The 111,645-nt window shown below is 66.7% G+C and carries 105 protein-coding genes and 5 tRNA genes (2 of these 110 cut by a window edge); 40 read left to right on the top strand and 70 right to left on the bottom strand.

What is annotated here, in order from left to right; all coding sequences use genetic code 11:
• From recN to AC0WR5_RS06645, 13 genes are all read right to left on the bottom strand, one after another.
• A protein-coding gene (gene recN, locus AC0WR5_RS06705; RefSeq protein WP_475867776.1) for a DNA repair protein RecN crosses the window boundary here: on the bottom strand, positions 1 to 870 show its 5' portion. Its footprint begins 783 nt before the window's first position; the window shows 870 of its 1,653 coding nt (coding positions 1-870); the start codon lies at positions 868 to 870; its stop codon lies off the left edge, out of view.
• A 60-nt stretch (positions 871 to 930) separates the two neighbouring features.
• Positions 931 to 1,779, bottom strand: a complete 849-nt coding sequence (locus tag AC0WR5_RS06700; protein ID WP_475867775.1) for an outer membrane protein assembly factor BamD — start codon at positions 1,777 to 1,779, stop codon at positions 931 to 933.
• Positions 1,780 to 1,904: 125 nt separating this feature from the next.
• Positions 1,905 to 2,825 carry a UDP-3-O-acyl-N-acetylglucosamine deacetylase gene (gene lpxC, locus AC0WR5_RS06695; RefSeq protein ID WP_475867774.1) on the bottom strand — a complete coding sequence of 307 codons (921 nt, stop codon included), beginning with the start codon at positions 2,823 to 2,825 and terminating at the stop codon, positions 1,905 to 1,907.
• Positions 2,826 to 3,120: 295 nt separating this feature from the next.
• Positions 3,121 to 4,830 (bottom strand): cell division protein FtsZ, encoded by a 1,710-nt coding sequence (ftsZ, locus tag AC0WR5_RS06690; RefSeq protein ID WP_475867773.1) that lies wholly within the window; start codon positions 4,828 to 4,830, stop codon positions 3,121 to 3,123.
• Between the two features lie 171 nt (positions 4,831 to 5,001).
• Complete coding sequence (gene ftsA / locus AC0WR5_RS06685) at positions 5,002 to 6,339, bottom strand: cell division protein FtsA (RefSeq protein ID WP_475867772.1); 1,338 nt, start codon at positions 6,337 to 6,339, stop codon at positions 5,002 to 5,004.
• The gene (locus AC0WR5_RS06680) at positions 6,336 to 7,268 is read right to left on the bottom strand and encodes a cell division protein FtsQ/DivIB (protein ID WP_475867771.1); all 933 of its coding nucleotides are present in this window, start codon (positions 7,266 to 7,268) and stop codon (positions 6,336 to 6,338) included. Before AC0WR5_RS06680 ends, ftsA begins: the two co-directional genes overlap by 4 nt.
• On the bottom strand, positions 7,256 to 8,176 hold the full coding sequence (locus tag AC0WR5_RS06675; protein ID WP_475867770.1) for a D-alanine--D-alanine ligase: 921 nt from the start codon (positions 8,174 to 8,176) through the stop codon (positions 7,256 to 7,258). Before AC0WR5_RS06675 ends, AC0WR5_RS06680 begins: the two co-directional genes overlap by 13 nt.
• Positions 8,177 to 8,380: 204 nt before the next feature.
• Entirely contained in the window at positions 8,381 to 9,319 is a 939-nt protein-coding gene (gene murB / locus AC0WR5_RS06670) for a UDP-N-acetylmuramate dehydrogenase (protein ID WP_475867769.1), read from the bottom strand.
• The gene (locus AC0WR5_RS06665; protein ID WP_475867768.1) at positions 9,312 to 9,596 is read right to left on the bottom strand and encodes a hypothetical protein; all 285 of its coding nucleotides are present in this window, start codon (positions 9,594 to 9,596) and stop codon (positions 9,312 to 9,314) included. Before AC0WR5_RS06665 ends, murB begins: the two co-directional genes overlap by 8 nt.
• A 28-nt stretch (positions 9,597 to 9,624) precedes the next feature.
• A complete protein-coding gene (locus tag AC0WR5_RS06660) occupies positions 9,625 to 9,903 on the bottom strand; it encodes a DUF2484 family protein (protein ID WP_475867767.1) in 279 nt (92 codons plus the stop codon).
• Between the two features lie 357 nt (positions 9,904 to 10,260).
• Positions 10,261 to 11,679 carry a UDP-N-acetylmuramate--L-alanine ligase gene (gene murC / locus AC0WR5_RS06655; RefSeq protein ID WP_475867766.1) on the bottom strand — a complete coding sequence of 473 codons (1,419 nt, stop codon included), beginning with the start codon at positions 11,677 to 11,679 and terminating at the stop codon, positions 10,261 to 10,263.
• Position 11,680: 1 nt separating this feature from the next.
• Complete coding sequence (gene murG, locus AC0WR5_RS06650; RefSeq protein ID WP_475867765.1) at positions 11,681 to 12,802, bottom strand: undecaprenyldiphospho-muramoylpentapeptide beta-N-acetylglucosaminyltransferase; 1,122 nt, start codon at positions 12,800 to 12,802, stop codon at positions 11,681 to 11,683.
• A gap of 9 nt (positions 12,803 to 12,811) precedes the next feature.
• The gene (locus AC0WR5_RS06645; RefSeq protein ID WP_475867764.1) at positions 12,812 to 13,984 is read right to left on the bottom strand and encodes a peptidoglycan glycosyltransferase FtsW; all 1,173 of its coding nucleotides are present in this window, start codon (positions 13,982 to 13,984) and stop codon (positions 12,812 to 12,814) included.
• A gap of 278 nt (positions 13,985 to 14,262) precedes the next feature.
• Between AC0WR5_RS06645 and AC0WR5_RS06640 the strand changes: the two genes are divergently transcribed.
• The gene (locus tag AC0WR5_RS06640; protein ID WP_475867763.1) at positions 14,263 to 14,754 is read left to right on the top strand and encodes an SRPBCC domain-containing protein; all 492 of its coding nucleotides are present in this window, start codon (positions 14,263 to 14,265) and stop codon (positions 14,752 to 14,754) included.
• Here AC0WR5_RS06640 and AC0WR5_RS06635 read toward each other — a convergent pair whose 3' ends face one another.
• Complete coding sequence (locus AC0WR5_RS06635) at positions 14,755 to 15,051, bottom strand: GNAT family N-acetyltransferase (RefSeq protein ID WP_475867762.1); 297 nt, start codon at positions 15,049 to 15,051, stop codon at positions 14,755 to 14,757.
• A gap of 99 nt (positions 15,052 to 15,150) precedes the next feature.
• On the opposite strand from AC0WR5_RS06635, the gene AC0WR5_RS06630 reads away from it, so the two are divergent.
• Positions 15,151 to 16,326, top strand: coding sequence for a BaiN/RdsA family NAD(P)/FAD-dependent oxidoreductase (locus AC0WR5_RS06630; RefSeq protein ID WP_475867761.1), 1,176 nt, complete (start codon positions 15,151 to 15,153; stop codon positions 16,324 to 16,326).
• Here the strand turns inward: AC0WR5_RS06630 and murD are convergent.
• The 9 genes from murD to AC0WR5_RS06585 all read right to left on the bottom strand — a co-directional run bounded on the left by murD (position 16,323) and on the right by AC0WR5_RS06585 (position 27,361).
• Positions 16,323 to 17,729 (bottom strand): UDP-N-acetylmuramoyl-L-alanine--D-glutamate ligase, encoded by a 1,407-nt coding sequence (gene murD / locus AC0WR5_RS06625; protein ID WP_475868914.1) that lies wholly within the window; start codon positions 17,727 to 17,729, stop codon positions 16,323 to 16,325. The genes AC0WR5_RS06630 and murD overlap by 4 nt on opposite strands.
• Before the next feature lie 392 nt (positions 17,730 to 18,121).
• Positions 18,122 to 19,204: a phospho-N-acetylmuramoyl-pentapeptide-transferase gene (gene mraY / locus AC0WR5_RS06620; RefSeq protein WP_475867760.1), complete on the bottom strand. Its 1,083-nt coding sequence runs from the start codon at positions 19,202 to 19,204 to the stop codon at positions 18,122 to 18,124.
• 26 nt (positions 19,205 to 19,230) lie between these two features.
• Complete coding sequence (locus AC0WR5_RS06615; protein ID WP_475867759.1) at positions 19,231 to 20,658, bottom strand: UDP-N-acetylmuramoyl-tripeptide--D-alanyl-D-alanine ligase; 1,428 nt, start codon at positions 20,656 to 20,658, stop codon at positions 19,231 to 19,233.
• Entirely contained in the window at positions 20,655 to 22,175 is a 1,521-nt protein-coding gene (locus AC0WR5_RS06610; RefSeq protein ID WP_475867758.1) for a UDP-N-acetylmuramoyl-L-alanyl-D-glutamate--2,6-diaminopimelate ligase, read from the bottom strand. The genes AC0WR5_RS06615 and AC0WR5_RS06610 overlap by 4 nt, the downstream gene beginning before the upstream one ends.
• 66 nt (positions 22,176 to 22,241) lie before the next feature.
• A complete protein-coding gene (locus tag AC0WR5_RS06605) occupies positions 22,242 to 24,023 on the bottom strand; it encodes a peptidoglycan D,D-transpeptidase FtsI family protein (protein WP_475867757.1) in 1,782 nt (593 codons plus the stop codon).
• Entirely contained in the window at positions 24,020 to 24,391 is a 372-nt protein-coding gene (gene ftsL / locus AC0WR5_RS06600; RefSeq protein WP_475867756.1) for a cell division protein FtsL, read from the bottom strand. Before ftsL ends, AC0WR5_RS06605 begins: the two co-directional genes overlap by 4 nt.
• Positions 24,388 to 25,407, bottom strand: a complete 1,020-nt coding sequence (gene rsmH / locus AC0WR5_RS06595) for a 16S rRNA (cytosine(1402)-N(4))-methyltransferase RsmH (RefSeq protein ID WP_475867755.1) — start codon at positions 25,405 to 25,407, stop codon at positions 24,388 to 24,390. The genes ftsL and rsmH overlap by 4 nt, the downstream gene beginning before the upstream one ends.
• A 3-nt stretch (positions 25,408 to 25,410) precedes the next feature.
• Complete coding sequence (locus tag AC0WR5_RS06590; protein ID WP_475867754.1) at positions 25,411 to 25,950, bottom strand: division/cell wall cluster transcriptional repressor MraZ; 540 nt, start codon at positions 25,948 to 25,950, stop codon at positions 25,411 to 25,413.
• Positions 25,951 to 26,935: 985 nt separating this feature from the next.
• Entirely contained in the window at positions 26,936 to 27,361 is a 426-nt protein-coding gene (locus AC0WR5_RS06585) for an Lrp/AsnC family transcriptional regulator (protein WP_475867753.1), read from the bottom strand.
• Between the two features lie 126 nt (positions 27,362 to 27,487).
• On the opposite strand from AC0WR5_RS06585, the gene AC0WR5_RS06580 reads away from it, so the two are divergent.
• Entirely contained in the window at positions 27,488 to 27,802 is a 315-nt protein-coding gene (locus AC0WR5_RS06580; protein ID WP_475867752.1) for a cupin, read from the top strand.
• A gap of 153 nt (positions 27,803 to 27,955) precedes the next feature.
• On the opposite strand, the gene AC0WR5_RS06575 is transcribed toward AC0WR5_RS06580, so the two are convergent.
• Positions 27,956 to 29,068: an Mrp/NBP35 family ATP-binding protein gene (locus tag AC0WR5_RS06575; protein ID WP_475867751.1), complete on the bottom strand. Its 1,113-nt coding sequence runs from the start codon at positions 29,066 to 29,068 to the stop codon at positions 27,956 to 27,958.
• 336 nt (positions 29,069 to 29,404) lie between these two features.
• On the opposite strand from AC0WR5_RS06575, the gene AC0WR5_RS06570 reads away from it, so the two are divergent.
• Entirely contained in the window at positions 29,405 to 29,629 is a 225-nt protein-coding gene (locus AC0WR5_RS06570) for a DUF1127 domain-containing protein (protein ID WP_475867750.1), read from the top strand.
• Positions 29,630 to 30,457: 828 nt separating this feature from the next.
• A complete protein-coding gene (locus AC0WR5_RS06565; RefSeq protein WP_475867749.1) occupies positions 30,458 to 30,778 on the top strand; it encodes a hypothetical protein in 321 nt (106 codons plus the stop codon).
• Positions 30,779 to 30,781: 3 nt separating this feature from the next.
• On the opposite strand, the gene AC0WR5_RS06560 is transcribed toward AC0WR5_RS06565, so the two are convergent.
• Positions 30,782 to 33,229, bottom strand: coding sequence for an ATP-dependent helicase (locus AC0WR5_RS06560; RefSeq protein ID WP_475868912.1), 2,448 nt, complete (start codon positions 33,227 to 33,229; stop codon positions 30,782 to 30,784).
• 579 nt (positions 33,230 to 33,808) lie between these two features.
• Here AC0WR5_RS06560 and AC0WR5_RS06555 point away from each other — a divergent pair.
• The gene (locus tag AC0WR5_RS06555; protein ID WP_475867748.1) at positions 33,809 to 37,255 is read left to right on the top strand and encodes a pyruvate carboxylase; all 3,447 of its coding nucleotides are present in this window, start codon (positions 33,809 to 33,811) and stop codon (positions 37,253 to 37,255) included.
• Between the two features lie 202 nt (positions 37,256 to 37,457).
• Complete coding sequence (locus tag AC0WR5_RS06550) at positions 37,458 to 38,117, top strand: thermonuclease family protein (protein ID WP_475867747.1); 660 nt, start codon at positions 37,458 to 37,460, stop codon at positions 38,115 to 38,117.
• Positions 38,118 to 38,212: 95 nt separating this feature from the next.
• Here AC0WR5_RS06550 and AC0WR5_RS06545 read toward each other — a convergent pair whose 3' ends face one another.
• The 3 genes from AC0WR5_RS06545 to AC0WR5_RS06535 form a co-directional block, all read right to left on the bottom strand.
• A complete protein-coding gene (locus AC0WR5_RS06545; RefSeq protein WP_475867746.1) occupies positions 38,213 to 39,577 on the bottom strand; it encodes a PepSY-associated TM helix domain-containing protein in 1,365 nt (454 codons plus the stop codon).
• 110 nt (positions 39,578 to 39,687) lie between these two features.
• Positions 39,688 to 39,990, bottom strand: a complete 303-nt coding sequence (locus tag AC0WR5_RS06540) for a hypothetical protein (protein WP_475867745.1) — start codon at positions 39,988 to 39,990, stop codon at positions 39,688 to 39,690.
• A 227-nt stretch (positions 39,991 to 40,217) separates the two neighbouring features.
• Positions 40,218 to 40,709, bottom strand: coding sequence for a MarR family winged helix-turn-helix transcriptional regulator (locus tag AC0WR5_RS06535; RefSeq protein WP_475867744.1), 492 nt, complete (start codon positions 40,707 to 40,709; stop codon positions 40,218 to 40,220).
• 173 nt (positions 40,710 to 40,882) lie between these two features.
• Between AC0WR5_RS06535 and AC0WR5_RS06530 the strand changes: the two genes are divergently transcribed.
• From AC0WR5_RS06530 to AC0WR5_RS06515, 4 genes are all read left to right on the top strand, one after another.
• The gene (locus AC0WR5_RS06530) at positions 40,883 to 41,311 is read left to right on the top strand and encodes an organic hydroperoxide resistance protein (protein ID WP_475867743.1); all 429 of its coding nucleotides are present in this window, start codon (positions 40,883 to 40,885) and stop codon (positions 41,309 to 41,311) included.
• 249 nt (positions 41,312 to 41,560) lie between these two features.
• Complete coding sequence (locus AC0WR5_RS06525) at positions 41,561 to 42,850, top strand: GNAT family N-acetyltransferase (protein ID WP_475867742.1); 1,290 nt, start codon at positions 41,561 to 41,563, stop codon at positions 42,848 to 42,850.
• Between the two features lie 158 nt (positions 42,851 to 43,008).
• A tRNA-Gly gene (locus tag AC0WR5_RS06520) sits at positions 43,009 to 43,083 on the top strand.
• A 68-nt stretch (positions 43,084 to 43,151) separates the two neighbouring features.
• Positions 43,152 to 43,226 (top strand) — tRNA-Gly (locus AC0WR5_RS06515).
• A gap of 360 nt (positions 43,227 to 43,586) precedes the next feature.
• Here AC0WR5_RS06515 and AC0WR5_RS06510 read toward each other — a convergent pair.
• Entirely contained in the window at positions 43,587 to 44,015 is a 429-nt protein-coding gene (locus AC0WR5_RS06510; RefSeq protein WP_475867741.1) for a hypothetical protein, read from the bottom strand.
• A gap of 276 nt (positions 44,016 to 44,291) precedes the next feature.
• The gene (locus AC0WR5_RS06505) at positions 44,292 to 45,113 is read right to left on the bottom strand and encodes an aldo/keto reductase (RefSeq protein WP_475867740.1); all 822 of its coding nucleotides are present in this window, start codon (positions 45,111 to 45,113) and stop codon (positions 44,292 to 44,294) included.
• A gap of 145 nt (positions 45,114 to 45,258) precedes the next feature.
• Between AC0WR5_RS06505 and AC0WR5_RS06500 the strand changes: the two genes are divergently transcribed.
• Entirely contained in the window at positions 45,259 to 46,230 is a 972-nt protein-coding gene (locus tag AC0WR5_RS06500) for an alpha/beta hydrolase (protein ID WP_475867739.1), read from the top strand.
• Positions 46,231 to 46,368: 138 nt separating this feature from the next.
• Positions 46,369 to 47,397, top strand: a complete 1,029-nt coding sequence (locus AC0WR5_RS06495) for an ABC transporter ATP-binding protein (protein WP_475867738.1) — start codon at positions 46,369 to 46,371, stop codon at positions 47,395 to 47,397.
• Positions 47,398 to 47,567: 170 nt separating this feature from the next.
• Here AC0WR5_RS06495 and AC0WR5_RS06490 read toward each other — a convergent pair whose 3' ends face one another.
• Positions 47,568 to 49,271, bottom strand: coding sequence for an ABC transporter permease (locus AC0WR5_RS06490; RefSeq protein WP_475867737.1), 1,704 nt, complete (start codon positions 49,269 to 49,271; stop codon positions 47,568 to 47,570).
• 3 nt (positions 49,272 to 49,274) lie between these two features.
• Positions 49,275 to 50,261, bottom strand: a complete 987-nt coding sequence (locus AC0WR5_RS06485) for an ABC transporter substrate-binding protein (protein WP_475867736.1) — start codon at positions 50,259 to 50,261, stop codon at positions 49,275 to 49,277.
• A 201-nt stretch (positions 50,262 to 50,462) separates the two neighbouring features.
• On the opposite strand from AC0WR5_RS06485, the gene AC0WR5_RS06480 reads away from it, so the two are divergent.
• A complete protein-coding gene (locus AC0WR5_RS06480) occupies positions 50,463 to 50,954 on the top strand; it encodes a hypothetical protein (protein WP_475867735.1) in 492 nt (163 codons plus the stop codon).
• A gap of 79 nt (positions 50,955 to 51,033) precedes the next feature.
• On the opposite strand, the gene AC0WR5_RS06475 is transcribed toward AC0WR5_RS06480, so the two are convergent.
• From AC0WR5_RS06475 to AC0WR5_RS06440, 8 genes are all read right to left on the bottom strand, one after another.
• A complete protein-coding gene (locus AC0WR5_RS06475; RefSeq protein ID WP_475867734.1) occupies positions 51,034 to 51,468 on the bottom strand; it encodes a DoxX family protein in 435 nt (144 codons plus the stop codon).
• A gap of 461 nt (positions 51,469 to 51,929) precedes the next feature.
• Positions 51,930 to 52,487, bottom strand: coding sequence for a YbjN domain-containing protein (locus AC0WR5_RS06470; protein ID WP_475867733.1), 558 nt, complete (start codon positions 52,485 to 52,487; stop codon positions 51,930 to 51,932).
• A 288-nt stretch (positions 52,488 to 52,775) separates the two neighbouring features.
• On the bottom strand, positions 52,776 to 54,749 hold the full coding sequence (gene rpoD, locus AC0WR5_RS06465) for an RNA polymerase sigma factor RpoD (RefSeq protein ID WP_475867732.1): 1,974 nt from the start codon (positions 54,747 to 54,749) through the stop codon (positions 52,776 to 52,778).
• A gap of 135 nt (positions 54,750 to 54,884) precedes the next feature.
• A complete protein-coding gene (dnaG, locus tag AC0WR5_RS06460; protein ID WP_475867731.1) occupies positions 54,885 to 56,858 on the bottom strand; it encodes a DNA primase in 1,974 nt (657 codons plus the stop codon).
• Between the two features lie 86 nt (positions 56,859 to 56,944).
• Complete coding sequence (locus AC0WR5_RS06455) at positions 56,945 to 57,502, bottom strand: sarcosine oxidase subunit gamma (RefSeq protein ID WP_475867730.1); 558 nt, start codon at positions 57,500 to 57,502, stop codon at positions 56,945 to 56,947.
• The gene (locus AC0WR5_RS06450; RefSeq protein WP_475867729.1) at positions 57,495 to 60,425 is read right to left on the bottom strand and encodes a sarcosine oxidase subunit alpha family protein; all 2,931 of its coding nucleotides are present in this window, start codon (positions 60,423 to 60,425) and stop codon (positions 57,495 to 57,497) included. The genes AC0WR5_RS06455 and AC0WR5_RS06450 overlap by 8 nt, the downstream gene beginning before the upstream one ends.
• Positions 60,422 to 60,679 (bottom strand): sarcosine oxidase subunit delta, encoded by a 258-nt coding sequence (locus AC0WR5_RS06445; protein WP_475867728.1) that lies wholly within the window; start codon positions 60,677 to 60,679, stop codon positions 60,422 to 60,424. The genes AC0WR5_RS06450 and AC0WR5_RS06445 overlap by 4 nt, the downstream gene beginning before the upstream one ends.
• A gap of 55 nt (positions 60,680 to 60,734) precedes the next feature.
• Positions 60,735 to 61,988 (bottom strand): sarcosine oxidase subunit beta family protein, encoded by a 1,254-nt coding sequence (locus tag AC0WR5_RS06440; protein ID WP_475867727.1) that lies wholly within the window; start codon positions 61,986 to 61,988, stop codon positions 60,735 to 60,737.
• Positions 61,989 to 62,188: 200 nt separating this feature from the next.
• On the opposite strand from AC0WR5_RS06440, the gene AC0WR5_RS06435 reads away from it, so the two are divergent.
• Entirely contained in the window at positions 62,189 to 62,680 is a 492-nt protein-coding gene (locus tag AC0WR5_RS06435; RefSeq protein ID WP_475867726.1) for a hypothetical protein, read from the top strand.
• 13 nt (positions 62,681 to 62,693) lie between these two features.
• Here AC0WR5_RS06435 and AC0WR5_RS06430 read toward each other — a convergent pair whose 3' ends face one another.
• From AC0WR5_RS06430 to AC0WR5_RS06420, 3 genes are all read right to left on the bottom strand, one after another.
• Positions 62,694 to 64,124 carry a Glu/Leu/Phe/Val family dehydrogenase gene (locus AC0WR5_RS06430; RefSeq protein ID WP_475867725.1) on the bottom strand — a complete coding sequence of 477 codons (1,431 nt, stop codon included), beginning with the start codon at positions 64,122 to 64,124 and terminating at the stop codon, positions 62,694 to 62,696.
• A gap of 379 nt (positions 64,125 to 64,503) precedes the next feature.
• Positions 64,504 to 65,031, bottom strand: coding sequence for a hypothetical protein (locus tag AC0WR5_RS06425; protein WP_475867724.1), 528 nt, complete (start codon positions 65,029 to 65,031; stop codon positions 64,504 to 64,506).
• 140 nt (positions 65,032 to 65,171) lie between these two features.
• Positions 65,172 to 65,762: a TetR/AcrR family transcriptional regulator gene (locus AC0WR5_RS06420; RefSeq protein ID WP_475867723.1), complete on the bottom strand. Its 591-nt coding sequence runs from the start codon at positions 65,760 to 65,762 to the stop codon at positions 65,172 to 65,174.
• A 207-nt stretch (positions 65,763 to 65,969) separates the two neighbouring features.
• On the opposite strand from AC0WR5_RS06420, the gene AC0WR5_RS06415 reads away from it, so the two are divergent.
• The 5 genes from AC0WR5_RS06415 to AC0WR5_RS06395 all read left to right on the top strand — a co-directional run bounded on the left by AC0WR5_RS06415 (position 65,970) and on the right by AC0WR5_RS06395 (position 70,248).
• On the top strand, positions 65,970 to 66,296 hold the full coding sequence (locus AC0WR5_RS06415; protein WP_475867722.1) for a hypothetical protein: 327 nt from the start codon (positions 65,970 to 65,972) through the stop codon (positions 66,294 to 66,296).
• Positions 66,297 to 66,656: 360 nt separating this feature from the next.
• Complete coding sequence (locus AC0WR5_RS06410; RefSeq protein ID WP_475867721.1) at positions 66,657 to 67,958, top strand: homoserine dehydrogenase; 1,302 nt, start codon at positions 66,657 to 66,659, stop codon at positions 67,956 to 67,958.
• Between the two features lie 153 nt (positions 67,959 to 68,111).
• The gene (recJ, locus tag AC0WR5_RS06405; RefSeq protein ID WP_475867720.1) at positions 68,112 to 69,863 is read left to right on the top strand and encodes a single-stranded-DNA-specific exonuclease RecJ; all 1,752 of its coding nucleotides are present in this window, start codon (positions 68,112 to 68,114) and stop codon (positions 69,861 to 69,863) included.
• A 117-nt stretch (positions 69,864 to 69,980) separates the two neighbouring features.
• Positions 69,981 to 70,055: transfer RNA gene (locus AC0WR5_RS06400), tRNA-Glu, on the top strand.
• Between the two features lie 118 nt (positions 70,056 to 70,173).
• Positions 70,174 to 70,248, top strand: a tRNA-Glu gene (locus AC0WR5_RS06395).
• Between the two features lie 112 nt (positions 70,249 to 70,360).
• Here the strand turns inward: AC0WR5_RS06395 and AC0WR5_RS06390 are convergent.
• A complete protein-coding gene (locus AC0WR5_RS06390) occupies positions 70,361 to 70,957 on the bottom strand; it encodes a cupin domain-containing protein (protein WP_475867719.1) in 597 nt (198 codons plus the stop codon).
• Positions 70,958 to 71,107: 150 nt separating this feature from the next.
• Positions 71,108 to 72,004 carry a glucokinase gene (locus AC0WR5_RS06385; protein WP_475867718.1) on the bottom strand — a complete coding sequence of 299 codons (897 nt, stop codon included), beginning with the start codon at positions 72,002 to 72,004 and terminating at the stop codon, positions 71,108 to 71,110.
• 708 nt (positions 72,005 to 72,712) lie between these two features.
• Between AC0WR5_RS06385 and AC0WR5_RS06380 the strand changes: the two genes are divergently transcribed.
• Positions 72,713 to 73,150 (top strand): CHAP domain-containing protein, encoded by a 438-nt coding sequence (locus AC0WR5_RS06380; RefSeq protein ID WP_475867717.1) that lies wholly within the window; start codon positions 72,713 to 72,715, stop codon positions 73,148 to 73,150.
• A gap of 395 nt (positions 73,151 to 73,545) precedes the next feature.
• The gene (locus tag AC0WR5_RS06375; RefSeq protein ID WP_475867716.1) at positions 73,546 to 75,054 is read left to right on the top strand and encodes an SLC13 family permease; all 1,509 of its coding nucleotides are present in this window, start codon (positions 73,546 to 73,548) and stop codon (positions 75,052 to 75,054) included.
• Between the two features lie 61 nt (positions 75,055 to 75,115).
• On the opposite strand, the gene AC0WR5_RS06370 is transcribed toward AC0WR5_RS06375, so the two are convergent.
• Entirely contained in the window at positions 75,116 to 76,243 is a 1,128-nt protein-coding gene (locus tag AC0WR5_RS06370) for a DUF389 domain-containing protein (protein WP_475867715.1), read from the bottom strand.
• Between AC0WR5_RS06370 and AC0WR5_RS06365 the strand changes: the two genes are divergently transcribed.
• The gene (locus tag AC0WR5_RS06365; protein ID WP_475867714.1) at positions 76,236 to 76,430 is read left to right on the top strand and encodes a hypothetical protein; all 195 of its coding nucleotides are present in this window, start codon (positions 76,236 to 76,238) and stop codon (positions 76,428 to 76,430) included. The two genes, AC0WR5_RS06370 and AC0WR5_RS06365, sit on opposite strands and share 8 nt — an antisense overlap.
• A 122-nt stretch (positions 76,431 to 76,552) precedes the next feature.
• A complete protein-coding gene (locus tag AC0WR5_RS06360) occupies positions 76,553 to 77,287 on the top strand; it encodes a hypothetical protein (RefSeq protein WP_475867713.1) in 735 nt (244 codons plus the stop codon).
• Positions 77,288 to 77,390: 103 nt separating this feature from the next.
• Here AC0WR5_RS06360 and AC0WR5_RS06355 read toward each other — a convergent pair whose 3' ends face one another.
• The 5 genes from AC0WR5_RS06355 to AC0WR5_RS06335 form a co-directional block, all read right to left on the bottom strand.
• Positions 77,391 to 78,488 (bottom strand): ABC transporter ATP-binding protein, encoded by a 1,098-nt coding sequence (locus tag AC0WR5_RS06355; protein WP_475867712.1) that lies wholly within the window; start codon positions 78,486 to 78,488, stop codon positions 77,391 to 77,393.
• 5 nt (positions 78,489 to 78,493) lie between these two features.
• Positions 78,494 to 79,402 (bottom strand): carbohydrate ABC transporter permease, encoded by a 909-nt coding sequence (locus tag AC0WR5_RS06350; RefSeq protein ID WP_475867711.1) that lies wholly within the window; start codon positions 79,400 to 79,402, stop codon positions 78,494 to 78,496.
• Entirely contained in the window at positions 79,395 to 80,267 is an 873-nt protein-coding gene (locus AC0WR5_RS06345) for a carbohydrate ABC transporter permease (RefSeq protein WP_475867710.1), read from the bottom strand. Before AC0WR5_RS06345 ends, AC0WR5_RS06350 begins: the two co-directional genes overlap by 8 nt.
• Positions 80,268 to 80,327: 60 nt before the next feature.
• Complete coding sequence (locus AC0WR5_RS06340) at positions 80,328 to 81,572, bottom strand: ABC transporter substrate-binding protein (RefSeq protein ID WP_475867709.1); 1,245 nt, start codon at positions 81,570 to 81,572, stop codon at positions 80,328 to 80,330.
• A gap of 271 nt (positions 81,573 to 81,843) precedes the next feature.
• On the bottom strand, positions 81,844 to 82,125 hold the full coding sequence (locus tag AC0WR5_RS06335; protein ID WP_475867708.1) for a DUF1294 domain-containing protein: 282 nt from the start codon (positions 82,123 to 82,125) through the stop codon (positions 81,844 to 81,846).
• Positions 82,126 to 82,349: 224 nt separating this feature from the next.
• Here AC0WR5_RS06335 and AC0WR5_RS06330 point away from each other — a divergent pair, with 224 nt between their 5' ends.
• The 3 genes from AC0WR5_RS06330 to AC0WR5_RS06320 are packed head-to-tail and all read left to right on the top strand — an operon-like array spanning position 82,350 to position 85,400.
• On the top strand, positions 82,350 to 83,078 hold the full coding sequence (locus AC0WR5_RS06330) for a response regulator transcription factor (RefSeq protein ID WP_475867707.1): 729 nt from the start codon (positions 82,350 to 82,352) through the stop codon (positions 83,076 to 83,078).
• On the top strand, positions 83,075 to 84,544 hold the full coding sequence (locus AC0WR5_RS06325) for a sensor histidine kinase (protein WP_475867706.1): 1,470 nt from the start codon (positions 83,075 to 83,077) through the stop codon (positions 84,542 to 84,544). Before AC0WR5_RS06330 ends, AC0WR5_RS06325 begins: the two co-directional genes overlap by 4 nt.
• A 55-nt stretch (positions 84,545 to 84,599) precedes the next feature.
• Positions 84,600 to 85,400, top strand: a complete 801-nt coding sequence (locus tag AC0WR5_RS06320) for a pyrroline-5-carboxylate reductase family protein (protein ID WP_475867705.1) — start codon at positions 84,600 to 84,602, stop codon at positions 85,398 to 85,400.
• Between the two features lie 140 nt (positions 85,401 to 85,540).
• Here the strand turns inward: AC0WR5_RS06320 and AC0WR5_RS06315 are convergent, their stop codons facing one another.
• The 4 genes from AC0WR5_RS06315 to AC0WR5_RS06300 all read right to left on the bottom strand — a co-directional run bounded on the left by AC0WR5_RS06315 (position 85,541) and on the right by AC0WR5_RS06300 (position 89,246).
• The gene (locus tag AC0WR5_RS06315; RefSeq protein ID WP_475867704.1) at positions 85,541 to 86,707 is read right to left on the bottom strand and encodes an amidohydrolase; all 1,167 of its coding nucleotides are present in this window, start codon (positions 86,705 to 86,707) and stop codon (positions 85,541 to 85,543) included.
• A gap of 110 nt (positions 86,708 to 86,817) precedes the next feature.
• Entirely contained in the window at positions 86,818 to 87,192 is a 375-nt protein-coding gene (locus tag AC0WR5_RS06310; protein WP_475867703.1) for a hypothetical protein, read from the bottom strand.
• 136 nt (positions 87,193 to 87,328) lie between these two features.
• Positions 87,329 to 88,579, bottom strand: coding sequence for a lytic murein transglycosylase (locus tag AC0WR5_RS06305; protein ID WP_475867702.1), 1,251 nt, complete (start codon positions 88,577 to 88,579; stop codon positions 87,329 to 87,331).
• A 142-nt stretch (positions 88,580 to 88,721) separates the two neighbouring features.
• The gene (locus AC0WR5_RS06300; protein ID WP_475867701.1) at positions 88,722 to 89,246 is read right to left on the bottom strand and encodes a hypothetical protein; all 525 of its coding nucleotides are present in this window, start codon (positions 89,244 to 89,246) and stop codon (positions 88,722 to 88,724) included.
• Between the two features lie 551 nt (positions 89,247 to 89,797).
• On the opposite strand from AC0WR5_RS06300, the gene AC0WR5_RS06295 reads away from it, so the two are divergent.
• Positions 89,798 to 90,487, top strand: a complete 690-nt coding sequence (locus tag AC0WR5_RS06295; RefSeq protein ID WP_475867700.1) for a hypothetical protein — start codon at positions 89,798 to 89,800, stop codon at positions 90,485 to 90,487.
• A gap of 18 nt (positions 90,488 to 90,505) precedes the next feature.
• On the opposite strand, the gene AC0WR5_RS06290 is transcribed toward AC0WR5_RS06295, so the two are convergent.
• Together AC0WR5_RS06290 and AC0WR5_RS06285 are read right to left on the bottom strand one after the other, a co-directional pair.
• Positions 90,506 to 91,213 carry a hypothetical protein gene (locus AC0WR5_RS06290; protein WP_475867699.1) on the bottom strand — a complete coding sequence of 236 codons (708 nt, stop codon included), beginning with the start codon at positions 91,211 to 91,213 and terminating at the stop codon, positions 90,506 to 90,508.
• A gap of 225 nt (positions 91,214 to 91,438) precedes the next feature.
• Entirely contained in the window at positions 91,439 to 91,693 is a 255-nt protein-coding gene (locus tag AC0WR5_RS06285) for a helix-turn-helix domain-containing protein (protein ID WP_475867698.1), read from the bottom strand.
• A 369-nt stretch (positions 91,694 to 92,062) separates the two neighbouring features.
• Between AC0WR5_RS06285 and AC0WR5_RS06280 the strand changes: the two genes are divergently transcribed.
• From AC0WR5_RS06280 to AC0WR5_RS06265, 4 genes are all read left to right on the top strand, one after another.
• The gene (locus AC0WR5_RS06280) at positions 92,063 to 92,992 is read left to right on the top strand and encodes a LysR family transcriptional regulator (RefSeq protein WP_475867697.1); all 930 of its coding nucleotides are present in this window, start codon (positions 92,063 to 92,065) and stop codon (positions 92,990 to 92,992) included.
• Between the two features lie 70 nt (positions 92,993 to 93,062).
• Positions 93,063 to 94,019 carry an agmatinase gene (speB, locus tag AC0WR5_RS06275; protein ID WP_475867696.1) on the top strand — a complete coding sequence of 319 codons (957 nt, stop codon included), beginning with the start codon at positions 93,063 to 93,065 and terminating at the stop codon, positions 94,017 to 94,019.
• A 169-nt stretch (positions 94,020 to 94,188) separates the two neighbouring features.
• The gene (locus AC0WR5_RS06270) at positions 94,189 to 94,854 is read left to right on the top strand and encodes a glutathione S-transferase family protein (protein ID WP_475867695.1); all 666 of its coding nucleotides are present in this window, start codon (positions 94,189 to 94,191) and stop codon (positions 94,852 to 94,854) included.
• 187 nt (positions 94,855 to 95,041) lie between these two features.
• Positions 95,042 to 95,332 carry an SH3 domain-containing protein gene (locus AC0WR5_RS06265; protein WP_475867694.1) on the top strand — a complete coding sequence of 97 codons (291 nt, stop codon included), beginning with the start codon at positions 95,042 to 95,044 and terminating at the stop codon, positions 95,330 to 95,332.
• Between the two features lie 235 nt (positions 95,333 to 95,567).
• On the opposite strand, the gene AC0WR5_RS06260 is transcribed toward AC0WR5_RS06265, so the two are convergent.
• Complete coding sequence (locus AC0WR5_RS06260) at positions 95,568 to 96,605, bottom strand: GlxA family transcriptional regulator (protein ID WP_475867693.1); 1,038 nt, start codon at positions 96,603 to 96,605, stop codon at positions 95,568 to 95,570.
• Between the two features lie 96 nt (positions 96,606 to 96,701).
• Here AC0WR5_RS06260 and AC0WR5_RS06255 point away from each other — a divergent pair, with 96 nt between their 5' ends.
• Entirely contained in the window at positions 96,702 to 97,448 is a 747-nt protein-coding gene (locus AC0WR5_RS06255) for a class II aldolase/adducin family protein (RefSeq protein WP_475867692.1), read from the top strand.
• A gap of 800 nt (positions 97,449 to 98,248) precedes the next feature.
• On the opposite strand, the gene AC0WR5_RS06250 is transcribed toward AC0WR5_RS06255, so the two are convergent.
• On the bottom strand, positions 98,249 to 99,175 hold the full coding sequence (locus tag AC0WR5_RS06250) for a phosphatidylinositol-specific phospholipase C domain-containing protein (RefSeq protein ID WP_475867691.1): 927 nt from the start codon (positions 99,173 to 99,175) through the stop codon (positions 98,249 to 98,251).
• Between the two features lie 230 nt (positions 99,176 to 99,405).
• On the opposite strand from AC0WR5_RS06250, the gene AC0WR5_RS06245 reads away from it, so the two are divergent.
• A complete protein-coding gene (locus AC0WR5_RS06245) occupies positions 99,406 to 99,624 on the top strand; it encodes a hypothetical protein (RefSeq protein WP_475867690.1) in 219 nt (72 codons plus the stop codon).
• A 71-nt stretch (positions 99,625 to 99,695) separates the two neighbouring features.
• On the opposite strand, the gene AC0WR5_RS06240 is transcribed toward AC0WR5_RS06245, so the two are convergent.
• From AC0WR5_RS06240 to AC0WR5_RS06210, 7 genes are all read right to left on the bottom strand, one after another.
• On the bottom strand, positions 99,696 to 100,463 hold the full coding sequence (locus AC0WR5_RS06240) for an SDR family oxidoreductase (RefSeq protein ID WP_475867689.1): 768 nt from the start codon (positions 100,461 to 100,463) through the stop codon (positions 99,696 to 99,698).
• Entirely contained in the window at positions 100,454 to 101,113 is a 660-nt protein-coding gene (locus tag AC0WR5_RS06235) for an isochorismatase family protein (protein ID WP_475867688.1), read from the bottom strand. The genes AC0WR5_RS06240 and AC0WR5_RS06235 overlap by 10 nt, the downstream gene beginning before the upstream one ends.
• 12 nt (positions 101,114 to 101,125) lie before the next feature.
• Entirely contained in the window at positions 101,126 to 102,142 is a 1,017-nt protein-coding gene (locus AC0WR5_RS06230; protein WP_475867687.1) for an isochorismate synthase, read from the bottom strand.
• Between the two features lie 516 nt (positions 102,143 to 102,658).
• Entirely contained in the window at positions 102,659 to 102,904 is a 246-nt protein-coding gene (locus tag AC0WR5_RS06225; RefSeq protein WP_475867686.1) for a malate:quinone oxidoreductase, read from the bottom strand.
• Positions 102,905 to 102,939: 35 nt separating this feature from the next.
• Entirely contained in the window at positions 102,940 to 103,377 is a 438-nt protein-coding gene (locus AC0WR5_RS06220; RefSeq protein WP_475867685.1) for a hypothetical protein, read from the bottom strand.
• Positions 103,378 to 103,457: 80 nt separating this feature from the next.
• Positions 103,458 to 103,533: transfer RNA gene (locus tag AC0WR5_RS06215), tRNA-Thr, on the bottom strand.
• Positions 103,534 to 103,602: 69 nt separating this feature from the next.
• Positions 103,603 to 105,318, bottom strand: a complete 1,716-nt coding sequence (locus AC0WR5_RS06210) for an ABC transporter permease (RefSeq protein WP_475867684.1) — start codon at positions 105,316 to 105,318, stop codon at positions 103,603 to 103,605.
• Between the two features lie 165 nt (positions 105,319 to 105,483).
• Here AC0WR5_RS06210 and AC0WR5_RS06205 point away from each other — a divergent pair, with 165 nt between their 5' ends.
• On the top strand, positions 105,484 to 106,368 hold the full coding sequence (locus AC0WR5_RS06205; protein ID WP_475867683.1) for a hypothetical protein: 885 nt from the start codon (positions 105,484 to 105,486) through the stop codon (positions 106,366 to 106,368).
• Positions 106,369 to 106,435: 67 nt separating this feature from the next.
• On the opposite strand, the gene AC0WR5_RS06200 is transcribed toward AC0WR5_RS06205, so the two are convergent.
• Complete coding sequence (locus AC0WR5_RS06200; protein WP_475867682.1) at positions 106,436 to 106,702, bottom strand: DUF2312 domain-containing protein; 267 nt, start codon at positions 106,700 to 106,702, stop codon at positions 106,436 to 106,438.
• A 186-nt stretch (positions 106,703 to 106,888) separates the two neighbouring features.
• Between AC0WR5_RS06200 and AC0WR5_RS06195 the strand changes: the two genes are divergently transcribed.
• Complete coding sequence (locus tag AC0WR5_RS06195) at positions 106,889 to 107,104, top strand: hypothetical protein (protein ID WP_475867681.1); 216 nt, start codon at positions 106,889 to 106,891, stop codon at positions 107,102 to 107,104.
• Between the two features lie 352 nt (positions 107,105 to 107,456).
• Here AC0WR5_RS06195 and AC0WR5_RS06190 read toward each other — a convergent pair whose 3' ends face one another.
• Positions 107,457 to 107,681: a hypothetical protein gene (locus AC0WR5_RS06190; protein WP_475867680.1), complete on the bottom strand. Its 225-nt coding sequence runs from the start codon at positions 107,679 to 107,681 to the stop codon at positions 107,457 to 107,459.
• A gap of 232 nt (positions 107,682 to 107,913) precedes the next feature.
• Here AC0WR5_RS06190 and AC0WR5_RS06185 point away from each other — a divergent pair, with 232 nt between their 5' ends.
• The 4 genes from AC0WR5_RS06185 to AC0WR5_RS06170 are packed head-to-tail and all read left to right on the top strand — an operon-like array spanning position 107,914 to position 110,142.
• The gene (locus AC0WR5_RS06185) at positions 107,914 to 108,792 is read left to right on the top strand and encodes an MBL fold metallo-hydrolase (protein ID WP_475867679.1); all 879 of its coding nucleotides are present in this window, start codon (positions 107,914 to 107,916) and stop codon (positions 108,790 to 108,792) included.
• A 55-nt stretch (positions 108,793 to 108,847) separates the two neighbouring features.
• The gene (locus AC0WR5_RS06180; RefSeq protein ID WP_475867678.1) at positions 108,848 to 109,273 is read left to right on the top strand and encodes a YeeE/YedE family protein; all 426 of its coding nucleotides are present in this window, start codon (positions 108,848 to 108,850) and stop codon (positions 109,271 to 109,273) included.
• Positions 109,273 to 109,707: a DUF6691 family protein gene (locus AC0WR5_RS06175; protein WP_475867677.1), complete on the top strand. Its 435-nt coding sequence runs from the start codon at positions 109,273 to 109,275 to the stop codon at positions 109,705 to 109,707. Before AC0WR5_RS06180 ends, AC0WR5_RS06175 begins: the two co-directional genes overlap by 1 nt.
• Positions 109,708 to 109,716: 9 nt before the next feature.
• Complete coding sequence (locus AC0WR5_RS06170; RefSeq protein ID WP_475867676.1) at positions 109,717 to 110,142, top strand: protein tyrosine phosphatase family protein; 426 nt, start codon at positions 109,717 to 109,719, stop codon at positions 110,140 to 110,142.
• Between the two features lie 74 nt (positions 110,143 to 110,216).
• Here AC0WR5_RS06170 and AC0WR5_RS06165 read toward each other — a convergent pair whose 3' ends face one another.
• Both AC0WR5_RS06165 and AC0WR5_RS06160 read right to left on the bottom strand, forming a co-directional pair.
• Positions 110,217 to 111,482 carry a FliM/FliN family flagellar motor switch protein gene (locus AC0WR5_RS06165; RefSeq protein WP_475867675.1) on the bottom strand — a complete coding sequence of 422 codons (1,266 nt, stop codon included), beginning with the start codon at positions 111,480 to 111,482 and terminating at the stop codon, positions 110,217 to 110,219.
• 77 nt (positions 111,483 to 111,559) lie between these two features.
• On the bottom strand, positions 111,560 to 111,645 hold the end of the coding sequence (locus AC0WR5_RS06160) for an ATP-binding protein (RefSeq protein ID WP_475867674.1). Its footprint extends 2,608 nt past the window's final position; 86 of the gene's 2,694 nt are visible here — the last part of the coding sequence; its start codon lies off the right edge, out of view; the stop codon is at positions 111,560 to 111,562.

Raw genomic sequence — 111,645 nt, 5'->3', positions numbered from 1 at the left:
ATCGAGGGCTTCGAGACAGCGCAGCACACCATCGGCAGCTTCGCCCAGCTCGGAAAGGGCACGTGTCAGGGCCGCTATCGGCTCGTCCAGGCGCCCTTCGGTGCCCTCGGCGGCACCATCGAGCCAGCGCAGCGCATCGCCCATCGCCCCCTCTGCCCCGTCGGAGCCGAGCGCGGCATGGGCACGCGAGATGTCCTGACGGACGCGTTCCGCGCTCTGCATCATGCGGCGGCGGGCATCGAGTTCGGCATCCTCGCCGGGCTGGGGCGCGAGCTGGTCGAGCTCGGCCACGGCATGGCGCAGGAATTCCTCCTCTGCGGCGGCCTTGGCCAGGGCGCTGCGCGCGGCATCGAGCGCCTTCTGTGCGGCCACCCGGGCCCGCCAGGCCTCGCGCACGATGCGGCGCTGAGGGTCCAGGCCTCCGAAAAGATCGAGAATGGCGCGGTGCCCGGAGGGATTGAGCAGGCCCCGGTCGTCGTGCTGGCCGTGCAGTTCGACGAGTGTGTCGGAGAGCCGGCGCAGCACCTCGCCCGAGGCGCGGCGATCATTGATCCAGGCGGTCTTTCGCCCCTCGCGGGTGTTGATGCGGCGCAGGATCAGCTCCGGCCCGCTGGCAAGACCGGCCTCTTCGAGGACCTGATGGGCGGCATGGCCCTCCGGCAGATCGAAGATCGCGGTGACCTCGCCCTGCTCGGCGCCCTCGCGCACCAGATCCGCGCGCCCGCGCCAACCGAGGACGAACCCGAGGCTGTCGAGCACGATGGATTTGCCGGCGCCGGTCTCGCCCGTCAAAACGTTGAGACCCGGCTGGAAGTCGAGTTCCAGCCGGTCGATGATCAACAGGTCACGAATGTCGAGACCGCGCAGCATGTACGGATTAGCCCCGGAGGCGCCCGGGCGATGCGGACACCGCCCTGAACTGCGCCGAGATCACAGCCATTCGCCGCGCACCGTCTGACGATAGATCTGGGCCAGCCAGCCATCGCCCTTGGCTTCGGGCGCGAGGCCCGCGCCGGTCAGCACATCGTAGGCGTCCTTGTACCACTGGGTGCCCCGGAAGTTGTAGCCGAGGATGGCAGCGGCGGTCTGTGCCTCGTCCGTCAGGCCGAGGGCCAGGTAGGCCTCCATCAGGCGATAGAGGGCCTCGGGCGTCTGCGAGGTGGTCTGGAATTCCTCGACCACGATGCGGAAACGATTGATGGAGGCCGGATAGAACTTGCGCTTGAGATAGTAGCGGCCGACTTCCATTTCCTTCGATGCCAGGTGGTCGAAGGCCAGGTCGAACTTGAGGATCGCCGAGCGCGCATATTCGCTGTCAGGATAGCGTTCGATGACCTGACGCAGCGCCTGGAGCGCCTGGAAGGTCAGGCCCTGGTCACGGCCCACTTCATCGATCTGGTCATAATAGCTGAGCGCCAGGAGATACTGCGCATAGGCCGCATCCTCGCCCGTCGGGTAGAAATCGAGGTAGCGTTGCGCGGCTGCGCGGCTGTCCTCGTAGTTCTTGGCCGAATGCTGGGCAAAGGCGGTCATGATCAGAGCGCGCTCTGCCCATTCCGAATAGGGATAGAGGCGCTCGATCTCCGAGAAATACTCGGCGCCATCGGCAAAGCGACGCCGATTGACCTCGTATTCGCCACGTTCGTAGATCTGTTCTGCGGTGAAGCTTTCCAGCGGGGTATCATCGTTTCCGATCCCCGGTGACTTCCCACAACCGGCAACCAGTGCGGCCAGAAGAATCGCACCCGCCAGCCTCTTTCCGAAACCGCCGCCTGTCATGCGTGCCCTCACCCCTTCGACGTCAAATTTTTCCCGCGCGCCCTAGGCGGCGCACTACGGCTTGGTCCTAACACAGAAAATTCCGGGGCAAAACGCCTTAACGACACCACCGGCGGGTTTGCGTGTCAGGCGACGGCCGGGATCTCGTCAGGGGTGACGCCTGCGCCCGGAAGACGCGCAGCAAGTGCAGCGTCGCAAGTGACGAAGCGATAGTTCGCCTCGTCGGAGAAAACGGCCCGAAGAAGCGTGTTCGTCAGGCTGTGACCGGAGCGGATGCCCTCGTACCGGCCCAGAATCGGTGCACCGGCAAGCGCCAGGTCGCCGAGGGCGTCCAGCATCTTGTGGCGCACGGGCTCGTCACGGTGGCGCAGGCCGCCGGGCGTGACGATGCGGTCGCCGTCGACAACGACGGCATTGTCGAGCGTGCCGCCAAGGGCCAGGCCCTTCTCGTGCATCATGTCGACATCGGACTGCCTGCAGAACGTGCGGCTGTCGCAGAGTTCCCGTACGAAGCTGCCGTTCTCCATGGTCAGAAGCTTGGCCTGACGGCCGATGGCGGCGTCCTCGAAGTCAATCAGGAAGTCGATCTCGAGCACCGGGTTCGGCAGCAGGCGGGCAACCGCCTGTCCGTTCGTCACCTCGACCGGACGCAGGATTTCCAGCGCGCGGGCCGGTGCCCGGAGGGCCGTCAGGCCGCGCGACAGTATCCCGCGTACGAAGGGGGCGGCGGAGCCGTCGAGGATCGGCACTTCGGGGCCGTCGATCTCGACCACGGCATTGGTGATGCCGCAGCCCGACAGCGCGGCCATCACGTGCTCGATCGTCGAGACGGTGGCGCCGGCGGCGTTCTCGATACGGGTGCAGAGGGGGGTGCGGTCGACCGCCTCCCAGTTGGCAGGGATCATCGCATCGCCGAGGGAGATATCGGTACGGCGGAACCAGATACCGTGATCAGCCTTTGCCGGGCGAATGGTCAGCCGCGCGGGGCGACCGGAGTGGAGTCCGGCCCCATCGAAACTGACTGGCGCTTTGATCGTATACTGCAAGGCTTCCCCCAACGGAGTTATTCAAGGTCTTACGGACAGAGATCTGCCGTTTACGATTTGGTAGGTAAAAGCTCCCCCCAAGGTTCTCAACTCACTCTTTGCAACGGATTGTAATATCCATGCTGCGGTGCGCGAAAAGCTGCGGCGGATTGAAACATTCAGTCACATTTAGCCCCAGAACGTGAAAAGGCCGCCCTGACGGCGGCCTTTTTAAGAAATTATTCACAATCTGACCGGCGATCCCTGCCGCGCTCAAAGTGAAGCGGCAGGTTTCGTTAACCGGTTGCCCGGTCGCTCAGTTGGCCTGGCGACGCAGGAAAGCCGGGATCTCGATCCGCTCTTCATCGGCCTCGGGCGCCGGAGCGCGCTTGGCCTGGGGCGCCGGAGCGGCCGAGGGACGCGGCGCCGGAGCCGCCGGTTTCGGCGCGACACGGGCCATCGGTTCCTGCCGCGGCGCCTGTTGCGTGCGCTGCTGCTCGGAGTTGCCGTGGTCCTGATGCCCGGTCATCCGGTTGATCAGCGAGTTGATCCCGAAACGGGGTTTCTCGGGCTCGGCGCGGCGCTGCTGCTGCGGCGCGGGCTCGGCCTGAACCGGCTCCGGCTGATGGCGCGGCTGGTTCTGCACCGCAGCCTGAAGACGGGCCAGCGCCTCGGGCGAGGGCTCGCCGGGACGACGCGGACGCGGCGCGACAAAGTTCTCTGCCTCCGGCTCTTCCGCGTGGGCGACACCGTACTGGGGCGCGGGCTGCGGACGGTAGGCCGGCGGCGGCATGTCGTCTGCACCGCCACGCGCCTGCTGCGGCTGATGACGCGGTGCCGGCGCGGGTTCTTCGGCAGCAAAGAAGCTCGACTGGGAGCCGTTGTCCTCGAAGAGGGTCGGAGCGTTGGCCTCGTCCTCTTCCATGGTGGCGTGCTGATGGGTGCTGCGCGCAGCGACGGGTGCGGCGGCGGCAACCTGGGCGTCCTCGACATGGGTCGTGGGCTTCAGCGGTTCGGAGAGCTTGCGGCGCGGCACGGGGATCTCGTGCTGGGAATCCGTGGCGTCGATGCCGGTGGCAACGACGGAGACGCGCATCCGGCCTTCCATGGTTTCGTCCATGGTCGAGCCGACGATGATGTTGGCATCCGGGTCGACTTCCTCGCGGATGCGGTTGGCCGCCTCGTCGAGTTCGAACAGGGTCAGGTCGTGGCCGCCGGTGATGTTGATCAGCACGCCCTTGGCGCCGCGCAGCGAGATCTCGTCGAGCAGCGGGTTGGCGATGGCCTTCTCGGCAGCCTGGACGGCACGGGTTTCGCCATCGGCTTCGCCGGTGCCCATCATGGCCTTGCCCATCTCGTCCATCACGGCGCGAACGTCGGCAAAGTCGAGGTTGATCAGGCCGGGACGAACCATCAGGTCGGTCACACCCTTGACGCCCTGGTAGAGCACGTCGTCGGCGAGCGAGAAGGCCTCGGTGAAGGTTGTCTTCTCGTTGGCAAGGCGGAACAGGTTCTGGTTAGGAATGATGATCAGCGTATCGACCATCTTCTGCAGCTGTTCCACGCCTTCCTCAGCCTGGCGCATGCGCTTGGCGCCTTCGAACTGGAAGGGCTTGGTCACGACACCGACAGTCAGAACACCGAGCTCACGGGCAGCCTGGGCGATGATAGGCGCCGCCCCCGTACCGGTGCCGCCGCCCATGCCCGCGGTGATGAAGCACATGTGTGCCCCCGCGAGGTGGTCGACGATCTGTTCGATGCTCTCTTCGGCAGCGGCAGCACCAACAGAGGCCTTGGCCCCTGCGCCGAGCCCCTCGGTCACCTTGACGCCGAGCTGAACGCGCTGGTTCGCCTTGCTCTGCTGAAGCGCCTGGGCATCCGTGTTGGCAACCACGAAATCGACGCCCTCGAGGGCCTTGTCGATCATGTTGTTAACGGCATTGCCGCCGGCTCCGCCGACGCCAAAAACGGTGATGCGTGGCTTCAACTCTTCTCCCGATCCGGGAACACTGAGGTTCAATGTCATCGATAAATCCGCCTGATCTGGTCCCGGTTTTCCGGGGTTTTTTCTGCCTATCGCCTTAAAGGATATAGATTCCCCACGGCGACGTCACCCCAGAATCGCTGAAAAACACCAAATCTGGGCGTGTACGTCCGAGTTTTCGCGGTATTTCGCCGAAGGCACCGGATCTTGCGGTTACCAATTATCCTTGAACCAGCGCACGGCGCGCTTCAGGGACCGGGCCGGATAGCGATCGAGGGGCAAATCGAAGTCCCACCATTCGTCCTGCGGATGCGCGGAAAACAGGCACATCCCCACGGCAGAGGCGAATCCGGGGCCCGTTGCGGCCTGCGGCAGCCCATGCACGCGCAGGGGACGTCCAAGGCGCACCTGCTGACCGAGGATCCTGCTGGCCAGCCCGTCGAGACCGGGGATCTGGCTGGCACCGCCGGTCAGCACGATCTGCTGGTTCGGCAGGTGATCGAAGCCCGCGGCATCGAGGCAATAGCGCACTTCCTCGAGGATCTCCTCGACCCGGGGGCGCATGATGCCGATCAGCTCGGCGCGGGTTACGGTGCGGCGGTCATGCTCGTAATCGCCGGTCTCGCCGCCGATCTCGATGCGCTCGCGGTCGTCCATGCCGGTGGCGACGACACCACCGTAAAAGGTCTTGAGCCGTTCGGCATTGGCCTGGGAGATCTGCAGTGCCATCGAGATGTCGCCGGTGACGTGATCGCCGCCCATGCGCACCGTATCGGCATAGATCATGTGCTTTTTCATGAAGATCGAGAGCGAGGTCGTGCCGCCGCCCATGTCGATGCAGGCCGCGCCGAGTTCCTGCTCGTCCTCGACAAGGCAGGAGATACCGGTGACATAGGCCGAGGATGCGATGCCCGCGAGTTCGAGATCGCAGCGCTTGACGCAATGCGCCAGGTTCTGGATCGCCGCGGCATCGACCGTCAGCATGTGCATGTCGGTGGTCAGCGTGTTGCCGATCTGGCCGCGCGGATCCTGCAGGCCGGAGCGGTGATCGAGTGCAAAGTTGACCGGCTGGGCGTGCAGCACCTCGCGGCCATCGCCGTAGTCAGGCACGTCACAGGCCGCCAGCACCCGGCTGACATCCTGTTCGCTGACCTGGTTGCCTTCGATGTCGACCTGCCCGGAGAGACCGTAGCTGCGCGGGCCAGCGCCGGAGAAACAGGCGATCACGTGGTCGACACGCACCTTGGCCATCTTCTGCGCCGCCTGAAGCGCGGTCCGGATGGCCCGTTCGGTTTCCGGCATCGAGGAGATTTCGCCGAAACGCACCCCACGCGACCGGGTCGTGGCGGCACCGATCACCCGAAAGCCCGCCTGCCCTGCAAGCGATCCCACGCCATCGGCGCTGGCCGGACGACGGCCGCTGCCGTCGAAGCGCAGCACGAGGCAGGCAATCTTGCTCGTGCCGACATCCAGGATGGCCACCACGCCACGCTGCATCGCCGCCTTGCGCATGTTGCGCATCGCCCGTTGGGATTCGTAAAGTTCCATCACTGCCCCTTTGCCTGCATCGCTGCATCTCTCATCTGCCGCCATTCTTCCGTGGCGGGTTCCGTCATGCGCAGGGTGGGACGCACGCCGAGGCGCATGTCCACCGCCACAACATCCCTGTCCAGCAGCTCCTGCGCCTGTTGCAGGGCCAGGACGCGCTCCAGCGCCTGGACGGGTTTTTCCTCGGGCAGCATGATCCGCTGCCCGCGATCCAGCACGACATCCCAGCGGCGCTCGCCGATACGCTGCAGCCCGCGCAGCCGCTCGGTGATCGGACCGGCGGCCGACAGGATCGCCAGCGCTTCGGGCACGGCCTTGTCGGCGCCCTCGCCAGCCAGCAGCGGCAGGTCGGGACGATCCACCCGCGAGGCAATGGTGCCGGTGACCATACCGGTGGGATCGATCAGCTCCTCGCCTTCGGGGCCGGTCCAGACGGCGACCGGCACGCGCTCGAGCACGCCGATATGCAGGGTGCCGCCATTGCGCACCTGCAACGCGACATCGGCAACGCTGGGAAGCTGGGCGATCTTGTCCCGCAGGGCCTGCAGGTCGATGTCGAAGGAGGACATCGGCAGGTCGAGGTCGAGAAGCGCGCGGATCTGCTCCTCTGTATCGACGCCGGCGCCCTCGACCTGCACCAGGTCCACCATGAACTGCGGCCGGTGCTGGAATTCGTCGATCCAGCCTTCGACCGTATCCGTGACCACGGCGCGATGCGCGGGATCCGACAGCCAGAGCTGGGTGCCACCCGCCACGACCGCCATGGGCAGGATCACCCAGACGGAGAGGCGGAACATCGGCGTCAGCATCAGGCGCTGCATGCGCCAGGACCAGCGCGAAGGCGCCGGATCGTGACGGTCGCCGCGCCGCGGCTTGCGCGGGGCCTTGTGGCTGTTGCTGCGGGTGTAGCCGGAAGGACTTACCGCTCGCATGAGGCATCCTCCACCAGCCAGCGGCACAGCTGTCCAAAGGTAATACCGCAGGCCTGGGCATGTTCGGGCGACAGTGAGGTCGGCGTCATGCCCGGCTGGGTATTCGTCTCGAGCAGGAAGAGACCGTCGACACCCCTGCCCTCGTCCCAGCGCAGGTCGGTGCGCGAGACGCCACGACAGCCGAGCGCCTCGTGCGCGCGCATCGCGTAGTCGAGACAGGCGGCGGTGATCGCTTCGGGAATTTCGGCCGGGCAGACATGGGTCGACCCGCCGGGCGCATATTTCGCCTGGTAATCGTACCAGCCCTCGGTGACGATCTCGGTGACGCAGAGCGGCCTGTCGCCCATGACTGAAACGGTCAGCTCGCGCCCGGGCAGGTACTTCTCGACCATCAGCCGGTCGGGCATATCGTCGGCGATCCGCGGCGGCGTGTCCGCTCCCTCGCCCACGATATAGACACCGACAGAGGAACCCTCGTTGTAGGGCTTAACCACGTAGGGCGGCGCCATCACGTGAGCGCGGGCAATCTCGGCCTTGGTGGCCAGGATGCTCTCGCCGAAGGGCAGGCCCGCGGCGGCATAGGTCGCCTTGGTGCGCTCCTTGTCCATGGCCAGGGCCGAGGCAAGGACACCGGAATGGGTATAGGGAATGCGGAGCCATTCCAGCACGCCCTGCACACAGCCGTCCTCGCCCCAGCGGCCATGCAGGGCGTTGAAGACGACATCAGGAGAGAGATCCGCGAGGCGCACGGCAAGATCGGGGCCGGCATCAAGCTCGACCACTTCGAAACCTTCATCCCGCAAAGCGATGGCGCATTCACGACCCGACGAGAGAGACACCTCGCGCTCGGCCGAGGGTCCGCCCATCAGTACCACCACTTTCGGGGTCGCCCTGCTCGACAAACCCACGTTCGTGCCTCAATGTCCCGGGCCTTTGCGGCCCTGTCCGTATTCGGATGCCGGGCCGTTTGCCGGCCCGTGCTGCTCTGTCTGCGGGCCCCGATTGCTTCGGGTTACCCTTGCCTTCCTGCACCTTCAGGTAGCGGGGGCATTTTGCGGGCCGATGCGCCAAGCGCGGGCCCGAATGGTCGTTTCTGCGAGAGGGATCGCGCCTCACGATCCGGGGATTGGATCACCTACACGCATGATTTCCCACTGTAACTCTATTCCCCGCTTTTGGAAAACCCTTTTTCGGACCTCTTCACCCAGGGCCTCCAGATCCGCCGCCGTCGCATCGCCGGTATTGGTCAGAAAATTGGAATGCTTCTCGCTCATCTGCGCGCCGCCGATCCGGGCGCCACGCATGCCGACCTCGTCGATCAGGCTCCAGGCCTTGAGGTCATGCACGTCGTCGTCGCGCCCCGTCGAGGAATACCCGGCCGGGTTGCGGAAGGTGGAACCGGCGGTCCGGTCCTTTGTAGGCTGGGTTGCGTCGCGTTTCGCAAGCTGCTCCGCCATCCGCCCGGCAAGCACCTCCGGATCGCCGGACGCCCCCTCGAAGGTGGCCTCGACCAGAACCCACCCCTCGGGCAGCGAGGTGCTGCGATAGGCGAACTGGAGGTCGTCGCCAGTCAACTCGACCAGTTCACCGCTGCGGGTGACTGCGCGGGCAGAGATGAAAATATCAGCAGTGTAGCTGCCGTAGCAGCCGGCGTTCATGCGCAGGGCCCCGCCGATCGAGCCGGGGATGGTGCGCAGGAATGTCAGATCGATCCCCTCGGCGGCCGATTTGATCGCCACATGGGCATCCAGCGCCGCAGCCCCCGCAATGACTCGATTGCCATCGAAGCGGATGTCGTTGAAACCGCGCCCGAGGCGGATCACCACGCCGCGGATGCCGCCATCCCGCACGATCAGGTTCGACCCGACCCCCATGGGAAAAACAGGGACCGCGGGATCCAGCGCGGCAAGGAACTGCCGCAGGTCCTCGATATCGGCGGGCTGGAACAGCCAGTCGGCAGGGCCGCCGACCCGCATCCAAGTCAACCCGTCAAGCGCACGGTCCGCGGTCAGGCGACCGCGGCAGGAAGGCAATGTGGAAAGCTCACTCATGGCCGGTGTTCTGCCCCGCCCCGCGACGCCGGTAAACCCCCATGACGGTCCCGAAACCGACACCGATCAACCCGGGCACCACCATCAGGCCGATGAGCAGCTCGTAAGCCATCGCGTTCCAACCTTCGGCGGCACGCGCCTGAAGAACGAGCCAGGTGCCATAGCCCGCCACGAGCACCACCGGAAGCCAGACCCAGCGAGTGCGACCGCTCTGGGCCAGCCACCAGCAGAGCGCCAGCGGCACGAGAAAGGAAATGATTGCAACGGCATAGGCCATAATTCAGGCTCCCTGCCCTGCCGGCAGCTCAGGCGCGGCGGGCCTGCCGCGCGCGGCGGTCATGCTGTACCCCGCGGCGGCCGCGCGCCCGCAGACGGGCCAACGGCCAAGTCAAGATGGCCATGCCGGCCACCAGCGAGATCAGTCCGGCCCAGGGGCCGTGCTGCAGGGTGATGAGCCCAAGGATGGGAATGCCCGTACCGACGGAGACGATCAGCGCCACATCGCGCTCGCTGCGCGATGGCATGAACGACATCGCGTTCACCGCCACGACCCAGACCAGGGCGATCAGGAATGCCTCAGTCATCGCCTGCCCCCTGCCGCGCCAGCAGCGCGGAGCACGATACCGCTGTTGCCGAAAGTCGTCTCACAAGTCACATGCCGCCTCTTGCACATATTTTCCACCGTCTGTTGCGGTTTTGCACAGGCTACTCGCAACCCCCTGCACGGACAAGCTATTTCCCGGCTTTCCAGAAGGAAAATTTTGCCGAAAACACCTTGCCAAAATCAGATCCCGAGCCGCCGCACAGATTCTATGCGGCCCCCTGCCATGCCAGAGGGCGCCCGGTGAAATCCGGACGCCCTCCTAATGACAAACACTTGTGTCGGTTGCCTGGTTCCAGAAAAAATCGAAAAATTTTTCCGAATTTTCGCGCGAGCCGGATCAGGCCGTGCAGCCGACCTTGGGAGCGAGTCGCTCGGGCAGGCGATTGGCCCAGGTCGAGATCGTGCCAGCCCCGAGGCAGACGACCATGTCTCCCGGATGAGCCTGCTCGCGGACCAGCCGCTCGAGATCCTCCTCGCAGGTGATGGCGCGCGCGTGGCGGTGACCATGGCGGATCAGCCCGGCCACGAGATCATCGCGGGAGGCGCCGGGAATCGGCTCTTCGCCAGCCGAGTAGACCTCGGCGATGGCGACCACGTCAGCCTCGTTGAAGCAGGCGCAGAAATCATCGAAGAGGCTGTGCAACCGGCTGTAGCGGTGCGGCTGATGAACGGCAATGACACGGCCCTCGGTGGCCTGGCGCGCCGCCTTCAGCACTGCCGCGATCTCGACCGGATGGTGGCCGTAATCGTCGATGATGGTCACGCCGTTGACTTCGCCCACCCGGGTAAAGCGGCGGTTGACGCCGCCGAAATTGGCCAGGGCGGTGCGGATTTCGTCGGCCTTCATGCCGAGATGGCGCGCCACGGCCACGGCGGAGAGCGCATTGGACACGTTGTGATCGCCCGGCATCGGCAGGGTGCAACCGTCAATCCGGGTGCCCTCTGCCTGCAGCAGCACGTCGAAATGCGCCACGCCCGCCTTGTAGGTCAGGTTGACCGCGCGCACGTCGGCCTGGGCATTGAAGCCATAGGTGACCACGCGGCGGTCGGTGATCTTGCCCACCAGCTGCTGGACCTCGGCGTGGTCGGTGCAGCAGACGGCGATTCCATAGAAGGGGATATTCGACACGAAATCGAGGAAGCCCTGGCGCAGGGTGTCGAAATCGCCCCAGTGATCCATGTGCTCGGGATCGATGTTGGTAACGATGGCGATGGTTGCCGGCAGTCGGTTGAAGGTGCCGTCGCTCTCGTCGGCCTCGACCACCATCCATTCGCCCAGGCCCACGCGCGCGTTGGAGCCGTATGCATGGATGATGCCGCCGTTGATCACGGTCGGGTCGAAGTTGCCGGCATCGAGCAGTGTCGCCACCATCGTGGTGGTGGTGGTCTTGCCGTGGGTGCCGGCGACGGCGATGTTCGATTTCAGCCGCATCAGCTCGGCCAGCATCTCGGCACGGCGCACCACGGGCAGGCCACGACGGCGCGCCTCGTCGAGCTCGGGGTTGCCCGGCTTGATCGCGGAGGAGATCACCACCACCTGCGCCTCCTCCAGATTCTCGGCCCGCTGCCCCTCGAAGACCAGGGCGCCCAGGGTTTCCAGCCGGTCGGTGATCTTGGAGCGCTTCAGGTCGGATCCCTGCACCGTGTAGCCATGGTTCAGCAGGACCTCGGCGATACCCGACATGCCGATGCCGCCGATCCCGACGAAATGGATGGGCCCCATGTCCTGGGGCAGCTTGGTTGCAGCAGCGTTCATCTCAGGCGTCCTCTCCGTTGTGATCCCCGCACCGCTTGGCGAGATCCTCGACCATGTCGGCCAGCGTCATGGCCGCCTCGGGCTTGCCGACCGACAGGGCGGCCCGCGCCATCTGCTCGGCCGCTTCGGGATTGTCCAGTACCAGGGCGATCTGTGCCGCAAGGTTTTCCGGCGTGAACTGGCTCTCCGGCATCATGATCGCGGCGCCGGCCTCTACAAGGCCGCGGGCGTTCGCCGTCTGCTCGTCGCGGATGGCGATGGCCAGGGGCACCAGGATCGACGGTCGCCCGATCACCGAGAGATCGGCCACGGTCGAGGCGCCGGAGCGGGTGATCACCAGCTGCGCCTCGGACATCCGGCGTGGCACGTCGTTGAAGAAGGGTTCGACGTCGGCATCGATGCCGTGATCGGCATAAAAGGCCGCGACACGCTCCTTGTCCTCCGGGCGCGCCTGATGGCTGACGCGGATGTTTCGCAAAAGCTCCGGGCGCAGCGCGGCAATCGCCTCTGGCACCACGTCGGACAGGATGCGCGCGCCCTGCGAACCGCCCATCACCAGCAGCGACATCGGGTAATCGCCCGGCGAGATATAGCCGGCACCGGCGCGTTCGTGGATCGCCCCGCGCACCGGGTTTCCGGTGTGCACGCCCTCGACCCCACCGGGCAGCTCGGTGGGCCAGGTGCCGCAGGCCACGCGATCGACGCGGGTGGCGAACTTCTGGTTCACGCGACCCAGCACGCCGTTCTGTTCGTGGATCATGCGGGGTTTCTTCAGCAACGTGGCGGCGGCAATTGCCGGGATCGACGGATAGCCGCCAAACCCCACGACCGCCGCCGGGCTCTCGCGCAGCATCCGGAACCAGGCACCGATGACACCACCGGCAATCTTGACCGGCACCACCGCCTTGGCCAGCAGGCCACCGCGCGCGAAGGTGCCGGAGGAAAGCTCCTCGATCTCGACTTCCTTGGGGAAGCCCCCGGCATAGCGGGCACCGCGCGGGTCGGTCATCAGCTTGACCCGCCAACCGCGGGTCAGCATCTGCTCGGCCAGGGACTGGGCCGGAAACATGTGGCCGCCCGTCCCTCCGGCGGCGATGATCAGGAGAGGCGCATCGAGGTTCATGTCGCGCTCCTAGCGGTTGGCGTTGCGGCCGGCGAGGATATCGCCGATTTCGCCCTGCGGGCGCGAACGCGTCATGGCCAGCAGCATGCCCACCATCAGACCGCCGGCGATCAGCGAGGAGCCGCCATAGCTGACGAAGGGCAATGTCATGCCCTTGGCCGGCAGCAGCCGGACCGCCACGCCCATGTTGATGATCGCCTGCACACCGAAGACCGAGGCAAGCCCGGTGCCGGCGAGGCGGATGAAGGGATCACGTTCCTTCATCAGACGTGCAAAGCTGCGAAGCACGATGGTTGCGTAGAGAGCGATGATGATCAGCACCAGGACGAGGCCGTATTCCTCGGCCGCGACGGCAATGATGAAATCGGTATGGGCATCGGGCAGTGACATCTTGACCGTCCCCTCGCCCACGCCGACGCCGAAGAAGCCGCCCTCGCGGATGGCATTGGCGGCATAGCCCAGCTGGGTGCGCGGATCGACGTCCTGCGACAGGAAGCCGTCGATGCGGCGGGCGAAGTGTTCGGAATTGCCATAGGCGAAGGTACCGCCCAGCACGACCAGCCCGGCGATGCCCGTGAGCAGGATCATCGGCGCACCGGCCACGAAATACATCACGCCCCAGCCGAAGAGGATCAGGCTGGCCTGACCGAAGTCGGGCTGCATCGCCAACATCAGCACGATGATCACCGTCAGCAGGAAGGACATCATCCGCCCCGGGGGGCCGTTGATCTCCTGTGCCGAGGCCAGCAGCCAGGCGGCGACGACGATGAAGAAGGGCTTGAGGAATTCAGAGGGCTGCACCGAGGCAAAGCCCAGTGAATACCAGCGGATGGCACCCTTGCCGAAGTCGGTGCCCAGGAAGGGCAGCATGGCCAGAGCCGCAAAGGTCGCCACGAATCCGATCACCGCGACGCGACGCACCATGGCCGGGCTGAGCATCGACGTGACCAGCATCACCGACATGGCCAGTGCACCGAACATCGCCTGGCGCTGAACGTAATAGAAGGGCGGCAGGCCGTTGCGCCCGGCCAGCGGCGGAGAGGCCGCGAAACCGAGGAGAAGACCGACACCGAAGAGGCCCAGGATGCAACTGAGCGTCAGCTTGTCGATCGTGCGCCACCACTTGGGAATTACCGGCTCGCCATCCCGCACGGGGATGGCGCCATACACCATCTCTGTCATCGTTTTCCGCCTGATGCCTCATCAAGTCCCGTCGCCGGGCCGCCCCTTTTCGGGGTCTGCGAAAGAGAGTAGCGGATTTCATGCCACAGGGCCAGTACCAATGGCTTGACGGCGCAATCCGTGCTTCCTAGCGTCCGGGGTAATTTTCCAATTCCCTGACGCCCGGCAGGCCGGCACCGGCACCCCCGAACGTCCTTTTCCAGGGTATGCCCCGCGGGGCCCGTTTCCCAGTTTCACCGACACCATTTAAAAATCTTGTTATTTTCCGGAGAGATGTCATGAGAGACACCCAGCTCGACGAAAACGCCCCTATCGATCATCCCGAGGGGCCCGCCTCGGTTTCCCGTTTCGGCCCCGACCGGATCCGCGTCTATCGCAAGTTTTCCGTGCCGCGCGAGGCGTTGTTCAACGCCCATTTCGACGCCGACCAGATCCCCAAATGGCGCAACACCCGTGATTGCGACATCGCCCTGCACCCCGGCGGCAGAGCCATGCTGGCCTGGGACGATGGCGCCGACAGCGCCCTGCACCTGAGCTTCCAGGAGGTCGCGGTGCCGGCCCGTGTCGTCTATCAGCAGCACCAGGACGCCGAAAAGACCAGTGATCCGGTTTTGTCCACCATCCTGATGATACCCCTGCCCGGCGGAACCCTGCTGACGCAGGAATTCTGGTACGTCTCGCCCGAGGCCCGCGAGGCCGCCCTGACCGAGACGCTGGAATCGGACCTCGAGGAAGACTACGCCCGCCTCGAGGCCCTGCTGCTGGGCTGATCAGCGGCTGAGCACGTCAGCCCATTCCGGGTGCCGGCGAAACTGCGCCGCCATGAAGGGACAGAGGGGCAGGATCTTGTGCCCCTCCTGCCGCGCCCGGGCCACCGCATGCACCGCCAGGGCCACGCCCACACCCTTGCCCCGAAAGGCATCCGGCACGCCGGTATGGTCGATGATGATCAGCGCATCAGACGCGCGCGAGTAGGTCATCTCGGCCTCCGCCCCTTCGGCCCGATAGACGTAACGCCCGCCGCTGGCCCGCTTTTCCTCGGTGATCTCGTCGTCGATGTCGCTCATGGCCCCACTCCTGCGTGATCCCCCGACGCTGCCCGTCCCGACGGCGCCGGTCAATCTGCACCCTTGCACAGCCCCCGCGCATGCCGCATGGGAGCAGTCATGGAATACGACGTGATCATCCTCGGAGCGGGGGCCGCGGGCCTGATGTGTGCGGCCCATTGCGGCGGCAGGGTCCTGCTTGTCGATCATGCGAAAAAACCCGGCGAGAAGATCCGCATCTCTGGCGGTGGTCGCTGCAATTTCACCAACATGGACGCCCGGCCAGAGGCCTACCTGTCCGGCAACCCCCACTTCTGCAAATCGGCCCTGGCCCGCTATACCCAGTGGGATTTCATCTCGCTGATCTCTGAACATGGCATCGCCTGGCACGAAAAGACCCTGGGACAGCTCTTCTGCGACGACAGCGCCCAGCAGGTGGTGGACATGCTGACCGGTCTCTGCACCGCGGCCGGGGTGGATCTTCAGTTGCAGACCGCCGTGAAATCCGTGGAGCGGCGCGAGGGCGGCTTTGCCGTCGCCCTGACCCGCGGAGAGACGCAGCGGCAGGTCACCGGTCGCGCGCTGGTGCTGGCGACCGGAGGCAAGTCGATCCCGAAGATGGCCGCCACCGGGTTTGCCTATGATATCGCACGACAATTCGGACTGCCCCTGAGCGAGACGCGCCCCGGCCTGGTGCCGCTGACCTTCCCGCCGGAGCGCTTTGCCGGTCTCTCCGGCACGGCCCTGCCCGCCCGTGTCACGGCCAACGGCACCGGCTTCGATGAAGCGCTTCTCTTCACGCACCGGGGCCTCTCCGGCCCGTCGATCCTGCAGGCATCGTCCTACTGGCGCGAGGGCGAGGCGATCACGGTGGATCTCTGCCCCGGGGGCGACCCCTTCCCGCGCCTGCGCGACATGCGCAAGGGCGCCGGAAAACGCAGCCTTGTCAGGGAATTGGACGCACTTCTCCCGGCAAAACTATCGGATCACCTGGCGCAGGAGTGGCAGCTTTCGGGCAATCTGGCCGACCAGTCGGACAAGGCTCTGGCGACACTTGCCGCGCGGCTCAAGGACTGGCCCCTCACCCCCGCGGGCTCAGAAGGCTACCGCACGGCCGAGGTCACCCTGGGCGGGATTTCCACCGAGGGGCTATCCTCGCAGACGATGGAGGCCAAGCAGGTGCCCGGCCTCTATGCGATCGGCGAATGCGTCGATGTCACGGGCTGGCTCGGCGGCTACAATTTCCAGTGGGCCTGGTCCTCGGCCATGGCCGCGGCGCGGGCGCTCGCAGCCTAGGAAATCCCCATCAACTCCCTGACGACACGCGCAAAATCATCGCCGCGCTGCTCGAAGCTGTCGTATTGATCGAAGCTGGCCGCGGCGGGGGCCAGCAGGATCGTGTCGCCCGCCTCCGCCTCGGCGCGGGCACGGCTCACGGCGGTCTCCATGTCGGTGCAGACCTCGGCCTCGACACCCTTCAACTGCATGGCGAAGTCGCTTGCCTCGCGACCGATGACATAGGCCTTGATCACCTCGTCCGTGGCCTCGAGCAGCGGCTCCAGCCCGCCTTCCTTCTGCAGCCCGCCACAGATCCAGCGGATCCGCGTGAAGGCGCGCAGGGCCTGCTTGGCACTGTCGACGTTGGTGGCCTTGCTGTCGTTGACGAATTTCAGCCCCTCCGCCTCGGCAATCACCTGGGAGCGGTGCGGCAACCCCTTGAAAGTCTTGAAACCTTCCTCGATCTGCCTCGGCCCGAGACCAAGGCTGCGGGCCACCGCGTAGGCCGCGCAGGCGTTCTGGTGGTTATGCGCGCCAGGCAACCCGGCGATGGGCCGCAGGTCGATGGACCCCACCTGCCGGCCCTTGCGGAATTCGGCGAGATAGCCCTTGCGGGCATGAACATACCAGCCGGGGCCGGACAGCTTTCGCGCAGAGGAGATGCGGATCACACGGTCATCCGTCGGCCCCTCGGAGAGCTGGCCTGCGAGGAAGAGGCCCTCGGGCTCGTCCACCCCAACCACGGCACGGTCCGGCCCACCCTCCGCGAAAAGTCGCCGCTTGGCCGCGAAATAGCCGCCAAGCCCTGCGTGCCGATCCAGATGATCGGGAGAAAGGTTCGTGAAAACAGCGACATCCGGGGTCAGACTCCGCGCCAGATCGGTCTGGTAGGAGGAGAGCTCCAGCACCACGATACCGCCATCTTCGGGCGGATCGATGTCGAGGACCCCGCGGCCGATGTTGCCGGCCAGCTGCACCTCGCGACCGGCCTCCTCCAGCACGTGGGCAATCAGCGCAGAGGTCGTCGACTTGCCGTTCGAGCCGGTCACCGCAACCACCCGGGGCGGCTGATCGAAGGCGGCCCAGTCGCCGCCGCCGAGCGAGCGGAAGAAGAGCCCGATGTCATTGTCCACCGGCACCCCGGCCTCCAGCGCGGCGGCGATGGCCGGATGCGGACGCGGATAGAGATGCGGGATCCCGGGTGAGGTCACGAGACAGGCGATGTCATTGAAGGCATTGGGTTTCGTCAGGTCGCGCAGCTCCAGCCCCTCGGCCTCGGCCACCTCTGCGGCGCGCGGCGCCTCGTCCCAGACGACAACACCGGCACCGCCCGCGCGCAGGGCACGTGCCGCCGCAAGACCGGACCGCCCAAGGCCCAGCACCGCAACCACCTGCCCGTCAAAACCCATCACCGGAATCATCGTCATCTCCCTGTCAGATCACGCGCCAGACTGCCCCTGCCGGCCCCGGAAAGGCAAGGCGGAACCTGCCCGAAACGGCACAACACATTCCACGCCAGGAATACCTTTAACCCGTTGAAAAGCCCGGAATCCAACGTCGGTATTACGTCGGTATCGCGTCGGTATTGCGTCGGTGCGAATTCGGCCTCCGCGGGCGGAGCCCGAAGCCTCCGGCGGGGATATTTCCGGCCAGATGAAAGAGCGCGGCCTCCCCTGTCATCTGGCCATAAATATCCCGGGGGAGGCTCCGCAGGAGACGGGGGCAGAGCCCCCTCCCCGGCCTCCAGATGCACGAACGCCCGGCACGGTGGCCGGGCGTTCAAAAGCGGGCCGGACGCCTTCGCGGCGGTGCCTCAGCGCAGTTTCAGCGTGGCGAGGCCGATGACCGCCAGGATGATCGAGATGATCCAGAAGCGGATCACGATCTGGGGCTCAGACCAGCCCTTCTTCTCGTAGTGGTGGTGAATCGGCGCCATCAGGAAGACCCGCTTGCCGGTCCGCTTGAAGTAGGCGACCTGGATGATCACCGAGAGCGCCTCGACCACGAAGAGGCCTCCGACAATGCCCAGCACGATCTCGTGCTTGGTGGCCACCGCGATGGCGCCAAGGGCGCCGCCGAGGGCCAGCGAGCCGGTATCGCCCATGAAGACCGCGGCCGGCGGGGCGTTGTACCACAGGAACCCCAGGCCACCGCCCACGAGGCCCGCGACGAAGATGATGATCTCGCCGGTGCCGGGCACGTATTGCACGCCGAGGTAATCGGCAAAGTCGACGCGGCCGACCAGGTAGGCGATGATGCCCAGTGTCGAGGCCGCGATCATCACCGGCATGATCGCCAGTCCGTCGAGCCCGTCGGTGAGGTTCACCGAGTTGGCGGCGCCCACGATCACGAACATGGCGAAGGGGATGAAGAAGAAGCTGAGGTTGATCAGCGTGTCCTTGAAGAGCGGCAGCGCCAGGGTGAACTGCTGATCGGCCGGGTGCAGGTAGATCGACCAGAGCGTGGCGATGAAGGCGATGCCGAAGCCGATGGCGAGGCGCACCTTGCCCGGAACGCCCGCGGTGTTCTGCTTGGAAACCTTGGCGTAATCGTCCCAGAAGCCCACCAGCCCGTAGGTCAGCGTGACGAAGAGCACCATCCAGATGAAGCCGTTGTCGAGCCGCGCCCAGAGCAGCGTCGAGGTGACCAGCGCCGAGAGGATCAGCAGCCCGCCCATGGTGGGCGTGCCGGCCTTCATAAGGTGGCCCTCGGGGCCGTCATCGCGGATCGGCTGGCCTTTGCCCTGGTGGCGGCGCAGCACGTCGATCAGCGGCCGTCCGAAGAGGAAGCCGAAGATCAGGGCCGTCATGAAGGCCCCGCCCGCGCGGAACGTGATGTAGCGGAACAGGTTGAAGACGTCGCCACCATCCGAAAAGGTGGTAAGCCAGTACAACATCTCGTGAGTCCTTCCTTTGCAGCCGCTTAATCGTCGGCCGAATGGCTGAGTTTTCTGAGGGCGTCAACGACAAGCGAGACTTTCGACCCCTTGGAGCCCTTGATCAGCACGACATCGCCGGCGTCGACCAGCCGCGGCGCCTGGGCCACGATCTTGTCCGCCGTCTTGTGGAACTGTCCGCGCCGGTGATCGGGCAGCGCATCATAAAGCACCTGCATGCGCGCGCCGACGCAATGGACGATGTCGATGTCCTTCATCGCCGGCAGGTCGGCCAGGGCGCGGTGCATCTCCGTCTCGTCCTCGCCCAGCTCGAGCATCTCGCCGAGAATGGCGATCTTGCGGCCATGGGAATGCCGCCCGAGGTTGTCGCGGGGATGCGAGGCGGCGAGCACGTCGAGCGCCGCGGCCATCGAGGCCGGGTTGGCGTTGAAGGCATCGTCGATCAAATCGAAGGAGAGCGCCCGTTCCAGCGGGTCGAGCACCCGGCGTTCGCGCAGGCCCCGGCCCGCCGGCGGCGTCCAGCGGCCGATGTCGGCCAGCGCCAGCGCCCGGTCGAGGCGCAGCACATGGGCCACGGCCAGCACCGCCAGCGCGTTGAGCGCGAAATGGCGGCCCGCCGCGGCGACCTTGTAGGTCATCGGGCTGCGCCAGGCGCGGGCATGGCAGACCAGGCAATCGTCGGTCATGGTGACCTTGAGCAGCCGGTGGTGACAGCCCCGGCCCTCGCCGAAGGTCAGCACCCGGGCGCCATGGGCGCGGGCCACCCCGATCATCAGCGGCGCGGTGGAGACATCGCCGTTGATCACGGCGGTGCCGCCCGGCTCCAGCCCCTCGAAGATCGTGGCCTTCTCGCGGGCGATGCCCTCGATGTTCTCGAAGGCCTCGAGGTGCGCGGGGGCAATGGTGGTGATCATTGCCACATGGGGCCGGGCGAGCCGGGCCAGGGGCGCGATTTCCCCGGGGTGGTTCATGCCGATCTCGATCACCGCGCATTGCGTGTCGGCGGGCATGCGGGCGAGCGTCAGCGGCACGCCCCAGTGGTTGTTGTAGCTGGCCTCGGCCACATGGGTGCGGCGCTGTGCGCCCAGCACGTCGCGCAGCATCTCCTTGGTCGAGGTCTTGCCGGCCGAGCCGGTCACCGCCACCACGCGCCCCTTCATCCGGGCGCGGGCGGCACGGGCAAGCCCCTCGAGCCCCGCAAGCACGTCGTCGACGATCAGCAGCGGCGCATCCGCGGGCACGCCTTCGGGCACATGGGTGACGAGCGCGGCGCCGGCGCCCGCCTCGAGCGCCTGGGCCACGAAGTCATGGCCGTCGCGCGCGGCCTTCAGCGCCACGAAGAGGTCGCCCTTCTGCAGGGTACGCGTATCAATCGAAACCCCGGAGACGGTCCAGTCGGTGGTGGCGCGGCCGCCGGTGGCCCGGGCGGCCTCTGCCGCGGTCCAGAGCGTCATGCGAGGCGCCCGTCGAGGGCGGCCACGGCCACGCTCGCCTGTTCGGCATCGTCGAAGGGATAGATCGTGTCGCCGACGATCTGGCCGGTCTCGTGGCCCTTGCCGCAGATCATCAGCGCGTCGCCCGGCCCGAGGGCATCGACGGCGCGCAGGATCGCCTCGGCGCGGTCGGCGATCTCGGTGGCGAGCGGACAGCCCAGCATCACCGCCTGACGGATGTCGGCGGGATCCTCGCTGCGGGGGTTGTCGTCGGTGACGAAGACGAGGTCGGCATTTTCCGCCGCGGCCTCGCCCATCAGCGGGCGCTTGGTGCGGTCGCGGTCGCCGCCGGCGCCGACGATGGCGATGATGCGGCCCATGACATGGGGGCGCAGCGCCCTGAGCGCGGTGGAGACGGCATCGGGGGTATGGGCATAGTCAACGAAGACCGCCGCGCCGTTCACCCGGGTCGCGGCGAGCTGCATCCGCCCGCGCACGCCGGTCAGATGCGGCAGCACGCCGAAGACGTCATCGGGGGTCTCGCCCGAGAGCAGCGCCATGCCGGCGGCGAGCAGCACGTTCTCGGCCTGGAAACCGCCGATCAGGCCCAGGCTGACCTGGTATTCCTGTTCGTTGAAGGCCACCCGCAGCACCTGCCCCTCCGGGGTGAAACGGCGGGCGAGGATGTGCATCTCGGCGTCGCTGTGCATGCCGACGGTCATCACGTCGAGGCCGCGGGCCTCGGCCACGTCGGCCATGTCCGGGCCACGGGCGCCGTCGAGGTTCACCACGGCGTGGCCCTCGGGGGGCAGAACGCGGGTGAAGAGGCCGGACTTGGCGTTGAAATATTCCTCGAAGGAGGCGTGATAATCCAGATGATCCTGGGTCAGGTTGGTAAAGCCGCCGACCTGCAGCATCACCCCGTCGAGCCGCCGCTGCGACAGCCCGTGCGAGGAGGCCTCCATGGCGCAATGGGTGACGCCGGCCTCGGCCGCCTCGGCCAGCAGGCGATGCAGGGTGATCGGCTCGGGCGTGGTATGGGCCAGCGGATGGGTGAAATCACCCTCCACCCCGGTGGTGCCCAGGTTCATCGCCTTGCGGCCGAGCGCCTGCCAGATCTGGCGCAGGAAGGTGGCGACGGAGGTCTTGCCGTTGGTGCCGGTGACGGCGGCCATGACCCGGGGCTGGGCCCCGAACCAGAGCGAGGCCGTGCCGGCCAGGGCTTCGCGCGGGTCCTCGGCGATGATCAGCGCGGCCTCGGAGGCGGCGAGCGCCTCGGCGCCGATCCGCGCGCCGGTGGAATCGGTCAGCACCGCCATGGCACCGGCCTCCAGCGCGGCGGGGATGTATTCGGCGCCGTGCACGCGGGTGCCCGGCATCGCGGCAAAGAGGTAGCCGGGCCTGACGTCGCGGTTGTCGACGGCAAGACCCGTCACCTGCACCTCGCGCCCGCCGCGGGCCGTCAGCCCCAGCTGGGCCAGCGACCTGGCCCTGTGCCGGCCATCCGATGCGCCGCCGCTGCCGTCTCGATCCGCCATTCCCTCGCCTTTCCGGAAACCCTGTCGTGAACCCTGATCACGGACGGGTCCGCATTCGCCGCCCGCCTAGTTCGATGACAGCGTTATAGCATCCGTGTCGGCCGGTTCAACGGAGGGTCTGAGCCCCAGGAGCGGCCCGATGCGGCGGATGATCTCTGCGGTCACGGGCACGGTGGTCCAGCCGGCGGTACGGCGGTTCTGCCCGTAGATGTAGGTCTCGGGCTCGTCGAGGGTGACGATCAGCGTGTACTTGGGATCCGACGCCGGGAAGATCGAGGCGAAGGTGGAGATCGTCTTGTCCTCGTAATAGCCGCCCGTGGGCTTGAGCTTGTTGGCGGAGCCGGTCTTGCCGCCCACGTCATAGCCCGGCACGTCGCCGAAGGAGGCGGTGCCCTCGGTCACGACATGACGCAGCAGCGAGCGGGCAATCGCCGAGGTCCGCTCGGAGAGAACGCGCTCGCCGTGCTGCACCTCGTCGGTCTTGAGCAGCGTCGGCCGGATCAGCGTGCCGCCGTTCACCACCGAGGCATAGGCCGAGGCCAGCATCACCGGGCTGACGCCCATCCCGTGCCCGTAGGACACGGTCATCGTGGTCAGGTCCGACCAGTTCGACTGGATGCTGGGCTTGGTGCCGGCAGCCTCGGCCAGCTCGATCGGCGAGGGGTCCATCAGGCCCAGCTTGCGCAGGAAGGCCTGCTGGCGCTCGCCCCCAAGCATCTGGGCGATGCGCGCGGTGCCGATGTTGGAACTCTCGATCAGGATCTCGGAGACAGGGGCCTCCTTGCCGATGTAGTGATCGTCGTTGATGCGGAACCGGCCCCAGCGGATCGGCCCGCGGATGTCGATGACGGTGTCCGGCTTGACGAGGCCGAGCTCGATCGCATCGGAAATGGTGAAGATCTTGAAGACCGAGCCGAGCTCGTAGACGCCCTGCACCGCGCGGTCGAAGAGCGGGCTGTCGCCGGGATGGCCCGAGGTGGGCAGGTGCGGCCGGTCGTTGGGGTCGAAATCGGGCAGCGAGGCCATGGAGATGATCTCGCCGGTGTGCACGTCCATCAGCACGGCGGCGGCGCCCTTGGCGTGCATCAGCTTCATGCCGCCGTCGAGAACCTGTTCCAGTGCCGCCTGCACGGAGAGATCGATGGAGAGCTGCAGCGGGCGACCGGCATTGGCGGGATCGGTCAGCTCCTTGTCGAAGGAATATTCGATCCCCGCGGTGCCCTTGATCTCGGCCCAGGAGACGCCCTCGGTGCCATAGGAGGAGCCGCCCAGGATATGCGCGGCAATCGGCCCGTTCGGATAGAGGCGCATGTCGCGCGGCCCGAAGAGCAGGCCGGGATCGCCGATGTCGTGCACCGCCTGGCGCTGCTCGGGCGAGAGGGTGCGGCGGATCCAGTAGAATTTCGTGTTGCCGGTGAAACGGCGCAGCAGAGCCTGTTCGTCGAGCTCGGGGAAGATCCGCGCCAGCTCCTTGGCCACATAGGCCGGGTCGATCATCTGCTGCGGATGGGCATAGAGCGAGTAGGTCTCCATGTTGGTGGCCAGGATGCGGCCCTCGCGGTCGACGATGTCGGCGCGCTGCGCGGCCACGTTCGCGCCGCGCGAGGCCGCGCGCGGCTCCTCTGCGGCCGAGCTGGCCATGTTGCCCATGCGAAAGCCGACAGCCCCGAAGGCGCAGAGAAAGACCACGCCCATGACCAGCATCCGACCCTCGGCGCGGCGCTTGGACTTGTCGCGCATCTCCTCGTGGCGGATGCGGATGTTCTCGCGTTCTATGACGTCGGGGTTCTCGCCCTTTTCGCGGGCTTCGAGAACGCGGGCAAGCGGACGCAGGGGGATCCGTTTCACTGGCCGGCCTCCGTGGAGAGCGTGTTCATCACGAGCTGGCCGGCGAGCGAGGCGCCCGTGGCCGAAGAGGGATCGAGCGTCGGCGCGGGATAGGGCACCTGGTCGACACGGCCGAACTGCATCGGGTCGATGGGCTGCAGCTTGAGATCAGTGAAGTTGATCTCGGCCAGCGCGCGCAGCCGGTCGGGGCGGTTGAGATAGGCCCATTCGGCGCGCAGCATGGCGAGCCGCGCCCGCGCATCGGCGATGTCATCCTGCAGGTCCTCGGCGCGGTTCAGCGCCGACTGCGTCTCGTAGTTTTCCTGGTAGGCCCAGAAGGCGAGGCCGATCACGGCAATGGCGCTGAGGACATAAAGCAGTGTTTTCAACGTCTTTTCCCCTTCTTCTCAACCGATGCGCCAGGCATGCCGAGGGCCACGCGGTCGACCTCCTCGGGCGGCGTGTCGGTGCGGAAGCCCACCCGCAGGCGCGCCGAGCGCGAGCGCGGGTTCTCGGACAGCTCCTGATCATCCGGGCCGATGCCCTTCTTGGTCTTCTGGGTAAAGGCGGCCGCCTCGGCCTCTTGCACGGGGGCGTAGCGGTTGGTGTTGCCGGAATGGCCGGTGCGCAGCTGGAAGAAGCGCTTCACCATCCGGTCCTCGATCGAATGGAAGGTGACCACGGCGAGCGCGCCGCCGGGCTTCAGCGCCCGTTCGGCGGCCATCAGCCCCTGGGCCAGGGCGCCGTATTCGTCGTTCACCGCGATGCGCAGCCCCTGGAAGGTGCGGGTGGCGGGGTGGCTCTGGTTCGGCTTGGCGCGGGGCAGGCAATGCTCGACGATCGAGGCCAGCCGCCCGGTGGTGGTGATCGGATCGGCGTCGCGCTCGCGCACGATGGCCTTGGCGATGCGGCGCGAGGCGCGCTCCTCGCCGTAGAGATAGATCAGGTCGGCCAGCTCGCCCTCGGGCAGGGTGTTCACCAGGTCGGCGGCAGAGGTGCCCTGCTGGCTCATCCGCATGTCGAGCGGCCCGTCGCGCATGAAGGAAAAGCCGCGCTCGGCCATGTCGAGCTGCATCGAGCTGACACCGAGATCGAGCACGATGCCGTCGAGGGGACCGTGGTTCACCTCTTCGGCGATCTTGTCGAGATTGGCGAAATTGTCCTGGACGATCTTCAGGCGGCTGCCGAAGCGGCCGGCCCAGGGACGGGCCATCTCGATCGCCATGGGATCCTGGTCGATGCCGATGACGCGGGTCGCGCCCGCATCGAGCAGCCCGCGGGTATAGCCGCCGGCCCCGAAGGTGCCATCCGCCCAGACGCCCGTGACCGGCGCCACGGCCGCCAGGAGCGGGCGCAGCAGGACGGGGACGTGCGGAGCATCGTTGGAGGGAAGTCCGCCGGCCATGCCCTAGCCCTCCCCGAGGGGGGCGGCGGGCGCCTCGCGCAGGGTGTCGAAGATCGCGTCGGGGTCGAAATCGACCTCGTCCTCGTCGTCGAAGAACTCGGCCTCTTCCTCGGCGATCATCTCGTTGTAGGCCTCGGGGTTCCAGATCTGGAAGGTCTTGCCGATGCCGGCGAACATTGCCGTCTCGCCCGCGGCCACATTGATCTTGTCGCGCACCTTGGCCGGCAGCACGATGCGGCCGGTGTCGTCGATGAAGAAATCCAGCGACTGGGTCATGAACCAGCGGCGCATGATCTTGGTCTTCTTGTCGGCCTGGGGCAGGCGCAGGATCATCTCGATCTTTTCCGACATGGCGGCCGCGGAGTAGCACTCGACGTAGCCGTTCAGGTGGTTGCCGTAGACGATATGCATACGGGCGGGCTTGCCCTCGGACCATTCGGGATCCTGGTCCTCGAGGACAGCACGAAACCGGGCGGGGATGGACACCCTGCCCTTCGAGTCCACCTTGAACTCCTCTTCGCCTGTGAACCTCTTGTCTGCCAAGGTTCTTCTGTCCCTGTCCTGTCCCGGGGCCGCGTCACTTGACGTGACGCGCCGTTTTGACCACCCTGAAACGGAAAACGGCGGATAGGAGCTGCTGCCACTGCCCTATCCGCCGCCCTCGTCCCGTCTCCGGGGTATGTCCGACTGCGCGCGGCCACCTGGGGGGATGTCTGCTCGCCCCGCGCGCCGGATCTCTTTTGGTCGATGAAAGCGGGTGCCTGTACTACTCACTGCCTGGGAAGTTTTATCGAGGTCTAGCGCCTCTTCATTTCCCGTCTCATCTGGTGTAACTATGGATGCCATGGGACTGTATGGTTTGCAAATGGTTTCTGTGGGAAATCATGGGAAGATCTTGAACCCGCACCCTTCCCCGAACAACATCTTGGGGCCGCAATGCCCCTCTGCATGGCTCAATTAGTTGACCCATAGGGAAGGCCCACCAGATTTTGTGGCAGAACTGCTGACTGTGCAGATTTCCCATAGTTCGACTTTTTTTCACGCACCCGAGAAGATCCGGGGCCCAGGCGGCCCTTTTCCGCCCCTTTCGCCTGCATTTCTTACCATAATCCCGCCGGTTCCCTGCCGTCACGGCCGTGTGATTCGGATCACGAACCAGCTGCACCGCCGGATATCCGGCAAGATGCGGGGCAAAACCCATGCCGTCCCATGGGCGGCGCCGAGCGGGCCCTTTTGACGCGAAATCGCGGATTTCTTTCGCGGAAGCCGGGTGAAATGGCCGAAAATTGCAGGTTTCCCCCAATAATCGCCGAAAGCCACGGCGGCGTGACCGGCCCGGACCGTGCCGCCCCATGGCCGCGCCCATGGTTTCCCACGGGATCCGCCCTCACGCGGCGGTGAGCTACGGTGAACGCCGGCACCGTCCATGGGATGAGCCGGCACCGGCCCCCTGCCCCCGTGAAACCACGCCACGGCCCATGGGATCCCACGGGCGAAGAGCCCCGCGGCCCATGCCGTCCCATCGCAGCTATTCGCGGCCGAGGCGCCGCAGCACCACGCTGCTGCGGGCGCTCTCGATCAGGGGCGAGGCCGCGACACGGTCGTTGAGCTCGGAGAGCGCGGCCATGTCCGGCAGGGCGACCGAGACCAGGGCATCGACCTCGCCGGTCAGCGAGGCGACCGAGGTCACCCCCGCCTGCCGCCGCAGCCAGTCGAGCGCCGGGTCGCAGGGCCGCTCGGCGATGCGCACGAAGAGCACCGCCTGCACCGGCCCGCCGCCACCCGCGATCTCGGCATGATAGCCGCGAATGACCCCCGCCGCCTCCATTGCCGCGATCCGCCCCTGCACCGCCGGACGCGACAGGCCGATCTGGCGCCCGATGGCAGTGGCCCCCATGCGGGCATCGGCCTGCAACAGGGCCAGGATGCGAAGGTTCGTGCGGTCGAGTTCCATGGTCTGCTCCTGTGCGGGCCTCTCGGCCGGCGGGTTCTGGCGTTTCGCAACCATCTTGCGGCGAAGCGCAAGGTGACGGCGGGCGGGCGCTGGCGGATGATGCCGCACGAGAAGAAGGAGACCCCGATGCAGACGATCACCCCCCGCGACTTTACCGGAGAGCAGGCCTGGGATGCCATGCCCATCGAACGCTTCGACGGCGCCACCACCGTGCGCCTGCACTGGACCGACGCGCCTTACCGCTGGCATGTCAACGACGGCCCCGAGGTCTTCGTGGTGCTCGACGGCACCGTGGACATGCACGTGCGCCAGGCCGGCGTCGAGGCCGTGCACCGGCTGCAGCCCGGCGACATCTTTCATGCCGCGACCGGCGACGAACACGTGGCCCACCCGCAGGGCGCGGCGCGGGTTCTGGTGATCGAGACCGAAGGCAGCGTCTGAGCCGGAACGCGAGAGGGGCGGCCCGATGGATGCCGGCCCGCCCCTCTCTATATGCCGGCCCGCCCCTCTCTCTCTATATACATGTCGCGAACAGCGCTGCCCGGTGCGGCCTGGACCGGCGCGGTGCGGCCCGGTGCGGCCCGGGCCGCTGGATCAGGCGACGCCCATGTCGACCAGCCTGCGCGCCAGGTCGGCAAAGGCCTCGGCCTGCTTGCCTTCGCCCGTGGCAATGGGGGCGCCCTCGTCCCCCGCCAGCCGGGTGGCAAGATCCAGCGGCAGGCTGCCCAGCAGCGGTGCGCCGATCTTCTCTGCCTCCCTGGCCACGCCGCCCTCGCCGAAGGGGTGGCTCTCGTGGCCGCAGTTCGGGCAGATGAAGCTGGCCATGTTCTCGACCATGCCCAGGATCGGCGTCTTCAGCGTCTGGAACATGTCGATGGCCTTGCGCGCATCGAGCAGCGCCACGTCCTGCGGGGTGGAGACGATGAGCGCCCCGTCGATCGCGGCGCGCTGGCACAGCGTCAGCTGGACGTCGCCGGTGCCCGGCGGCAGGTCGACGATCAGCACGTCGAGCTCGCCCCAGTTCACCTGACCGAGAAGCTGTTGCAGCGCGCCCATCAGCATCGGCCCGCGCCAGACCACGGCCTTGCCCTCGTCGAGCATCGAGCCGATCGACATCATCGTGACGCCGTGGGCGGTCAGCGGGTCGATCCGCTTGCCGTCGGGCGAGGCGGCGCGTTTCGTGCTGCCCATCATCCGCGGGATGGAGGGGCCGTAGATATCGGCGTCGAGCAGGCCCACGCGCCGGCCCTGCCGCGCCAGGGCCACCGCCAGGTTCGACGAGACGGTGGATTTGCCCACGCCGCCCTTGCCAGAGCCGACGGCGATGATGCTCTTGACGCCCGCAGGCTTCAGCGGCGCTGTCTGCGGCTTGGGATGGCCGCCGATCTTCAGGCTGGGCGCCTCGCCGCCGGCCGGGGCGCCATGCTGCGCCGCGCGCGGGGGGGCCGATTGCCCGCCGCCGCTGTGCGCGGTCAGCACCGCGCTTACCTTGCTGACGTCCGGCAGCTCGGCCACCAGCTCCTCGGCCGCCTCGCGGATGGCCTCCATCTTGCGCGCGGTGTCGGGATCCGGGGCCTCGATGACGAAACGCACGGTCCCGCCGTCGATTCCCAGGGCCCGCACCATGTCGCGCGAGACCAGAGTACCCCCGTCGGGCAGGGTGAGTCGGTTCAGCTCTTGCAGAATCTGGTCACGGGTAACGGTCACGGCATTCTCCTTAAGTCCTGCCGCATAGGTGCGCATTTTACAGGCAACAGCAAGATCGGGGACCGGAAAACCCTGTTTTTCCTACCTACAGGGAATGTTTGCCTGCAAATAAACGCCACGGCATGAAGGTCTTAACAGTAGGTCAAAGGTGCTTATGCACTTGCTGCATAGCAGCGTTGAAGAACCGGCCATTGTGCACACGCAGCAAAACGGTAGATTGGGGTCAACAGCAGCGGACGTGCAGCGCTAACAGATAACGCTAACGTCCGACGCTAACGAAATTGGATAAGAGTTCAGGCGCCGGCGGTTACGGCACCAGGTTGAAAGGTCGAGACGATGGCAACGGTCACCGAACTGTACGCAGGCAAGGCCCCCGAGGGCGGCGTCTTCAAGAAAGTGTTTGGTAACCTTGCAGAGCGTTACGCCCGTCACCAGGTGTTCCGTCAGTGCGTGAATGAATTGTCGTCGCTGAGCAATCGCGAACTTGGAGACCTCGGTATGAACCGCTCCATGATCCGCTCGGTGGCATACGAACAGGCATACGGCCCTCGGGCAGCCTGAAACAGATACGGATCAGCGGCCCTCTCCTCCTCCCTGGGCCACTGAGACTAGCGACGGTGCCTCTCCTCCTCCCTGGCACCGTCGCGCCTATCCCCGGAGCAGGGTCACGCTCCGCGAACAGAATGCACCGCCCTCTCCTCCTCCCTGGGCGGTGATGCCAAGACCGGCAGTGCCTCTCCTCCTCCCTGGCACTGCCGGACACTGGCAAACAGATCGGTCACCCTCTCCTCCTCCCTGGGTGATCGTGTTTCCCGGAGATGCCTCTCCTCCTCCCTGGCATCTCCGGACCCCATTCCGGGGCCGCAAGGCTCCAACAGATGCTCCGCTCTCTCCTCCTCCCTGAGCGGACATACCAGACCGGTGGTGCCTCTCCTCCTCCCTGGCATCACCGGACACCCATTCGGGGCCCAGCCCCAACGCAATGCACCGCTCTCTCCTCCTCCCTGAGCGGTCATACCCAGACCGGCGATGCCTCTCCTCCTCCCTGGCATCGCCGGCGTCTGGACCCAGATCCGGTCGCCCTCTCCTCCTCCCTGGGTGATCGTGCTACGAAACGGCGGTGCCCCTCCTCCTCCCTGGCGCCGCCGTTTTTTCGTTTTCAGGACATCGAGATGCAGGGGCCCTGCCCCTCTGGCGCCTGCGGCGCCACTCACCCCGGGATATTTCCGGCCAGATGACGGGGGCACCACCGCGCTCTTTCATCTGGCGGGAAATATCCCGGGGGAGCCTCCCGCAGGGAGGCGGGGGCAGAGCCCCCTTTCCGGTCGGCGACAATGGCGGGAACATTGCGGCGGCATGACGGGTTTGTCCTGCAAAGGAGATCCGATCATGCGCTTCAGCACACCCCAGATTTCACCCGACAGGAAAGAACGCCTCGCCCCCTTTGCCTATGCCGGCGGGATGCTGGCGGCGGGGGCCGCACTGCTTCTGGCCAAGCCGCGGCTGGGCCATGTGCCGGAGCCGCGGCGCATGGGGGATCTGCCGCGCAAGCGCCGCTGGCGGCGGGCGGCGCAGACCGGGCGTGACAACGTTCAGGCCTTTGCGCCCTCGAACGTCACCGATTCCATCGGCCGCTCGCTGATCATCGGCGGCGCGGCCCTGATGCTGACGCGGCTGCTGGACGAAGCCTCGGGCCGCGACGGGTCGTGACGCTCAGAACGGCACGTCGTCCGGCGATGTGACGAATTTCGCCACCACCTTCTTCACGCCCGCCTTCTCGAAGGAGATCTCGAGCTTGTCGCCCTCGACGCCGATCACCTCGCCATAGCCGAACTTCTGGTGAAAGACCCGCTCGCCCACGGTATGCGAGCTGATCGCGGTGGCGTCGATCGTGGTGCCGCGGGTCTCGCGCGGCTGGCTGACCGGGCGCTGGCTGGCCCGGGCCTGCATGCGCTTCCAGCCGGGCGAATTGTAGACATTGGCCTCGGCCATGCGGCTCTCGATGCCTGAGGTCATGCCCGATTGCACCGAGCCGCCCGCCGCCGCGCCATAGCCGCCGCCATAGAGGCCCGGGGGCGTCAGTACCTCGACGTGGCTCTCGGGCAGCTCGTCGATGAAGCGCGAGGGCAGCTGGCTCTGCCATTGCCCGAAGACCCGGCGGTTGCCGGCAAAGGAGATCGTGCAGAGCACCTCGGCGCGGGTGATGCCCACGTAGGCCAGGCGGCGCTCCTCCTCCAGGCCCTTCAGCCCGCTCTCGTCCATGCTGCGCTGTGACGGAAACAGCCCGTCCTCCCACCCCGGCAGGAAGACCACCGGGAATTCCAGCCCCTTGGCGGCGTGCAGCGTCATGATCGAGACCTTCGCCTCGGAGGTTTCGCTCTCGTTCTCCATGATCAGGCTGACGTGCTCGAGGAACCCCTGCAGGTTGTCGAAATTCTCGAGCTGGCTGACCAGTTCCTTGAGGTTTTCCAGCCGCCCCGGCGCCTCGGGCGTCTTGTCGTTCTGCCACATGGTGGTGTAGCCGCTCTCGTCGAGGATCTGCTCGGCCAGTTCCACATGGCGCACCAGCCCCTCGGGCGGTTGCGGCAGATCGTCGAGTACCACGGCATCCTCGTCGATGCCCGGCTGGTTCAGCCCGTGCCAGCGCGCGATCTCGTGCCAGCGGTCGATCTGTTCGACGAACCGTGCCAGCTGCGCCGCGCCCTTGCCGGTCAGCCCCTTGTCCTGCAGCAGGATCCGCGCGCCGTCGAGCAGCGTCACGCGGTTGTCCCGCGCCGCCATCTGGATTTTCTGCAGGGCCTTTTCGCCCAGGCCGCGCTTGGGCGTGTTGACGATGCGCTCGAAGGCCAGGTCGTCTGCGGGCGAGGTCACCAGCCGGAAATAGGCCATGGCATCGCGAATCTCGAGCCGCTCGTAGAAGCGCGGCCCGCCGATCACCTTGTAGGGCAGGCCGATGGTCAGGAAACGGTCCTCGAAGGCGCGCATCTGGTGCGAGGCGCGCACCAGAATCGCCATGTCGTCAAGGGAACAGGGCGACAGATGCCGGGTGCCCCGTTGCAGCGCCTCGATTTCCTCGCCGATCCAGCGCGCCTCTTCCTCGCCGTCCCAATGGCCGATCAGGCGGACCTTCTCGCCGTCTTCCTCCTCGGTCCAGAGCTCCTTGCCCAGGCGCCCCTCGTTGCCGGCGATGACGTTCGAAGCGGCGGCCAGGATATGCGGGGTGGAGCGGTAGTTCTGCTCCAGCCGCACCACCTTGGCGCCCGGAAAATCCTTTTCGAACCGCAGGATGTTGCCAACCTCGGCGCCGCGCCAGCCATAGATCGACTGGTCGTCGTCGCCGACGCAGCAGATGTTCTTGTGCCCGCCCGCCAGCAGCCGCAGCCAGAGGTACTGGGCGACGTTGGTATCCTGGTATTCGTCCACCAGGATGTAACGGAACCAGCGCTGATACTGGTGCAGCACGTCCTCGTGGGTCTGGAAGATGGTGACCATGTGCAGCAGCAGATCGCCGAAATCCACCGCGTTCAGCTCGCGCAGGCGGCGCTGGTACTGATCGTAGAGCTCGGTGCCGCGGTTGTTGAACTGCGCCGCCTCGGCCGAGGGCACCCTGTCGGGGGTCCAGGCGCGGTTCTTCCAGTTGTCGATCACCCCCGAGAGCTGCCGCGGCGGCCAGCGCTTCTCGTCGATATTGTTGGCGCGGATCAATTGCTTGAGCAGGCGCAGCTGATCGTCGGTATCGAGGATGGTGAAATTCGATTTCAGCCCCACCAGCTCGGCATGGCGGCGCAGCAGCTTGACGCAGATCGAGTGGAAGGTGCCCAGCCAGGGCATGCCCTCGACATGTTCGCCCAGCATCCGGCCCACCCGCTCCTTCATCTCGCGGGCGGCCTTGTTGGTGAAGGTCACCGAGAGGATCTCGTTCGGCCGCGCGCGCCCCGTGGTCAGCAGGTGCACGATCCGCGCGGTCAGCGCCTTGGTCTTGCCGGTGCCGGCGCCGGCCAGCATCAGGACAGGGCCATCGAGGGCCTCGACCGCCTCGCGCTGTGCGGGATTCAGATCGTCCAGGTAGGGGGCTGCGGGGCGGGCGTGCGCCATCGCCCGTTGCGACAACGGGACAGAGGCGGCCGCCTCGAAGGCGTCATCTTCGGAATAGCTGCTCATGGCGCGACGATAAGCCATTCGGCGCCCCGAGGGAAGCCGGCTGTTCACGCTTCGTTCATTCCGGCGGAGAAATTCCCCTGGCGCCGCTTCCCTGCCCGCTTCCCTCCCTGCTGCCCTGCCCGCATCTCGCGCCCTTCGGCCCTGCGACGGGGGCCAAGTGCCGGGCCCCCGGGTCGCCCTTGACGACCTGGCGGGGACCAGCCGGGGACCTGGCGCCGCCCGCCCCGAGGCACGCAGACGCGCAGCACGGGGCGCGGGCCTCCAGGCGAAACGCCATGCCACTGCATCCGGAATTACTTGACGATGCACATTATTTTGAGGCGAGTTGGAAAAATCTCCGGGCTACGTTCGATGCCACGGCATGCAGACGGCCGGCCTGCGGCGCCGCAAAAATCCATTTTTTTATATATTATTCAGGTAGATAATGATTACCCTTATACCCGTTAGCAAGTTTTGCAATTTGCGGTCTGACAACTTCGCAGTTCGCAAATGCCCTCTTGCGCTGCAGCGCGGCGTAGCGTTTGCTGCAATCAGCGGCGGAACCTACCGCCAGACCACAGCCTGCATCAGGGAGCAGACATGGCCGAATTCCAGAAGATCCTCATTGCCAACCGCGGCGAGATTGCCATCCGCATCATGCGGGCCGCCAACGAGATGGGAAAGAAGACCGTCGCCGTCTATGCCGAGGAGGACAAGCTCTCCCTCCACCGCTTCAAGGCCGACGAAGCCTATCGCATCGGCGAGGGTCTGGGGCCGGTCGCGGCCTACCTGAGCATCGCCGAGATCATCCGGGTGGCAAAGATGTCGGGCGCGGATGCGATCCACCCCGGCTATGGGCTGTTGTCGGAAAACCCCGATTTCGTCGATGCCTGCGACGCGGCCGGGATCACCTTCATCGGGCCCAGGGCCGCCACCATGCGCGCGCTCGGCGACAAGGCCAGCGCGCGTCGCGTGGCCGTCGAGGCCGGCGTGCCCGTGATCCCCGCCACCGAGGTGCTGGGCGACGACATGGACGCGATCATCAAGGAGGCCGAGGAGATCGGCTTTCCGCTGATGCTCAAGGCCAGCTGGGGCGGCGGCGGGCGCGGCATGCGCCCGATCAACAACGCCAGGGAGCTGCCCGAAAAGGTGCTGGAAGGCCGGCGCGAGGCCGAGGCGGCCTTTGGCAACGGCGAGGGCTATCTGGAAAAGATGATCATCCGGGCGCGACACGTCGAGGTTCAGATCCTTGGCGACAGCCATGGCCATATCTATCACCTCTACGAGCGCGACTGCTCGGTGCAGCGCCGGAACCAGAAGGTGGTGGAACGGGCCCCCGCCCCCTACCTTTCGGAGGAACAGCGCGCCGAGATCTGCGAGCTGGGCCGCAAGATCTGTGCCCATGTGAACTATGAATGCGCCGGCACCGTCGAATTCCTGATGGATATGGACACCGGCAATTTCTACTTCATCGAGGTGAACCCCCGCGTGCAGGTCGAGCATACCGTCACCGAGGAGGTGACCGGCATCGACATCGTGCAGGCGCAGATCCTGATCGCCGAGGGCAAGACCCTGGCCGAGGCCACCGGCAAGCCCAGCCAGGGCGACATCCACCTGATGGGCCACGCCCTGCAGACCCGGATCACCACCGAGGATCCGCAGAACAACTTCATCCCCGATTACGGCCGCATCACCGCCTATCGCACCGCCACCGGCGCCGGCATCCGCCTCGACGGCGGCACCGCCTATGCCGGCAGCGTGATCACCCGCTATTACGACAGTCTGCTGGTCAAGGTGACGGCCCGGGCCCAGACGCCGGAGCTGGCCATCCGCCGGATGGACCGCGCCCTGCGCGAATTCCGCATCCGCGGCGTCAGTACCAACATCGCCTTCGTGCAGAACCTGCTGAAGCACCCGACCTTCCTCAACAACGAATATACCACCAAGTTCATCGACACGACGCCCGAGCTCTTCGATTTCTCCACCCCGCAGGACCGGGGCAGCAAGGTGCTGACCTATATCGCCGACATCACGGTGAACGGGCACCCGGAGACCGCCGGCCGCGCCACCCTGCCCCAGGGGTTCAAGCTGCCGAAGCCACCGCGCCGGCTGACCGACGAGATCCCCGCCGGCAGCCGCACCCTGCTCGATGAACAGGGGCCCAGGGCCGTGGCCGACTGGCTGCTGGCGCAGAAGCCGCTGCTGATCACCGACACGACGATGCGCGACGGGCATCAGTCGCTGCTGGCCACGCGGATGCGCTCGATCGACATGATCACCGCCGCCCCCGCCTATGCCGCCAACCTGCCCCAGCTCTTCAGCCTCGAATGCTGGGGCGGCGCCACCTTCGACGTGGCCTTCCGCTTCCTGCAGGAGGATCCCTGGCAGCGCCTGCGCGACATCCGCGCCGCCTGCCCCAACATCATGACGCAGATGCTGCTGCGCGGCTCGAACGGCGTGGGCTACACCAACTACCCCGACAACGTCGTGCAGGCCTTCGTGAAACAGGCCGCCGCCACCGGCATGGACATCTTCCGCGTCTTCGACAGCCTGAACTGGGTCGAGAACATGCGCGTCGCCATGGATGCGGTGATCGAGACCGGCAAGATCTGCGAGGGCACCGTCTGCTACACCGGCGATATCCTGAACCCCGAACGCGCCAAGTACGACCTGAAATACTATGTCGCCATGGCGAAGGAGCTCGAGGCCGCCGGCGCCCATATCCTCGGCCTGAAGGACATGGCGGGCCTGCTGAAGCCCGCCGCCGCGCGGGTGCTGGTCAAGGCGCTGAAGGAGGAGATCGGCATCCCGATCCACTTCCACACCCATGACACCTCGGGCATCGCCGGCGCCACGATCCTGGCCGCCGCCGAGATGGGCGTCGACGTGGCCGATGCCGCAATGGATGCGCTCTCTGGCAATACCTCGCAGCCCACCATGGGCTCGATCGTCGAGGCGCTGATGCACACCGAGCGCGACACCGGCCTCGACATCGAGGAAATCCGCCGCATGTCGGATTACTGGGAGGCCGTGCGCGGCCAGTACGTGGCCTTCGAGAGCGGCATGCAGGCGCCCGCCTCCGAGGTCTACCTGCACGAGATGCCCGGCGGGCAATTCACCAACCTCAAGGCCCAGGCGCGCTCCATGGGGCTGGAGGAACGCTGGCACGAGGTCGCCCATACCTATGCCGAAGTGAACAAGATGTTCGGCGACATCGTGAAGGTCACCCCCAGCTCCAAGGTGGTGGGCGACATGGCCCTGATGATGGTCAGCCAGGGCCTGACCCGCGAAGAGGTCGAGGACCCGGCGCGCGACATCTCCTTCCCGGATTCGGTGATCGACATGATGCGCGGCAACCTCGGCCAGCCTCCGGGTGGCTTCCCGCCCCTGCTGGTGAAGAAGATCCTGAAGGGCGAGGCGCCCAATACCGAGCGCCCCGGCGCCCACCTGCCCCCGGTCGATTTCGAGGCCACCCGCAAGGAGCTCTCGGACAAGCTCGAGGGCCGCGAGATCGACGACGAGGACCTGAATTCCTACCTGATGTACCCCAAGGTCTTCACCGATTACGCCGTGCGCCACGAAGCCTATGGCCCGGTCCGCACCCTGCCCACCAAGACCTTCTTCTATGGCATGGAACCGGGCGAGGAGATCTCGGCGGAACTGGCCCCCGGCATGACGCTGGAGATCCGGCTGCAGGCGGTGGGCGAGACCCGAGAGGACGGCAATGCCCGCGTTTTCTTCGAGCTGAACGGCCAGCCGCGGGTGATCCGCGTGCCCGACCGTTCCGCCACCGGCGCCAAGGCTGCCGCCCCCAAGGCCGATCCGACGAACGCCGCCCATGTCGCCGCGCCGATGCCCGGCGTCGTGGCCTCCATCGGGGTGCAGGCGGGACAGGAGGTGAAGGAGGGCGACCTGCTCCTGACCATCGAGGCGATGAAGATGGAAACCGGCCTGCACGCCGACCGCACCGGCGTGATCAAGGCGGTGCATGTCACCCCGGGCGCCCAGATCGACGCCAAGGACCTGCTGCTGGAATACGAGGCCTGATCGCCCCGGCACGCCCGCCAACCCATTGATCCGAAAGCCCCGCGTGCCCCGGCCGCGGGGCTTTGCCTTGCCCCGCCGCGCCCCGACGCACCTCGCCGCGACACTTTTCCGCCTCTGCCCTGGCCGGTTCCGCTTGGCAGCGACCCGCAATGCGGTAAAGCTCATGTTAATCTTATGGTAACACCTTCCGCGGATGAAATACGTGCACGCCCTTTTTGCCCCGCTGGCCACGCTCTGCCTTGCCCTGTCGCCCCTGCCCGCGGCCGCCCTGACGGTCGCGGGGCAGGTGCGCGTGGTCGATGGCGACACGGTCGACATCCGGGGCCAGAAGGTGCGCCTCCTGGGCATCGACGCCCCCGAGAGCGCCCAGCGCTGCAACGGGCTGCCCTGCGGGCAGGAGGCCACCGCCTTTCTCAAGGAGATGGTCGCCGGGCAGGACGTGACCTGCGAGGGCGAGGAGTTCGACGCCTACGACCGGCTGCTGGGCCATTGTTTCGTCGGCAAGCAGGACATCGGCAGCCAGATGGTGCAATCCGGCCATGCGGCGGCCTATGTGCGCTATTCCGACGATTACCTGCCGCTGCAGATCGAGGCCTACGAGTCGGGCCGCGGCATGTGGCAGAACGGCGTGCCGCAGATGCCCTGGGATTACCGGCACCAGCGCTGGCAGGTCACGGCACAGGAGGCCCCGCGCCCCGGCTGCCCGATCAAGGGCAACATCAACGCCCGCGGACAGCGCATCTATCACACGCCCTATTCCCAGTTCTACGAACAGACGATCATCCGAACCGAGTTCGGCGAGCGCTGGTTCTGCTCGGAAGCAGAGGCCCTGGCCGCCGGCTGGCGCGCGCCCCTGCGCTGAGGGCGGGCAACGGGCCGGCCGGACATGGCCGGACCCGTGTTTCGGTTCTGGGGGCCCAGTCGTTCAGGCCCCCTTCACCTCAGGCTCCCATCCGTTCAGGCCTCCCCGGCCCGGCGCATCCGTCGCCGCCCCCACAGGGCCACCACGATCTCGACCACCGCCAGCAGCAGCATCGACAGCCCCACCAGCGGAAAGAACAGCCCCGCCATCACCGCCATCACCAGCAGCCCGCGCGGAATGCGCCAGTCTGCCGGCACCTGCGGCACACCGAGGCGGCCGGCCGGGCGACGCTTCCACCACATCACCGCGGCCGAGACGCAGAGCATCACCATGGCCAGGCAGGCGATCAGGAGGATGATCTGGTTGAACAGCCCCCATTCCTGCCCCATGTGCACGCTGATCCCCCATTCCGAGATCCGCCCCATCACCCCCAGGTCCGACAGTCCGGCATCATAGAGCACCTTCCCGCTGTACTGGTCGATGTGGATCACCCGCTCATTGGTGATGTCGTCGGGATAGACCGAGGCCGAGAAGACCCCCTCCGGGCCCCGCGGCATCGAGACCGCATAGCCCGGCACCATGCCCCGCGCGTCCAGCGTGGCGATCACCTGGTCGAGGCCCAGCGGCACGCCCTCGGCTGCCGTGGAATTCGGCACCGGGTCGCGCTCCATGATCCAGGGCGCGCGGTCCACCACATCGCCCACCGGCACGGTGGATTTCGGCACACCAGACCAGTAGCCCTGCGGCATGCCGATGCCCAGCGCATCGATCGTGTCGTGAAACTTCGCCCCCCAGACGCCCGACCAGGGCATGCCCGTCAGGGCCAGGAACACGATGAAGACGGCGGTATAGATCCCGGTGACCGCGTGCAGGTCGCGCCACCAGGGCCGGCCGCGCCGGGCCTTGATGGTGACGGTGCCCACCTTCCTGCCCCGGGGCAGCCAAAGGTAGATCCCGGTGCCCACCAGCAGCACCATCCAGCCTGCGGCCAGTTCGATCAGCCGGTTGCCGAACCAGCCGACATATTCCAGCGAATGCAGCTTGCGCACCACGTACATCGCCGGGCTGCCGGCCGCACCGCCATCCCAGAGCGTGCCGAGCACGCGGGCGTCGTAGGGATCGACATAGATCGTGTCGCGCATCCCGTCCTCGCCCAGGATGTCCACCTCGGCGCTGCGGTCGGCCGCGGGCGGCGGGGAATAGCCCTTCAGCCTGCCCGGATGCACCTCGAGCGCGGCGGCGGCAATCACGCTGGGCTTGAGCGGCGCACTGTCCTGCACCTCGACAAATCGCATGTCGTGATAGGCGGCGTTGTTGATCTCGTCCTTGAAGAGATAGATCGCCCCGGTCACCGCCAGGATCAGCACGAAGGGCAGCACCGCGAGCCCTGCAATGAAATGCCAGCGCCATATGGCGCGATAGAGCGCGGCACGGCCCGCGCGTTCGGTTGGTTCTGTCATCTGTTCGTTCCGATGGGCCCGCCTCCCCTCCTGGGTCATGGCGGGCAATGGGTCTGAGGCCGCGCGGCGGGCGCCGGCAGCCGGTTCGGAGCAGGGGACGGCCGCAGCCGTCAGGCGATGACAGGAGGTTCCCTGGCCGAGCAGTTGTGGCGCCGCGCCTGCGCGGCGCGGTGCAGGTCCGTCCTCCGGCGCCAGCCGACCCAGGGCGCAAGCGCCAGGAGCGGACCCGCGTGGCCGGTCTCCGGCGCCTGCGGAAGGCCGTGACAGAAGGGGCAGTGATGATCATGCATGCCGTCGTCGCAGAGATCGCCGTGCATGCTGCCAAAGCTCAGCAGCATGATCTCCTTCTCGGCGTCCCCGCGTTCCGGTGCCATCATTCCCGCCGAGGTCACGCTGGTCAGAGCCAGCAGCACCGCAAGACATACCGCAAGACATACCGCCGGAAACGCCGCCCGTCCCCCGTGCGGCAGCAGGTCGCCAGGGGCCCCGGGGGCCTGCACGCACCAATGGCGGATATGCGGAAACGACAGCATGGCGCGGCTATTGCCACGACCTCGGTGCAAAGAACAGGGGGAAGCGGGCGCCACGACGTCGCACGCCAGTCGCGCCCCCCGCGGAGCGGCACGGGCTGCACCGGCCTTCAGGCGCCCTTCTTCGGGCGGGCCATCGTCTCGACCTCGCGGCGCAGCCGCTGCAGCACCTCCAGCGTCTCGTGGTATCCCGCCTCGTCCATGCCGTTCTCGCGCGCGATGCATTGCGGCACCTCCGCCGCCTCGGCCGCCACGGCCCGGCCCCGGTCGGTCAGCCGCACCACCACGCGCCGCTCGTCCTCGGCCGAACGCTCGCGGCTCAGCAGCCCCGCCGCCGTCATCCGCTTCAGCAGCGGCGAGAGCGTGTTCGTCTCCATCGACAGCGCCGCGCCGAGCGCGCCCACGCCCTGACCGTCCTTCTGATGCAGCGACAGCAGCACCAGGAACTGCGGATAGGTCAGGCCCAGCCGTTCGAGGTAGGGCGTGTAGAGCCGGATGAAGGCATGGCTGGCCGCATAGAGGTTGAAGCACAGCAGCGCCTCGGCCGGGCCGCGCCCTTCCGCAATGGCCTTATCGGCGGGAACAGGATCACTCTTGGACATGGGATGAAAATAAGTCGTGCGCGATCTTGTCGCAAGTGTTGACTCCTGTCGTCGGGCGATTATCTATCGTGTACGACCTAATCGCAGGCGATACATATCGATCACTGCATGGGTCCAGAGATGAACCCGGGCCGCCGGCACTCCGCCACGGCCCACAGGAAAGGAGCCCTCCCATGGCTATCGAACCGCTCTACACCACCTCCGCAACCGCAGCCGGCGCCGGCCGCGAAGGCACCTCGGCCACCGCCGACGGCCAGCTCTCGGTCAAGCTCGTCATGCCCAAGGAACTGGGCGGCGCCGGCGGCGAGGGCACCAACCCCGAGAGCCTCTTTGCCACCGGCTATGCCGCCTGCTTCCAGTCGGCACTGAAGATGGTCGCCCGCATGGAGAAGGTAAAGCTGCCCGAGGACGCGGCCACCACCGTGACCATCGGCATCGGCAAGAACGACGCCGGCGGCTTCGGCCTGACCGCCGACATCAAGGTCGCGCTGCCGGGCCTCGATGACGCCACCGCCGAGGCGCTGATCGCCAAGGCCCATGGCGCCTGCCCCTATTCCGCCGCGATCAAGGGCAACGTCGACGCCACCGCCAGCCGCGCCTGACCCGGCCCGGTAACGGGCCCGACCTAAGGCCCGACATAAGGCCCGACATAAGGCCCGGGGCGCCCGCCGCTCCGGGCCTGTGCACATCCCCGCCTGGGGCCCGCCCCCGATGACGGCAAAAGATGCGGCAAGACCGCATCGCCTGCCCGGGCGCCGCCGGCGTTCCCCCTGCCCCTTGCCGGCCCTGCGGCCCTGCGCAACACTGCCCGTGCCGGGCCCCGCGCCCGCGCCAGCAGGCAGGGACCGCCCATGGACGCTTTCTTCGACCCCACCCTCTGGGCCGCCTTCGGCGCGCTGACCGTGCTCGAGACGATCCTCGGCGTCGACAACGTGATCTTCATCTCCATCGCCGCCTCTCGCCTGCCCCCGGGCCAGCGCCGCCCGGCCCGGCTGATCGGCATGACCGGCGCCATGCTGGTGCGCATCCTGATGCTGCTGGCGCTGATGACGCTGCTGGAGACCGGTTCGGTGCTCTTCACCATTGCCGGCCACCCGGTGACCTGGGGCAATATCGTCATGACCCTGGGCGGGCTCTTCCTGATGTACAAATCCGCCACCGAGGTCTTCCAGGAGGTCGAGGGCGAAAAGGCCGAGGGCAAGGCCGCCGCCAGCACCATGGCCGGGGTGATCGGTCAGATCATCATGCTCGACGTGGTCTTCTCCCTCGACAGCGTGATCACCGCGGTGGGCATCGGCCAGCACATCTGGGTCATGGTGGCGGCCATCGTCGTCTCCTCGGCGATCATGATGCTGGCCTCCGATCCCATCGCCCGCTTCATCGAGAGCCACCCCTCGACCAAGATGCTCGCCCTGGCCTTCCTGGTGGTGATCGGCATGACGCTGGTGGCCGACGGCTTCGGACACCAGATCGAGCGCGGTTTCATCTATGCCGCCATGCTCTTTGCCTGCGCGGTCGAGGGGCTGAACCTGGTCCGCGCCGACCGCCGCGCCCGGCGCGCCGCCGCCGGCCTCTCGGAAAGCCGCGCGCACCTGGGCTCCGGGCTGCTGATCCGCCCGGAGCTGCCCGCCGACATCACCCCGATCCACCAGCTGACCGAGGCGGCCTTTGCCGACATGCCGCATTCGGGCGGCACCGAGCCCTGGATCCTGCACGCCCTGCGCCGCGAGGGCGATCTCTCGCTCTCTCTGGTGGCCGAGGATCACGACGGGCTGGTGGGGCACCTGGCCTTCTCGCCGCTGCAGATCGGCGAGGCCGGGTCGCCCGGCTGGTATGCGCTCGGGCCGATCTCGGTGCGCGCCGACCGCCGCCGCCAGGGAATCGCCCGGGCGCTCGTCGCCACCGGTCTCGCCACCCTGCGCGCCCGTGGCGCCCATGGCGTGGCGCTGCTGGGCGACCCGGCGATCTATGGGCCGCTGGGCTTTGTCAGCGACGGCGGGCTCCGCTACGGCGACCTCGATCCGGCGCTGCTGCAGCACATCACCTTCACCGGCCCCACGCCCTCCGGCCCCCTTGCCTTCGCCCCCGGCTTCGATGCCACCGCGCCGGAGACTGCCCCCACCGGCGCCGCCGGGGGCTGAGCCGCCAGGCCGCCTCTCGGCGGCCGCCGCCCGGGGCCGAGCGGAAAACCCTGTATTTCCGGACATTTGCAGAGCTGTCAAAAATTCTTCGCAGAGCGCCCAATTTTCCTCTTGCAGCCCGCCAGCGTTCTTTATACATCGTGCCTCACCAAAACGGTGCGGGCGTAGCTCAGGGGTAGAGCATTACCTTGCCAAGGTAAGGGTCGGGCGTTCGAATCGCCTCGCCCGCTCCAATTTGGGCCTTCTTCGGCAGAAATGCCATCGAAGGAAATACCTCGGACGAAAGTCCATCGCCAAGGAAGCGGGCGTAGCTCAGGGGTAGAGCATTACCTTGCCAAGGTAAGGGTCGGGCGTTCGAATCGCCTCGCCCGCTCCAACTTCTCTCAGATAATCAAACGTTTGCAGAGTGCCGCATGGCCGCCACCGGCGGCCTGTTGGCGTCCGGACGGGCGCCCCTCCGTGCCTGTTGCTTGCTGCCTTCCGCTTGCTGCCTTCCCCCGGTTCCTCCGCGCCTGCGCCCGCCGCGCTGCATCCGTGTCGGAGGCCTCCGGCGGGGATGGTTCCGGCCAGATGACAGTGAGCGCCGGCGCCCCCGGCGACCGGGCCGGTGCTGCTCCACTTTCCGCATCCCCCATGCAAAAAGACCACCGCATCGCGGTGGCCTTCCTGCTGTCCCTCTTGTCCCCTCCCTGTCCGGCCGTCCCTGCCGGCGCCTGTTGCGTGGCCCTTTCCGGCCTCAGGCCAGGGCGTGTTCCTCCTCGTGGTGGAACTCGATCACTTCGCCGCGGTGCAGGCCGAAGGCGCCGACCCAGAAGGCCAGGCCGCTGACCACGCCGAAGAACAGGCTGAACGGCGCCACCTGGCCGAGGTTCTCACCCAGGAGCTGTGCCAGGGCAAAGACGAGGCCCGTGGCCACGACCGGGGCCATCCACCACACTGCCCGCAGATGTGCCAGGCAGCAGCCGGCCCAGAGCGCCATCACCACCGCCGAGAGTGCCACGCCCACAGGCAGGCCGAACCAGAGCGCCGCGCCGAGCACGGTCAGGTGACCGCCGATGCTCGTCACCGAGCCCTCGGCGATCGTTGCCAGGTAGTAGAGCCACCCTGCCAGGGCGCCGACCAGATAGGCTGTCACACAGCCGCGCAGAACTTTCGTCAGTTGCATCTTTCAAACCTCTTTCCCGGGCAGCTTTCCGGGGGCGGCACATCCCCTCGGATGGCCTGCAGCGGAGCGCATGCGGGTTGTCGAAATCGCCCCGTCCCGGGGCTGGTTCCCGTGCCGTCGCGGCGGGGCCTCCTGGGCTGTCCGGGGACGGTTTGGATGTCAGGATACAAGCACGATTCTACGGGCTGTGAATTGATCGAAGTCAATGAAACCAAAAAAGAAAAACCCCGCCGGCGATGCGGCGGGGCGTATGCAATCGTACACTGTTTTCGGGGCTTACTCGAAGTCCGCCTCCGCCGGATCGGGGCCGATGCGCGCGCCCTCCTCCAGCCCCGCGATGGCCGCCATGTCGGCATCGGACAGGGCGAAATCCTGGGCCGCGAAATTGGCCTCGATATGCGCCGGCTTCGTCGAACGCGGGATCACCGAGAGGCCCAGCTGCAGGTGCCAGCGCAGGATCACCTGCGGCGCCGTCTTGCCGGTGCGTTCGCAGATCTCGGCGATCACCGGATCGTCAAAGACCGTCGCCCGGCCCAGCGGCGACCAGCTCTGGGTCACCACGCCGCGCTCGGCATCGGCGGCGCGCATGTCCTCCTGCTGCATCTTCGGGTGCAGCTCGATCTGGTTCAGCACCGGCGTCACCCCGCTCTCGGCGATGATCCGGTCGAGATGCGCGGCGGTGAAATTCGACACCCCGATGCTCTTCACCTTGCCCGCCTCGCGCGCCTCGATCATCGCCTTCCAGGTCTCGACATAGAGGTCCTTCTTCGGGCAGGGCCAGTGGATCAGCACCAGGTCGAGATAGTCGAGCCCGGTGCGCTCCAGGCTGCCGTCGATGGCGGCAAGCGTGCTGTCATGGCCCTGGTCGGAGTTCCAGACCTTGGAGGTGACGAAGAGCTCCTCGCGCGGCACGCCACAGCCGCGGATCGCGGCGCCCATGCCGGCCTCGTTGCCATAGATCCGCGCCCCGTCGATCAGGCGATAGCCGATCCCGATCGCGGTCTCCACCGCGCCCTGGGTCTCCTCCTCGGGGATCTGCCACACGCCGAACCCAAGCTGCGGCATGCGCCGTCCGTCGTTCAACTCGAGATATTCCATGATCCGATCCTTTCCTTTTGATCGTCGGGCGGTATCTTGCCCGGATGTCACGTTAACCCAACAGTAAGTCTGCAAGCGCGAAAGGCCATGAAAAGGGCTATCTCCTCGCGCGCAGTTTACCCATCCATTGTGCAGGAACGCTCCCTTGTCCGGCCCGCAGACGATCCCTACCGCCACCGCCGCCACCGCCCCGCTCGACATCCTCGCCCCCGAGGGTCCGGCGCTGCCACGCGGTCCGCGGCTGGCGGCGCACCTGGGCGGCTGGGGCTACGAGGCGCTCACCCGGATCCCGCGGCCGCTGGCGCGCGCCATCCTCGTCGCCCTGCAGCGCCGCCGCACGCCCCGCCCCCGCGACGTGGCCAGCCTGCCGGTGACGAAACAGCGCTTCGGGGCCGCCCCGCTGATCTGGCTGGCGCGCGACAAGGCCGCCTCCGGCGTCATCCTCTACCTGCACGGCGGCGGCTATATCGGCGGGCCCACGGCCAAGCAGTGGCGCTGGCTGGCCGAGCTGCACCAGCAGACCGGCCTTGCCATCGCCGTGCCGCTCTACCGCATCGCGCCGCGCCACCCCTTCCCGGCCGGCTGGCGCGACGTTCTGGCCGCCCTCGACGGGCTGCGCGCCGAGGGGCACCTCTCCCCCGGTCGCTGGCTGCTGCTGGGCGACAGCGCCGGCGCCGGCATGGCGCTGGCCCTGGCCCAGCAGGGCCATGCCACGGGCACCGCCGGCCTCGGCCTGATCGCGCCCTGGGTACAGATGGACATCCCCGAGAGCCGGCAGAGCGATGATCCGCTGCTCACCCCGCACTGGCTGGCCCGCGCCGCGCGCGCCTATGCCGGCGGCACGCCGCTCTCCGCGCCCCAGCTCTCGCCCATCGGTGGCCGCATGCAGGATCTGCCCCCGGTGCATCTCTCCATCGGCACCCGCGATCTCTTCCTGCCCGATGCCCGCGCCCTGCGCGACCGGCTGCGCGCGGCGGGCAATGACACGCGCTACTACGAACAGGCCGGCGGGCTGCACACCTTTCCGCTCCTGCTGAACACGCCCCAGGGCCGCGCCGCCACCGGCGACCTGACGGCCTGGATGATGGCCACCACCCGGGCGCCACAGCCCGCCTGACAGCCGCCTGACACCCGCCCAACACTGGCCCGCCGCTCCCCGACTGTCAGAAAACCTTCACAATTCCGGGCCTTGCCCATTCTTGCCCCGCGCGCCTGCCGGGCTTAGACACCAGCCGAAGCAGCGCAAGGCCCGCCCATGTCCGTCACCCTCTCCGGCGCCACGAAAACCTTCGGCTCCCACAGAGCCGTCAACGAAATCGACGTCGCGATCGAAACCGGCGAGTTCTTCGTCGTCCTCGGCCCCTCGGGCTGTGGCAAGTCCACCCTGCTGCGCCTCGTCGCCGGGCTGGAGGAATGCGATGCGGGCGAAATCGCCCTCGACGGCACCCCCGTCTCCGGCCCCGGCCTGCATATCCCGCCAGAAGGCCGCTCCGTCGGCGTGGTCTTTCAGACCTACGCGCTCTGGCCGCACATGGATGTCACCGACAACGTCGCCTTTCCGCTGGAATGCGAGGGCCGTTCGCGCGCCCAGGCCCGCCGCGATGCCGCCCGGCACCTGGAAACCGTCTCGCTCACCGATTTCGCCGCGCGCAAACCGGCCGAGCTCTCGGGCGGCCAGCGTCAGCGCGTGGCCCTGGCCCGCTGCCTTGCCGGCGGCGCCCGCACCGTGCTGATGGACGAGCCGCTGGCCAATCTCGACCCGCACCTGCGCACCCGGATGGAGGAAGAGCTTGCCGCCTTCCACGCCACCTCCGGCGCCACCACGATCTACATCACCCATGATCAGCGCGAGGCCATGGCGCTGGCCAGCCGCATCGCGGTGATGGAGGCCGGGCGCTTCGTGCAGGTCGGCACCCCCGAAGAGGTCCACGACCGCCCCGCCACCGAACATGTCGCCCGTTTCATCGGCCAATCCGCCGTGCTCGATGCCCGCGTTACCGGCGGCATGGCCGATCTCGGCCCCGTCTCGGCGCCCGTGCTGTGCCTCGCCGCGGCCCAGCATCCCGATGGCCCCGCCCGCGTGGTGATCCGCCCCCGCGACGTGACCCTCGGCGGCGCGATCCCCGCCCGCGTGGCCCAGGCCGTCTATCGCGGTGGCGCCTGGGAGGGTCTCGCCCATGTCGAGGGCCTTGCCGAGCCGCTGCCCTTCCGCAGCCCCACCCGCATCAGCGCGGGCGAGGCCCTCGGCCTCACCCTCTCGCCCCTCTGGGCGCTCCCCGAATAAGCTTCCGCATAATTTTCGGCCCGGCGGCACGCCGGGCTGCGCCCTCCCTCCCCCCCGGGAGGGCGCATTTGCAGCGCCTCAAACAGCAGGCGCGGCAGTCCTCTCGAACCGCCGCGCCCCGCCAGACCGGATCTTTCGCCCACCCGAGGGAGGGCGCAGCCCTTATCGCCTCACATCCGCCACGGCACCACGCCCGCGGGCAGGCGCCGCCTCAGCACGTCGAGCGCCACCATCAGCGCCACCGTGGCCAGCACCGTTACCGTCGCCATGGCCGCCGCCAGCACCGTGTAGCCGCCGTCCTCGTAGTTGAAGATCACCGTGCCGATGGTCTCGTTGCCCGTGCTCCAGAGCAGCGAGCTTACCGTCACCTCGTTGTAGGCGGTCAGGAACACCAGGATAGCGCCAGAGGCCCCCGCCGGCGCCACCAGCGGCAGGAAGATCCGCCGCATCCTCCGCCCGAAGGTCGCCCCGCTCACCCGCGCCGCATCGTCGAGGCTGCCATCGAGCTGCCCATAGGCCGCCGAAACCGGCTTCAGCGCCACGGCAAAGAAGGCCGTCAGATACGCCAGCCCGATGATCCAGAGCGTGTTGTAGATCGAGACATTCAGCACCGGCACCGGTTTCAGAAACGCCAGGATGAAGGCGATGGAGATCACCAGCCCCGGGATCGCATAGCTGACCTCGGCCAGCAGCGCCACGCCCTGCGCCGCGCCTCTCTGCCCCCGCCGCGGCCGGGTCAGGAAAAACGCCAGCAGCACCGAGAGCGCCGCCAGGATCAGCGCCGCCACCCCCGCCGTCAGCGTCGAATTGGCAAAGGCGCGCAGGGTCACCTCCTGCCGGAACAGCACCTCGGCAAAGTTCTGAAAGGTCAGCGTCCCCGCATTCAGCCGTACGCCGTAGGTCGGCACAAGGGCCGTCGCCACCAGCGCCGTCATCGGCAGCGCCAGCGTCGCGATGACATAGGCCACCATGCCGCCCGTCACCCAGGGCCGCCAGCGCCCCAGCCGGATGCGCAGCGGCGCCTGCGGCGGGCCCACCACCTGCGCCCTCAGGCGCTTCTGCAAATGCCCCTGCACCCAGATCGCCACCACGGCGACCACCGCCAGCAGCATCGAGATCACCGCCACGTCGGTCAGCACGCTCGGGCCGAAACTCGACAGCCGCCGCCAGATCAGCACCGGCAGGGTGATGAACCGCGCCGGTATCCCCAGCAGCGCCGGAATGCCGAAATTGCCCAGCGCCGAGACGAAGGCCAGCATGAAGCCCGCCAGCATCGAGGGCGCCAGCAGCGGCAAGAGCACCCGGCGCAGCAGCCGCCCGGGGCGCGCGCCGGCGATCCGCGCCGCCTCCGACATCTCGCGCGGCAGGGCGCGCAGCGCCGCCAGCACCACCAGGAACACCAGCGGCGCATGTTGCAGCGTCAAGAGCAGCATCACGCCGCCGGGGGAATAGAGCGGATGGGTGCTGCCCACCTCCGGCGCAATGTGCAGCGCCTGCAGCACCGGGCTCGCCGGGCCCAGCGCCTGGATCCAGGCAATCGCCGTCACATGCGGCGGGATCATCATCGGCAGCAGCAGGAAAAAGACAAAGACGCCCTTGGCGCGGATATCCGTCAGCCCGATCACCAGCGCCATCGTGGTGCCGATCACCAGCGCGCCCAGCGCCGAGACGCCCGCGCTCTCCACCGAGTTCCACAGCGCCCGCTGCACCGAGGAGGATTGCAGCGCCTCGATCAGCGGTCGCAGGCTGGGCAGCCCGCCCGCCATCAGCCCCTCGCGGGCCAGAAGCCCCAGCGGCAGCACGAAGAGGCCTGCCGCCAGACACACAAGCGCGGCGAGGGTCAGCCCCTCGCCGCGCGCCAGTCTTGCCTTCATGGATCAGCCGCCGAAGATGTCCATGAAGTGTTCCTTGTTCTGCTGATCCTCGGCCAGCGCCTTGGCCGGGTCGAAGGGCATCAGGTGGATCTGGTCACGTGCCGGAAAGCCCTCGGGGCCCTTCACGCCGTCCATCGCCGGCAGATAGCCCATCTCCGAGGCCAGCTTCTGCCCCTTGGCAGAGATCAGGAAATCGACAAAGGCCCTTGCGGCATCGGGGTTCTTGGCGCTCGACATGATCGCAACGGGTTCGGTCACCGCCGATACCCCCTCCTCGGGAAAGACAAAGCCCACGGGCGCACCGTTGCGCATCTCGCGGATCGGCAGGTAGTCGACGACGAAGCCATAGAGCTTTTCGCCCCCGGCCACGGCCTTGTAGGTGCCGCCGTTGCCGCCCTGCGGGTTGGCGCCCTGGTCGGCCAGCCCCTGATAATAGTCCCAGCCGAGATCGGGATCACCGGTCAGCGTGTCCATGTGGATCGTGGCCGCGCCCGAGGTCAGCGGCGAGGGCATGGCGATCTTGCCCTTCGCGGCCTCGCTGAGCAGGTCCTTGTAGCTCGTCGGCACCATCTCGGCGCCGGTGTTGTAGATGATCCCCGTGGTGATCAGCTTGGTCGAGAAATAGGTGCCGTCCGGATCCATCAGCCCCGCTTCATAGCCATGGGTATCGGCGCCCGGATAGGCCATCAGCCGGCCCTCGCCCTTCAGGCCTTCCATGGTCACCATGTCGGCGATCAGCAGCACGTCGGGCTGCGGGTCGCCGGCGGCGATCTCCGCGCGCAGCTTGGCCATGATCTTGGTGGTGCCGTCGCGCACCCATTCCACCTCGACATCGGGGTATTCCGCCATGAAGGCATCCACCGTCTGCTGGGCGTCGGCATTGGGCTGCGAGGTATAGAGAACCAGCTTGCCGGCGGCGGCGCTGTCTTCGGCCTGCACGGCTGTGGCGCTCAGCAGGGCGGCTGCGGCAAGGGCGATGGCACGTTTCATGATGTCTCCTGTTCGGTCATTCGGATCGGCTGCCCGCGGCCTAGCAGCCCCGTGTGACGGTTTGACGAAGCAGATGTGACCAAACCCTGAAGACCGCCGTGCCCCGGGAACAAACCGGAAACCATGAGATGCGATATATCCTGCGTCGGGGCGCGGCGGGCCTATACTTGCGCCCCTCAGTGACCCTCCCGGAGATCCCATATGGCCCCCACCACGACCCTGCGCCGCCTGCTGGCGCTCCTGCCTGTCCTTGCCCTCTCCCTCTGCGCCACCATGGCCGCCGCCTGCCCCGACGTGGACCAGGACGGACAGGACATCTTCTACGATTCCGACGACCTCTGGACCCCGCACAGCTTCGACGTGGTCGCCGGCGGCGACGAGGACCTCGATCATTGCGACTTCGGCTTCTCGGCGAGCGGCCATGTCGCCGGCCCGCCGGATTTCGAGCTGCATTACACCCGCACCGCCAATCACAACCTGCGCTTCACCGCCGAGGGGAACTGCGACACCGTGCTGCTGATCAACACCGGCGCCGGCAACTGGTTCTATGACGATGACGGCAGCGGCGAGGCCGACAGCGAGATCGAGCTGATCGCGCCCTCCGAGGGGATCTACGACATCTGGGTCGGCACCTTCTCCTCGGGCAATTGCAACGCCGAGCTTCAGATCGAGACCTTTCCCGCCTCCGACTGACCTGCGCCGCCCTGCCCCGAAACGACGAAAGGCGCGGTTCTCACCGCGCCCTCCCGTTCTGCCGTTCTGTCGCCGGGCCTCAGGCCGCGGCGCCCTCCAGCTTCCTCTTGCGCACCAGGTGGCTCAGGATCGACACGGCGATCATGCCGCCCACCACCGTCAGGTGTTCCTCGCTCTCCAGCCGTGCCTGTACCGCCGCGGCGCCCTCCATGTTCCAGAAGTCGTGCACCATCGGGATGGTCAGCAGCGTGAAGACCGAGAGCATGCCCGCCCCGAACCAGGCGAACCGCCCGTGGATGATCAGCGCCGAGCCCACCAGCTGACAGAAGATCGTCAGCGCCGCGATTGCCGCCGGCGAGCCGCCAAAGCCGCTGGCCGTCATGGCGCCGATGGCCCCCTGGAAATCGAACAGGAACCCGAGGCCCGCGTACCAGTACATGAAGGTGCCCAGGATGCGCGCCACCAGAAGGGTGATCGGGCTTTCCAGGATCGGAAATACGAAATGCTTTTCCAAGATGTCTCTTCCCCGTTGAGCCCGGGTCCGGATTGCATCAGGCATCCCGGGCGAAATGAATTCATGTCCCGGAGAGAAATGTTACGCTCAGGTAGATATTTCGCAACTTGATTAAACAAGGGACGCTCGCGCGGTGACCGGAATTGCGGAAATTGCGATATCCCTGCCACAGCGTGCGCCCGCGTAACCGGCGCGGCCTGCCCTCCCAATGGATTAACGCCGCGCACGCCCCCCGGCGCCCCGGGTCGGGCAACAGGGCTTTCCCGATCCCTGCCCCACCGTCCCGGCCGAAATCAAAATTCCGCACCGTCGCGATACCGACGCAATACCGACGTAATACCGACGTTGGAGTCCGGCCTTTTCAGGCACTTGCGGAATATACATAAAAATTTAGCGACCCACCCAATTCGGGTGGATCGCCACATGTCTCGCAATGGTCCCGCCCGGGGGCGGGCGCGGATTTACCAGTCGATGTAATCGATGAATTCCGACAGGGTCATCGTCCATTCGTCGATGGCCGCATCAAAGGTTTCCGACGGCACGCCGCTCTTGGTCAGCACGTACATGTCGAGGAAGGGATCCATTTCCTCGTCCACGTAGGCGCCGGCAATGGCGTGGGTCTTGTTCCACTCGTTGATGTACTCGTAGGTGGTGCCGTCATCCATGTTGAAACCCACGGTGAACAGCACGCTGTCGCAATTGGCGCCATCGGTGCAGCCATAGAAATCGACCGTGTAATCAACACCTTCCGCCGCGGTTTCGATCTGCGGATCGCCATAGGAATCGGTGGTCAGCGAGGCGCGAAAGCCCTTCGACTGCAGCAGGTCGATGATGGTCTGCGGGTCCGCGGCCGAGATCATGCCCTCGGGCACCACCACGTCCTCGCCGCCGTCGCCGGAATGGCGGATCGCCGACCCGATGGCGCCACTCACCAGGCCGCCGGTCGAGCGGGCCATTGCGGGGGTGGCCACCAGGGGCAGCAGGGCCGCGCAGAGCAGGCCGGAATAAATCGCTTTCATGTCAAATCCTCAGTGGTTTACCGCACAAAATTCCGGGCCGTATTGCCCCTGCACCGCCCCATGGCGCAACCGTGCAATTGTGGAAATTTGATCACTTGGTTAATGCCCGGCGGGTCTCTGCCGTTCCCCGGCGTCACCCTTGGCGGTTCACGGCTCTGGGCAATCTTACCCTCTTGAAAACCATCAAAAATTCAGGGCACGGGCACGCGATCCACCACCGGCCGAAACGAAAAATGGCGCCCCGCGGGGGGCGCCATTTCAATCTCTCGGTCCCTTTCGGGCGCCGGCTTACTGGTCCAGGAAGCTGCGCAGCTTGCGCGAGCGGCTGGGATGTTTCAGCTTTCTCAGCGCCTTGGCCTCGATCTGACGGATCCGTTCGCGGGTCACGCTGAACTGCTGGCCGACTTCTTCCAGCGTGTGGTCGGTGTTCATGCCGATGCCGAAACGCATCCGCAGCACCCGTTCCTCGCGCGGCGTCAGGCTGGCCAGAACGCGGGTCGTGGTTTCCTTCAGGTTTTCCTGAATGGCCGAATCCAGCGGCAGGATCGCGTTCTTGTCCTCGATGAAGTCGCCCAGCTGGCTGTCTTCCTCGTCCCCGATCGGGGTTTCGAGAGAGATCGGCTCCTTGGCGATCTTCATCACCTTGCGGACCTTTTCCAGCGGCATCTGCAGCTTTTCGGCCAGCTCTTCCGGGGTCGGCTCGCGGCCGATCTCGTGCAGCATCTGGCGGCTGGTCCGCACCAGCTTGTTGATGGTCTCGATCATGTGCACCGGGATCCGGATCGTGCGCGCCTGGTCCGCGATGGACCGGGTGATCGCCTGACGGATCCACCAGGTGGCATAGGTCGAGAACTTGTAGCCGCGGCGGTACTCGAACTTGTCCACGGCCTTCATCAGGCCGATGTTGCCTTCCTGAATGAGATCAAGAAATTGCAGCCCGCGGTTGGTGTATTTCTTGGCGATCGAGATCACCAGGCGCAGGTTGGCTTCCACCATTTCCTTCTTGGCCTGGCGGGCTTCCTTCTCGCCCTTCTGCACCTGTTGCACGATCCGGCGGAACTCGCTGATGTCGAGGCCGACGTACTGGCCGACCTGCGCCATGTCGCTGCGCAGCTCTTCCACCTTGTCGCTGGAGCGTTCGATGAACGCCTGCCAGCCCCGGCCGGATTTTTCCGCCATGCGGTCCATCCAGTTCGGGTCAAGCTCGTGGCCGCGGTATTCCTCGACGAATTCCTTGCGGTTGATGCGGGCCTGGTCGGCCAGCTTCACCATGGCGCTGTCGATCTGCATGATGCGGCGGTTGATGCCGTACAGCTGGTCGATCAGGGCCTCGATCCGGTTGTTGTGCAGGTGCAGCTCGTTCACCAGAAGAACGATTTCCGAGCGCAGCTTCTGATAGCGCGCTTCCTCGTCGGCGTTGAAGGAGCCGTCCTCGTTCAGCGTGGCGCTGATCCGGTTGTCCTGCAGTTCCGACAGGGTGATATAGTCGCTGGCGATCTGGTCGAGGGTTTCCAGCACCCGCGGCTTCAGCGCGGTTTCCATGGCCGCGAGGGACATGTTCTGCTGATCGTCCTCGTCGTCGTCGTCGTCCTTGGCAATCGGGTTGCCGTCGGCGTCGAGTTCGGGGCCGCTGTCTTCCTTGTTCGCCGTCTTGACGTTCGATGTGTCGACGACGGGTTCGTCGTCCTCGTCGCCCATCGAATTGCCGAAGGTCGTCTCGAGGTCGATCACGTCGCGCAGCAGGATGTCTTCGGAGAGAAGTTCGTCACGCCAGATGGTGATCGCCTGGAAGGTCAGCGGGCTTTCGCAGAGCCCGGCGATCATCGTGTTGCGGCCGGCCTCGATCCGCTTGGCAATGGCGATCTCGCCCTCGCGGCTCAGCAGTTCGACGCTGCCCATCTCGCGCAGGTACATGCGCACCGGGTCGTCGGTACGGTCCAGCTTCTCGGTCGCGGCAGAGCCGAGCGAGACTTCGCGGTTCTGGTTGGTCGTGGTGACGGCAGTGGTCTTCTGCTCCTCCTCCTCGGCCTCTTCGTCCTCGATGATGTTGATGCCCATCTCCGAGAGCATGGACATCACATCTTCGATCTGTTCCGAGGAGACCTGATCGGGGGGCAGGACCTGGTTGAGCTGATCATAGGTGATGAAGCCCTTCTCGCGGGCTTCCGCGATCATCTTCTTCACCTGCGCCTGGCTCATGTCGAGCGAGACTTCCGCCTCCTGCTCTTCCATCTGGGTTTCGTCGTTGTCCTTGGCGGCCATGGCGATACTCCTTGGCAGTAATCGGGGCGGCGGATCAGCACGGTGTGATTCGGTTGGTCCGAATCAATACCGGGTTTGAGCGATTCGAACACCCATTTACCCTGAATTTCTTGAGGATACCTGTAAAATTCGCATTCAACGATGCGGCTTCGATCCTTCGATTCGGCGAATCAGGTCATCCAGACTGCCTCTTTCCTCGCGATTCATGCGAACTCCGTTTTCAGCCACATCATACTCGGCCCGATCCTCCTGGTCGCCGCGGCGAACGGCCTGCTCCGTGCGCGCGGCATCTGCCAGGCGCCAGGTAACGGCTTCATCCTCGACGAAATCGAAATCCTCGACCGCTTCAGCGATTTCGGCCCGCAGCGCACGTGCCGCCTGCAGCTTTGCCAATTCCTCGGCGACGGTCATACGGGCCCGTTCCTCGTCCCCCGGATAGCGCACAGGGGGACAGAGAGCCACATGGTGGCGATGCAACAATTCGTCAAGGGCAGAGGGGCCCAGTCTCTCGGCCGCTATCCCCTGCAGGGCCTCCACCCCGTCGCCGGCATGGGCCAGGATGATGTCGCGCAGCTGTGCGTGCAGCGGGTCGCGGCATTCCATCCGCTCCAGCCCGACCTCAAAGGCCTCGGTGACCGAGGGCGTGCAATAGAGCGAGGCGAGGATCACCGCCTCGCGCAGCGCCTCCATGGTCTGCGGATCGTCCGAAACCAGGATGGAATTGCGTGTCGTGGCCATGGGAACCGCTGGCGGCTGCCAGCGCCCGCCCCCCTTGCCACCACGCCCGAAACTGCGTGCGCCCTGCCCCTGTTGCGGCTTGCGGCTGGGGCGGAACAGCTCGCGCGTCTTGTCGCGCAGGGCCTGGTCGTAGTGATAGCGCAGCGTCTCGTCCGGGATCAGCCGTGTGGCCGTGCGCAGGGCCGCATCGAGAGAGGCGCGCCGGTCGGGGCTGTCGAAGGTCTTGCCCTCGGTCTCGCGCTGCCAGAGCACCTCGACCAGCGGCAGCGCCGCGTCGAGAACCTGCTGCATGCCCTCTCGCCCCTTGGCCTTGAGCAGCTCGTCGGGGTCCTGCCCCTCCGGCATCAGGGCAAAACGTACGCTGCGGCCCACCGCCAGCTTGGGCAGGGCCAGGTCGACGACCTTGCGCGCGGCGCGGAGCCCGGCGGTATCGCCATCCAGCGCGATCACCGGCTCGGGCGACAGCCGCCACATCATGTCGAGCTGATGTTCGGTGATCGCCGTGCCGAGTGGCGCTACGGCCCCGGTGAAACCGGCCTCGGCCAGGGCGATCACGTCCATGTAGCCTTCGGCCACGATCAGCGCCTGCCCCTTGCCGAGCGCCTCGCGCGCCGGCCCGTGATTGTAAAGCGTGCGCCCCTTGTCAAAGAGCACCGTCTCGGGCGAATTCAGGTACTTGGCACTGTCGTTCGGATCCATGGCGCGGCCACCGAAGGCGATGCAGCGCCCCCGCGTATCGCGGATCGGGAACATGATGCGGTTGCGGAAGGTATCATAGGGACGCCCGCCCTTGTTCGATGGCTTGGCAAGCCCGCAGGCCAGCAGGTCGTCGGGCTTCATGCCCTTGCCGGTCAGATGGTCCCAGAGCCCCTGCCAGGCGTCGGGCGCAAACCCCAGGTTCCAGCGCTCGCAGGCGGCGTCATCAAGGCCGCGCCGCCGCAGGTAGTCGCGGGCATCGCGTCCGGCCCCACCCCGCAGGCAGAGCGCGAAGAAGCGCACGGCTTCCTCCATCACGTCGGTCAGAGAGGCCTTCTTCTCGGCCTTCTTGGCTGCCTGCGGATCGCGGGCCGGCATCTGCATGCCCGCCTCCCGCGCCAGGATCTCGACCGCCTCCATGAACTCGACGTTTTCGGTCTTGCGCACGAAGGAAATGGCATCGCCTTTTTCGTGGCAGCCAAAGCAATAGTAGAAGCCCTTGCGGTCATCGACGTGGAAGGAGGCCGTCTTCTCCTGGTGGAAACAGCACGGCGCCCAGTAGTCGCCCTTGCTCGGGATCGATTTCCTGTTGTCCCACGTGACTTTACGCCCGACCACCTGCGACAGCGAGATGCGGGAGTTCAGTTCTTCGAGGAAGGAGGAGTCAAGCTTCATGCACCTCAATATCGGCCCTTGCGCAGGCCGTGTCCAGATGGCCCGAACACCGCTCCGGCCTTTGCAACTGCAAGCCGAGGCGCAGGCTAGAGATTTTCCCGAGCGGCCAGCATCCCCAGCGCTTCACGCAGATCGTGCAGCAGCGTCTGCGCCATCGAGCGAAAGACCATCAGGCGAAAGCTCTGGTCGCCCGTCCGGGTGATCGAGGCCATCATGTGCTTGATCTCGCTGCGCGCCGTCGCCCCGGACGGAAACACCGCCGGCCGCAGGTCGAGCGGGCAGAGCCGCGCGAGCGTGTCCCGGGCAAGCGGCCCCTCCAGCAGAACGGTGCTCCAGGCGTCGGTCTGATCGGTCAGGGCCGCCACCCTATCCAGGTCCTCTCCCGCCTCGGCGTTGATCAGCAGGTACTGCCGGTGGCCGAACCACAGGCATTCCACCTCGCCATTGCGCGCGCTGCCATTGGCGCCGGGCAATCCCATCCCGAACGCCGCCTGAAGGGCCTCGCCGAGCGCGCCCTCGCCCCCACGGGGCGGCATCAGGCTGGTCAACCTCCGCATCGGCAGAACCCGGATGACCGTGCCGGCGATCTCGGCGGCGTCGCCCTGCGGCAGGGCATTCTGGGCAATCAGTCTCGGTTCAGCCACGGCTGCGCCCTCCCTCGGGATCGAATTGCGCCGGTTCGCAGACCTCGCAATGGGTGGTGATGCCGCGCAGGTGGTCGACCATGGTGATCCGCTCGCCCAGCCGCTCCGGCCCCCGCTTCAGCAGCGCCAGCGCCACGTAGTGGCCCAGCGTCGGCGAAAAGGCCACCGAGGTGACATGCCCCTGGGCATTCACCCGCTCGGGCGCCGCACCCTCGTCAAAGAGGAAGGCCCCGGCGGTCAGCTGTTGCACCACGCCCACCGGCTTCAGGCCGATCAGCCGCGGGCGATCCTCGGCCAGCAGCCCCGGCCGCGTGGCCGCCGCCTTGCCGATGAAATCCTTCCTGCCCGACAACATGCCCTGCAACCCGAGATCAAAGGCGGTGGTGCGGCCATCCAGCTCGGCATGGGTCAGCAGCCCCTTTTCAAGCCGCAGCACGTTCAGGGCCTCCATCCCGTAGGCCCCGCCCCCAAGCGCCTCGGCCCGTTCGACCAGCAGCCGGAACAGGCTCTCGCCATAGCGCGAGGGCACCGCCAGCTCATAGGCCAACTCGCCCGAGAAGGAGATCCGGAAGAGCCGCCCGGCGACCCCGCCCACGGTCACCGGACCGCAGGCCATGAAGGGAAAGGCCTCGCCCGACAGATCGATATCCACCAGATCCGCCAGCAGCGCACGCGACTGCGGCCCCGCCACGGCGAATTGCGCCCATTGCTCGGTCACCGAGATCAGCCGCACGTCCCAGTCGGGCTTCAGCACCTGGGCACAGAACTCGAGGTGCATCATCACCTGCCCCGCCGCCGCTGTGGTGGTCGTCATCACGAAATGCTCAGGCCCGAGGCGCGCGGTTGTGCCGTCGTCCATCACGTGCCCGTCCTCGCGCAGCATCAGCCCGTAGCGGACGCGCCCCTCCTTCAGGGTCGAAAACCCGTTGGTGTAGACGAAATCGAGAAACCGCGCCGCATCGGCGCCCTGGATGTCGATCTTGCCAAGGGTCGAAACATCGCACACCCCCACCTGGTTGCGCACCATCAGGACCTCGCGGTCGCAGCTCTGCCGCCAGGTGCGCTCGCCCTGCCGCGGGTAATAGCTCGGCCGATACCAGAGGCCCGCCTCGATCATCGGCGCATTCATCGAGAGAGAGACCTCGTGCGAGGTCGTCAGGCGCTGCGGGGCGAACCCCGCGCCCAGCCCCCCGGCCCCTAGCGCCGCGATGGGCACCGGCACGAAGGGCGGGCGATAGGTGGTGGTGCCGGTCTGCGGCACCTCGCGCCCCGTGGCATCGGCCAGCACCGCCAGCGCGCCCATGTTCGACGTCTTGCCCTGGTCCGGCGCCATGCCCTGGGTGGTATAGCGCTTCATGTGCTCGACCGAGCGGAAGTTCTCCTCCGCCGCACCACGCACGTCCTTGACCGTCACGTCGTTCTGCAGGTCGAGCCAGGCCCGCCCCTTGCCGCGCACCTGCCAGAGCGCGCGGATGCTGAAGGCATCGTCCTCTGCCTCGGGCACCGCGACGTCGGGCCGCTCAATCTCCAGCGCATCCAGCGCCTTGCCCGCGGCCTCGACCCCGGCCGCAAGGCAACCAGCGGTCGAGAAGACGCCCGCGGCCGCCCCCGCGGGGATCAGCCCCGGCACCGCATCCGGTGCCGGCAGGAAGGCCGCGATCGTCTCGTCCCAGACAGGACGGCCGTTCATGTGGCAGCTCAGATGCACCGAGGGGTTCCAGCCGCCCGACACCGCGAGGCAATCGCTGCTCAGCCGGAACTCCTGCCCGCCCGCGCGCACCGTCACCGCCTCGACCGACTTGTGCCCCGCCACGGCAGAAACCTCTCCGCCCGGATGGAACAGCACGTCGAGATCACATCCCACGCCGTACCGCGCATCGATCAGCGCGGTGACATGGACGCCCGCGTTCAGCAGGTCGCGCGCCGTCCGGTGTGCACTGTCATTGTTGCCGAAGACGGTTACGGCCCGCCCCGGGCTGACCGCGTAGCGATTGACATAGCTGCGCACCGCCCCGGCCAGCATGACACCGGGCCGGTCGTTGTTGTGAAAGGCCACCGGCCGTTCGATGGCGCCGGCGGCCAGCACCGCCTGTTTCGCGACAATGCGCCAGAAGCAGTCGCACGGCGCCGGCCCGCCCGGCGCAACATGCCGCGCCACCCGTTCCAGGGCGCCATAGGTACCCTGGTCATAGGCGCCGGTGACCGTCGTCCGCCGCAGGATCCGCAGGTTCGGCATCGCCTCCAGCCGGGCCACCAGTTCCGCGGCCCAGTCCGCGCCGGGCTGCCCCGCGACCTCCTCGACAGAGGCATTCAGCTGCCCGCCCGGGCGCTCGTCCTCGTCGCAGAGGATCACGTCGGCGCCCGCTTGGGCCGCGGTCAGGGCCGCCATCAGACCTGCGGGGCCGGCGCCGATTACCAGCAGATCACAATGGGCAAAGGCCTTTTCGGCCAGTGCACGGTCATGCTCCCGGCTCAGCCGGCCCAGGCCCGCGGCCCGGCGGATCACGGGCTCGTAGAGTCGCTCCCAGGCCTTCCTCGGCCACATGAATGTCTTGTAGTAGAAGCCCGCGCCCAGGAAATCCGCGAAGAGGTCGTTGACCTCCATCGCGTCCCATTCGACCGAGGGCCAGCAATTCTGCGCCCGTGCCTCCAGCCCCTCGTAGAGCACCTGCGTGGTGGCGCGCACGTTGGATTCGGCATCGGCTCCATGGCCCAGGGTGACCAGCGCATTGGGCTCCTCGCTGCCGGCCGAAAAGACACCCCGCGGCCGGTGATACTTGAAGCTCCGCCCCACCACGCGCACCCCGTTGGCCAGCAGCGCCGAGGCCAGCGTGTCGCCCTCGAAACCCACCATGTCCTTGCCGTCAAAGCGAAATCCGATCAGGCGCTCGCGGTCGATCTGTCCTCCCTCCGACAGCCTCATGCCTGCGCCTCCCCTGCCAGGATCACGGAAAAGATCTGGTGCGTCCGCGTATCACGCTCGACAAGGAGGAAGGACCCACAGCCCTGCCCGTGATACCAGTGCTCCCGCGACAGACCCGCCGGGTTCTCGCGCAGGTGCAGGTAATCGTCCCAGGCAGCGGTCCAGTCTTCCCCCTCGGGGCGCGTCAGGGCCGCCCCGCGATAGGTGAATTCGCGCAGGTCCCGTTCACCGCAGTTCGGACATGTCAGTCGCATTCGCCCCGCCCCTTCATCTTTCCTCAAATACTCCCGCCGGAGGCGGCTGCCGCCGTCAGTGCAGGTTGTGCTGTGCCCCGGTGCCTTCCTCGTCCATCAGCCCCGCGCCGCTGCGGAACCGGTCGAGCCGGAAGCCAGCGGCGCTCTCGTGCGGCAGGCCGGTGGCGATCAGATGCGCCAGCGCAAAGCCCGACCCCGGCACCGCCTTGAAACCGCCGTAGCACCAGCCGCAATCGAGGTAGAGCCCGGCGATATCGGTCTTGTCGATGATGGGCGAGCCGTCCGGCGTCATGTCCATGATGCCGCCCCAGTTACGCAAAACCCGCGCCTTGCCGATCATCGGCATCAGCGTCATGCCCGCCTCCATCACGTGCTCGGCCGTGGGCAGGTTGCCCCGCTGCGCATAGGAAGGGTACATGTCGAGGTCGCCGCCAAAAACCAGCCCGCCCTTGTCGGACTGGCTGATGTAGAAATGGCCCATGCCGAAGGTGATCACCTTGTCGATGACCGGTTTCAGCCCCTCGGTCACGAAGGCCTGGAGGATGTGGCTCTCGATCGGCAGGCGCAGCCCGGCCAAGGCGGCCACCTGGCCCGACCGGCCGGCGGTCACGATGGCCACCTTGCGGGCCCGGATCTCTCCGCGGGTCGTGCGCACGCCGGTGACACGGCCATTTTCCTGATCGATGCCAACCACTTCGCAGTTCTGGATCAGGTCGACGCCGCGCGCGCTGGCGCCGCGGGCAAAGCCCCAGGCCACCGCATCGTGCCGCGCCGTGCCGCCCCGCCGGTGCAACAGGCCGCCGTAGATCGGAAAGCGCACCTGGTCGAAATCGAGATAGGGCGCATGGCGGCGCACCCCCTCGCGGTCGAGTAGTTCCGCATCGTCGCCCTGACTGATCATCGCGTTGCCCCGGCGCACGAAGGCATCGCGCTGGCCGTCGGAATGGAACAGGTTGATGATGCCGCGCTGCGAGTGCATCACGTTGTAGTTCAGGTCCTGCTCCAGCCCTTCCCAGAGCTTCAGCGAATGGGAATAGAACTCGGAATTGCCCGGCAGAAAGTAATTGGCCCGCACGATGGTCGTGTTGCGACCCACGTTGCCGCCGCCGAGATAGCCCTTTTCCAGTACCGCGACATTGGTGATCTTGTGCCGGCTGGCGAGGTAGTAGGCCGCGGCCAGGCCATGCCCGCCGCCGCCGATGATCACGACATCATAGGCCGGCTTGGGCTCCGGGTCGCGCCACTGCGGCCCCCACCCCTTGTTGCCGGTGAGTCCCTCCTTCAGAACCCGCAGCCCGGAAAATCGCATCGCTCGCTCCTTCTGCCTGCCGGTCGAGCAAAGCAAGTCTCGCCCCATCGCGCAATCGGCAGCATGCGAATGCTCAAATTTAAGTCGGTTTCCGGAGGAATATCGCCGATTTTGTGCAGTTGCAGCATTTCTTCCGACGAGACAGATGACAATTCAATGACGGGCGCGCAGTCTTGCGGCAGAACTGTGGGAGTGTCTGAATGACTTGTCGTATCCTGCTTTACTCCTTCTCCGACACCACCCTGACCGTCGGCGAAGGTCTGGCCTGGGAACTCGGCGCACAACTGCACTGCATCGAAACGCCGGCGCCGGAACCGGGCCTCTGGTCGGCGATCAAGTCCGGAGTCTACGGCCTCCTGTCGCGCGGCACGCCCATCGATGTTCCCGATCAGCCCTGGTACCGCAGCGACCTGATGATCCTGGGCACGCCTGTCTGGGGCGGCCACGTGGCGCGGCCGATGAAGCAGTTCCTGGCGGGCAACCCCGAGCTGCCCGACCGCTGCGCCTTCCTGATCACCTCTGCCGATGAGGCGTTTCCGCAGGCGGTTGTCGAGGAGATGACCCGTCTCTCTGGCCGCGAACCGGTGGCCGTGCTGCATGTCTGCAACCGTCAGATGCAGGACGGCAGCTGGCATGACCAGGTGCAGGAATTCCTCGACCTCTGCGTCATCCGGTATCGTCAGACCGGCTGAAATTCTTTCCTGATCACAATCCCTTGGCGCGATAGCTGGCGGCCACGCGACCGATCGCCACGAGGTATCCGGCCGTGCGCAGATCCTCGACGTCGCCGCGCCCGTGCCAGACCTCGCGCATCGACTGGTAGGCGGTGCGCATCGTGTCGTCGAGGCCCGAGCGCACCAGTTCCAGCTCGCCTGCGCCGCGCAGGTATTTCTCCTTGAAGCCGGGCGAGAGCTGCCAGCCGATCCCACTGTCCGCCGAGAGACGCTCGAGCTCGTCCACCACGAGCTGATGGCGCGCCTCCTCCTGCCGGCGCTGCATGCGGCCGAAGCGGATGTGACTGAGATTCTTGACCCATTCGAAGTAGGAGACGGTGACGCCGCCGGCATTGGCAAAGAGATCGGGGATGATCACGATGCCGCGGTGGCGCAGCACCTCGTCGGCGCCGGCGGTGATCGGGCCGTTGGCGGCCTCGATGATCAGCGGCGCCTTGATCCGCTCGGCATTGGAGATGTTGATCACCCCTTCCAGCGCGGCAGGGATCAGGATGTCGCAGTCCTCTTCCAGCAGGGTCGCCCCCGCCTCGACGAAGACCGCGTCGGGAAAGCCGCTGACACCGCCGTGGCGCTGGATCCAGTCGTGCACAGCCCGCACGTCGAGGCCGGTCTCGGAGAAGAGCGCGCCGTCGCGTTCGATGATGCCGGTGATGCGTGCGCCATCCTCCTCCGACAGGAAGAGCGCGGCGTGGAAACCCACGTTGCCAAGGCCCTGCACGATCACCCGCTTGCCGTCCAGACGGCCCGAGAGGCCGGCCTTCTGCACGTCGAGCGGATCGCGGAAGAACTCCTGAAGCGCGTATTGCACGCCCCGGCCCGTCGCCTCGATGCGGCCGGCAATACCGCCTGCATTCAAGGGCTTGCCGGTGACGCAGGCGCGGGAATTGATGTCGGTCGTGTTCATGCGGTTGTACTGGTCTGCGATCCAGGCCATCTCGCGCTCGCCGGTGCCCATGTCGGGCGCGGGCACGTTTTGCGCGGGGTTGATCATGTCGCGCTTGATCAGCTCGTAGGCGAAGCGGCGGGTGATCAGCTCGAGCTCGTGCTCCTCGTAGTCGCGCGGATCGATGCAGAGCCCGCCCTTGGAACCGCCGAAGGGCGCCTCGACCAGAGCGCACTTGTAGGTCATCAGCGCGGCCAGCGCCTCGACCTCGTCCTGGTTCACCGTGGTGGCATAGCGGATGCCGCCCTTCACGGGCTCCATGTGCTCGGAATGCACCGAGCGGTAGCCGGTGAAGGTCTGGATCTGCCCGCGCAGGCGCACCCCGAAGCGCACCGTGTAAGTGGCGTTGCAGACACGGATTTTCTCCTCCAGCCCCGGGGGCATGTCCATCAGGGCGACGGCACGGTTGAACATCAGGTCGACGCTCTGGCGGAAACCGGGTTCGCGAACGGGTTGCATGGCTGCTCCTCCTCCTCACTGGCACATTGGTGCACGGGCGCTGCGGCGGGGCCGGAAACCGGTGTCCCCGCCGTCTCAGCGCTATCTCCTCGCGATGAAGGTAGGGTTAAGCGGCGCGCGGTCTCGGGCCGTTTTCCGGCCCTTTCCCGCCCCTGCCGGTGCGGATCAACGGGACATGACCCCAGCGCGCGGCGATGCTGCGGCGCGGCGCGGATTTGCGGCCGAATCACCTCGAAAAGGGCAGGTTAACAGCCACTTGGCGGCGAAACTTCGACGTCGGTATCACGTCGGTATTACGTCGGTATCGCGACGGTGCGAAACCGCCGGAACGCCATGGTTAAGGAAGCGTGCGATGGTTGGCGATGAGGGGCGGCGGCGCTCAGATGTCGCCGGCGCCGGACGTGCCCGAAGCGGAGGGTCCCGAGGCCTCGTCCGGAGCGTGCCGCTGGGCGATCTCGATGGCGATGACATCGGCCATCTGCTTGGTCTCGGCGGCGCGCAGCACGCCGCCTACCCCGACCCGGCGACCGACCTGCCAGTAGAGACCCGGCTTGAAGGCATAGGGTTTGCTCTCGCTGAGGCGCAGCACGAAGCCGTTCGAGGGCTTGAAGGCGAAGGTGCCGCGATCGACCCCCTCGATCTGGTCCATGGGCGCGATCAGGTAGCCCGAGGAATCCGACAGCCCCTCCGGCGTCAGGATCAGTTCGAGCGCGGTGGCGCGCAGCATCCGCCAGAGCGCACCCACCACCAATACCGCCATGATCATGACCAGGATGCTGATCAGCAGCCCCTGCGAGGGCCCGAGCGCCAGCACCAGCAGCGCCAGGGCGAGAAAGGCCAGAACGCCCAGACCAAAGGCCCTGCGCCCGCCACTGACACCGACCCTGGACAGAATCTGCTGATCCATCGTTACACCCGCCAAACCTGTTTCGGCGACAGTATCGCAATTGCGGTTGAAATGCGCGACGGCGAATTCCACGCAGAGGCGCATTTGGCCGCAGGATGCGTCCTTTCCGCCATCCCCACGCCGCCTGCCGGCCCGGGCCCTCAGCCGGGCAGCACCAAGCGGCGGGTCATGTCCCAGTAGATGTCCTCGACCCCGGCCAGCGACAGCCGCCCGCCGTCGCGGAACCAGGTGTTGATGCCGGTCAGCATGGCAATGATCGCCATGGTGGTCACCTTGACGTCGGCGATCTGCATGGCGCCCTCGGCCTGCCCCTGCTCCAGGATCGCGGTCAGCGCCCCCTCGTAGCGGCGGCGCTGCTCCTCGATGGCGGTGAAATTCCCGTGCGTCAGGTTGCGCAGCTCCATGTAGGAGATGAAGACCGCCTGCGGCCGCGCGGCATGGTGGCGGATGTGGAAGCGGGTGAAGCCCTCGAGCGCCGCGAGGCCCCCCGCGGGCAGCTCGGCACCCTCGAGCGCGGCCAGCAGCTCTTCCATGTGCTGGCTGAGCAGCCGGAAGAGCAGGCTCTGCTTGTCGGGGATGTAATTGTAGAGCGCGCCGACCTGCACGCCGACCGCGCCGGCGATCTGGCGCATGGAGACGGCGGCATAGCCGTCGCGTGCGAAGAGATCGAGCGCCGCCGCCATCAGCCGCGCCTCGGTCTCGGTGGATGTGGAGCCTGCCGTTCGTGCCATGGGCCAAGTTTAACTGAACAGGCGTTCACCGCAACCGCCGAGGCGCGCGACGAGGCGGAACTTTGCGTCATCCCCGCGGCCCCCGGGGGGGGAGATCCAGAGGCGGGAGGCAATGCCGGGCGCGCGACACCCCGCGCGGCCTGCCTCTTTGCGGCACCGGGCAGAGGATCGCTTGCCAAGTGCCCCACGCTGGGGCACTTGTGAGACATGACACCGCTTCGCCCCGCTCCTGCCCGACCTGTCGCCGCCCCCCTGGCGCTGATGATGCTTGCGCTGCTGGCGCTTGCGGCCTGCACGCCGATGCCGGTATCCGACGACATCCTGAGCGATGACGATCTGAACGCGCCCTATCCCAGGCTGGTGCCGGCGGCGGAGATCCTGAAGTACCGGCCCGCCGACCCGCGGCTGAGCGACGACAATGTCGCGGCCCAGGTGGCCAGGGCAGATGCCCTGCGCCGCAAGGCCGCCCGGCTGCAGGACACCCATGTGGAGCAGGGCGAAGGGCTGCTGGATCCGCTGCTGGGCCGGAACTGATCTCGAACTTATCTCGAACTGGTCCCGAATTGGTCCCGAATTGGAACGGCACCGCGCAGGCGCGCGCGCCCCGCGGCCGTCGCACCGGGATGCAGGGACGGCAGGGGGCTCTGCCCCCGTCGGCCTGCGGCCGCCTCCCCCGGGATATTTCCGGCCAGATGACGCAGGACGCGGATCGCCCGGCAGACGGACCCGAGGGCAAGGTTGCAGGCGGGGCGGCCGCGCGCGGTGGCCTGCCCGGCCCAACGGAGATTGGCCCGCAAAGGGCGGCCCTGCAAAGGTTCGCGTTGCAAGGGACCGGCCAACGCGATAGGCCCCTGCATCGAAAGACAACCCAAACTTGACCACTGGAGTTATGCAATGAGCGAGCCTCTGCGCCCCGCCCCCCTGCGTCTGGGAGTTGCCGGCCTTGGAACGGTCGGCGTCGGCGTTCTGAAGATCCTGCGCAAGGAGGCAGACATGCTGACCACCCGGACCGGGCGGCAGGTGACGGTGAGCGCTGTCTCGGCACGCAACCGCTCCAAGGAGCGTGGCGTGTCGCTCGAGGGGATCGACTGGGAAGACGATCCGGTGACGCTGGCCACCCGCGACGACGTCGATGTCTTCGTCGAGCTGATGGGCGGATCGGACGGGCCGGCGAAGGCCGCCACCGAGGCCGCGCTGAAGGCCGGCAAGGACGTTGTGACCGCCAACAAGGCGATGCTGGCCATCCATGGCCAGGAGCTGGCCGAACTGGCCGAGGCGCAGGGCCGGGTGATCCGCTTCGAGGCCGCCGTCGCCGGGGGCATCCCGGTGGTGAAGGCCCTGACCGAGGGCCTGGCCGGCAACCGGATCAAGCGCGTCATGGGCGTGATGAACGGCACCTGCAACTATATCCTGACGCGCATGCTCTCCTCTGGTCTGCCCTATGACGAGGTCTTTGCCGAGGCCGATGCCCTGGGCTATCTCGAGGCGGATCCGAACCTGGACGTGGGCGGCATCGATGCCGGGCACAAGCTGGCGCTGCTGGCCTCGGTGGCCTTCGGCACCCGGGTGGCCTTTGACCAGATGGAACTGGAAGGCATCCAGCGGATCACCATCGAGGACATCCGCGCCGCCGCCGACATGGGCTTCCGCATCAAGCTGCTGGGCGTCAGCCAGATGACCGGCCGCGGCCTGGAACAGCGCATGTCGCCCTGCCTGGTGCCCGAGACCAGCCCTCTGGGCCAGCTCGAGGGCGGCACCAACATGGTGGTGCTGGAGGGCGACGCGGTGGGCCAGGTGGTGCTGCGCGGCGCCGGTGCCGGCGAAGGGCCGACGGCCTCGGCGGTGCTGTCGGACATCTGCGACATCGCCCGCGGCTTCCGCCTGCCGGTCTTCGGCCAGCCGGCGGAGACGCTGGAAGAGGCGACGCCGGCGATCTCGATGACGCCCGCGCCCTACTACGTGCGGCTGACGCTGCAGGACAAGCCGGGCGCACTGGCCAAGGTGGCGGCGCTGCTGGGCGAGGCGGGCGTGTCGATCCACCGGATGCGGCAGTACGACCACGACGGCGGCCGCGCGCCGGTGCTGATCGTGACCCACAAGACCCAGCGCGCGGCGCTGGACGAGGCGCTCTCGGGCATGGCGGGCACCGGCGTGGTGGACGGCGATCCGGTGGCGCTGCGGATCGAGCCCGTCTGAGGGTCAAGGGGGCTCTGCCCCCGCCCGCCTGCGGCGGGCGCCCTCGGAGTATTTCGGGGAAAGATGAAGAAGGGGCCGGGGCGCTCTGTTCCGGCCGGCACCCAGGGTGATGTTATGGCGGGCACGATGGCGGGCACGATGGCGGACGGGGCAATGACCAGGGCGTTCCTGGGGGTCGAAACCTCCCTGACAGGGCGGCGCTGGATCGGGCCCTCTGCCGAGGTGGAGCGACAGGCCGAGGCCCTGGTGCAGGAAGATCACGTCGAAGGGCCGCTGGCACGGGTGCTGGCGCGGCGCGGGGTGAGTGCCGGCGAGAGCGAGGCCTTCCTGGCGCCGACCCTGCAGGAGCTGCTGCCCGACCCGCGCAGCATGCTCGACATGGAACCGGCCGCCACGCGTTTCCTGCAGGCGGTGAAGCGGCGCGAACGCATTGCCATCTTTGCCGATTACGACGTGGACGGCGGCACCTCGGCGGCGCTGCTGATCGACTGGCTGCGCCAGATGGGCCGTCAGGCGACGCTCTATATCCCCGACCGGATCGACGAGGGCTATGGCCCCAACGTGCCCGCCATGCAGGAGCTGGGCGCGGCGCACGACCTGATCATCTGCGTCGACTGCGGCACCCTGAGCCACGAGCCGGTGGCGGCGGCGGGCTGCGACGTGGTGATCCTCGACCACCACCTGGGCGGCGAGACCCTGCCCGAGGCGGTGGCGGTGGTGAACCCGAACCGGCAGGACGAGAGCGGCGCGCTGGCGCATCTCTGCGCGGCGGCCGTCGTCTTCCTGATGCTGGTCGAGGCCAACCGGCAGATGCGCGGCGAAGGCGCCAAGGGCCCCGACCTGATGGCGATGCTCGACCTCGTCGCGCTGGCCACCGTGGCCGACGTGGCGCCGCTGATCGGGGTGAACCGGGCGCTGGTGCGCCAGGGGCTGCGGGTGATGGCGCGGCGCGAACGGCCGGGCCTCGCGGCGCTGGCGGATGTGTCGCGGATGACGACGGCACCGGCGGCCTATCACCTGGGCTTCCTGATGGGGCCGCGGGTGAATGCCGGCGGGCGGATCGGACAGGCCGACCTGGGGGCGAAGCTGCTGGCCTGCGACAATGAATTCGAGGCCAAGGCCCTGGCCGAACGGCTGGACCAGCTGAACAGCGACCGCCGCGAGATCGAGGCCATGGTGCGCGCCGAGGCCATGGCCCAGGCCGAGGCCCGCGGCCTGGATGCGCCGCTGGTCTGGGCGGCGGGCGAGGGCTGGCACCCCGGCGTGGTGGGCATCGTCGCCTCGCGCCTGAAGGAGAGCACCAACCGCCCCGCCGTGGTGATCGGCCTCGACGGGGCCGAGGGCAAGGGCTCGGGCCGCTCCATCGCCGGCGTCGACCTAGGCGCCAGCGTGCAGCGGCTGGCCGCCGAGGGGCTGCTGATCAAGGGCGGCGGGCACAAGATGGCCGCCGGGCTGACCGTGGCGCGCGACCAGCTGGAGGCCGCCATGGCGCGGCTGTCGGAGCTTTTGGGCAAGCAGGGCGCGGGCGAGGCCGGACCGGCGGACCTGAAGCTCGACGGGATGCTGATGCCCGGCGCCGCCACCCCCGAGCTGATCGACCGGCTGGAGGCCGCCGGGCCCTATGGGGCCTCGGCCCCTGCCCCGCGCTTTGCCTTCCCCGGCCAGCGCATCAGCTTTGCCAAGCAGATCGGCGAAAACCACCTGAAGCTTTCCTTTACCGACGGCATGGGCACCAAGATCGACACGATCTGTTTCGGTGCCTTCGACGGCCCGCTGGGCCCGGCGCTGTCGAAACATGACGGCCAGAGCTTTCACCTGGCCGGGCGGCTGGAGATCAACGACTGGGGCGGCCGCAGACGGGTGCAACTGCGCCTGGAAGATGCGGCTCCGGCAACGGAAATCTGAGCATTTTCAGGGCCTTGAAGCGGTACACCACGGGCTTTGAGAAAATTTTGCAAAGGGCTTAAAATACCTCTTGCGCCCTGCAGCGGCTTTGCATAGAAACCGCCTCACGCCAAGCGCGGCCCGTTCGTCTATCGGTTAGGACGCCAGGTTTTCAACCTGGAAAGAGGGGTTCGATTCCCCTACGGGCTGCCACTTCATCCCGAAATTTCGACGAGGTTCCCTCCGAGAAAGTCGTGATAAAGTTGCGGAAACGCAGCGTTTTCCCCTTGCGCAGGGTGTCGGTGACGACTAAAAGCGCGCCACACAGAGTGGCCCGTTCGTCTATCGGTTAGGACGCCAGGTTTTCAACCTGGAAAGAGGGGTTCGATTCCCCTACGGGCTGCCACTTTTCCCCAGATCGATGATGAAACGACCCGCGGGCACATCGCGTGCATCGGCGGTTTTTTCGTGTCTCGTCAGGGGCTTGCCTGTTCTGCTGCAAACCCATGGACTGCGCTTCAGAAATAGGGCGGCGTGATCACCCAGATGATCTCGCAATCCTCCTCGCCCGGGTTGCGGCACCAATGCGCCCCCTCGCCCCGCAGAGAGAAGCTGTCGCCCGCCTCGAGCAGGTGGGTCTGTCCCTCGGTATGCAATTCGAACTGCCCGCGCAGCACCACGCCGGCCTCTTCGCCGCGACGCATCCGGTGACGGTCGCCGGTGGTCGCGCCGGGGGCAAAGACGGTGCGCAGCACCTCGAGCCGGGCGCTGAGATCGGGCGAGAGCAGCTCCTCGGTGACCCCGGCGGTGGAGAGGTTGAGCACCCGGCGGTTGTCGCGGCGCACGATCACCCCGCGTTCGGCCGCGGGCGCCACGGCATTGCCGCTGAAGAACCAGTTGAAGGGCACGTCGAGGGCGCGGGCCAGATCCTGCAGCACGGTGATGGTCACCGTGCTCTTGCCGCGCTCGATCTCGGAGAGATTGCCCACCGAGCGGCCGACCTTGTCCGACAGCTCCATCAGGTTCATGCCGCGGGACCGGCGCAGCTCGCGGATCTGGCGGCCGAGCGCCTCGGGAGAGGTAAGCGATTGCCCGTCCTGATCCAAAGTACTCATACCCTGCCCGTTCTGCCTGTTCCGATCCTGCACGCGGGATCGCAAAGGGTGTAGCGACTTTTGCGCGGCAGACCAAGGAAAAGGGCGCGCGCGCCCAGGAGCGCCCTGGCCGACCCCGGCAAGGGCCCGCAATTTCAGCGACTTAGCCGCTCACATGGCCACGGCACAGCCCGACAGGGCGGCGGTGTCGTCGAGGATCAGCGAGACCGGCACGTGGCGCGCGGTGGCCAGCGCCAGCGGCCGGGCATAGGCGGCACGGAAACGCTCCACCCCGGGGCCGGTCAGGATGGCGCGCGCCACGCCGCCGGCAAAGAACAGCCCGCCGGTGCACATGAAGGCCAGCGACAGATCCTGTGCCAGGCCCGCCATCAGCTCGGCGTAGAACCCGGCGTAATCAATCGCCTGCGCATCCTGCAGCGCCATGGCATCGGCCACCGAGACATGCGAGCCGGAGCTGAGCTTCCACAGTTTCTCGCAGCCGCGACCGGAGAAGAGATGCTCGACCGTGTCGATGCCGTGATCCTCGGTGCCGGCCCGGGCGGTGACCGCCGCGCGCAGCCGCCAGGACAGCTGGATATGGCCCATCTCGGCATTGGGCACGGTGACGCCAGAGGCAGTCTGGATCGCCGGGCTGACGTTGAAACCGGTGCCGATCCCGGCCACCAGGAACTGATCGCCCGCCGGCTCCAGGTCGGGGGTGATGCGCAGCACCCCGGCATCGGTGAGCGTCGAGAGCGAATAGCCGAGCGCCTTGAGATCGTTGAGCAGCGCCACCGGCACGCCAAAGGCGCGGCCGAGCTTGAGCACGTTGAAATCCCAGTCGCGGTTGGTCAGCCGCGCCTCGTCGCCATTGACCGGCCCGGCCACGGCCACGGCCATCGAGGTGATGCCGGTGCAATCGCGGCCCTCGGTGTAAGCCCTTGCGGCATCATCGAAAGTTGAGAAATCGTCATTTCGGAAGCTCTGAATGGTTTCCGGCAGGACATGGCTGCCTTCGGCCAGTGCAAAACGCACGTTGGTGCCGCCCACGTCAGATACAAGTTTCATGTCTCAAATCCCTGAACTATCGGCCGCCGGGGCCGTCTTCCATCCGTCTTTTATCACCTGTTAGCGCTAATTCCAGTGCGCCGGCGCGCTGGTGCGGCGCTTTGCCGGGGGGGCCGCAGGCCGGCACGCGCGCGCGGCCTTCGGCGGTGCCGCCGCCCGGCCCCGCGCCCCTGTCGGTACGCATTTCGGTCCGCTCCGGCAAGTGGCTGAATTTGCAGCATTCCGGTCCGGGTGCACGGCGACGGTGACGCCGCCCCCGCGCGCCAACGGCGGCGCGGAACCAAGGCCAGGGCACCCCGTCCGCCGCCGCTGGATGCAGCTTTTTTGGGCAGGTGAAATCACCTTTCGAAACCCCTTGTTTCATTGACCCTGTCAACTGACGCCGCCGTATGGCCCCCATCCGGCGCCGTTCACGGGCGGCTCGCCGGGGCGCCGGCAGCGAAATCTTGCCACCCTCTGAAATGCACACTTTGTTTTTTACGAAAAGTTGAGGAAGGTGCGGCACACCCGGGCAGAGACCCGGATCGGGACAGACGAAAGAACTTGGGGACAGCAAGTTTGCAACGAAAAACTGCGGGACTATTGCGCGCGGCGTCACTCTGCGCCGCACTGATGACTCTTACGGCCTGTGCAGGCGGGCCGGAAGTAACCAGGGTTCAGGGCATCGACCCGGACCGACAGGTATTTGCGGTCGAAACGGCCGAACAGATGCGAGCCAAGGGTATCCGCGTATGGTGCGTACCCTTCGCCCGCAACCTGAGTGGCATCGACATCTACGGCGATGCGCGCACCTGGTGGAGCCAGGCGAAATCGATGTTCGGTCAGACCAATCAGCCGCAGGTCGGCGCGGTCATGACCTTCCGCGCCACACGCAGCATGCCGCTCGGCCATGTGGCGGTGGTGTCCAAGGTCGAAGGCCCGCGTCGCATCCGCGTGGACCACGCCAACTGGCACCGCAACCGCGTGTCGCTCGACATGGCGGTGATCGACGTCTCGGAGAAGAACGACTGGTCCAAGGTGCGGCTCGAGAGCAATCCCGGCAGCTTTGGCAGTGTCTACCCGGTGCAGGGCTTCATCCTGCCCAACACGTCCGACGGCAAGGCCCGCGTGGTCAAGGCCAGCGTGACCAACCGCACCACCCACTGACGCCGGCCGGGCCCGCGCAACCGACAGATCCCGAGAGACAGTGACAGAGAGGGCCGTGCCGCAGGGCGCGGCCCTTTTGCCTTGCCCCCCTGCACTGCCCCCTGCTGCGGCCGCCACGGGGCCGGGCCGCCCTTCAGGCAAGAGATTTATCCATACCTCGGAAACAAGGGGATTCCGTGGTGTGATACCATTTCGGTATTGCCGCATACCCGCCCAAGCATTGCCTTACTTGCACGTAATGGAAAGGGTGCCCCAGCCCCGCGGCCGCCTTTGCGCGCCCCGGAGCCCCCCGCGCCGAAAAGGCCGCGCCGAAAGGGTTGCCACTGCGCCCGCCAAAGGGCCGGCCAGAGGCCGCGACCGGCCCGCCGGGGAGAAGACAAGGGACGGAGGACCCCATGACAGACAAGACGGAAGCGCCCCGCTCGGAGGCGCTCGAAACCATCAGCTATCCGATGATGGCGCTCGGCCTGGTGGCCGGAATCGCCCTGATGCTGATCCTGCCCGACAGCCTTGCGCTGCCGGCACGGATGACCGCCGGCTGCGCGCTCTGGATGGCCATCTGGTGGATGACCGAGGCGGTGCCGATCCCGGTGACCTCGATGCTGCCGCTGGTGCTTTTCCCGGTGCTGGGCGTCGGCACCTTCGGCCAGATGGCCGCCCCCTATGCCAACAGCGTCGTCTTCCTGGTGCTGGGCGGCGTGATCCTGGGCCTGGCGACCGAGCGCAGCAACCTGCACCGGCGCGTGGCCCTGCGCACGATCCAGGCCGTGGGCACCCGCCCCGACCAGATCGTGCTGGGCCTGATGATCGCCTCGGCCTTCATCTCGGCCTGGATCTCGAACACCGCCACCGCGGTGATCATGGTGCCCATCGGCGCCTCGATCCTGCACCTGGTGCGTGACCTGGCCCGCGAACAGGGGCACGAGGAACGCGACGTGAAATTCAGCGCCGCGGTGATGCTGGGCATCGCCTATGGCGTCACCATGGGCTCGACCGCCACGCTGATCGGCCAGCCGCCGACCGCGCTGATGAAGGCCTACCTGCTGGAACAGCTGAACTATGACATGGGCTTTGCCCAGTGGATGCTGATCGGCGTGCCCTTCGCGATGGTCATGCTGGTCGTGGGCTGGCTGCTGCTGACCAAGGTCTTCTACCGCTCGCACCTGAAGGAGCTGCCGGGCGGTGCCGCGCTGATCCGCCAGGAGGTCGAGGCCCTCGGGCCCATGAGCAAGGCCGAGGCGCGCGTGGGCATGATCTTCCTTGCCGCGATCTTCTTCTGGGTCGTTGTGCCGCTGATCACGCAGATCGGGGCCGTGGCCGCCGCCCTGCCCTTCCTGAAGTCGATCTCCTCCAGCCACGTGGCGATCACCGCGGCGGTGCTCTGCTTCATCGTCTCCTCCGGCGAAAAGGGCCCCGACGGGCGCCCCGTGGCGCTGCTCGGCTGGTCCGCCTCGCGCGAGATCCCCTGGGGCCTGCTGCTGCTCTTCGGCGGCGGCCTCAGCCTCTCGGCGGCCTTCACCATGACCGGCCTGTCGGTCTGGATCGGCAACCAGGTGGCGGTCTTCTCGGACATGCCGCCCATCGTGATCCTGCTGGTGGCGGCGGTGATCGGCCTCGGCCTGACCGAGCTGACCAGCAATACCGCGACGGCGGCGGCCTTCTTCCCGATCATGGGATCGGTGGCCGTGGGCGTGGGCCTCGACCCGCTGATCATGACGGCGGTGATGACGCTGGCGGTCTGCTCGGCCTACATGCTGCCGGTGGCGACGCCGTCGAACGCCGTGGCCTTCGGCTCGGGCGAGGTGACGATCAGGCAGATGGTCCGCGTGGGCTTCTGGCTGAACGTGGTCTCGCTGATCCTGATTGCCGTGCTGATCGAGACGCTGATCCCGATGGTGATGTAGGCGCCCCGCCCCCCGCAATGGAAAGGCCCCGCCACCCGGCGGGGCCTTTTGCGTTCCTGCCTCACTCCTGCTTCAGCAGCTCCGGCGCGGGCGAGGTATGATAGACGTGGTCGATCGGGATGATCTCCAGCCGCAGCGAGACCGGCTCGCCCAGTTCCTCCGAGAGCATCTCGCGGAAGGTCTCGGAAGAGCGGTCGACGTTCTGCAGGTTCTCGCGCACCCCCAGCAGCACCACCGTGACCCCCAGGTTGCCCTGCAGCCGCTCGCCGCTGACCTGCAGAATGAAGCTGTCCTCGTCGACGATGCCCGTCTCCTCCTTCACCGCCTGCACGTAGAGGCGTTTCACCACGTCCTCGACAAAGATGATCTCGAGCCGGCGGTCGAGGCGGTCGACCACGAAGAAGGAAGCCACCGCCAGCACCGCCGCCACCAGGAAGGGCCGGCGCCAGTGGCCATAGCCCTGCACCCCGAAGAGCAGGATCGCCGCGGCGACGATGCCCAGCAGGTTGGTGATGAAGAGCAGGAAGGCGCCCCGCGCCATGACATAGCCGCTGGCCTGGTGGTGGAAATCCGACAGCGCTATGGCCTGGGCCGAGACCGCGCTGTCGCCCAGCGCAAGCCCGATGCCCACCACCGAGAGCGGCGGCACCAGGGCCACGGCGATGGCCACGCCGGCGATGGAATTGGCGATCCCCTCGCGGGAATAGGCAAAGGCCGCTGCCGCCCCCGAACACAGCGCCACCAGCAGGTCGAGGGTGGAGGGCGCGGTGCGGGCGACGATCTCGCTGCCCACCACCCGCAGGCCCAGCACCCAGGTGCAGATGGCGGCGATGGCGATCACCAGCGCCACGCCCGTGGTGATCGAGATCAGCGACTGCAGCGTCAGCCGGTGCGCGCCCATGATTGTGGCAAAGGCAAAGCCGATGATCGGCGACATCAGCGGCGCCACGATCATGGCCCCGATGATGGCCGGCGCGCTGTTGCTGATCAGCCCGAAGGAGGCGATGGCCGTCGCCATGGAGAGCATGAAGTAGAAGTTCACGCTCGGCACCGAGCTCTCCTCGATCTGCTCGAAGAGAAGCTGGCTGTCCTTGACCGAGGGTTTGCGGCGATCCTTCGGGCCGCCGCTGACCTGGCCGTTCTCGCCCGCGGGCGGGTGATCCGGCGAAGGGTCCTTCAGAATGTCCATCGAAGCGCTCTCCGACGCCTTCGCAGGACAGGCCCTGCGGCTGGGCGTCGGAAAAACTAAACCGTGGTTCAATCCACATGGCAATCTGGATTTTGCGGGCCCTCTGGAATGCACCGCTGCAGGCGTCGGCTGTGCCACAGGTGACAGCTTCGCCTGCGGTATCGGAACTGACGGCAAGAGCTGCTGAAACCGAAGGCGGTTGCACGCAGAAATTCGAGCGCCCGCATGACGTGCAGATATTCCCGTTGCCGGATCTCGATACGGCGCGCCCATAGTCGGACATGGTCCCCTGCCCTGATCGGAGCCCCCATGCCCGTCCGTCCCCGCCGCGCTCTCGCGCCTGCCACGGCCCAGGCCCTCGTGCTGGCCCTGCCCCTGGCCTTCACCGGCCCCGCCCGGGCGCAGGATATCGAGCCGCACTTCGAGCGCTTCTGCACCGCCCATACCGTGGCCGAATGCCTCTATTACGTCTCGGTCTTCAAGCCGATGATCGTGCTCCACCCCGAGGAGGTGGAGATTGCCCGCAAGGAACTGGGCGGGCTGAAGGCAGAGCACGGCGTCGACAACATGCTGGCCACCTACGATTTTGCCGAAGGACATATCCTCGTCTACGTCAACGCGCGGCGGCACGACTTCGACCTCGGCAGCCCCGACAAGGCCGCCCTCGCCTATCTCACCACGCTGAGCGAGCCCTGGCTCGGCGCCGAGATGGACGGCCACCTGGCCAAGGAGTTCGAGAAGCGGCAGCTGCTCACCGCCCTGTCGCTGCATATCGCAAGCCTGCAGAAGGAAGCGGTGGAGCTGAGCGAAACCATCGCCGGCACCGACCGCGCGATCTCCCGCATGGGCTCAACGGCGGTGCCCGCTGGCTCTGCCGCCCGTCTCGCCGAGGAAGAGGCCAAGCTGCAGGCCGACATCGCCGATTACCGGCGCGCCCGGGACGGGCTCGACCGGCTGCACACACTCATCCTGGCGCTCTGCCAGGACAGCCCCGAGGCGCCGGATTGCACCGAGGAGATCCTCGCCTACGATCCGGAGGAATAGTGGCCGCAAAACAGAAGCCGACAACAGGGCCCGAAACAGGGAACGGCCGCGCGGAGGGTCCGCACGGCCGCTCTGCTCCGGCTCGCTGCCTGGTCCGGGAGGATCAGTTCAGGCGTTCGCCGGTTTCCGGGGCAAAATAGCTCACCTTGCCCAGGTCGAAGGCCAGCTCCAGCGGCTGGCCGGGGCGCGCGGAGGTCTCGGCGTGCAGCCGGGCCGTCACCTGCTTGCCGCCGAGTTCGGAGACCACGTAGGTATCGGCGCCCGCCGGCTCGACCATGTCGACCATGCAGGCCGCCTGCTGCACGTCGGCGCCGGCACGAAAGCCCGCTTCGGCGATGTCCTCGGGGCGCAGCCCCATGATCACCTCCTGCGGCAGCTCGATGGGCCGGTGATCGGCCAGCACCAGCGGCGCGCCGCCCGGGCGGGCGATCTCGATGCGGTTGGCCTGGCCCTCGCGGCTGACCCGCGCGGGGATCAGGTTCATCGCCGGGGAGCCCATGAAATCGGCCACGAAGAGGTTCGCCGGGGTGTTGTAGATCTCGGCCGGGGTGCCGATCTGCTGGATCACCCCGCCCTTCATCACCACGATCTTGGTGGCCAGCGTCATCGCCTCGATCTGGTCGTGGGTGACATAGACCATCGAGGCCCCGAGCGAGAGGTGCAGCTTCTTGATCTCGGTGCGCATCTCGACGCGCAGCTTGGCGTCGAGGTTCGACAGCGGCTCGTCGAAGAGGAAGAGCGCCGGGTCGCGTACCAGGGCGCGCCCCATGGCCACCCGCTGGCGCTGGCCGCCCGAGAGCTGGCCGGGGCGGCGGTTGAGCAGCGCCTCGATCTGCAGCTGTTTCGCCACCTCGTCGAGCTTCTTCTTCTGCGTCTCGGCATCGACGCCGCGCACCTTCATGCCAAAGATGATGTTCTTGGCGACCGACATGGTGGGATAGAGCGCATAGCTCTGGAACACCATGGCGATGTCGCGGTCCTTGGGCGAGACCGCGGTCATGTCGCGGCCGTTGATGGCGATGGTGCCGCCGGTGATCGGCTCCAGCCCGGCGATGCAGTTCAGCAGCGTGGACTTGTCGCAGCCCGAGGGGCCGACGAGCACGAGGAAGTCGCCCGGCTCGATCGCCACGTTGATATCCTTCAGGATCTCGGTGGCGCCGTAGGACTTGTAGAGGTTCCGGATGTCGAGAATGGGAGCCATGGGGATTATCCTTTCACCGAACCGGCGGTCAGGCCGCGGATGAAGTACTTGCCGGCAACGACATAGACGAGCAGCGTCGGCAGCGCGGCGAGGATCGCGGCGGCCATGTCGACGTTGTAGGCCTTAACGCCGGTGGTCGAATTGACGATGTTGTTGAGCGCCACGGTGACGGGCTGGGTTCCGGCCTGGCTGAACGACACGCCGAAGAGGAAGTCGTTCCAGATCTGGGTGAACTGCCAGATCACGGTGACGACGATGATCGGCAGCGACAGCGGCAGGAAGATCGACCAGAAGATGCGGAAGAAGCCCGCCCCGTCGATCTTGGCCGCGCGCACCAGCTCATGCGGGATGGTCACGTAGTAATTGCGGAAGAACAGCGTGGTAAAGCCGAGCCCATAGACCGTGTGCACGAAGATCAGCCCCGGGATGGTGCCGGCCAGGCCCATCAGCCCCAGCATCTGCGCCATCGGCAGCAGCACCACCTGGAAGGGGATGAAGCAGCCGAAGAGCAGCGCGGCAAAGAGCAGGTTGGCGCCCCTGAACTGCCACTGGGCAAAGACATAGCCGTTGAGCGCGCCGATCAGCGTGGAAATGGCGACGCCCGGAATGGCGATCATCAGCGAGTTCAGCAGGTAGGGCTTCAGCCCCTCGCACTTGATCCCCGAGCAGGCCTCGGACCAGGCAATGCGCCAGGGTTCGAAGGTGACCTCGCGCGGCAGCGCCACGAGCGAGCCCGTGCGGATCTCGTCGAGGGATTTCAGCGAGGTGGTCACCATCACGAAGAGCGGCATCAGGTACCACAGCGCAAAGACGATCAGGATGGCATAGAGCCCCCAGCGGAGCGCGATGCGGCCGAGGCGCGCCGAGGTCGTGCGCTGGCCGGCGGCGGGAGAGACATAGGCCGTATCAGTCATGTTTCGCCCTCAGTTCGGAGTAGAGGTAAGGCACCACGATGGCAAAGACGATGGCCATCATGACCATGGCCGAGGCCGCCGCCTGGCCCAGGTTGCCGCGGGAAAAGGCCATGGCATACATGTAGTTGGCCGGCAGGTCGGTGGCATAGCCGGGGCCGCCGCCGGTAAGCGCCACGACCAGGTCGAAGCTCTTGATCGCCAGGTGGGCCAGCACGATGAAGGCCGATAGGAAGATCGGCGCCATGGAGGGAATGATGATGGCGGTATAGATCCGCCAGGTCGGGATTCCGTCGACCTGCGCCGCCTTGATGATCTCTCCGTCGACCGAGCGCAGCCCGGCAAGGAAGAGCGCCATGACAAAGCCCGAGGCCTGCCAGACGGCGGCCAGCACGATGGTATAGATCGCCATGTCGGGATCGATCAGCCAGTCGAAGGTGAAATTCTCGAACCCCCAGCCGCGCACCATGGCCTGGATGCCGAGGCCCGGGTTCAGGATCCATTTCCACGCCGTGCCGGTGACGATCATCGAGAGCGCCATGGGATAGAGGTAGATGGTGCGGATCGCCCCCTCGGTCCGGATCTTCTGATCGAGGAAGATCGCCAGCATCAGCCCGATCACCATGGAGAAGATGATAAAGAGCGAGCCGAAGATGTAGAGGTTGTTCAGCGCCGTGTCCCAGCGCGGCGTGTCGAAGAGCTTGGTGTATTGCTCGAAACCGACGATCTCGTATTTCGGCATCAGGCGGGACTTGGTGAGAGAGATCCAGGCCGTCCAGGCGATGAAGCCATAGACGAAGATCAGGATCGCCGCGAACGTGGGGGCCAGCACCATCTTGGGCACCTGCCGTTCGAGCCAGTTGGTCATGAGGGGTCTCCGGAAAATGCCACCGCCCGGCAGGGCGCCGGGCGGCAGCAAAGGCAGCGGTTACTGGGCGTTGGCGACAGCGGTCACGAGCTGGTCAACGGCCTCCTGGGAGGTCATTTCCGAGTTGAAATGCGCGGTCACCACGTCGGTGATCGCCCCGGCCGGCTCGCCACGCAGCGCCATGCCGTGGGCATAGCTCGGCAGCAGCGAGCCATCGGCGGCATCGGCCTTCATGTCCTCGGCCGAGATATGCGCGCAGTCGTCGAACTTCTCCAGCGACACATCGGTGCGCACCGGGATCGAGCCCTTGTTCAGGTTGAAGGTCTCCTGGAAGGACGGGCCCACGATCAGCTCGGCCAGCAGCTCCTGCCCGGCCTTCTTGTCGTCGCCCTTGACGTCGAACATGGCAAAGCTGTCGACGTTGTAGAGATAGCCGTGGCCCGGCGTCGCGGCGCAGATGAAATCCTCGCCCGGCACCTTGCCGGCGGCCAGGAATTCGCCCTTGGCCCAGTCGCCCATGATCTGGAAGGCGGCCTCGCCGTTCATCACCATGGCGGTGGCCAGGTTCCAGTCGCGGCCCGAGAAGTTGTCGTCGACATAGCCGCGCAGCACGCGCATCTCGTCAAAGACCTGCACCATCGTGTCCGAGCCGAGCGCCTCGGGGTCGAGATCGACCAGCGCCGCCTGGTAGAATTCCGGCCCGCCCAGGCCAAGCACGACGGTCTCGAAGACGGTGGCGTCCTGCCAGGACTGCCCGCCATGGGCCAGCGGCGTGATGCCGGCGGCCTTCAGCTTCTCGGCGGCGGCGTTGAATTCCTCCCAGGTGGTCGGCATCTCGATGCCGTTCTGTTCCAGGATATCCGCGTTGCCCCAGATCCAGTTGACCCGGTGCACGTTCACCGGCGCCGCGCACCAGTGGCCGTCGCATTTCATGTGCTCGGCCAGCTGTTCGGGCAGCACGTCGGCCCAGCCCTGGGCCTCGGCCACGTCCGAGATATCGGCGAGCACGCCCTCCTCGTACCACTCCTGGATCGCCGGGCCCTTCAGCTGCACGGCGGTGGGCGCATTGCCCGAAAGCACGCGGGCACGCAGCGCGGTCATCGCCGCATCGCCGCCGCCGCCGGCCACCGGCATGTCGGTCCAGGTGCCGCCGCGCGCGGCGAATTCCTCCTGCAGCACGGCGACGGATTTCGCCTCGCCGCCCGAGGTCCACCAGTGCAGCACCTCTGCCTGGGGTTCTGCCAGCGCGGGCAGCGCCATCAGCGACACGGCGGTACCGGCCGCAAGAATGCTTGTCAGTTTCATCCGAATTATCCTCCCGATTGAGTGACCGCCCCTGACGGGCGCGGTGACGCCGGTACATTCGCCGCAGGAAATGCGTGCTGGCAACAGCCGAGAATGCTTGAGGATACAGATTTTGTGTCGCTTTGTTACATTCCGTTACGAAGCCGCAGATGCAGAAAAAATGCCGCAATGCAGCGGACTTAGGGGAAACTTCCCGCCGCAGCCCGGTGATACCGCTAACACCTCGAAAGCTGAAAAAATGGCGCGCCCGGTCATCCGGCTGCTGCGCAGGTCAGCGCAGCAGGAAGGCCACGACCACGAAAAAGATGATGACCTGCAGGATCATCACCACCCGAAGCATGTCGCCCATAGGGTGTTTCTCGGTCTTGTACTCGAGGGCATCCTCGCCGATCTTGGCGCCCACGCCGCCGCCCACCAGCGCCAGCAGGAAGAGCGCCTCTTCCGGCAGCCGCGACTTGCCCTTGCGCTGTCGCGACAGATCGACCCGCATCGCCACCAGGGTGATGATGTTGATCAGCACGAAATAGTTTACGACATATACGAGCCAATGCATGGCCAGCCCCCCTGCCTCGTCGAGAATACCGCGCGTTCACCAGATCTTAACCCCGGTAAAGCGCCCCCACCAAACCGAAAGTTGCAATCCGCGCCTGTGATACGCGCATGGATCACCTCCTGGTGCAGGCATGCCGCAGCGCGTGGCGATTGCCCGCGCCCGCGCCCTGCCCTAGGATACCGCCCTGCGGAGGGGGATCCGCACCGGGAGCCTGGGGAGGACACATGGCGATATCGCGCCTGCTGGTTGTGGACGACGATTCCGAGATGCGCGAGATGCTGACGGATTTCCTGCGCCGCGCCGGATTCCACGTGCTGCCCGCCGCCACCGGCGCCGAGATCCACGCCCGGATGCAGGAGGGACGGGTCGACCTGATCCTGCTCGATGTCATGCTGGGCGACGAGAGCGGCGTCGAGATCTGCGGCCGGCTGCGGCGCGATCACGACCTGCCGATCATCCTGGTCTCGGCGCTCTCGGCCGATCATCAGCGCATGGCGGGCTACGAGGTCGGCGCCGACGATTACATCGCCAAGCCCTTCAACCCCGACCTGCTGCTGGCCCGCGTGCGCGCGGTGCTGCACCGCGCCCATCGCACCCCCTCGCTGGTCTATCGCCGCAACGCCAAGCGCTACGGCTTTGCCGGCTGGACCTATGACGGAAAGCGCGACGAGGTGAAGAGCCCCGATGGCTTCCAGGTGGCGCTGTCGCGGCGCGAGACCGAGCTGCTCAAGGTGCTGCTGGCAAATCCGCACATCCCCCTCAGCCGCGAGGAGATCGCCGCCGCCCTCGACATGGAGGCCGAGACCGGAGAGGCCTCCGGGCGCGCCATCGACGTGCTGGTGGGGCGGCTGCGCTCCAAGATCGAGCGCAATCCCAGGGAGCCAGAGCTGCTGAAGACCCTGCGCGGCACCGGCTATGTGCTGGCCGCCGACGTCCGGGTCGAGGCGGCATGAGAGCGCCCTGGCGCGAGCGCCTGAGGCGACCCTCGCTGAAGGCGCTCGGCCTGGCCTGGATCGGCACCGCCTTTGCCGCGGGCGCGCTCTCGGGCTGGCTCTGGTTCGGCTCCCGCACCGCCTGGGACGATCACCTGACCCGCGCCTATGTCGCCGGCGTCACCCTCTACGACAGCCTGATGCGCGGCACCACGGCGCCCGCCGGGCTGACCATCACGCCGGTGCCCTTCGACGACCTGGCCCTTGCCGAGCGCGGCGAGTTCAACCGCCTGCCCGGCCTGCCCAGCCCGGCCTATGTCACCCGCGCCTCCATACGTGACGGTACGGCAGAGGATTTCGGCGGCCAGCTGCTGCGCCTCGCCATCGTCTCGGACGGGCTGCAGTACGAGGTCAGCCGGATGCTGCCCGCCGATGGCCGCACCGCGCCGGAAAAGCTCGGCCAGGTCACCCGGCTGATGGCCAGCTACTGCAGCCACCCGGTGCTCTTTGCCCAGGCCGGCAACGGCCCCTGGCAACGCGTCAACGGCACCCCCGTCTGGGGCTGCGAGGCCCAGCCGCCCGACCTGCGCCTGCCCGCGCTGCTGCTGGCGCTGCTGGCCATGGCCGCGATCTATACCCAGGTCAGCAATACCTCCGCCCGCTTCGTCAGCTTCGCCGCCACGCTCCGGGCCCGCCGGCGCCTCGGCGGGCCGCAGGCCTATGACACCAAGGGCCCGGCCGAGCTCGGCGCCATCGTCGCGGCGGTCAATGCCTATCTCGAGGCCGAGCGCGAGCAGCTGGCGCGCCGCGCCATGGTGCTCTCAGGCGTCAGCCACGATCTCGGCACACCGGCCACCCGTCTGCGCCTGCGCAGCCAGCTGATCGAGGATGCCGAGCTGCGCGCCAAGTTCGACCGCGACATCGATCGCATGACCGGCATGATCGAGAGCGTGCTCACCTATACCCGCAGCGAGCTGAGCGCCGAGGAGCCGCGGCAGATCTCGCTCACCTCGCTGGTCGAGGCGCTTGTCGCCGACTACCAGGACATGGGCCGCCCCGTCGAGCTGCGCGCCCCCGAGCCGCGCCAGATCGAGGGCGGCGCCTCGCTGCTCTCGGGACGGCGGCGGGTGGCCGAACTGCCCGAGAGTGGCCGGCTGCTGGTCACCGCCCGGCCGCTGGCGCTCTCGCGCGCGGTGGGCAACCTGGTCGACAATGCGCTCAAGTACGGTCGCCGCGCCAGCGTCGGGGTCTCGGCCAGGTCCGACCGCGCGGTGATCGTGGTCGAGGACGAGGGCAGCAGCCACCGCGCCGCCGAGATCGAGGCGCTGATCCAGCCCTTCCGCCGCGGCGAGGACACCGGCGGCATCGATGGCTTCGGCCTCGGGCTGACCATCGTGGCGGCGGTGGCCGAACAGCATGGCGGCTGCCTGCGCTTTGCCGACGGGCGCCACGGCGTGCGCGCCGAGCTGGAGATCGGGCGCAGCTGAGATTGCCCCCCGCCGCACGCCGTGTTTAGCTTTGCCGGCAAGAGGGAGAAACGCGATGACGACACCGAGAGTGGCCCTGGCGGGCGCCAGCGGCTGGATGGGCCGGTTCATCGGGCCGGCGCTGCTGCGCGACGGCGTGACCGTGCCCGAGTTCTTCACGGCGCTGAACCGCAGCGGGCCAAATGGGGTCTACGACGATTGCCCCGGCGTGCACTGGGAGGTCCTGCTGGCCGAGATGCCGGTGGTGCCCGACGTGGTGATCCTCTCGGTGCGCCCCGAGGATTTCCGCGCCGGCGACTTCGATTGTGCCCAGGCGCTGGTGATCTCTGTCATGGCCGGGGTGCCGATCACCGAGATCACGGCCCGCACCGGCGCCCGGCGCGTCGTCCGTACGGTTCCGAATGCCCTGGTCGAGACCGGGCGCAGCTTCACCCCCTGGCTGGCCAGTGACGCGGCGACGCAGGAGGACCGCGCGCTGGCGCAGCGGATCCTGCGCAGCCTCGGCACCGAGGCCGAGGCCCCGGACGAGGCGGCCCTCGACGTGCTGACGGCGCTGGCCGGCGCCGGCACCGCCTATGCGGCGCTGCTGGCCTCGGGGCTGATGCAGGCGGCGCGCGCGGCGGGCCTGCCCGAGGCCCTGGCCGAGGCGGCGGTGGAAAACCTCGTCTGCGCCGCGCCCGAGATGCTCGACGGACAGATCGCATCGGCGCCGGAGCTGGTGCAGACCTACATCGAGTACCAGGGCGTGATCGCGGCGGGCCTCGGCGCCGCCCAGGCGGCCGGCTTCGAAGCGGCGCTGGAGCGCTCGCTGGCGGCGGCTGTGGCCAGGGTGCAGGAGATGAACGCCGGCGCCTGAGGGACGGGCGGGAGCCTCCGGCGGGGATATTTCGGGCCAGATGAAGAGAGCCGCGCGCCATGGGCCGCGGGCCGCCGCCGCGGCGCGACAGGCCCCCGGCGGCGCAGCCGGTGCCCCCGCAGGGGCACCTGTTGGCGCCCTCAGGCGGGCAGTTCGCTTTCCACCAGCGCCACCATGCTCTCGGCGACGATCGGGATCAGGTCGTCGTTGAAGTCATAGGCGGGGTGGTGGACCATCACCTGTGGCTCGCCCTCGCGCGCCATGCCGAAGTACATGTAGGCACCCGGCACCTCGTTCAGCATGTAGGAGAAATCCTCGGCCGCCAGCAGCGGGTCGCTCTGCACGTAGCGGACCGGCGCCGCATCGGAGGAAAGCAGCGCCGCCACCCGGGCCGCGCAGTCCGGATCGTTCACCAGCGGCAGGTAGCCATAGATCATCTCCACCTCCACCTCGGCGCCGGCAGCGGCGGCGTGATGGGTGCAGATGTCGCGGATGCCCTTCTCGATCACCGCCCGGTCCTCTGGCGAGAGGCAGCGGATCGTGCCGCTCATCCAGCCGTCACCGGCGAGCACGTTATGGGCCGAGCCGACGTGGATCTGGCAGACCGAGAGCACCACCGAATGCAGCGGGTCGATGGCCCGCGCCACAAGACGTTGCAGCGCCACGGTGATCTCGGAGATCAGCAGCGCCAGGTCGGTGGCCTTCTGCGGGATCGCCGCGTGGCCGCCCTGGCCGCTGAACCGGATGATGAAGCCATCGGCCGAGGCCATGGTCGGCCCGGGGCGCGTGGCCGCCACGCCCAGCGGCAGGTTGGGCGCGTTGTGAAAGCCGAAGATCCGGTCGCAGGGGAACTGCTCGAAGAGCCCCTCCTGCACCATCCTCAGGCCGCCGCCGAGGCCTTCTTCGGCCGGCTGGAAGATCAGGTGCACGGTGCCCGAGAAGCTGCCCGTCGCCGCCAGCGCCTCGGCCGTGGCCAGCAGCGAGACGGTATGGCCGTCGTGGCCGCAGCCGTGGAACGTGCCCTGGGTCTTCGAGGCATGGGGCAGGTTCGTCTGCTCGTCCATGGGCAGGGCGTCCATGTCGGCGCGGATGCCGATGGTGGGGCCCTCGCCCCGCCGCAGCGTGCCCACCACCCCGGTGCCGCCGAGGCCCGTCGTCACCTCGTAGCCCGCGGCCCGCAGACGCTCGGCCACGATGCCGGAGGTCCGCACCTCCTGGAAACCCAGCTCCGGGTGGGCATGGATGTCGCGACGCAAGGCGCGGTGCTCGGGGAATTTTCCGGTCAGGAATTCAGTGACGGCATTCATCGGTGTCTCACTTTCATGGCATCTGCCGGCAGCGTTTCCCAGGCCGCGCCGGAAGGCAAGATGCGCCACCGCGGAACGCGACGGAAACCGCCGCGCCCCCTGCGGCAGGGTCAGCCCGGGGCGCCGAAATAGTCGCGCTGCAGGCCGGGCGTCAGGTAGCGGTAGCGCGCCAGGTATCCGAGATAGCGCAGCACGCGCCGCGGCGGCGGGCGGTCCACCACGCCGAGGTCCGCGAAGCGCCCCGCCGGGCTGTGCGAGGCCGCATTGCCCACCCGGCAGACGGCGCCACGAAACGGCAGCTCGGCCAGCGGCGTACCGGCCTGCTCGAGCAGCGGCGCCAGACGCAGGTGACTGCCCAGCCGGTCCTTGATCCATTCGGGGTCCGCCTCCTTGGCCCGGGTGGGAAAGCCGTAGAGATCCCGGCGCACGATCTGCGAAGTGCCGCAGAGCCCACTGCGCCATGGTCTGTTCCCAATTGCGAGCATTCTCCGGGTGTCGAACCGGAACGATGAAGGTGACCGGTGTCAAAGGCCTCTCCCCCCAGGGCGTTTTTCCGCGCCGCGGCCCCTGCCGCCGGCGCACGAGAATTCAGTCTGGCGACGCAGCCGTCGCCGGCAGGCCCTATCGTGCCAGGGCCCGCGCCATGGCGGCATCGGGAAAGCAGGTGGCCGCGCGGCCCTGCGCCTCCTGCCAGCGCCCGATCGAGCGGCGGGTCTTGAAGCCCACCAGGCCATCGGCCCCGCCCACGTCGTGGCCCTGCGCCTCGAGGCCCCGCTGCAGCGCCGCCACCTGCCCCCGCGACAGGCTGTCGGTGCGCGCCCAGGGCGCCGCGAACCCGCCCGAGCCGTACTGGATCCGGTCGCCCACATGCCCCACGAAGAGCGCGTAGACGTCGCTCTCGTTATAGGCCTTCAGCACGTAGAAATTGGGCGTGACCAGGAAGGCCGGCCCGGCGCGCCCCGCGGGCATCATCAGGAAGCCCTCGCCGCGGCGCTCGTTGCCCGGGAACGGCCGGCCGGAGACCCGGGTGATGCCCATCTTCTCCCAGTCCTCGATCCTGCGCCCCTGGTCCGGCCCCTCCAGCGTGCAGGAGACCGCCGCCGGCACCCGCACCTCGAAGCCCCAGTCGCGCCCCTTCTGCCAGCCGTGCCGGTCCAGGTAGCGGGCGATCGAGGCCAGGGTATCGGGCGCGGAGGTCCAGATGTCCTCGCGCCCGTCACCATCGCCGTCGGCGGCGTATTTCAGGAAGGACGAGGGCATGAACTGCGGCTGCCCCAGCGCCCCGGCCCAGCTGCTCTTCATGGCGCGCGGCGCCACGTGGCCCTGCTGCGCAATCTCGAGCGCGGCGATCAGCTCCTCGGCGAAATAGGGCGCGCGGGTCGACATGAAGGCCTTGGTGCCCAGCACCCGGAAGCCATCATGGGGGATCGCCGCGCGGCCATAGGCGCTCTCCTTGCCCCAGATGCCGAGGACGATGCGCCCCGGCACGCCGGTCCGGGCCTCGATCCGGGCCAGCACATCGGCATGGCGCGCGGCCATCTGCCGCCCCGTCGCCGTGGCCCCGGAGAGCGCGCTTTCGGTGAAATACCGCCCCGGGGCGCGAAACTCGGCCTGGTTCTGCACCTGCGGGCGGGCGCCGCCACCGGGCGGCACCAGGTCGGGCAGGTCCCAGTCGAGCGTGACGCCCGCGAATGCCGCCTCGAAGGTCGCCCGCGACACGCCCCGGCGCCGGGCGGCGGGCCAGACCTGCGCCTCGAGCCAGCCGCGGAACTGCGCCTCGACCGCCCCCCGGTCGAGCGCCGATGCAGGCCCTGCGGCCGGGCCCGCAAGCGCGAGGCAGAAGACGAGGATCAGGCAGATCAGGCGCGGCATGGAAATCTCCTTGCGGTGTCCCGGCCAGCCTAGCGCACCTCGCGGGCAAATGCGCGCCCCGGTTGCGCCCCCCCCCTCACGGCAAGAGGGGCAGCGCCTGCGCCCTGCCCCTCCCGTTCGCTCACCCGATCGAGGGGTCCGGTCAGCTTCCGGGGCAGCTCGCCGGCACGCTCTCGTCGAGCGAGGTCGAGACCGGGCTCATGTGGCCCTCGGTGATGCCCATCGGCTGGAACGGCGGCGTGGCCTGGGCCGAGGGGCTCGACAGCAGCAGCGTGTAGCAGCCGGCATAGACCTGGCTCGTGCCGTCGGTGTTCTCCGAGGAGATCGCCACCGGCTGATACCAGTAGTAGCTGCCGGCGCCCGGATCGGCCACGGCCTCGCCCAGCTTCAGCGAGACATTGGCCGTCTCCTCGTAGCCCTTCTCGAAGCCGGACCAGTCGGGGGCGTTCTCGGGGCGGTAATAGGACCAGGCGCGCAGGTATTCCTGGCGGTTGATGGCGTTGTAATAGCTGCTGATGACATCGCCGGCGGTCGAGCGGTCGTCCTCGTAGGTCGGCTCGGACTGCGCCAGCACGGGGGCGCTCAGCACCGGCGCCATGGCGGCGGCCAGGGCCAGGGCGGCAAGGGCGGAACGGGGCCTGCGGGCGGCAGGGATCATTACGGGCATTCGGGTCTCCTCCGAAGGGGGCGGCCGGCGCCGCGACGGTGCCGGCAGGGGGGCAGGATCGCGCGGCGCACCGAACCCGGCCGCCACGGAAGACAGAGGACCCCAGGGCGGCCTTTCGGGCAAGGCCCGCGGCCCCGGCCGGCCCCCGGCCGGGCAATTGGTCGCAGCCCGGCCACAGGTGCCGCAACGTCAGCGGCGGCTGCCGCCGCGCCGGCGGCCCGAATGACGCTGCGGCACCCGCCCCACTCGGGAAAACCGCCGAAAATTTCACCTCCGGGCACCGCGCGCGTCAGGAAATCTCGCTGCCCTGCCCCCTTCACGCCCTGCAGTGTCCGCCCAGCGGCTGCGCCTGCGGGCCGCATCCGGCGCCATATCCCGCCTCAGTCCGCAACACTGGCCGCCCATGGCCGCTTTGCAGTGGTATTTCGCTTTGCGTGTCCATTATTTAGGTCGCAGCAAAAGATCGCCTACGAGTCCTTGTGGTCTGGTCGCAGTTTCACCGCACCGCCGGAAGGACCGAAGCACCCTCAGACAGCGACATGGAGTATGGAATGGACACTATAGAGCGGGCGGCCCTGCTGGGGCAGCTTCAGCACGAATTGTACGAGGACGGGTACACCGTCGAGGAGATGAGCGACCTGCCCAGCGTGAACGATATGGTGACAGCCCTGGGCAAGCCCTATCTCACGCCCTTCTCCTCGCCCTTGCACAATGATTTCACCTCGCAGAACGTGATCTGGCTGCTCGGCAAGAAACATGGCGAACCGGTCTTCCTGGGCTGTGCGCGGCTCGAGGATCTCGGCACCGAGAGCGTCGCCTCCTACTGGCCGCGCATCATGTCGCGCCACTACGGCCCCGACCGCGACGGCCCGGTGATCCGGAACGTGCGCCCCGAGGTCTCTTCCCGGGTGGGCGGCAAGATGGTCTATTTCGGCGATCTGTACGTATCCCCAAAGGCTCGGGGCTCGCGCTCGACCCTGCGCTCGCTGATCCAGATCGGCCACCTTGCGGTGTCGCTGAAATGGAACCCCGACTGGACCTATTGCTTCATCCGCGAGGCCGACGTGCTGCGCGGGGCGGCGGCGCTCTACGGTTTTCCGGTGCTGATGCCGGCGCCCTTCGAATGGATCGATCCGCCCTACCCGCGCAACAGTTCCGAATGGCTCGCGGCGCTGCCGCGCTCCAGCCTGCTGCCGCAGGCGCGGGCCACGCTCCAATCCACGCGCAAGCTGGTCAAGTGACGCCTCCGCGATCATCGCTCAGATGATCAGCGACGAGAAGTTCAGAACGCTCTTTTCGCCTGCACCGTCCAGCACGCACAGGAGGGTGCGGGTGAAGTCCATCTTCACCTTCACCGGGCGGTTCGGCATCTGCACGTTCAGCGTTTCGACCGTGGCCAGCACCCCGCGCCGCGTCGCCTCCGAGTAATCCTCCACCCAGCGCACGCGCAATTCGCCCTCCGGCAGGGCATCGACGGCAGACTGCATCACGTCGACGCTGCTGGTGCCCATGGTCACCGTGGCCAGGCTGCGCGCGCCCAGGACCCGGACCGTGATGTTGGAATCACCGGCTTCGCAGGGGGCATAGACGTCGCAATAGGGCAGGATCTTCTCGAAAGCCTCGATTCGTCCGCCCGATTTCGCATGCAAACGCATCAGGCTGTCGACATTCGTGCGCTCGACAAGGTCGGCCATCTGCTGGGTCAGGGCGGCGACGGTATGGGTGACCAACGGCTCCGGCGCCTTGCCGGCCAGTTCATCCAGGCTGATTTCGATCAGCTCCGCTATCCTTGAGATTGCAAAGAAACCCGGGCCGGTTTTCGACGTGTCGAGCTTGCTATCATTAAGAATATTGTAAACCGTCTTGCGTCCGAGCTGCGCATCTTCCGACAGCTGCCAGACCTTTCCCTTGTACCGGGACCGCTCGATTGCCGCGCCCAACCGGGCTCGAAAACCTTCCATCTTCACTCACCGTTCCTAAATTCAGGAACCAGAATGATCTTGTTGACAGGTTTTTTCAAGAGGTCTATTCCTGAATTCAGCACTTCGGGGTAGAAGAAGTCTGCTGCCAGCGACGTACCGGTATCCAGTGTCCTGTTAACCATTATCAAGATGTCGCAAACAGTCTGAAGGAGGGGCCTACCCGACTAACGGCGTTCAAGAAGAGGCACGGGGGCATCCTCCCGGTCCGTATCAATCTTCGTCATGAAGATGGCTGCAGACCTCGGATGACACCTCAAAGCCCAACAGCACATAGGCCAGGCTTATGTCGTTCGCCGCGCAGACCTTCGCAAGGTTCTGCACCGTCGGTTCCCGCCCCTCCTTCAAAATCGAATGCAGGTAACCCTTTGCGAGGCCAGCCCGAATAGAGGCGGCACGCAGGGAGAGACCCTGCGTATCGAGCCGCGTTCTCAGGCGTCCCTTCATGGCGTCGCTGTCGTATTGCATGTGCAAGGTCGTGGTTCCGAAATGTCGCACGGATGCCTGACCCGGGGAATGCCCGAGTCATGCCCCGCCGTCGCGCGTGCTTCAAACTGTCGCCATTGAAGCATTCACTTAAATGGTTGTTCAAGGGGCAAGGTGCCCCCGCCCCGGCAATGCGCCCGCGATGCACGGCCCTTTGCCTCTGCGCGGGCGCCCCGACAGCCCCCCCTGCTCTCCCGCAGTTCCCCCCCGCGCGCCGGGCTTTCCCGCCTCCCCCGTTCCGATGTAGGAACGGCGCATCAGCCCGAAAGCCGCCGCAATGTCCCTGCCCTTCGACCTCTCCCGCCCACGTTTCCCCGCCTGCCCCCCCGCCTGCCCCCGCGGTGCCCGCTGATGCGGCTGGCCGGACGTGACCTGCACCTGCTGCGCGTCTTCGATGCGGTGGTGCGCCACCGCGGCTATGCCGGGGCCCAGGCCGAGCTCGGCGTCGGCGTCTCGACCATCTCGACCCAGATCACCCAGCTCGAGACCCGCCTCGGCATGACCCTCTGCCGCCGCGGCCGCACCGGCTTCTCCCTCACCGAGCAGGGCGAGGCCGTCTACCGGGAAACCCGCCTGCTGCTCGCCGGCACCGAGGATTTCGCCACCCGCATCGGCGCCCTGCGCGGCACGCTCTCGGGCACCCTGCGCATCGGCCTCGTCGATCACGTGGCCAGCGATCTCGCCTTCCCCCTGCCCGCCGCCATCGGCGCCCTGCAGCGCCGCGCGGATGCGGATTCGCTGCGCTTCGAGCTCTCCCAGGGCTCGCCCCGCACCCTGCAGGCCGATGTGCTCTCGCAGCGGCTGCACATGGCCATCGGCGCCTTCCCGCACCGTGTCGACGGGCTGGAGAGCCTCGGCCTGCACACCGAGACCCATCACCTCTACTGCGCGCCGGGCCACCCGCTCTGGGACGCCGCTGATCCCGAGGCCACTCCCGCCCTCGATCCCGCCCGCATCACCGCCCAGCGCAGCGTCGGCCGCAGCTACTGGCGCGAGGATCACGAGGGCCTGCGCGATTTCCCGAAAACCACCGCCATGGCCGAGGGGCTGGAGCCGCAGCTCATCATGATCCTCTCCGGCGCCTTCATCGGCTACATGCCCGATCATGCCGTCACCCACCTGGTGGCCAGCGACCGGCTGCGCGCCCTGCGCCCCGATCTCTTTGCCTACCATTGCCGGTTCGAGGCCCTCACCCTGCCCGATCCCGGCCCCACCACCCGCGCCCTGCTGCAGGAGTTCACCCGCCTGCAGGATGATCACTTCGACGAACATCAAACGTAACCCCGCCCACTTCGGTATTCATCAAGTGGCGCGGAACGCGTAGCCTCCCCTCAGACAAAAGGATGCTCCGATGACCGAACCCCGCTTCAACCAGCCGCTCGGCGGCAACACCATGCCGCGCACCGGCGGCCCCGCCACCATGATGCGCCTGCCCACCCAGGACAGCGCCGAGGGCCTCGATGCCTGCTTCCTGGGGATCCCCATGGACATCGGCACCTCGAACCGCCCCGGCACCCGCCTCGGCCCGCGCCAGATCCGCGACGAGAGCCGCATGATCCGCCCCTACAACATGGCCACCGGCGCCGCGCCCTTCGAATACCTGCAGGTGGCCGATATCGGTGACGTGCCGATCAACCTCTTCGACCTGAAGAAATCGGTCGACATCATCACCGCCCATTACAACGAGGTGCTCTCCCACGGCACCATCCCCCTGACGCTCGGCGGCGACCACACCCTGACCTGGCCGATCCTGCGCGCCATCAAGGAGCGTCACGGCCCCGTCGCCCTGATCCACGTCGATGCGCATTCCGATACCAACGAGGACATGTTCGGCGAAACCGTCGCCCATGGCTGCCCCTTCCGCCGCGCCTGGGAGGATGGCTGCCTGATCAACGACAAGGTCTTCCAGATCGGCCTGCGCGGCACCGGCTATGCCGCCGACGATTTCGACTGGGGCCGCTCCAAGGGCTGGACCTGCATCCAGGCCGAGGAATGCTGGCACAAGTCGCTGACGCCGCTGATGGCCGAGATCCGGGAGAAGATCGGCGATGCACCGGTCTATCTCTCCTATGACATCGACAGCCTCGACCCGGCCTTCGCGCCCGGCACCGGCACGGTCGAGGTCGGCGGATTGACCACCATGCAGGGGCTCGAGATCATCCGCGGCACCGCCGGGCTGAACCTCGTGGGCTGCGACCTGGTCGAGGTCTCGCCCCCCTATGATCCCGCCGGCAATACCGCCGTGATCGCCGCCAACTTCCTCTACGAGATGCTCTGCGCCCTGCCCGGCGTCGGCCGCAAGGCCTGAGCCTCTCCCGCTGATTGCCCCCCCCCCGCTGATCTGGCCCCGGTGCAGCACTGCCCCGGGGCCTTTTCATGCCCGGCCGCTGCCCATCAGGCCCCGGCCCGTCAGCCGGGAACCGCCGCCCGCCCCGCCGGATTTCGACAGCGGGCCGCGCATCGGCTATCCTTGCCCCATGGAACAGATCACCCTCACCACCTACGACTGGGTGCCAGAGCTGCCCCGTGGCCATGTCCGCGACCTGCGGCTTCGCTGGGCCCTGGAAGAGGCCGGCCTGCCCTACGAGGTGGCCACCACCCCCTTCCGTCAGCGTGGCCCCGATCACCTGCGCCATCAGCCCTTCGGCCAGGTGCCCTGGCTCACCGTCGGCACGCTTTCGATCTTCGAGAGCGGCGCCGCCCTGCTCCATGTCGCCGAGGCCTCCGGCATGCTGCTGCCCGACGATCCACAGGGCCGGCAGCGCGCCATCAGCTGGCTCTTTGCCGCGCTCAACTCGGTGGAAATGGCGGTGCTGCCCTTCACCGTCCATCAGTTCGCCGGCGACACCGATCAGACGCCGGGCCGGCAGGCGCTCGACCGTTTCCTCGCCGGGCGCCTCGATCATGTCGAGGGCTACCTCGGCGGTCCCGAGGGCGCGGGGCCCGCTCAGGCCCGCGACTGGCTCGCCGGCAGCTTCTCCATCGCCGATATCGCCATGGCCGACGTGCTCCGCCTGGCCGACCGCTTCGATGCCCTCTCGGGTCACCCGGCCTGCCGCGCCTATGTGGCCCGCGCCACGGCCCGCCCGGCCTTCGAACAGGCCTATCAGGATCAGCTCGCCCATTTCGCCGCAGCAGATTGATTGCCGCCGATTGATTACCGCCGATTGACCGGCCCCGCGCGCCCCTTCGGCAATTTCCCCGCCCCCCGGCGCCTCTGCCGATAGACCTCGGCGCCCCCTGCGGTAAGATCGGGACGAAGCGGCCGGCGCCCCTCCGGATTCGGCTTCGCTTCACGTCAGGCATCACAATAACGATCGAGGTCAGAGCATGCGCCGCGGCACCCTTCCCCTGGTTTTCTCACTCCTGCTTGTTGCGGGCTGCAGCAGCGGTCTTTCCGGCGGGCGCACCGTCGTCGAGGGCGCCGGCCCCGATGACCTGCTCAAGCTGCGGGCCGGTCCGGGGCTGGGCTACAAGGTCATCGTCGGCCTGCCCGACGGCACCGCGCTCAACCGCCACGACTGCGTCACCGAGGTGGGCCAGCTCTGGTGCAAGGTCTCGCTCGCCGATGCGCCCCATGTCCGCGGCTACGTCTCGGCGGATTACCTCTCCGGCAGCTGAGGCAGGCTTTTGGGGCCGCGTCCGGCCCCGCCCTCCTGCGCATCAGCGCACGATGGTGCGCCGGTGCGGGGTTCGGCTCCGCACCGACGTGATACCGACGCGATACCGACGTAATACCGACGTTGGGATCGGGCCTTTTCAGGCACTTGCAAAAACGCACAATGCCCCCATCTGGCAGCCCCGTGCGGCAGCCTCGTCGGGCGGTCCTTGGCGGCACGGCCTTGCGGCGGGGGCCCTACCCCGGCAACCGCCCGCCGCCGCCCCGCCGCCCCAGGGACCGCGCAGCACGGTCGCCGGCCGCCTGCTCGAGGCGGCTCTGGCGGGCCCGGGTGGGCGTCAGCCCGAACATCTGCCGAAAGGCCCGCGTCAGGGCACTGGCGTCGCGATATCCGCAGCGCGTCGCGACCTCGACCACCGGCAGGGCGGTCTGTTCCATCAGCCGCCGCGCCTCGCGCAGGCGCACACCCCGATAGAGGGCATCCGGCCCCTGGTCGAACCGGGCCCGGCAGGCCTGTTCCAGCGACCGCCGGCCAAGGCCCAGCTGGCGGGAAATCTCTTTGATTGAAAGGGGATCCTCGATATGGCGGCGCATGATCATCACCGCGGCCTCGGGCAGCCTGTCCCGGCGCAGCCGCTGCGCGACGGGCACCTCGCGCCCCGGTTCCTCGGTCATGTCCTGGTGCATGTAATAGGCCGCAAGTTCCAGCCGCAGCGCCGGCCCGTGCATTTCCTCGACCAGGTCCAGCAGCATCTCGAAAGTGGTCGAGGCCCCGCCGCAGGTGCGGATGTTGCCGTCGTGCACGACCCTTTCGCGGCGCACCTCGACCGCCGGAAAGGCCTCGGCCATGGCATCCCATTCATCCCAGTGGATCGTCGCCGGCCGCCCGTCGAGCAGGCCCGCCGCGGCCAGCAGCCAGCCGCCCGTGTCCATCCCGACGAGGGTGCCGAACCGCCTCTGGGCCGCCCGCAGCATCCTCCCGCAGGCCGCATCGGCCAGGGCCCTGTGATCAAAGCACGGCAGCACGAAGAGCATATCCCCGCCGGCCTGTTCCGAGAGCGGCCCTTCCGTCTGCACCTCGAGCCCGCTGGACGAGCGCACCGTGCCGCCCTCGGGGCTCAGGTACCGCCATTCATGCAACTGCCGCCCGGTCAGGTCGTTGCAGGCCCGCAGCGGCTCCACCGCCAGGCTCAGACAATGGTTCGAGAAGCGTGGGAACAGCAGGACCCCCACCTGAATGGGCCTCTCCGCTCCGCTGTCTTTCGCAATCTGCATGGTTTACGGCTCGAACTGCATGGAATTCTGCCCCTTTCTGCCTCAGACTCGGCCTGAATCACAACCCGAGCCAAAGTGCCGCCCCCCAACGGAGCCATGATGCAAGAAATCTCTGCCGAAGAACGCAAGACCCGAGAAGACCTGGCCGCCTGCTACCGCCTGGCCGCCAGGTATCGTTTCACCGACCTGATCTATACCCATATCACCGCCCGCGTTCCGGGCGAGGACGGGCATTTCCTGATCAATCCCTATGGCTGGCGCTGGGAAGAGATCACCGCCTCGTCGCTGGTCAAGATCGACGTCGACGGCAACAAGGTGGACGGCAGCCCGCATCGGGTCAATCCCGCCGGCTTCACGATCCACTCGGCGCTGCACATGAACCGCCATGATGCCGCCTGGATCATGCACACCCATACCCGCGCGGGCGTCGCCGTTTCCTGCCTGGAGGAGGGACTTCTGCCGCTGAACCAGATTTCCCTGCAGTTCCACAAACGTATCGCCTACCACGACTTCGAGGGGATCGCCCTCGACCTGGCCGAACGCGAGCGCATCGTGGCCGACATCGGCGACAAGCCGGTGCTGGTGCTGCGCAACCACGGTCTGGTCGCCGCCGGTCGGTCCGCGGCCGAGATGTTCAACAACATGTTCTACCTGGAGCGCGCCTGCGAGATCCAGGTGGCGACCATGTCCATGGGCCTGACCCCGCGCCTCGTGCCCGACGAGATCGGCAATCACGTGGTCGACCAATACGCCCAGATGAACGAGGCAGATGGCGACCTGATGCTGGAATGGGAGGCGCACCTGCGCTCCATCGAAGGCGTCGGCACCGACTACCGCAGCTGAAACGAAACGGGCCGGCCCGGCGCCGGCTCGTCATCGGCCCGCGCCCACCCGCGCATCCTGGCGTCCTTCCCCACTGTTCGTCCGGCCGGAGCTCCGGTTCGATCGGCAGGGCAGTAGTTCGGTGATCGTCGCAGGTGGGCCAGCGACGACGGAGGACGCCCCACTCCACCGCAGCGGCCTGTTGTGCCCATGCCTGTGCCTTAGGCTTCCGTCGCGCCGCCACAAGCCTGCCGCATAGACCGCGCGTCGTTGCCCCAAGGAGCTCTGATCGAGTTCGAGCTGATCCTTCAACCGTCGCCATGACTGTCCGTCCCACCGTAGAGCGGGCCGCCATGACCACGACGCCTGTCACCATCCGATGAGCGGCACGGTGCCCGCAGGCGGGCCGTCCCCGGCCCTGCAGGGGCACAGCACATCTTGCCGATGACCCTCATCGCGGGACGGAAGGCCCTCTCCCTATTGGTCCTGCAGCCAGGTCCGATCCGGGCACGCCGCAGCAGCGTACCACGCCGGATCGGCTCCTGGTACGGCGGGTCGCCTGGCCTTGGGTGATCGGCTGCAACCTTCCCGCGCCCCTCGGTCGGGTCCGTGCAGGCGCAGGCCTCGAGGCTTTCATCAACGCGATGCTGTCGTGATATCTCTCGGCCCTGCGCTTGCAGGCATCCACTCCCCGATCATGCTCCTTCGACGTCCCGCATGTCGAGATAATGACCGGGCACCTCCTGCTCGGTGAGTGGCATTGCGACAGCGTCCTGAAACGCCCCTGGCCGAGCCTGTGCTCCGCCCCTCCCCAGGAAGTCTCACCTGTTCAGGTCCCGGCAGACCTGAACGAGGTTGCTGGCTGATCCCGCATCGAGAAAGTCCATCATGACGATGTTCGGGGTCGCCGGAGCTCCCGGGCCAATGCTGTCTATCAGGCTGGCCGTCATGGGATTCGTCTGCGCAGCCAGCGCCTCCAGTGACCCGGGCATCCCCGGCACCAGGCCTTTTGCCGCAGTCGCGACATCCGGCGTCTGGATGGCTTGCAGACAATGCAACACGTCCCGATCGCGCGGCGCCGCCAGTTCCTCCGACATGGCATTGCTCAGCGCCGAGAGATCGTGAAGGTTGAACCAGTGGGACCGAAGCCGGGCTTCGCGGCTCCAGTAGGGAAAGTCGGTTCCCAGGTGCCGACGCACGTTGGAATAGAGCAGAACTACATTGCAGCCGGCGCTCGTGAAGGACATCAGAGTATCGCCCGGTGACAGATCGCCGAGGCCGAACATGCAGCTGCCCAGGTTGTCCCAGAGGATGTCGGCCAGGGCTTCGTGGTCGACCACGTAATCCCCACCGGTCAACGGAATGTCGATGATCAGGACCTCTCCGACAAACTGCGGTGAGCGCACGACCTCTCGCAGGGCATGCAGCTCCTCGAGAAGCGGCGTGGAAAAGAAGCTGTGGTGGAGCCAGAAGCTACCATCATCGCGCTGATAGATCCTGAGATCGAGAAAACGTGCGCCCCGCCGAACCTGCTCTGCCAGCGAAACGCCCTGCGCCCGAGACCACGCGGGGATCGCGGAGAGATGCAAATTACCGGCAAGTTTCATGCCGTCATCGGCCGACGGTGTCGGAGTGCTGTTCGATGTAATGGCATAGCTGCCTGAATCATGCGTTCCCGGCAGCACGATCCTGTTCAGCGGCCTTCGCAGAATTTCCATGCCCATGCCGGACATCCAGTCTATCGTCATCGCCACCTCTCCGGAGTGATTGAAGGAGCACCGGAGGGCCTGTGCCATCTCCGCCGCAGAGCGAGCAAAGCGGGCGAATGTTGCAACATTGTTAGAAACCGGCGAGAGCGAAACGCCCCCCGGAGCGACGCCCGGGTGCCGTCGCCTAGGCACCCCGGCCTCGCGCCCTCCGCCAGCGCCGACACCAAATGACCCTTGAGTTTTCCCCGCGGCAGAGCCAAGACGCAACCATGCGAGACGTTTACTGCAAAATCGACCGCGACGCCGGTATTTTCACACTGAGAACAGGGGATTGGTTCAACACCTACCCGCTGGATACGCTGGAGAGCTGGCTGGAATTCTACCGGTCGCAGCGCGTTCATTTTCCCAAGTCGGGCAATACCTACGACGCCACGATCCGCTTGCTCGAAGAGGGCCTGAAAGAATTGAACGGCAACGCCGGGACCTGACCGGAGGCGCCAATCCCCGTCATCACGGACAGGCCCCGCGCTGGCGGGGCCCGCCCTAAGCGACACATGTTCTAGGCCTTCAGCGTCGCGCCGCCATCCACGTAGAGATCCGCCATGGTGACGTGTCCGGCCTGTTCGGACAGCAGGAACATCGTGCTGGCCGCGATGTCCTGCGGCGTCGCGAGCTTGCCGAGCGGAATGCCGGTCTTGTGTCGGGAGAGGTTGCCTTCGATCACCGCGGCGCCCCCGGAGTCATCCGCCCACATGCCGGTCTGCATCGGGGTCAACGTCGAGCCGGGCGCCACGATGTTGCAGCGCACTCCCTTGGGGGCAAGTTCCAGGCCGAGGCAGCGGATAAACATGTGCAGCCCCGCCTTGCTCGCAGGATAGCTGCCCATGGCGAGCCTCGGGATGCCGGCAGAGTTCGACCCGATCGCGACCAGGCTGCCCTGCCCCTGCTGCACCATGTGGCGGCCCAGGGCCGTGGTCACATTGAAGGCCCCGGTCAGGTTCACGTCGATGGCCCGCTGCCAGTCCTCTGCAGTGGTCTCGAGCAATGCGCCCTCGGCCAGGATACCGGCAGCGAAGACGCCCATCCGCAACGTACCGAACATCGCGGTCGCGTCGCTGACGCAGGCCTCCACCTCCCCTGCCGCGCAAACGTCCAGCGCGCGCCAGGTCACCCCGTCGATCTCCGGCGCCGTCCTGATCGCGCCCGGCATGTCGGTGGCCAGGACCCGCGCCCCGGCCTGAGACAGCGCATGCACCACGGCAAGGCCGATCCCGCCTGCCGCCCCGGCGACCAGGGCAGCCTCTCCGTCGAAACCAGTCAATCGCATGGTCCATCCCCCAGGCTTGCAATCACCTGCTCGGCTCCCAGCACGACGCCCGAGCAATTCGCGACCCAGTCAACGGCTTGCCTGTGCCTCGCCTCCGAGAAATCGGCCAGCGCATCGGCGACGAAGAAGGGTTCGATATCGCGTTGAAAGGCCTCCGTGGCCGTCGCAAGGCATCCGATATGGGCGTAGATCCCGGTGATCAGAAGCTGATCCCGCCCCCGCGCCCGCAAGAGATGATCCAGGTTTGAACGCTGAAAGGCGCTGTAGCGGTGCTTGAGGAGCGTGATATCCCCCGGTTGCGGGGCGAGTGGTGCAATGATCTGCTCATGTTCGACAATCGCGCGCATCCCGGGGCCCCATAGCGCGCCCTGAAGGCCGCGATCTGGCCCGAACTGGTCGCCCTTCTGTGCGGTGTAGAAAACCGGAATCCCCATGGCCCGGGCCGCCTTGGCGATCCGGCCGATTGCCGGCACGGCCTGTGCCAGGGCACTTTCTCCCCGCAGGAGGGCATCTTCTCCGTAGGCCGCGCAAAAATAGGACTGCATGTCGTGAATCAGCAGCGCCGCCCGGGCCGGCGCGAGCACGAAGGGAGCGCGCGAAACCGGCAGGTCACGGGGCAGCGCATAATCTGGAATTCGGGGCAGGCTCAATGGTGTCTCCGGTCAGAGGGTCGTGTCGATGCCAAGCGCATCACGCATGGCGGTGAATTTCGCGCGCGTCTCGGCGATCTCGGCTTCGGGCGTGCTGGCCGCAACGATGCCCGCGCCCGCATGCAGGCGTGCACGGCATCCGTCGAGCACGGCGCAGCGCAGCGTCACGTACCAGGTGCCGTTGTCCTCTGCGTCGAGCCAGCCCAGCGTGCCGGCGTAAAATCCGCGAGGTTCCGGCTCGCAGTCGGCAATCAGCTCAAGCGCCGGTGCCAGCGGCGCGCCCGCCACTGCGGGCGTCGGGTGCAGGCGGCGCAACAGGGTCAGGCAGGGCGTCTCCGGATCCCGCAGCCTGCCACGGATTTCCGTGCCCAGGTGCCACATGCTTGCCGTGCGTTGAAGCGAGGGTCGGGCCGGCACGTCCAGCGTCGCGCAGAATGGCAGGAGCACATCGTGAATATACTCGACCACATGCCGATGTTCGGCCAGGTCCTTGTCGGAATTGAGCAGATCGGCCCCGATCCGCGCGTCGTCCTGGGTGTCGGCACTGCGCCGGGCAGATCCCGCCAGAGGATGCGACATGACCTCAGCCCCGCGCTTCTCCAGCAGCACCTCCGGCGTGGCCCCCACCAACCACTCCGGGGTGCCCTCCGGTCGCGGCAGAGGCAGGGCATAGCTCGTGACATGCGCGTCGCGACCGAGGCGCTCTGCCACGGCAAGCGGATCCACGGGGCGATCGGTGAGATATTCCAGGGCGCGTGCGAGGACGACCTTGCGCAGCTCCGACGCGGGATCCGACAGCTTCGCAACCGCCCGGGCAACGGCAGCGCCGTAGATCTCGGGAGCCGGCAAGCGCACCAGGGACTTGCCCCTGCCCGGCGCAGAGCCCTCCGCGACCAACGGTCGCTTGGGAGATATCCCGTAGATCCAGCCCGGCTGCCCCGGCGCAAAGGGGAAGGCCCCGACACGAAGCATGCCCTTGTGACCATCGCTGTTCCGGGCAAATGCCTCCATCGTGCCATGTGAAACCATTTCGACATGCCCGTGCAGATCGCCGAGGCAAATCGGCGCTCCGGTACATTGGTCATGTCTGGTGAGTTCGGTCGCGTGATGTCCCAAGGCGTCTCGCTCCTGACGGGCTCTCGCTGTTGCGAGAGCGTTTCACGGATGCCTGCCTGCGGGTCGGTACCTATGAGCGCTGCCTAACCCGACAATAATAGTCGGTCAATCATCGGCATGGCGTCGGTCGGCCGTTTTCGGCTGAAACAGCCTGTCGTCCGAAGACTTGGATCCCACGAGATGTCTGGGCCCATTGCTTGGTTTGGCCGAGGAACCATGAAGATCCACGGCTGGAACTTTCGCCCCTGGCCGCCTCCAGCACAGGAGAAAAGGTGCCTCGGCACGCCGATCCCCGGCTGGGATGCCTCTTGCGGCGCATGTGCTCGAACTTGCGGATATCACCTGAAACCTACCGGACGCCATTCGCCGGGGCCGCATCCACCCGCAGGGTTTGCCGCGCCAGGCCATGCCCTGGCGCGGCGTGTTTCTTCAGAGAGGCATGTCCGGCACGCTCTGCACTTGCCCCGCGGCACCTGTCTCGCCGATCAGGGACCGGTCGACCGTCGGCATCGGGGTCGCCAGTTCGAGCAGCTCGGCAGTCTCGCGCCATTCGGCTTCGAGCGCATCCGGGGCGTCGTTCAGTTTCGTGCCATAGCTCGGGATATTGGCCCGGAGGCTTTCAGACCAATCCCCCGCAACTTTCTCCGGGAATACTTGGGCGATCAGGTTCAGCATGATCGGTGCAGCCGTCGAGGCGCCCGGCGATGCCCCTAGGAGAAGATCGAAGGATCTCTTGGCGGGCCTGTTGGAAAGCTTCGCGGCCCGTTGCTGAGGGGGCAGCTGGACAGCTTCGGACTGGATAGCCTGCGTTGATGCTGGAAACGCCCCTGCTCGGCCTCCATGTCCACCGGACAAATCCGGATATCCGAAGGCTTCGCCAAGCCGTGGTCGATAGCGGCCTTCTGCGCCATCTCCCATTTTATCTGATCACCGGAAACCGTCGTCTTGCAGGCGGCCATGGCCTCGAACCGCTGATGCTCGATATCGTGGTTCCTGAGATAAACCTCCGGGTTTTTCGAGTTCAGGGACCACTCGAAAGCCGACCGTCCAAAGACATCTCTCAGATCCTCAGGAACGCGTCTCCGGCACTTGGCATTTGCCATCTCCGTCGACGGCTTCAGGTGCTTTCTTTCCAAGACGACTCTCATTCCCGCCACACCCCAATGTGTAGCGTTCGTGTAGTGTTTCCCCAATAACACCATGAAAGCACAGCAATTTCAATGATTTCTGGTGCCCCCACACGGACTCGAACCGCGGACCCACTGATTACAAATCAGTTGCTCTACCAGCTGAGCTATAGGGGCATTGGCCGACCGTTTACGCGGATGAGGCAGGCCGATCAAGAGGTTTCAGAACATCATCGCCGTGTCGGTTCAGCGGTTTGTCCATGCAAGAAGGGCAACCGCGCAAAGGCCCACCAGCATGACAAGAAGGGCTGCGGGGGCCGCTTGGCCCAGTTGCTCGAGGCTCGCCTTTTCATAGACCCGCGTCGAGAGTGTGTCGTAATTGAAAGGGCGCAGCAGCAGTGTCGCCGGCAATTCCTTCACGCCATCGACAAAAACGAGCAACAGTGCCGAGGCCAGAGATCCACGGATCAGGGGGAAGTAGACCTCGCGCAATACCGCGCCCCGGTCTCGCCCGAGAGACCGCGCCGCCATTGGCAGCGACGGTGATACGCGCCCCATCGCCCCATCTGCCGCCCCCTGCGCAATGGCGAAGAAGCGTACGCAATAGGCAAGGATGATGGCGAAACTGGTGCCGGTCAGCATCAGGCCCGGATCCGTTCCGGTAATCCGGGTGATCGCGTCGGCCAGCTGATGATCAAGCCCGGCCAGTGGAATGAGGATGCCAACCGCCAGAACGGCGCCCGGCGCGGCATAGCCGATGGTCGTGATCGGCATCAGGAGGCGCGGCAGCATCGCGCCGGAAAGACGCACGCCATAGACGAGAAAGACCGCAGCCAGGACAGTAATCACCGAGGCCAGGCCGCAGACCCAGAGCGTATGGCCAAAGGCCCGGATCAGCGCCGGATCGCTGAACCCTGACGCGAACTGACCGAAGGAATGCGAGAGAATTACCAAGAACGGCAAAAGAAACCCCATCGCGAAGGGCAGGACGCAGGCAAGGGTCGCCGCCCAGCCCAGCCAGCCGACAAGCTCTTGCCGGACGACCGGGCGGTGACGGCTGGACAAGGCATAATGCCTTTGCCGCCGGCGACTGACACGCTCGAGAATGACGAGAACGATGATGAGGCCGAGGATCACGCAGGCGATCTGTGCGGCGCCCCCGGCGTTGTAGCTCTGAAGCCAGACAGAGAAGACACCCGTGGTCAGCGTTTGAACGGCGAAATAATCTACCGTGCCGAAATCATTCACGGTCTCCATCATCACGATTGCAATGGCAGCGGCGATGGCCGGACGTGCCATCGGCAGCCCGATGCGCCAGAAACGACCGAAGGCTCCTGTCCCCAAAGAACGGGCAACCTCTTCGCCACCGGCGGATTGCTCGCGGAATGCGGCCCGGGAGAGCAGATAGACATAGGGATAAAGAGAGGCAGACAGGACCAGTATCGCGGCGCCCATCGAGCGTATTTCCGGAAACCAGTAATCCCGCGCAGAGGACCATCCGAACACCTGGCGCAGGCCGCGTTGTACAGGCCCTGCGTACTCCAGGAAGTCGACAAGCGCGTAGGCACCGATATATGCCGGGATCGCAAGCGGCAGCAGCAAAAGGTATTCAAGCCAGCAGGCGGCAGGAAACCGATAGCGCGTGACGAGCCAGGCCGCCCCGGTGCCGATGGCACCTGTCAATCCCCCGACACAGATCATCAGGATGACAGAATTCGCCAGGTAGCGCGGCAGTGTCGTTGCCACGAGATGAGGCCAGATGTTGTTCTCGGGGTGAAAGGCCGTCCAGATCACCGAGATGATCGGCCCCATGACAACCATTGCGATAAGCAGCGCGCCGATCGACCAGGGCGATGGAATGGGCAGCCGGCGCAAGACCGCGGGGCCGGACCCGCGTGGGGTGCCGTTCAGGGGTCCGGAGGCGCTGGATGTGGCCTTGGAGGCATTCGGAGCAGTCTGCATGTGGCTTCGTTGCCCGAAACCGCTTTGCCTGTCCAGATGGCCCCCGTATAAACATCGTCAAAGCAAGTCGGAGCCGCCGCCCCGCAGCCAGAAGATCAGACTCCCTGGCCCCGACATGGTGGTATCCGACGCAAGCGGCCGGATGAGAGCCAGAGCGAGGTAGAGATGCAGATTGTCCTTCATGCCGGCGTGCACGCCACAGACGAAGACCGGATGATCAAGTGCCTGCTCCGCAATAAGGCCGAGTTGATGGAAATCGGCACGGCCGTGCCTGGCCCCTCGCGGTACCGCAGACAATTGCGTGATGCCATGCAGGAGGTTGCCAAAGCGCCCGCTGCTCCGCTGGTCCGTGACAACCTGCTGAGCCTGATGGTGGAACAAACGGGCATGTCGCGCGTGGTCTTGTCCCACGACAATTTCTTCTGCGTCCCCAAGCTCGCCGTCAGCAACAACCGCTTTTACGAACGTGCAGAGCAGAAGCTCGCAGATTTCTGTTCAATATTCTCGCGGCAGGACGATGAGGTCGAATTGTACCTGGCGCTGCGAAATCCCGCCACCTACTTGCCCGAGGTATTCGACGCCTCCCCTGAAACCGACTTCGGAGCGTTCCTCGGCCAGACAAACGCCTTCAGCCTGCGCTGGTCCGAAATGCTTCAGCGGATTCGCGAGGCCGTTCCGAACCTGCCCATCACCGTCTGGTGCAACGAGGATACGCCACTTCTCTGGAACGAGCTGCTCCACCGCATCGGAAACATGCCGCTTCGGGGCGCGAGGATGAACGGCGCCTTTGCAGTCGTTCGCGAGATCATGTCGAAAGAAGGCATCGCCACCCTCATCGCCTATGAGGCGGAACATCCAAACCTGACCGAAGACCAGCGGCGTCAGGCCATGGTGGCCTTTCTGGACAAATTTGTCATTCCCGAGGCCATCGAACAAGAAATCGATCTGCCCGGCTGGACCGAGGAGACGGTTGGAGCGATGACCGACAGCTACGAGGAAGACCTTCTCAAGATTGAGGCGATGCCGGGCATCACCATGCTGCAGACCTGATATTCAGGTTCCTCGTCCCCACGGGCAACCGGCCGGGCCCCTGCCCCGCCGGTACACCCGTAATCGCTCAGCTCATCCCGAGCGCTTCCTTGTACATCTCGAGGACGGCTTCTTCCTCGGCAATGTCGTTGGCATCACGCTTGCGCAGGGCGATGACCTTGCGCATGACCTTCGTGTCATAGCCGCGGCCCTTGGCCTCAGCCATGACTTCCTTTTGCTGATCCGCGATGTCCTTCTTCTCGGCTTCGAGCCGCTCATAGCGCTCTATGAACTGGCGCAGCTCGCCAGCTGTCACGCGGTAGTTTTCCAGCTTCGTTTCTTCTTCGAGATCCATGGGTCTTCCTTGCGTCCCTGAATTGCGTTCCGGCGGCGGCAGCGTCCTTTGCTAACGACCGGCGGTGCCTGCCGCAAGGGTCTAATGCGCCGCCCCGAGGCTTGCAACGAAGCGCTTCCTCCTTTAGGCGCAGGCAAACATGCCGGTTCCGCCCCGGCAACGGCTCATCAGGAACGGGATAGACACATGGACTGGCTGATCTGGACTGGCGCAGCTCTCTCTGCAATCGGGCTCTGCTCGCTTGTCTGGTCTATCGTGATGGTCATGCGTGCCAAGCGCGCCAATCTCGAAGACACCGAGATGCGTGTCGCCATCGGCAAGGCAATGCCCTTCAACATGGGTGGCCTGTTCCTGTCGGTGATCGGCCTCATGATGGTGATCTTCGGCATTTCCATGGGCTAAACGACCGCGTCTCGCGCCGCTTTCCTCACGTCGATCCCCAAAGGCAATTTTTAGGCAAATTTCCGCAGGACGGGGCCGAATTTAGGCTGCGCTGCGCCCGAGCGCCAGTCGCTCTCCTACGCCGAGGTGAGCTTGCGATTCGGCAAAGACGTCACGGAGGCACGCAATCGGGCAATGCCGCACAGCAGCGAAACTCGTTGGTAATCCAACATAATTTCCGACATCTGCAATTCACCTTATGCAGGAATTACCGCCTCTCCCCCGCCGTCCTGCCATGAAAAACCCGCCACGAAATGACCGTGGCGGGCCGCTTTTCGGTCGTTCCCCACAGGGAACCTACCTATCGGTCGTCTCAGATCGGCATGTTGTCGAAACGAGATTCAATCGCTTCATTGGTCAAATCTTCCTGCATCTGGCGCAAAGCAGGCGGAACGGAAAGCCCCTTGCGGGAATAGTCGCCGATCAACTCGTGCAACTTGGAAAGATGGAGATGCCTTGCGCCCGGCTGGGTCCCCGAAATCAGAGTGGACACGTCAGAGTATTTCCGGTCGAGCTCCTGTAGTGTGATGGGTGCCATGTCGTGGTCTCCTCCTAGACTGGGAAGAAAATGCCGCAGCGCAGTGGAACGCTGCGAAATATTCCTCTCTTTGCGTGACAAGGCCGGTCGGTCCTCCATCCGGATCCGGCTCCTGAACTATACCCAAAGCGGCAGAGTGCGACCAAAGAAAAACTTGCACGTGAAAGTGCCATCACCCTTGCATCACATTCCATTTATGCTATATGTAAACCCAAGAGATCAGGAGGTCCCTATGAAACCCGACGTTACCGCGTTCTTTGACGAAGCGACGAACACCATTTCCTATGTTGTGCGCGACCCTCAGGGCAGCGCCTGCGCCGTGGTCGATTCCGTGCTGGATTTCGACTACTCCTCCGGCAGGACGGACACCCGTTCCGCCGACGCGATCATCGCGTTCATCAAGGAGAAGGGCTGGGATGTTCAGTGGCTTCTCGAAACACATGTCCACGCCGACCACCTCTCGGCCGCGCCCTATATCCAGGAGCGGCTCGGCGGCAAGATCGGCATTGGCGACCAGATCACCGTGGTCCAGGATACCTTTGGCAAGGTCTTCAACGAGGGCACTGAGTTCCAACGTGACGGCAGCCAGTTCGACCAGCTCTTCCGCGAGGGCGACGCTGTCCATATCGGACAGATGCGCGTCGACGTGCTTCACACCCCCGGACATACGCCTGCCTGCCTGACCTATGTCATCGGCGATGCGGCCTTTGTGGGCGACACGCTGTTCATGCCCGACTTCGGCACGGCGCGCTGCGACTTTCCGGGCGGCTCTTCAGAGGTGATGTTCAGCTCGATCCAGAAGATCCTGGCGCTTCCCGACGAGACACGCATCTTCGTGGGGCACGATTACAAGGCCCCGGGCCGCGACGAATACGCATGGGAGACGACCGTCGGCGAGCAGAAGGCTCTGAACATCCATGTTGGGCAGGGAAAATCTGCCGAAGACTTCATCAAGATGCGCGACAGCCGCGATGCGACCCTGGCAATGCCCAAGCTGATCATCCCGTCACTGCAGGTGAACATGCGGGCGGGTCACATGCCCGAGCCCGATGAAAAGGGTGATGTCTTTTTGAAGGTGCCAGTCAACAAGCTCGGCGCGCCAAAGCACTGAACAAACCGGGCGGCCCGCTCCCCGCGGGGCCGCCTATTCTCTGAGGGAAACTCACATGCAAATCGACTGGATTTACGGTCTGATCGGCGGCCTGCTGATCGGGCTGGGAGGAGCTGTCTACCTCCTTGGAAATGGCCGCATCATGGGTGCCAGCGGCATCATCGGCGGGCTGGTTGACGGTTCCGGCCGTTCCAACTGGCTAGAGCGTGCCCTGTTTCTGGCCGGCGTCTTCGGCACGCCGATGATCCTCAAGGGCTTTGTCGGTCACCCAGAAACACACGCGACACAAACGGTTTGGGTTCTTGTTGCCGCCGGGCTTCTCGTGGGCATCGGCACGCGTATCGCCAACGGCTGCACCTCAGGGCACGGCGTCTGCGGGATTTCGCGCCTTTCACTGAGGGGCATGGTTGCCACCGTCTTCTATATCCTGGCTGGCGGCGTCTCGATCGTCCTCTTCCGCCACATCCTGGGAGTGATCTGATGCAAAAGCTCATCGCGTTGATCGCCGGCTCACTCTTCGGTGCCGGCCTCTATATCTCTGGCATGACCAACACCGAAAAGGTCCAAGGCTGGCTCGATGTCTTCGGCAATTGGGATCCGACGCTGGCCTTCGTCATGGGCGGTGCCATTATTCCCATGGCAGTCGCCTGGCAGCTGACCAAAATCACGCGCCGGCCGCTTGCGGGGTCCTCCTTCCCCCCTGCCCCGATGCAGGAGCTGGACCGCAAGCTGATCATCGGCTCCGTGCTGTTCGGTGCCGGCTGGGGTCTTGCCGGCTTTTGCCCAGGTCCGGCAGTGGCGTCGCTCAGCTTCGGCGGCTGGCCTGGTATCGTCTTCCTCGTCGCGATGCTCGGCGGTATGCTGTTGGCGCCGCCCTTGCGCGCCCGGCTGGACAGCTACGTCCCCGCAGAATAGGATTCGGATATGGATATTCGTCAGATCACCCCAAGCTACTCCGTCACCCCGCAAATCGACATCAAAGATCTTTCGGCCATCAAGGCCGCCGGTTTTGCGCGGGTCATCTGCAACCGTCCCGATGTCGAGAACCCGCCCGAGCTGCAGGCCGCCGCGATGGCAGAGGCCGCAAAGGCCGCGGGGATCGATTTCGCTGTGCTTCCGCTGACACATGATACGATGACCCCCGAGAACATCGCACGTCAGAAGGAACTGATCGAGACCGCCGCCGGGCCGGTCTTGGCCTATTGCGCCTCGGGAACCCGGAGTTCGGTCGTCTGGTCCCTTGGCCAGGTGACGGCCGGAGCCGGGGTCGAAGAGACCCTCGGCGCGGCGGCAGGAGCCGGGTACGACCTGTCTGGCCTGCGCCCCCGACTGGAGCAGATCGCAGGCTGATCCGTTCCTGTGAAACAGGCAAGAACGCCCGGCACCGAAAGGTGACCGGGCGTTCTTGTTTCTACGCGACAGGCTCAGTCGTCGAGCGGAGGTAGATCAGGGAGGTCGGCCATCGACATCGAAGGAAATCCGTCGTCATCCCCCCCCAGCTCAGGCAAATCCGAGAGGTCAGGCAAATCCTCGAGCGGCGGCAAATCCCCCATCGGAGCCAGGTCCCCGAGCGGTGGAAGATCATCATCAAAGGACGAGGCATCGCCACCGAGCGGCGGCAGATCCGGCAGATCACCGTCGTCGAGGGCTGGCAAATCGGGAAACCCGCTATCTTCCATTGCTGGCGCCAGCGGAGGAAGTCCGGGGAGATCCGGGTAGCCGCCCTCGTCCTGCTGAAATCCTTCCATCGAGCCGTCTTGGTCCGTGCTGCCGAAGCTTTCGTCCATTCGGCCGCCCACCATGTTGCGTGCCTCGGCAAGCTCCTCCATCGTCAGCCGCACGGCACGGAACCCGTTGACCTGCCCCAGGCGCACATGCCCGAGGCAAGTGCCACGTCCGGTTGCTTCCAGTCGTGTCTCCGAGAGCGCCTCTCGCGGCACGGGGATCAGGTCACCGACCTTCAGGCGGCTGATCTCGGAGAGAGGCAGGCTGACGCGATGAAGAATCGCGTCAATCGAGGCAGGCGCACCCATGACCGCATCGCCAAGGTTCGCCTTGGAGGCGGTGCCATCCCGCAGATCAAGCTCCAGGTCACTGAGCTTGGCGCGGTCCTGCAGGGCCAAGACCATGTTGCCCTGCTTGACGCCACCAAGGTCCAGGTTGAGGCGGAAGACGTGGAAATCCGGCGCCTCGAGAGCCAGGGCAAGCAAGCGCTTGTTCTCGATCCGGACGCCAAAGGAATATCCCGGCACCCAGTGCATGTCGCGCTCGCCTTCCAGCATCATCGCAAGGCGCAGGAGGACATCATCGATCACCGGCGCCACCAGGGCCGCATCCGTTGCCGTGGTCGGCCGAGGGTCCGGCTCCAGTGGGCTGACCCGCCCCATCGTGCTCTGCTCGACGAGGGCCGCCGTTGTGGACAGATCAAAGCCCAGCACGCCAGAGCTGTTGTCGGCCCCATCAAGCAAGATAAGGAGTTGTTCGTCGGACAGCATCTCGAGCATCTGCTCGACCGTCACGAACTCATACTCGGCCGATCTCACCACGAGGGAGAGATCCAGCAGTTCATCCGCGCTCTTGGACAACGCGAGCCGCAGAGCCTTAACAGGCGACATCGCCCGGGCCTGGTAGACCTCGCGCGCAGCTACCGCCTTTCTGCGCAGCACTGCATTTGAATTGCCGTTCGCCATATACTCCGCCACCGCCTTTCGCGGACAATCCTCATGGTTGTAGGGGGCGGATGGTTACCATTGCCTTTAAGATTCACTCATTGTGCTGCCATTGCAGCGCGGATAGGCAAGGTGACACGAAAAGCGGCACCTCCCTGTCCCGGCAGATAGGAAATGGATCCGC

This window comes from Pseudooceanicola sp. DL12 (assembly GCF_056270665.1).
This window is presented reverse-complemented; position numbering and strand designations above follow the sequence as displayed.

Excerpts from the sequence above, each read along its gene's own strand:
- AC0WR5_RS06555 (WP_475867748.1), top strand. The coding sequence starts at position 33,809 with ATGGCCGAATTCCAGAAGATCCTCATTGCCAACCGCGGCGAGATTGCC.
- AC0WR5_RS06390 (WP_475867719.1), bottom strand. The coding sequence starts at position 70,957 with ATGAGTACTTTGGATCAGGACGGGCAATCGCTTACCTCTCCCGAGGCG.
- AC0WR5_RS06310 (WP_475867703.1), bottom strand. The coding sequence starts at position 87,192 with ATGCTCGCAATTGGGAACAGACCATGGCGCAGTGGGCTCTGCGGCACT.
- AC0WR5_RS06185 (WP_475867679.1), top strand. The coding sequence starts at position 107,914 with ATGAAACCCGACGTTACCGCGTTCTTTGACGAAGCGACGAACACCATT.
- AC0WR5_RS06585 (WP_475867753.1), bottom strand. The coding sequence starts at position 27,361 with ATGGAACTCGACCGCACGAACCTTCGCATCCTGGCCCTGTTGCAGGCC.
- AC0WR5_RS06325 (WP_475867706.1), top strand. The coding sequence starts at position 83,075 with ATGAGAGCGCCCTGGCGCGAGCGCCTGAGGCGACCCTCGCTGAAGGCG.
- AC0WR5_RS06640 (WP_475867763.1), top strand. The coding sequence starts at position 14,263 with ATGAGAGACACCCAGCTCGACGAAAACGCCCCTATCGATCATCCCGAG.
- AC0WR5_RS06330 (WP_475867707.1), top strand. The coding sequence starts at position 82,350 with ATGGCGATATCGCGCCTGCTGGTTGTGGACGACGATTCCGAGATGCGC.
- AC0WR5_RS06370 (WP_475867715.1), bottom strand. The coding sequence starts at position 76,243 with ATGGACATTCTGAAGGACCCTTCGCCGGATCACCCGCCCGCGGGCGAG.
- murG (WP_475867765.1), bottom strand. The coding sequence starts at position 12,802 with ATGAACCTCGATGCGCCTCTCCTGATCATCGCCGCCGGAGGGACGGGC.
- AC0WR5_RS06180 (WP_475867678.1), top strand. The coding sequence starts at position 108,848 with ATGCAAATCGACTGGATTTACGGTCTGATCGGCGGCCTGCTGATCGGG.
- AC0WR5_RS06230 (WP_475867687.1), bottom strand. The coding sequence starts at position 102,142 with ATGGTTTCACATGGCACGATGGAGGCATTTGCCCGGAACAGCGATGGT.
- AC0WR5_RS06345 (WP_475867710.1), bottom strand. The coding sequence starts at position 80,267 with ATGACCAACTGGCTCGAACGGCAGGTGCCCAAGATGGTGCTGGCCCCC.
- AC0WR5_RS06480 (WP_475867735.1), top strand. The coding sequence starts at position 50,463 with ATGGCCCCCACCACGACCCTGCGCCGCCTGCTGGCGCTCCTGCCTGTC.
- AC0WR5_RS06440 (WP_475867727.1), bottom strand. The coding sequence starts at position 61,988 with ATGCGATTTTCCGGGCTGCGGGTTCTGAAGGAGGGACTCACCGGCAAC.
- AC0WR5_RS06680 (WP_475867771.1), bottom strand. The coding sequence starts at position 7,268 with ATGCGAGCGGTAAGTCCTTCCGGCTACACCCGCAGCAACAGCCACAAG.
- AC0WR5_RS06365 (WP_475867714.1), top strand. The coding sequence starts at position 76,236 with ATGTCCATCGAAGCGCTCTCCGACGCCTTCGCAGGACAGGCCCTGCGG.
- AC0WR5_RS06415 (WP_475867722.1), top strand. The coding sequence starts at position 65,970 with ATGACACCGCTTCGCCCCGCTCCTGCCCGACCTGTCGCCGCCCCCCTG.
- AC0WR5_RS06210 (WP_475867684.1), bottom strand. The coding sequence starts at position 105,318 with ATGCAGACTGCTCCGAATGCCTCCAAGGCCACATCCAGCGCCTCCGGA.
- AC0WR5_RS06560 (WP_475868912.1), bottom strand. The coding sequence starts at position 33,229 with ATGAGCAGCTATTCCGAAGATGACGCCTTCGAGGCGGCCGCCTCTGTC.
- mraY (WP_475867760.1), bottom strand. The coding sequence starts at position 19,204 with ATGTTGTACTGGCTTACCACCTTTTCGGATGGTGGCGACGTCTTCAAC.
- AC0WR5_RS06165 (WP_475867675.1), bottom strand. The coding sequence starts at position 111,482 with ATGGCGAACGGCAATTCAAATGCAGTGCTGCGCAGAAAGGCGGTAGCT.
- murC (WP_475867766.1), bottom strand. The coding sequence starts at position 11,679 with ATGAACGCTGCTGCAACCAAGCTGCCCCAGGACATGGGGCCCATCCAT.
- AC0WR5_RS06360 (WP_475867713.1), top strand. The coding sequence starts at position 76,553 with ATGCCCGTCCGTCCCCGCCGCGCTCTCGCGCCTGCCACGGCCCAGGCC.
- ftsZ (WP_475867773.1), bottom strand. The coding sequence starts at position 4,830 with ATGACATTGAACCTCAGTGTTCCCGGATCGGGAGAAGAGTTGAAGCCA.
- AC0WR5_RS06630 (WP_475867761.1), top strand. The coding sequence starts at position 15,151 with ATGGAATACGACGTGATCATCCTCGGAGCGGGGGCCGCGGGCCTGATG.
- dnaG (WP_475867731.1), bottom strand. The coding sequence starts at position 56,858 with ATGAAGCTTGACTCCTCCTTCCTCGAAGAACTGAACTCCCGCATCTCG.
- AC0WR5_RS06665 (WP_475867768.1), bottom strand. The coding sequence starts at position 9,596 with ATGGCCTATGCCGTTGCAATCATTTCCTTTCTCGTGCCGCTGGCGCTC.
- AC0WR5_RS06635 (WP_475867762.1), bottom strand. The coding sequence starts at position 15,051 with ATGAGCGACATCGACGACGAGATCACCGAGGAAAAGCGGGCCAGCGGC.
- AC0WR5_RS06270 (WP_475867695.1), top strand. The coding sequence starts at position 94,189 with ATGGAACAGATCACCCTCACCACCTACGACTGGGTGCCAGAGCTGCCC.
- AC0WR5_RS06490 (WP_475867737.1), bottom strand. The coding sequence starts at position 49,271 with ATGAAGGCAAGACTGGCGCGCGGCGAGGGGCTGACCCTCGCCGCGCTT.
- AC0WR5_RS06610 (WP_475867758.1), bottom strand. The coding sequence starts at position 22,175 with ATGGCGGATCGAGACGGCAGCGGCGGCGCATCGGATGGCCGGCACAGG.
- AC0WR5_RS06385 (WP_475867718.1), bottom strand. The coding sequence starts at position 72,004 with ATGAAACTTGTATCTGACGTGGGCGGCACCAACGTGCGTTTTGCACTG.
- AC0WR5_RS06245 (WP_475867690.1), top strand. The coding sequence starts at position 99,406 with ATGCGAGACGTTTACTGCAAAATCGACCGCGACGCCGGTATTTTCACA.
- AC0WR5_RS06260 (WP_475867693.1), bottom strand. The coding sequence starts at position 96,605 with ATGCAGATTGCGAAAGACAGCGGAGCGGAGAGGCCCATTCAGGTGGGG.
- AC0WR5_RS06660 (WP_475867767.1), bottom strand. The coding sequence starts at position 9,903 with ATGACTGAGGCATTCCTGATCGCCCTGGTCTGGGTCGTGGCGGTGAAC.
- AC0WR5_RS06175 (WP_475867677.1), top strand. The coding sequence starts at position 109,273 with ATGCAAAAGCTCATCGCGTTGATCGCCGGCTCACTCTTCGGTGCCGGC.
- AC0WR5_RS06510 (WP_475867741.1), bottom strand. The coding sequence starts at position 44,015 with ATGCAACTGACGAAAGTTCTGCGCGGCTGTGTGACAGCCTATCTGGTC.
- AC0WR5_RS06225 (WP_475867686.1), bottom strand. The coding sequence starts at position 102,904 with ATGCTGAACCTGATCGCCCAAGTATTCCCGGAGAAAGTTGCGGGGGAT.
- AC0WR5_RS06355 (WP_475867712.1), bottom strand. The coding sequence starts at position 78,488 with ATGGCTCCCATTCTCGACATCCGGAACCTCTACAAGTCCTACGGCGCC.
- AC0WR5_RS06445 (WP_475867728.1), bottom strand. The coding sequence starts at position 60,679 with ATGCGACTGACATGTCCGAACTGCGGTGAACGGGACCTGCGCGAATTC.
- rpoD (WP_475867732.1), bottom strand. The coding sequence starts at position 54,749 with ATGGCCGCCAAGGACAACGACGAAACCCAGATGGAAGAGCAGGAGGCG.
- AC0WR5_RS06265 (WP_475867694.1), top strand. The coding sequence starts at position 95,042 with ATGCGCCGCGGCACCCTTCCCCTGGTTTTCTCACTCCTGCTTGTTGCG.
- AC0WR5_RS06565 (WP_475867749.1), top strand. The coding sequence starts at position 30,458 with ATGCGCTTCAGCACACCCCAGATTTCACCCGACAGGAAAGAACGCCTC.
- AC0WR5_RS06535 (WP_475867744.1), bottom strand. The coding sequence starts at position 40,709 with ATGTCCAAGAGTGATCCTGTTCCCGCCGATAAGGCCATTGCGGAAGGG.
- AC0WR5_RS06380 (WP_475867717.1), top strand. The coding sequence starts at position 72,713 with ATGCGAGCCAAGGGTATCCGCGTATGGTGCGTACCCTTCGCCCGCAAC.
- AC0WR5_RS06525 (WP_475867742.1), top strand. The coding sequence starts at position 41,561 with ATGGACGCTTTCTTCGACCCCACCCTCTGGGCCGCCTTCGGCGCGCTG.
- AC0WR5_RS06220 (WP_475867685.1), bottom strand. The coding sequence starts at position 103,377 with ATGAGAGTCGTCTTGGAAAGAAAGCACCTGAAGCCGTCGACGGAGATG.
- AC0WR5_RS06280 (WP_475867697.1), top strand. The coding sequence starts at position 92,063 with ATGCGGCTGGCCGGACGTGACCTGCACCTGCTGCGCGTCTTCGATGCG.
- recJ (WP_475867720.1), top strand. The coding sequence starts at position 68,112 with ATGACCAGGGCGTTCCTGGGGGTCGAAACCTCCCTGACAGGGCGGCGC.
- AC0WR5_RS06285 (WP_475867698.1), bottom strand. The coding sequence starts at position 91,693 with ATGCAATACGACAGCGACGCCATGAAGGGACGCCTGAGAACGCGGCTC.
- AC0WR5_RS06335 (WP_475867708.1), bottom strand. The coding sequence starts at position 82,125 with ATGCATTGGCTCGTATATGTCGTAAACTATTTCGTGCTGATCAACATC.
- AC0WR5_RS06170 (WP_475867676.1), top strand. The coding sequence starts at position 109,717 with ATGGATATTCGTCAGATCACCCCAAGCTACTCCGTCACCCCGCAAATC.
- rsmH (WP_475867755.1), bottom strand. The coding sequence starts at position 25,407 with ATGGCCGGCGGACTTCCCTCCAACGATGCTCCGCACGTCCCCGTCCTG.
- AC0WR5_RS06450 (WP_475867729.1), bottom strand. The coding sequence starts at position 60,425 with ATGAGGCTGTCGGAGGGAGGACAGATCGACCGCGAGCGCCTGATCGGA.
- murB (WP_475867769.1), bottom strand. The coding sequence starts at position 9,319 with ATGAGTGAGCTTTCCACATTGCCTTCCTGCCGCGGTCGCCTGACCGCG.
- AC0WR5_RS06305 (WP_475867702.1), bottom strand. The coding sequence starts at position 88,579 with ATGCCGCGCCTGATCTGCCTGATCCTCGTCTTCTGCCTCGCGCTTGCG.
- AC0WR5_RS06425 (WP_475867724.1), bottom strand. The coding sequence starts at position 65,031 with ATGGATCAGCAGATTCTGTCCAGGGTCGGTGTCAGTGGCGGGCGCAGG.
- AC0WR5_RS06375 (WP_475867716.1), top strand. The coding sequence starts at position 73,546 with ATGACAGACAAGACGGAAGCGCCCCGCTCGGAGGCGCTCGAAACCATC.
- AC0WR5_RS06430 (WP_475867725.1), bottom strand. The coding sequence starts at position 64,124 with ATGCAACCCGTTCGCGAACCCGGTTTCCGCCAGAGCGTCGACCTGATG.
- AC0WR5_RS06545 (WP_475867746.1), bottom strand. The coding sequence starts at position 39,577 with ATGACAGAACCAACCGAACGCGCGGGCCGTGCCGCGCTCTATCGCGCC.
- AC0WR5_RS06315 (WP_475867704.1), bottom strand. The coding sequence starts at position 86,707 with ATGAATGCCGTCACTGAATTCCTGACCGGAAAATTCCCCGAGCACCGC.
- AC0WR5_RS06435 (WP_475867726.1), top strand. The coding sequence starts at position 62,189 with ATGACTTGTCGTATCCTGCTTTACTCCTTCTCCGACACCACCCTGACC.
- AC0WR5_RS06190 (WP_475867680.1), bottom strand. The coding sequence starts at position 107,681 with ATGGCACCCATCACACTACAGGAGCTCGACCGGAAATACTCTGACGTG.
- AC0WR5_RS06340 (WP_475867709.1), bottom strand. The coding sequence starts at position 81,572 with ATGAAACTGACAAGCATTCTTGCGGCCGGTACCGCCGTGTCGCTGATG.
- AC0WR5_RS06320 (WP_475867705.1), top strand. The coding sequence starts at position 84,600 with ATGACGACACCGAGAGTGGCCCTGGCGGGCGCCAGCGGCTGGATGGGC.
- AC0WR5_RS06645 (WP_475867764.1), bottom strand. The coding sequence starts at position 13,984 with ATGACAGAGATGGTGTATGGCGCCATCCCCGTGCGGGATGGCGAGCCG.
- AC0WR5_RS06195 (WP_475867681.1), top strand. The coding sequence starts at position 106,889 with ATGGACTGGCTGATCTGGACTGGCGCAGCTCTCTCTGCAATCGGGCTC.
- AC0WR5_RS06250 (WP_475867691.1), bottom strand. The coding sequence starts at position 99,175 with ATGACGATAGACTGGATGTCCGGCATGGGCATGGAAATTCTGCGAAGG.
- AC0WR5_RS06255 (WP_475867692.1), top strand. The coding sequence starts at position 96,702 with ATGATGCAAGAAATCTCTGCCGAAGAACGCAAGACCCGAGAAGACCTG.
- AC0WR5_RS06200 (WP_475867682.1), bottom strand. The coding sequence starts at position 106,702 with ATGGATCTCGAAGAAGAAACGAAGCTGGAAAACTACCGCGTGACAGCT.
- AC0WR5_RS06570 (WP_475867750.1), top strand. The coding sequence starts at position 29,405 with ATGGCAACGGTCACCGAACTGTACGCAGGCAAGGCCCCCGAGGGCGGC.
- AC0WR5_RS06240 (WP_475867689.1), bottom strand. The coding sequence starts at position 100,463 with ATGCGATTGACTGGTTTCGACGGAGAGGCTGCCCTGGTCGCCGGGGCG.
- AC0WR5_RS06295 (WP_475867700.1), top strand. The coding sequence starts at position 89,798 with ATGGACACTATAGAGCGGGCGGCCCTGCTGGGGCAGCTTCAGCACGAA.
- murD (WP_475868914.1), bottom strand. The coding sequence starts at position 17,729 with ATGATTCCGGTGATGGGTTTTGACGGGCAGGTGGTTGCGGTGCTGGGC.
- AC0WR5_RS06580 (WP_475867752.1), top strand. The coding sequence starts at position 27,488 with ATGCAGACGATCACCCCCCGCGACTTTACCGGAGAGCAGGCCTGGGAT.
- AC0WR5_RS06700 (WP_475867775.1), bottom strand. The coding sequence starts at position 1,779 with ATGACAGGCGGCGGTTTCGGAAAGAGGCTGGCGGGTGCGATTCTTCTG.
- AC0WR5_RS06410 (WP_475867721.1), top strand. The coding sequence starts at position 66,657 with ATGAGCGAGCCTCTGCGCCCCGCCCCCCTGCGTCTGGGAGTTGCCGGC.
- AC0WR5_RS06205 (WP_475867683.1), top strand. The coding sequence starts at position 105,484 with ATGCAGATTGTCCTTCATGCCGGCGTGCACGCCACAGACGAAGACCGG.
- AC0WR5_RS06505 (WP_475867740.1), bottom strand. The coding sequence starts at position 45,113 with ATGGAATATCTCGAGTTGAACGACGGACGGCGCATGCCGCAGCTTGGG.
- AC0WR5_RS06470 (WP_475867733.1), bottom strand. The coding sequence starts at position 52,487 with ATGAAAGCGATTTATTCCGGCCTGCTCTGCGCGGCCCTGCTGCCCCTG.
- AC0WR5_RS06485 (WP_475867736.1), bottom strand. The coding sequence starts at position 50,261 with ATGAAACGTGCCATCGCCCTTGCCGCAGCCGCCCTGCTGAGCGCCACA.
- AC0WR5_RS06350 (WP_475867711.1), bottom strand. The coding sequence starts at position 79,402 with ATGACTGATACGGCCTATGTCTCTCCCGCCGCCGGCCAGCGCACGACC.
- speB (WP_475867696.1), top strand. The coding sequence starts at position 93,063 with ATGACCGAACCCCGCTTCAACCAGCCGCTCGGCGGCAACACCATGCCG.
- AC0WR5_RS06615 (WP_475867759.1), bottom strand. The coding sequence starts at position 20,658 with ATGACGCTCTGGACCGCGGCAGAGGCCGCCCGGGCCACCGGCGGCCGC.
- AC0WR5_RS06300 (WP_475867701.1), bottom strand. The coding sequence starts at position 89,246 with ATGCCCGTAATGATCCCTGCCGCCCGCAGGCCCCGTTCCGCCCTTGCC.
- AC0WR5_RS06420 (WP_475867723.1), bottom strand. The coding sequence starts at position 65,762 with ATGGCACGAACGGCAGGCTCCACATCCACCGAGACCGAGGCGCGGCTG.
- AC0WR5_RS06530 (WP_475867743.1), top strand. The coding sequence starts at position 40,883 with ATGGCTATCGAACCGCTCTACACCACCTCCGCAACCGCAGCCGGCGCC.
- AC0WR5_RS06495 (WP_475867738.1), top strand. The coding sequence starts at position 46,369 with ATGTCCGTCACCCTCTCCGGCGCCACGAAAACCTTCGGCTCCCACAGA.